Source organism: Pseudomonas sp. LBUM1674 (genome assembly GCF_059695635.1).
Map to the genome: position 1 here is coordinate 2,521,861 of NZ_CP166779.1, position 113,053 is coordinate 2,634,913.

The 113,053-nt window shown below is 60.1% G+C and carries 102 protein-coding genes and 7 pseudogenes (1 of these 109 cut by a window edge); 55 read left to right on the forward strand and 54 right to left on the reverse strand.

The genetic code is table 11. The features are described 5' to 3' along the window. Positions 1-388: 388 nt before the first annotated feature. Positions 389-1,066, forward strand: a complete 678-nt coding sequence (locus ACA067_RS11745; RefSeq protein ID WP_497461905.1) for a type 1 glutamine amidotransferase domain-containing protein — start codon at positions 389-391, stop codon at positions 1,064-1,066. A gap of 100 nt (positions 1,067-1,166) precedes the next feature. On the opposite strand, the gene hglS is transcribed toward ACA067_RS11745, so the two are convergent. Together hglS and ACA067_RS11755 are read right to left on the reverse strand one after the other, a co-directional pair. Further along, positions 1,167-2,546, reverse strand: coding sequence for a 2-oxoadipate dioxygenase/decarboxylase HglS (gene hglS, locus ACA067_RS11750; protein ID WP_497461906.1), 1,380 nt, complete (start codon positions 2,544-2,546; stop codon positions 1,167-1,169). 112 nt (positions 2,547-2,658) lie between these two features. Beyond that, positions 2,659-3,615, reverse strand: coding sequence for an alpha/beta fold hydrolase (locus ACA067_RS11755; protein ID WP_497461907.1), 957 nt, complete (start codon positions 3,613-3,615; stop codon positions 2,659-2,661). A 247-nt stretch (positions 3,616-3,862) separates the two neighbouring features. Here ACA067_RS11755 and ACA067_RS11760 point away from each other — a divergent pair, with 247 nt between their 5' ends. Next, a complete protein-coding gene (locus ACA067_RS11760) occupies positions 3,863-4,933 on the forward strand; it encodes a diguanylate cyclase (RefSeq protein WP_497461908.1) in 1,071 nt (356 codons plus the stop codon). A gap of 229 nt (positions 4,934-5,162) precedes the next feature. After that, a complete protein-coding gene (locus tag ACA067_RS11765) occupies positions 5,163-6,404 on the forward strand; it encodes a M20/M25/M40 family metallo-hydrolase (protein WP_497461909.1) in 1,242 nt (413 codons plus the stop codon). 181 nt (positions 6,405-6,585) lie between these two features. Here the strand turns inward: ACA067_RS11765 and ACA067_RS11770 are convergent, their stop codons facing one another. From ACA067_RS11770 to ACA067_RS11780, 3 genes are all read right to left on the reverse strand, one after another. Then, positions 6,586-7,455: an isocitrate lyase/PEP mutase family protein gene (locus ACA067_RS11770; RefSeq protein ID WP_497461910.1), complete on the reverse strand. Its 870-nt coding sequence runs from the start codon at positions 7,453-7,455 to the stop codon at positions 6,586-6,588. 272 nt (positions 7,456-7,727) lie between these two features. Then, the gene (gene astA, locus ACA067_RS11775) at positions 7,728-8,762 is read right to left on the reverse strand and encodes an arginine N-succinyltransferase (protein ID WP_497461911.1); all 1,035 of its coding nucleotides are present in this window, start codon (positions 8,760-8,762) and stop codon (positions 7,728-7,730) included. A 61-nt stretch (positions 8,763-8,823) separates the two neighbouring features. After that, complete coding sequence (locus tag ACA067_RS11780; protein ID WP_497461912.1) at positions 8,824-9,840, reverse strand: arginine N-succinyltransferase; 1,017 nt, start codon at positions 9,838-9,840, stop codon at positions 8,824-8,826. Positions 9,841-10,410: 570 nt separating this feature from the next. On the opposite strand from ACA067_RS11780, the gene ACA067_RS11785 reads away from it, so the two are divergent. Together ACA067_RS11785 and cobF are read left to right on the forward strand one after the other, a co-directional pair. Next, on the forward strand, positions 10,411-10,983 hold the full coding sequence (locus ACA067_RS11785; RefSeq protein ID WP_497461913.1) for a histidine phosphatase family protein: 573 nt from the start codon (positions 10,411-10,413) through the stop codon (positions 10,981-10,983). Next, positions 10,983-11,738, forward strand: coding sequence for a precorrin-6A synthase (deacetylating) (gene cobF, locus ACA067_RS11790; protein WP_497461914.1), 756 nt, complete (start codon positions 10,983-10,985; stop codon positions 11,736-11,738). Before ACA067_RS11785 ends, cobF begins: the two co-directional genes overlap by 1 nt. A 43-nt stretch (positions 11,739-11,781) precedes the next feature. Here the strand turns inward: cobF and ftrA are convergent, their stop codons facing one another. After that, the gene (ftrA, locus tag ACA067_RS11795; RefSeq protein WP_497461915.1) at positions 11,782-12,756 is read right to left on the reverse strand and encodes a transcriptional regulator FtrA; all 975 of its coding nucleotides are present in this window, start codon (positions 12,754-12,756) and stop codon (positions 11,782-11,784) included. A 101-nt stretch (positions 12,757-12,857) separates the two neighbouring features. Between ftrA and ACA067_RS11800 the strand changes: the two genes are divergently transcribed. Continuing rightward, complete coding sequence (locus ACA067_RS11800) at positions 12,858-13,292, forward strand: rhodanese-like domain-containing protein (protein WP_497461916.1); 435 nt, start codon at positions 12,858-12,860, stop codon at positions 13,290-13,292. A gap of 157 nt (positions 13,293-13,449) precedes the next feature. Here ACA067_RS11800 and ACA067_RS11805 read toward each other — a convergent pair whose 3' ends face one another. Next, entirely contained in the window at positions 13,450-14,094 is a 645-nt protein-coding gene (locus tag ACA067_RS11805) for a type 1 glutamine amidotransferase (protein ID WP_497461917.1), read from the reverse strand. Between the two features lie 342 nt (positions 14,095-14,436). Here ACA067_RS11805 and ACA067_RS11810 point away from each other — a divergent pair, with 342 nt between their 5' ends. The 3 genes from ACA067_RS11810 to ACA067_RS11820 all read left to right on the forward strand — a co-directional run bounded on the left by ACA067_RS11810 (position 14,437) and on the right by ACA067_RS11820 (position 17,316). Further along, positions 14,437-15,216: an ABC transporter substrate-binding protein gene (locus ACA067_RS11810; protein ID WP_497461918.1), complete on the forward strand. Its 780-nt coding sequence runs from the start codon at positions 14,437-14,439 to the stop codon at positions 15,214-15,216. A 113-nt stretch (positions 15,217-15,329) separates the two neighbouring features. Continuing rightward, the gene (locus ACA067_RS11815) at positions 15,330-16,442 is read left to right on the forward strand and encodes a succinylglutamate desuccinylase/aspartoacylase family protein (protein WP_497461919.1); all 1,113 of its coding nucleotides are present in this window, start codon (positions 15,330-15,332) and stop codon (positions 16,440-16,442) included. A gap of 157 nt (positions 16,443-16,599) precedes the next feature. Continuing rightward, a complete protein-coding gene (locus ACA067_RS11820) occupies positions 16,600-17,316 on the forward strand; it encodes an alpha/beta hydrolase (protein ID WP_497461920.1) in 717 nt (238 codons plus the stop codon). Positions 17,317-17,319: 3 nt separating this feature from the next. On the opposite strand, the gene ACA067_RS11825 is transcribed toward ACA067_RS11820, so the two are convergent. The 5 genes from ACA067_RS11825 to ACA067_RS11845 form a co-directional block, all read right to left on the reverse strand. Continuing rightward, positions 17,320-17,907 carry a DcrB/PsbP domain-containing protein gene (locus ACA067_RS11825; RefSeq protein WP_497461921.1) on the reverse strand — a complete coding sequence of 196 codons (588 nt, stop codon included), beginning with the start codon at positions 17,905-17,907 and terminating at the stop codon, positions 17,320-17,322. Between the two features lie 169 nt (positions 17,908-18,076). Next, on the reverse strand, positions 18,077-18,871 hold the full coding sequence (locus ACA067_RS11830) for a hypothetical protein (protein WP_497461922.1): 795 nt from the start codon (positions 18,869-18,871) through the stop codon (positions 18,077-18,079). 348 nt (positions 18,872-19,219) lie between these two features. After that, a complete protein-coding gene (locus ACA067_RS11835; protein ID WP_497461923.1) occupies positions 19,220-20,401 on the reverse strand; it encodes an acetyl-CoA C-acetyltransferase in 1,182 nt (393 codons plus the stop codon). Between the two features lie 11 nt (positions 20,402-20,412). Continuing rightward, positions 20,413-21,078 (reverse strand): CoA transferase subunit B, encoded by a 666-nt coding sequence (locus tag ACA067_RS11840; protein WP_497456747.1) that lies wholly within the window; start codon positions 21,076-21,078, stop codon positions 20,413-20,415. Positions 21,079-21,114: 36 nt separating this feature from the next. Continuing rightward, on the reverse strand, positions 21,115-21,813 hold the full coding sequence (locus tag ACA067_RS11845; RefSeq protein ID WP_497461924.1) for a CoA transferase subunit A: 699 nt from the start codon (positions 21,811-21,813) through the stop codon (positions 21,115-21,117). Between the two features lie 269 nt (positions 21,814-22,082). Here ACA067_RS11845 and ACA067_RS11850 point away from each other — a divergent pair, with 269 nt between their 5' ends. After that, entirely contained in the window at positions 22,083-22,985 is a 903-nt protein-coding gene (locus ACA067_RS11850) for a LysR family transcriptional regulator (RefSeq protein ID WP_497461925.1), read from the forward strand. Positions 22,986-23,014: 29 nt separating this feature from the next. On the opposite strand, the gene ACA067_RS11855 is transcribed toward ACA067_RS11850, so the two are convergent. Together ACA067_RS11855 and ACA067_RS11860 are read right to left on the reverse strand one after the other, a co-directional pair. Then, a complete protein-coding gene (locus ACA067_RS11855) occupies positions 23,015-23,857 on the reverse strand; it encodes an NAD-dependent protein deacetylase (RefSeq protein ID WP_497461926.1) in 843 nt (280 codons plus the stop codon). A gap of 215 nt (positions 23,858-24,072) precedes the next feature. Then, positions 24,073-25,119: a class I SAM-dependent methyltransferase gene (locus ACA067_RS11860; protein ID WP_497461927.1), complete on the reverse strand. Its 1,047-nt coding sequence runs from the start codon at positions 25,117-25,119 to the stop codon at positions 24,073-24,075. A gap of 440 nt (positions 25,120-25,559) precedes the next feature. On the opposite strand from ACA067_RS11860, the gene ACA067_RS11865 reads away from it, so the two are divergent. Both ACA067_RS11865 and ACA067_RS11870 read left to right on the forward strand, forming a co-directional pair. After that, the gene (locus tag ACA067_RS11865; RefSeq protein ID WP_497461928.1) at positions 25,560-26,399 is read left to right on the forward strand and encodes an HvfB family MNIO-type RiPP peptide maturase; all 840 of its coding nucleotides are present in this window, start codon (positions 25,560-25,562) and stop codon (positions 26,397-26,399) included. Continuing rightward, a complete protein-coding gene (locus ACA067_RS11870; RefSeq protein ID WP_497461929.1) occupies positions 26,392-27,150 on the forward strand; it encodes an HvfC family RiPP maturation protein in 759 nt (252 codons plus the stop codon). The genes ACA067_RS11865 and ACA067_RS11870 overlap by 8 nt, the downstream gene beginning before the upstream one ends. Before the next feature lie 153 nt (positions 27,151-27,303). On the opposite strand, the gene ACA067_RS11875 is transcribed toward ACA067_RS11870, so the two are convergent. Together ACA067_RS11875 and ACA067_RS11880 are read right to left on the reverse strand one after the other, a co-directional pair. After that, the gene (locus ACA067_RS11875) at positions 27,304-28,617 is read right to left on the reverse strand and encodes an ATP-binding protein (RefSeq protein ID WP_497461930.1); all 1,314 of its coding nucleotides are present in this window, start codon (positions 28,615-28,617) and stop codon (positions 27,304-27,306) included. Then, positions 28,614-29,354 carry a response regulator gene (locus ACA067_RS11880; RefSeq protein ID WP_497461931.1) on the reverse strand — a complete coding sequence of 247 codons (741 nt, stop codon included), beginning with the start codon at positions 29,352-29,354 and terminating at the stop codon, positions 28,614-28,616. Before ACA067_RS11880 ends, ACA067_RS11875 begins: the two co-directional genes overlap by 4 nt. Before the next feature lie 305 nt (positions 29,355-29,659). Between ACA067_RS11880 and ACA067_RS11885 the strand changes: the two genes are divergently transcribed. The 3 genes from ACA067_RS11885 to ACA067_RS11895 all read left to right on the forward strand — a co-directional run bounded on the left by ACA067_RS11885 (position 29,660) and on the right by ACA067_RS11895 (position 31,580). Beyond that, entirely contained in the window at positions 29,660-29,923 is a 264-nt protein-coding gene (locus tag ACA067_RS11885; RefSeq protein ID WP_497461932.1) for a DUF2790 domain-containing protein, read from the forward strand. Positions 29,924-29,971: 48 nt separating this feature from the next. After that, positions 29,972-30,184: a hypothetical protein gene (locus ACA067_RS11890; RefSeq protein WP_497461933.1), complete on the forward strand. Its 213-nt coding sequence runs from the start codon at positions 29,972-29,974 to the stop codon at positions 30,182-30,184. Between the two features lie 166 nt (positions 30,185-30,350). Beyond that, a complete protein-coding gene (locus ACA067_RS11895) occupies positions 30,351-31,580 on the forward strand; it encodes a cytochrome c biogenesis protein DipZ (protein WP_497461934.1) in 1,230 nt (409 codons plus the stop codon). A gap of 8 nt (positions 31,581-31,588) precedes the next feature. On the opposite strand, the pseudogene ACA067_RS11900 reads toward ACA067_RS11895, so the two are convergent. Beyond that, positions 31,589-32,381: pseudogene (locus tag ACA067_RS11900) on the reverse strand (helix-turn-helix transcriptional regulator). 197 nt (positions 32,382-32,578) lie between these two features. Here ACA067_RS11900 and ACA067_RS11905 point away from each other — a divergent pair. After that, complete coding sequence (locus ACA067_RS11905; protein WP_497461935.1) at positions 32,579-32,848, forward strand: DUF4242 domain-containing protein; 270 nt, start codon at positions 32,579-32,581, stop codon at positions 32,846-32,848. A gap of 50 nt (positions 32,849-32,898) precedes the next feature. After that, complete coding sequence (locus ACA067_RS11910) at positions 32,899-33,711, forward strand: class I SAM-dependent methyltransferase (protein WP_497461936.1); 813 nt, start codon at positions 32,899-32,901, stop codon at positions 33,709-33,711. Positions 33,712-33,877: 166 nt separating this feature from the next. Here ACA067_RS11910 and ACA067_RS11915 read toward each other — a convergent pair whose 3' ends face one another. Continuing rightward, positions 33,878-34,804: a universal stress protein gene (locus ACA067_RS11915; RefSeq protein ID WP_497461937.1), complete on the reverse strand. Its 927-nt coding sequence runs from the start codon at positions 34,802-34,804 to the stop codon at positions 33,878-33,880. Between the two features lie 430 nt (positions 34,805-35,234). After that, positions 35,235-35,320, reverse strand: a pseudogene (gene nadE, locus ACA067_RS11920) (ammonia-dependent NAD(+) synthetase); the annotation flags it as partial. A gap of 328 nt (positions 35,321-35,648) precedes the next feature. Here nadE (ACA067_RS11920) and ACA067_RS11925 point away from each other — a divergent pair. From ACA067_RS11925 to aepX, 3 genes are read left to right on the forward strand one after another with little or no spacing between them, the layout of a single operon-like run. Further along, positions 35,649-36,443, forward strand: a complete 795-nt coding sequence (locus ACA067_RS11925; protein ID WP_497461938.1) for a hydroxymethylglutaryl-CoA lyase-like TIM-barrel protein — start codon at positions 35,649-35,651, stop codon at positions 36,441-36,443. Continuing rightward, the gene (locus ACA067_RS11930) at positions 36,440-37,597 is read left to right on the forward strand and encodes a hypothetical protein (protein WP_497461939.1); all 1,158 of its coding nucleotides are present in this window, start codon (positions 36,440-36,442) and stop codon (positions 37,595-37,597) included. The genes ACA067_RS11925 and ACA067_RS11930 overlap by 4 nt, the downstream gene beginning before the upstream one ends. Positions 37,598-37,640: 43 nt before the next feature. Continuing rightward, the gene (gene aepX / locus ACA067_RS11935) at positions 37,641-38,549 is read left to right on the forward strand and encodes a phosphoenolpyruvate mutase (RefSeq protein WP_497461940.1); all 909 of its coding nucleotides are present in this window, start codon (positions 37,641-37,643) and stop codon (positions 38,547-38,549) included. Between the two features lie 31 nt (positions 38,550-38,580). Here the strand turns inward: aepX and nadE (ACA067_RS11940) are convergent. The 3 genes and pseudogenes from nadE (ACA067_RS11940) to pcsA form a co-directional block, all read right to left on the reverse strand. Next, a pseudogene (gene nadE / locus ACA067_RS11940) lies at positions 38,581-38,885 on the reverse strand (ammonia-dependent NAD(+) synthetase); the annotation flags it as partial. A 38-nt stretch (positions 38,886-38,923) separates the two neighbouring features. Beyond that, positions 38,924-39,310, reverse strand: coding sequence for a DUF488 domain-containing protein (locus tag ACA067_RS11945; protein ID WP_497461941.1), 387 nt, complete (start codon positions 39,308-39,310; stop codon positions 38,924-38,926). Positions 39,311-39,316: 6 nt separating this feature from the next. After that, the gene (gene pcsA, locus ACA067_RS11950) at positions 39,317-40,039 is read right to left on the reverse strand and encodes a phosphatidylcholine synthase (RefSeq protein WP_497461942.1); all 723 of its coding nucleotides are present in this window, start codon (positions 40,037-40,039) and stop codon (positions 39,317-39,319) included. A gap of 310 nt (positions 40,040-40,349) precedes the next feature. Here pcsA and ACA067_RS11955 point away from each other — a divergent pair, with 310 nt between their 5' ends. Beyond that, the gene (locus ACA067_RS11955) at positions 40,350-41,078 is read left to right on the forward strand and encodes a tellurite resistance TerB family protein (RefSeq protein ID WP_497461943.1); all 729 of its coding nucleotides are present in this window, start codon (positions 40,350-40,352) and stop codon (positions 41,076-41,078) included. A gap of 54 nt (positions 41,079-41,132) precedes the next feature. Here the strand turns inward: ACA067_RS11955 and ACA067_RS11960 are convergent, their stop codons facing one another. Next, the gene (locus ACA067_RS11960; protein ID WP_497461944.1) at positions 41,133-41,564 is read right to left on the reverse strand and encodes a cupin domain-containing protein; all 432 of its coding nucleotides are present in this window, start codon (positions 41,562-41,564) and stop codon (positions 41,133-41,135) included. A 192-nt stretch (positions 41,565-41,756) separates the two neighbouring features. Here ACA067_RS11960 and ACA067_RS11965 point away from each other — a divergent pair, with 192 nt between their 5' ends. From ACA067_RS11965 to ligD, 3 genes are read left to right on the forward strand one after another with little or no spacing between them, the layout of a single operon-like run. Next, positions 41,757-43,142, forward strand: a complete 1,386-nt coding sequence (locus ACA067_RS11965; protein ID WP_497461945.1) for an iron-containing redox enzyme family protein — start codon at positions 41,757-41,759, stop codon at positions 43,140-43,142. A 10-nt stretch (positions 43,143-43,152) separates the two neighbouring features. After that, positions 43,153-44,148 carry a methyltransferase gene (locus ACA067_RS11970; protein WP_497461946.1) on the forward strand — a complete coding sequence of 332 codons (996 nt, stop codon included), beginning with the start codon at positions 43,153-43,155 and terminating at the stop codon, positions 44,146-44,148. Continuing rightward, the gene (ligD, locus tag ACA067_RS11975) at positions 44,145-46,775 is read left to right on the forward strand and encodes a DNA ligase D (RefSeq protein WP_497461947.1); all 2,631 of its coding nucleotides are present in this window, start codon (positions 44,145-44,147) and stop codon (positions 46,773-46,775) included. The genes ACA067_RS11970 and ligD overlap by 4 nt, the downstream gene beginning before the upstream one ends. 338 nt (positions 46,776-47,113) lie before the next feature. Here ligD and ACA067_RS11980 read toward each other — a convergent pair whose 3' ends face one another. The 5 genes from ACA067_RS11980 to ACA067_RS12000 form a co-directional block, all read right to left on the reverse strand. Next, positions 47,114-47,392, reverse strand: coding sequence for a DUF3303 domain-containing protein (locus tag ACA067_RS11980; RefSeq protein ID WP_497461948.1), 279 nt, complete (start codon positions 47,390-47,392; stop codon positions 47,114-47,116). A 215-nt stretch (positions 47,393-47,607) separates the two neighbouring features. Next, positions 47,608-48,009: a hypothetical protein gene (locus ACA067_RS11985; RefSeq protein ID WP_497461949.1), complete on the reverse strand. Its 402-nt coding sequence runs from the start codon at positions 48,007-48,009 to the stop codon at positions 47,608-47,610. Positions 48,010-48,134: 125 nt separating this feature from the next. Then, entirely contained in the window at positions 48,135-49,391 is a 1,257-nt protein-coding gene (gene glyA / locus ACA067_RS11990; RefSeq protein ID WP_497461950.1) for a serine hydroxymethyltransferase, read from the reverse strand. 473 nt (positions 49,392-49,864) lie between these two features. Continuing rightward, positions 49,865-51,373 (reverse strand): transcriptional regulator GcsR, encoded by a 1,509-nt coding sequence (gene gcsR, locus ACA067_RS11995; RefSeq protein WP_497461951.1) that lies wholly within the window; start codon positions 51,371-51,373, stop codon positions 49,865-49,867. An 81-nt stretch (positions 51,374-51,454) separates the two neighbouring features. Beyond that, on the reverse strand, positions 51,455-52,369 hold the full coding sequence (locus ACA067_RS12000; RefSeq protein ID WP_497461952.1) for a LysR family transcriptional regulator: 915 nt from the start codon (positions 52,367-52,369) through the stop codon (positions 51,455-51,457). 152 nt (positions 52,370-52,521) lie between these two features. Here ACA067_RS12000 and speB point away from each other — a divergent pair, with 152 nt between their 5' ends. From speB to betA, 4 genes are all read left to right on the forward strand, one after another. Further along, on the forward strand, positions 52,522-53,526 hold the full coding sequence (gene speB, locus ACA067_RS12005) for an agmatinase (protein ID WP_497462764.1): 1,005 nt from the start codon (positions 52,522-52,524) through the stop codon (positions 53,524-53,526). Between the two features lie 27 nt (positions 53,527-53,553). Next, positions 53,554-55,062, forward strand: a complete 1,509-nt coding sequence (locus tag ACA067_RS12010; protein ID WP_497461953.1) for an aldehyde dehydrogenase family protein — start codon at positions 53,554-53,556, stop codon at positions 55,060-55,062. A gap of 190 nt (positions 55,063-55,252) precedes the next feature. Then, positions 55,253-56,821 (forward strand): purine-cytosine permease family protein, encoded by a 1,569-nt coding sequence (locus tag ACA067_RS12015; RefSeq protein WP_497461954.1) that lies wholly within the window; start codon positions 55,253-55,255, stop codon positions 56,819-56,821. A gap of 2 nt (positions 56,822-56,823) precedes the next feature. Next, on the forward strand, positions 56,824-58,512 hold the full coding sequence (betA, locus tag ACA067_RS12020; protein ID WP_497461955.1) for a choline dehydrogenase: 1,689 nt from the start codon (positions 56,824-56,826) through the stop codon (positions 58,510-58,512). A 225-nt stretch (positions 58,513-58,737) separates the two neighbouring features. Here the strand turns inward: betA and ACA067_RS12025 are convergent, their stop codons facing one another. After that, positions 58,738-61,023, reverse strand: coding sequence for an Orn/Lys/Arg family decarboxylase (locus tag ACA067_RS12025; RefSeq protein WP_497461956.1), 2,286 nt, complete (start codon positions 61,021-61,023; stop codon positions 58,738-58,740). Then, positions 61,020-62,429, reverse strand: a complete 1,410-nt coding sequence (gene potE, locus ACA067_RS12030; protein ID WP_497461957.1) for a putrescine-ornithine antiporter — start codon at positions 62,427-62,429, stop codon at positions 61,020-61,022. Before potE ends, ACA067_RS12025 begins: the two co-directional genes overlap by 4 nt. A gap of 178 nt (positions 62,430-62,607) precedes the next feature. On the opposite strand from potE, the gene ACA067_RS12035 reads away from it, so the two are divergent. Further along, positions 62,608-62,943, forward strand: a complete 336-nt coding sequence (locus tag ACA067_RS12035; protein WP_497461958.1) for a hypothetical protein — start codon at positions 62,608-62,610, stop codon at positions 62,941-62,943. Positions 62,944-63,098: 155 nt separating this feature from the next. Continuing rightward, a complete protein-coding gene (locus tag ACA067_RS12040; RefSeq protein WP_307332922.1) occupies positions 63,099-63,752 on the forward strand; it encodes a peroxiredoxin in 654 nt (217 codons plus the stop codon). Between the two features lie 24 nt (positions 63,753-63,776). On the opposite strand, the gene ACA067_RS12045 is transcribed toward ACA067_RS12040, so the two are convergent. From ACA067_RS12045 to ACA067_RS12055, 3 genes are all read right to left on the reverse strand, one after another. Then, positions 63,777-66,164 (reverse strand): DUF3772 domain-containing protein, encoded by a 2,388-nt coding sequence (locus ACA067_RS12045; protein WP_497461959.1) that lies wholly within the window; start codon positions 66,162-66,164, stop codon positions 63,777-63,779. Positions 66,165-66,288: 124 nt separating this feature from the next. Next, positions 66,289-67,473 (reverse strand): acetyl-CoA C-acyltransferase family protein, encoded by a 1,185-nt coding sequence (locus tag ACA067_RS12050; protein ID WP_497461960.1) that lies wholly within the window; start codon positions 67,471-67,473, stop codon positions 66,289-66,291. A 444-nt stretch (positions 67,474-67,917) separates the two neighbouring features. Beyond that, complete coding sequence (locus tag ACA067_RS12055; RefSeq protein WP_497461961.1) at positions 67,918-68,175, reverse strand: DUF2790 domain-containing protein; 258 nt, start codon at positions 68,173-68,175, stop codon at positions 67,918-67,920. A gap of 298 nt (positions 68,176-68,473) precedes the next feature. On the opposite strand from ACA067_RS12055, the gene ACA067_RS12060 reads away from it, so the two are divergent. Next, complete coding sequence (locus tag ACA067_RS12060; protein ID WP_497461962.1) at positions 68,474-69,619, forward strand: alkaline phosphatase family protein; 1,146 nt, start codon at positions 68,474-68,476, stop codon at positions 69,617-69,619. Positions 69,620-69,743: 124 nt separating this feature from the next. Continuing rightward, positions 69,744-69,965: a hypothetical protein gene (locus ACA067_RS12065; RefSeq protein ID WP_497461963.1), complete on the forward strand. Its 222-nt coding sequence runs from the start codon at positions 69,744-69,746 to the stop codon at positions 69,963-69,965. A gap of 46 nt (positions 69,966-70,011) precedes the next feature. Here ACA067_RS12065 and ACA067_RS12070 read toward each other — a convergent pair whose 3' ends face one another. Continuing rightward, positions 70,012-70,896 carry a LysR family transcriptional regulator gene (locus tag ACA067_RS12070; protein ID WP_497461964.1) on the reverse strand — a complete coding sequence of 295 codons (885 nt, stop codon included), beginning with the start codon at positions 70,894-70,896 and terminating at the stop codon, positions 70,012-70,014. A 166-nt stretch (positions 70,897-71,062) separates the two neighbouring features. Here ACA067_RS12070 and ACA067_RS12075 point away from each other — a divergent pair, with 166 nt between their 5' ends. Then, positions 71,063-72,364 carry an NAD(P)/FAD-dependent oxidoreductase gene (locus ACA067_RS12075; RefSeq protein WP_497461965.1) on the forward strand — a complete coding sequence of 434 codons (1,302 nt, stop codon included), beginning with the start codon at positions 71,063-71,065 and terminating at the stop codon, positions 72,362-72,364. 54 nt (positions 72,365-72,418) lie between these two features. Next, on the forward strand, positions 72,419-73,507 hold the full coding sequence (locus ACA067_RS12080) for a polyamine ABC transporter substrate-binding protein (RefSeq protein ID WP_497461966.1): 1,089 nt from the start codon (positions 72,419-72,421) through the stop codon (positions 73,505-73,507). Between the two features lie 45 nt (positions 73,508-73,552). On the opposite strand, the gene ACA067_RS12085 is transcribed toward ACA067_RS12080, so the two are convergent. The 3 genes from ACA067_RS12085 to chrA form a co-directional block, all read right to left on the reverse strand. Further along, a complete protein-coding gene (locus ACA067_RS12085) occupies positions 73,553-74,065 on the reverse strand; it encodes a DUF6644 family protein (protein ID WP_497462765.1) in 513 nt (170 codons plus the stop codon). Continuing rightward, entirely contained in the window at positions 74,065-74,415 is a 351-nt protein-coding gene (locus ACA067_RS12090; RefSeq protein ID WP_497461967.1) for a DUF6152 family protein, read from the reverse strand. Before ACA067_RS12090 ends, ACA067_RS12085 begins: the two co-directional genes overlap by 1 nt. Positions 74,416-74,603: 188 nt before the next feature. Further along, positions 74,604-75,812 (reverse strand): chromate efflux transporter, encoded by a 1,209-nt coding sequence (gene chrA / locus ACA067_RS12095; protein WP_497461968.1) that lies wholly within the window; start codon positions 75,810-75,812, stop codon positions 74,604-74,606. 223 nt (positions 75,813-76,035) lie between these two features. Here chrA and ACA067_RS12100 point away from each other — a divergent pair, with 223 nt between their 5' ends. The 3 genes from ACA067_RS12100 to ACA067_RS12110 are packed head-to-tail and all read left to right on the forward strand — an operon-like array spanning position 76,036 to position 79,031. Beyond that, a complete protein-coding gene (locus ACA067_RS12100; RefSeq protein WP_497461969.1) occupies positions 76,036-77,007 on the forward strand; it encodes a tripartite tricarboxylate transporter substrate binding protein in 972 nt (323 codons plus the stop codon). After that, positions 77,004-77,498: a tripartite tricarboxylate transporter TctB family protein gene (locus ACA067_RS12105; protein WP_497461970.1), complete on the forward strand. Its 495-nt coding sequence runs from the start codon at positions 77,004-77,006 to the stop codon at positions 77,496-77,498. The genes ACA067_RS12100 and ACA067_RS12105 overlap by 4 nt, the downstream gene beginning before the upstream one ends. 24 nt (positions 77,499-77,522) lie before the next feature. Continuing rightward, positions 77,523-79,031, forward strand: a complete 1,509-nt coding sequence (locus ACA067_RS12110; RefSeq protein WP_497461971.1) for a tripartite tricarboxylate transporter permease — start codon at positions 77,523-77,525, stop codon at positions 79,029-79,031. Positions 79,032-79,058: 27 nt separating this feature from the next. On the opposite strand, the gene phnE is transcribed toward ACA067_RS12110, so the two are convergent. The 6 genes from phnE to ACA067_RS12140 form a co-directional block, all read right to left on the reverse strand. Continuing rightward, positions 79,059-79,826, reverse strand: coding sequence for a phosphonate ABC transporter, permease protein PhnE (gene phnE, locus ACA067_RS12115; RefSeq protein ID WP_497461972.1), 768 nt, complete (start codon positions 79,824-79,826; stop codon positions 79,059-79,061). Then, positions 79,823-80,650 (reverse strand): PhnE/PtxC family ABC transporter permease, encoded by an 828-nt coding sequence (locus tag ACA067_RS12120; protein WP_497461973.1) that lies wholly within the window; start codon positions 80,648-80,650, stop codon positions 79,823-79,825. Before ACA067_RS12120 ends, phnE begins: the two co-directional genes overlap by 4 nt. Further along, the gene (locus tag ACA067_RS12125; protein ID WP_497461974.1) at positions 80,644-81,441 is read right to left on the reverse strand and encodes a phosphonate ABC transporter ATP-binding protein; all 798 of its coding nucleotides are present in this window, start codon (positions 81,439-81,441) and stop codon (positions 80,644-80,646) included. Before ACA067_RS12125 ends, ACA067_RS12120 begins: the two co-directional genes overlap by 7 nt. Beyond that, positions 81,438-82,289, reverse strand: coding sequence for a putative selenate ABC transporter substrate-binding protein (locus ACA067_RS12130; RefSeq protein ID WP_497461975.1), 852 nt, complete (start codon positions 82,287-82,289; stop codon positions 81,438-81,440). The genes ACA067_RS12125 and ACA067_RS12130 overlap by 4 nt, the downstream gene beginning before the upstream one ends. A gap of 184 nt (positions 82,290-82,473) precedes the next feature. Then, positions 82,474-83,004 (reverse strand): glyoxalase superfamily protein, encoded by a 531-nt coding sequence (locus tag ACA067_RS12135; RefSeq protein WP_497461976.1) that lies wholly within the window; start codon positions 83,002-83,004, stop codon positions 82,474-82,476. Positions 83,005-83,318: 314 nt separating this feature from the next. After that, on the reverse strand, positions 83,319-83,639 hold the full coding sequence (locus ACA067_RS12140) for an isochorismate lyase (RefSeq protein WP_497461977.1): 321 nt from the start codon (positions 83,637-83,639) through the stop codon (positions 83,319-83,321). 237 nt (positions 83,640-83,876) lie between these two features. Here ACA067_RS12140 and ACA067_RS12145 point away from each other — a divergent pair, with 237 nt between their 5' ends. After that, complete coding sequence (locus tag ACA067_RS12145; protein ID WP_497461978.1) at positions 83,877-84,875, forward strand: bile acid:sodium symporter family protein; 999 nt, start codon at positions 83,877-83,879, stop codon at positions 84,873-84,875. Between the two features lie 391 nt (positions 84,876-85,266). Here the strand turns inward: ACA067_RS12145 and msrA are convergent, their stop codons facing one another. Beyond that, positions 85,267-85,773 carry a peptide-methionine (S)-S-oxide reductase MsrA gene (gene msrA, locus ACA067_RS12150; protein ID WP_497461979.1) on the reverse strand — a complete coding sequence of 169 codons (507 nt, stop codon included), beginning with the start codon at positions 85,771-85,773 and terminating at the stop codon, positions 85,267-85,269. Positions 85,774-86,334: 561 nt separating this feature from the next. Here msrA and ACA067_RS12155 point away from each other — a divergent pair. Continuing rightward, positions 86,335-86,910 (forward strand): nucleotidyltransferase family protein, encoded by a 576-nt coding sequence (locus ACA067_RS12155; RefSeq protein ID WP_497461980.1) that lies wholly within the window; start codon positions 86,335-86,337, stop codon positions 86,908-86,910. A 50-nt stretch (positions 86,911-86,960) separates the two neighbouring features. Here ACA067_RS12155 and ACA067_RS12160 read toward each other — a convergent pair whose 3' ends face one another. After that, complete coding sequence (locus ACA067_RS12160; RefSeq protein ID WP_497461981.1) at positions 86,961-87,392, reverse strand: nuclear transport factor 2 family protein; 432 nt, start codon at positions 87,390-87,392, stop codon at positions 86,961-86,963. A 195-nt stretch (positions 87,393-87,587) separates the two neighbouring features. Between ACA067_RS12160 and ACA067_RS12165 the strand changes: the two are divergent. The 4 genes and pseudogenes from ACA067_RS12165 to ACA067_RS12180 all read left to right on the forward strand — a co-directional run. After that, a pseudogene (locus tag ACA067_RS12165) lies at positions 87,588-87,779 on the forward strand (DNA methylase); the annotation flags it as partial. Further along, the gene (locus tag ACA067_RS12170; protein ID WP_497461982.1) at positions 87,776-88,528 is read left to right on the forward strand and encodes a DUF72 domain-containing protein; all 753 of its coding nucleotides are present in this window, start codon (positions 87,776-87,778) and stop codon (positions 88,526-88,528) included. The pseudogene ACA067_RS12165 and the gene ACA067_RS12170, both read left to right, overlap by 4 nt. 233 nt (positions 88,529-88,761) lie before the next feature. Further along, a pseudogene (locus ACA067_RS12175) lies at positions 88,762-89,517 on the forward strand (MCP four helix bundle domain-containing protein); the annotation flags it as partial. Positions 89,518-89,649: 132 nt separating this feature from the next. Further along, positions 89,650-90,375: a methyl-accepting chemotaxis protein gene (locus ACA067_RS12180; protein WP_412072258.1), complete on the forward strand. Its 726-nt coding sequence runs from the start codon at positions 89,650-89,652 to the stop codon at positions 90,373-90,375. Between the two features lie 149 nt (positions 90,376-90,524). On the opposite strand, the gene ilvD is transcribed toward ACA067_RS12180, so the two are convergent. Further along, positions 90,525-92,207, reverse strand: coding sequence for a dihydroxy-acid dehydratase (gene ilvD / locus ACA067_RS12185; protein ID WP_497461983.1), 1,683 nt, complete (start codon positions 92,205-92,207; stop codon positions 90,525-90,527). Positions 92,208-92,591: 384 nt separating this feature from the next. Here ilvD and mqo point away from each other — a divergent pair, with 384 nt between their 5' ends. The 3 genes from mqo (at position 92,592) to ACA067_RS12200 (ending at position 96,579) form a co-directional block, all read left to right on the forward strand. Next, positions 92,592-94,250 carry a malate dehydrogenase (quinone) gene (mqo, locus tag ACA067_RS12190; RefSeq protein WP_064678278.1) on the forward strand — a complete coding sequence of 553 codons (1,659 nt, stop codon included), beginning with the start codon at positions 92,592-92,594 and terminating at the stop codon, positions 94,248-94,250. Positions 94,251-94,400: 150 nt separating this feature from the next. Continuing rightward, positions 94,401-95,606, forward strand: coding sequence for an ISL3 family transposase (locus ACA067_RS12195; protein WP_497461984.1), 1,206 nt, complete (start codon positions 94,401-94,403; stop codon positions 95,604-95,606). 661 nt (positions 95,607-96,267) lie between these two features. Further along, positions 96,268-96,579, forward strand: coding sequence for a DUF6124 family protein (locus ACA067_RS12200; RefSeq protein ID WP_497461985.1), 312 nt, complete (start codon positions 96,268-96,270; stop codon positions 96,577-96,579). 924 nt (positions 96,580-97,503) lie between these two features. Here the strand turns inward: ACA067_RS12200 and ACA067_RS12205 are convergent. Both ACA067_RS12205 and katG read right to left on the reverse strand, forming a co-directional pair. Next, on the reverse strand, positions 97,504-98,523 hold the full coding sequence (locus ACA067_RS12205; protein WP_497461986.1) for an AbrB family transcriptional regulator: 1,020 nt from the start codon (positions 98,521-98,523) through the stop codon (positions 97,504-97,506). A 199-nt stretch (positions 98,524-98,722) separates the two neighbouring features. Next, on the reverse strand, positions 98,723-100,978 hold the full coding sequence (katG, locus tag ACA067_RS12210; protein ID WP_497461987.1) for a catalase/peroxidase HPI: 2,256 nt from the start codon (positions 100,976-100,978) through the stop codon (positions 98,723-98,725). 578 nt (positions 100,979-101,556) lie between these two features. On the opposite strand from katG, the gene ACA067_RS12215 reads away from it, so the two are divergent. Next, the gene (locus ACA067_RS12215; RefSeq protein WP_497461988.1) at positions 101,557-102,777 is read left to right on the forward strand and encodes a helix-turn-helix domain-containing protein; all 1,221 of its coding nucleotides are present in this window, start codon (positions 101,557-101,559) and stop codon (positions 102,775-102,777) included. Between the two features lie 35 nt (positions 102,778-102,812). After that, complete coding sequence (locus tag ACA067_RS12220) at positions 102,813-103,445, forward strand: Vgb family protein (RefSeq protein WP_497461989.1); 633 nt, start codon at positions 102,813-102,815, stop codon at positions 103,443-103,445. Between the two features lie 14 nt (positions 103,446-103,459). Here ACA067_RS12220 and ACA067_RS12225 read toward each other — a convergent pair whose 3' ends face one another. Further along, positions 103,460-103,834: a RidA family protein gene (locus ACA067_RS12225; protein WP_497461990.1), complete on the reverse strand. Its 375-nt coding sequence runs from the start codon at positions 103,832-103,834 to the stop codon at positions 103,460-103,462. Positions 103,835-103,866: 32 nt separating this feature from the next. Next, positions 103,867-104,448, reverse strand: a complete 582-nt coding sequence (locus ACA067_RS12230) for a hypothetical protein (protein ID WP_497461991.1) — start codon at positions 104,446-104,448, stop codon at positions 103,867-103,869. Between ACA067_RS12230 and ACA067_RS12235 the strand changes: the two are divergent. After that, a pseudogene (locus tag ACA067_RS12235) lies at positions 104,434-104,804 on the forward strand (glucarate dehydratase); the annotation flags it as partial. The gene ACA067_RS12230 and the pseudogene ACA067_RS12235 overlap by 15 nt on opposite strands. Here the strand turns inward: ACA067_RS12235 and ACA067_RS12240 are convergent. Both ACA067_RS12240 and ACA067_RS12245 read right to left on the reverse strand, forming a co-directional pair. Further along, positions 104,788-105,090 carry a DUF7693 family protein gene (locus ACA067_RS12240; protein WP_497461992.1) on the reverse strand — a complete coding sequence of 101 codons (303 nt, stop codon included), beginning with the start codon at positions 105,088-105,090 and terminating at the stop codon, positions 104,788-104,790. The pseudogene ACA067_RS12235 and the gene ACA067_RS12240 overlap by 17 nt on opposite strands. A 458-nt stretch (positions 105,091-105,548) precedes the next feature. Beyond that, positions 105,549-105,869, reverse strand: a pseudogene (locus tag ACA067_RS12245) (hypothetical protein); the annotation flags it as partial. 223 nt (positions 105,870-106,092) lie between these two features. On the opposite strand from ACA067_RS12245, the gene ACA067_RS12250 reads away from it, so the two are divergent. From ACA067_RS12250 to ACA067_RS12270, 5 genes are all read left to right on the forward strand, one after another. Next, positions 106,093-107,220, forward strand: coding sequence for a saccharopine dehydrogenase family protein (locus tag ACA067_RS12250; RefSeq protein WP_497461993.1), 1,128 nt, complete (start codon positions 106,093-106,095; stop codon positions 107,218-107,220). A gap of 2 nt (positions 107,221-107,222) precedes the next feature. Further along, a complete protein-coding gene (locus ACA067_RS12255; RefSeq protein WP_497462766.1) occupies positions 107,223-107,729 on the forward strand; it encodes a DUF2269 family protein in 507 nt (168 codons plus the stop codon). After that, complete coding sequence (locus ACA067_RS12260) at positions 107,720-108,091, forward strand: hypothetical protein (protein WP_497461994.1); 372 nt, start codon at positions 107,720-107,722, stop codon at positions 108,089-108,091. Before ACA067_RS12255 ends, ACA067_RS12260 begins: the two co-directional genes overlap by 10 nt. A gap of 358 nt (positions 108,092-108,449) precedes the next feature. Beyond that, a complete protein-coding gene (locus ACA067_RS12265; protein WP_497461995.1) occupies positions 108,450-108,866 on the forward strand; it encodes an organic hydroperoxide resistance protein in 417 nt (138 codons plus the stop codon). Between the two features lie 239 nt (positions 108,867-109,105). Further along, positions 109,106-109,540 (forward strand): cupin domain-containing protein, encoded by a 435-nt coding sequence (locus ACA067_RS12270; protein ID WP_497461996.1) that lies wholly within the window; start codon positions 109,106-109,108, stop codon positions 109,538-109,540. A gap of 176 nt (positions 109,541-109,716) precedes the next feature. Here ACA067_RS12270 and ACA067_RS12275 read toward each other — a convergent pair whose 3' ends face one another. Further along, positions 109,717-110,364, reverse strand: coding sequence for an LOG family protein (locus ACA067_RS12275; RefSeq protein ID WP_497461997.1), 648 nt, complete (start codon positions 110,362-110,364; stop codon positions 109,717-109,719). Between the two features lie 52 nt (positions 110,365-110,416). Beyond that, positions 110,417-111,835: a MocR-like pyridoxine biosynthesis transcription factor PdxR gene (gene pdxR, locus ACA067_RS12280; RefSeq protein ID WP_497462767.1), complete on the reverse strand. Its 1,419-nt coding sequence runs from the start codon at positions 111,833-111,835 to the stop codon at positions 110,417-110,419. A 278-nt stretch (positions 111,836-112,113) separates the two neighbouring features. Between pdxR and ACA067_RS12285 the strand changes: the two genes are divergently transcribed. Beyond that, positions 112,114-113,053: the 5' portion of a patatin-like phospholipase family protein gene (locus tag ACA067_RS12285; RefSeq protein ID WP_497461998.1), read on the forward strand. The gene runs 254 nt beyond the window's last position; 940 of the gene's 1,194 nt are visible here — the first part of the coding sequence; its start codon is at positions 112,114-112,116; its stop codon lies off the right edge, out of view.

A 113,053-nucleotide genomic window follows, 5' to 3' on the forward strand; every position in this document is an offset into this window, starting at 1 on the left:
TATTGGGTGATCGATTCTTCTGATTCTATAGATGAACGTATCTCTCACCACGCAAATGGATATTTCATTCATTCGGATAATGCACTGCAAAATATAGAGGCCTGATCATCCTTGTTCGGAATGTTATTCAGAAGTTTTTTCCGCAAGTGCGCTAGAAGTTGCGCGGCATTGTGCAATTTGTGGCACTCAACTGAAGACCTTGGTGCGCAGCATCAAAGACGTTCTTTTACAGCCAGGTCATTGCGCCACCTGGCGCGCATCAAGGCCATGCGCCATCACTCAGTTCTCGCGGGCGACAAGTGAAACAAACTGACACCGTGAAGGGTCCATCACACAGGACCCCCACGCGGTTCAGCCTGCGAAAACCCTGAAATGGAGTGAGAACGACATGAAAATCCTGATGGTGTTAACGTCCCACGATCAATTGGGTGATACCGGCAAGAAAACCGGTTTCTGGCTGGAAGAGTTCGCAGCACCGTATTACGTGTTCAAGGATGCCGGCGCTCAATTGACATTGGCCTCGCCCAAGGGCGGCCAGCCCCCCCTGGATCCGAAAAGCGATGAACCGGATGCGCAAACCGCGGCCACCGAGCGTTTTCGTAAAGATTCCGCCGCCCAGTCCGCGTTGGCGTCTACTGCCTTGTTGAGCAGTGTCAGAGCTGCGGATTACGATGCGGTTTTCTATCCGGGAGGCCATGGCCCCCTGTGGGATTTGGCCGAAGACCCGAATTCGATCGCGCTGATCGAGGCGCTGTACAAGGCCGGTAAACCGGTCGCGGCAGTCTGCCACGCGCCAGGGGTGTTACGTCACGCCAAGGATGCGGATGGCCAGCCGTTGGTCAAAGGCAAGCGCGTGACGGGCTTCACCAACACCGAGGAGGAAGCTGTGCAATTGACGAATGTCGTGCCGTTTCTGGTGGAGGATATGCTCAAGGCCAATGGTGGTGTTTATTCCAAAGGCGCTGATTGGGCGAGCTACGTGGTCAGGGATGGGCTGTTGTTGACGGGTCAGAATCCGGCGTCTTCGGAAGCGGTGGCTGAGGCACTTTTGGCGAAGCTGAAATAAGATCAAAATCAAAAGATCGCAGCCTGCGGCAGCTCCTACATGGGTACGTGGACACCTGTAGGAGCTGCCGCAGGCTGCGATCTTTTGACGGCGTTAACGTTTAACTGTTCATCGCTGTGAAACACTCCTCGATCGAACGCCGCTGTGTCTCGGCATACAACCCCAGCTCATCGATGGTCGGTCGCCCCAGCGCCTTTTCGAATGCCTGCCGGTTCGAATGCACCCCGTAGTGGGTTTGCGCTGCATCGCCCAGGTTCGACTGAAAAATCCCCGCCGCGCTGACCGGCAGGAAATCCTCGTACACCAGCGGTTCAACCCGCAAATAGCCCCCGCTCAGCAGGTCTTCCAGGGTTGAAGATTTCAGCTCGTTCGCCCCCAGGCCTTTTGCCGTGACGAAGTAGCGAAAGTACGCCAGTTCCTGGAGCCGCATGCCTTCATAGGTATCAGGAAACTCGCTGAAGTGCTGCGCCATCAATTCGTTGTAGCGGACCGCGTTGGCCTCGTTGGGGAAGTCGTTGAGCTCGTCCCGGGCAGCATTGAGCAGGCGGTCGTAAAGCGCCCGGCCCTTGGGGGTGAGCGCGACACCACGCTGTTCGATTTCACCGAAGCGGGCACTGTGGCTGCCGCCAGCCCCGGCTTGATCGGTGAAGGCGACAGGTTCGTCCAGGGCCTTGAAACTGGTCTGGCGCAGCAGGATCGGGCACTGACGGCGCGGCGGGCCTTCGATGACCGCTTTGGGCGTGATGCCGTGGGCGGGCATTTGCGCCTGGACAATGTCGATGTCCAGGGTGCGCGGTGTCAGGTGATTGATGTGCGGGCCTTTGAACGCCACCACGTCGGCGATCAGGCGATGCTGGGCGCTGAGTTGCTGGTACTGCTCGGCGGTGACGGTGGCGCTGTGGTGCCAACGGAAGGTTTCCAGGGCCTGTTCGACGAAGTCCTGGGCTTGCTGTTCGGTCAGGCCGCCCTGGCTTTCAGCGCGTTCGATGAGCATCAGCGCTGCCGGGGTGAAAATCGAGCGCTTGTCCAGCACCGACTGGGCGAAGGCTCGCAGTTCCAGGTCTTCGATCAATTCCAGGCGCAGCAGCGAGGTGAACACGCGAAACGGGCTGACCTGCAACGCCGCTTCATGCACGGCACGGAATGCAGTGGAATGTACCGGTACGCCGGCCGGGGTCAGGTCGTAATAACCCACCGGCTGCATGCCCATGACCGCAAACAGCCGGGCGAGGGTGGCGAGTTCAGCGGCGGTGCCGACCCGGATCGCGCCATGCCGCTCCAGGTCCAGCCGTTCGATTTCGCCAGTGCCGTGCAACTGGCGGGCGATCTGCGGATCGCTGTCCAGTACATGGCGGTTGGTCTGTTCCACCAATTCCATCAGCGTGCCATACAACGGCACTTCTTCGCGGTACATGTCGGACATCGCTTTGGAGAAGCGTTGGCGTATCAGGTCAGGGCTGACGAAGTTCGGGTGGCTCATGAAAAAGGATTCCTGGCGCGCAGACGTGAAGGATGAAGGAAAAGATCGCAGCCTTCAGCGGCGCCGACAAACGAAGAATCTTCCGGACTTCATTCTGCCAAGGACTGCTTGCTCAGTGCAGACGTTGGTCCTGGGGGCTTTCCGAGCGATGGGATGCCAAAAACTCCCGATAGACCCGCGCCGTGTGCGAAGGGTCTTCGACCATCGGCAGATGGCCGATACCTTCCAGGATCTCCACCCGCAAATCGTCGATGCCTTTACTCCAGATGGCCACGCTGCTGACATCGATCAAGCGGTCCTTGCGCCCCCACAGCAACAGCGCCGGGCACCTGATGGCGGGGAGTCGCGGTTCCATCGGCGCACTGGCGCGATAATCCCTGAAGATTTCCTCCAGTTCATCGCAGGCCTGTTCGTAGCGCTGGGCAATAGCGTCCAGCACCACACCGGGAACCCATGGCGGTTGGGCCATGGTCATGGCGTAAAAACGCTGGAATTCTTCTTTTGAATGAATCAGGAACGGGTTGTGACCCTTGGCCAGGTGCCGCTCCAGGTCACTGACTTCGGGGGCGGTGACACCGGACGGGTCGATCAGGGCGACTGAGACAATGCGATCCGGATAAGTGGCCGCCAGCCACGCCGCCATGTAGCCACCCATGGAGCTGCCGATCACATGGACCTTTTCGACGCCGCAGACATCGAGCAACTGGATCATCCGCTTGGCCTGCACCGCAATGTCGTAACCGCCGCCCGCCTTGAAACCGGTTTCCCCATGACCGGCAATGTCGGGGATGATCACCCGATAGTTGCCGACAAAGTGCCGGGCAAAGCGCAGCCAGATGTGCTTGTCGGCGCTGAAACCGTGGAGCATCAGCACGCTGCTGGACGCCTCGTACGGTCCGCCTTGCCAGGTCGAGACGGTCATTTCCGTGATCGGCACGACGATCTTGTGCAGGCGATACAACTTGGCTTCTGCCGCCATGTTCAAGTCATACAGCCAGTGCCCGATGGCCGGGTAGCTCAACCAGCTCCAGGCCACGAAAACCGCGATTGCGACAACCAACAAAAGCATCAGCGTCTTCCTTCTATCTGGTCAGGACAGGATGTGATCGGCAGGAGTCAACCATTTCAGTGTAGGTCCGTTCCGCTTAGGGGCGAACTTCGATGTGCGCAGACCCGGTTTTTTTGTAGGAGCAAGCTCGCTCCTACAGATACGACGGCAGTTAGACTGCCAGCCGGTGATGGCTATTTAACGTTGCCCTGATAGACTTCCAGCACATCTGCAACCCCGGTGTGTTCAGGATCCGTTCAGAGGCCCCATGGAAAAAACGGGAGGAAAAGGACTTTCACTGGCCAGGAGGCTCTATACCTCGCGAACCTTGGGTCTTGCCCTTGGGCTGTTGTGTGTGGGCGCGGCGATGTACCCACTCAATCCGGCACCGTGGGTCTGGGTGTTGATGCTGCTCAACGGTATCCTCTGGCCGCATGTGGCCTACCAATGGGCACGTCGGGCGAAGGTGCCCTTCCACGCCGAACACCGCAACATCCTGGTAGATGCCTTTCTCGGCGGTTTCTGGGTCGCCGCCATGCAGTTCAACCCGCTGCCCAGCGCGGCGACGCTGTCGATGATGGCGATGAACAATGTGGCGATCGGGGGCCTGCGTTTCCTGCTGGTGGGAACCGTCGCGCAGGTGATGGGGGTCAGTATCGGCTGGCTGATTTTCACGCCGCTGTTCATCCCGCAGACCAACCCGTTGCAGTTGTATGCCTGTCTGCCCCTGTTAAGTCTCTATCCATTGGCGCTGGGCTGGATCTGTTTCCGTCAGGCCACGACCCTGGGCCGGCACAAACGCGAGTTGCTCGCCCTGAGCCGCACTGACAGCCTCACCGGCCTGCTCAATCACGGTGCCTGGAAGGATCAATTGGAAGTCGAATTCCAGCGCTGCCAACGCCAGCATCAGGGCGGGGCGGTTGCATTGATCGACATTGACCATTTCAAAACGATCAACGACACCTACGGCCATGTCGCCGGGGATATCGTGTTGCGCCAGCTGAGCAAAATGCTTAAACAGAACCTGCGGGCAGCCGACCTCGCCGGGCGTTATGGTGGCGATGAATTCTGTGTGATCCTCCCGGATCTGCCCCTCGCCAGCGCCGCCGCTGCGATGGATGCCCTGCGAGATCGCTTCGCCACGCTGGGCTATGAGCAGAACCCGGCGCTGAAAGTCAGTCTGAGTATCGGCCTGGCTGCCTTCAATCCGGCCCACACCGACGCGACCTTCTGGCTCAATGATGCCGACCAGGCGCTGTATGAAGCCAAAACGTCGGGTCGCAACCGGGTGATCTGCGGCGATGGCAGGCCTCGTCACGAATTGCTCGACCCGGTCTGACGGCCTGCACTGGACCCCCTGTAGGAGCTGGCTTGCCAGCGAAAGCGTTTTACCAGACAACATTTTATTGGCTGACACACCGCCTTCGCTGCGGTGCGGCGATCCGACAAGCCAGCTCCTACAGGGGGTCTGTGGTCATTCAGGTCCGTATGGGTCGCATTCGGTGTAGAGCGTTGCAGCGTAGTCAGGTAGGGTTCCAGCTCCCCCGACACGAAACAAGGACCGATTCATGACGCTCAATCTCCCTCGCTCCCTGCTCGCCACCAGCCTCGGCTTGACCCTCGCGTTCGGTGCTTTTGCCCCCGTTGCGTTCGCCGAACCCCACAAACAGATCCTCGCCGATTCCGAACAGTACAAGGGCGAAGCCTTGAAACTGCTGGAGCGGCTGGTGAACATCGACTCCGGTTCCGGTTATGAACCGGGCCTGACCCAAGTCAGCGACATTGCCATTGACGAGCTGAAAAAACTCGGCGCCACCATCGAACTCGTGCCGAACACCCCGGACAAAAGCAACCATGTGCTCGCGACCCTCAAAGGCACCGGCAAGGCGAAAATCCTGTTGATGGCGCACATGGACACCGTATTCAAGGAAGGCTCCGCGGCCCAGCGACCATTCCACATCAAGGAGGGCCGTGCCTACGGGCCGGGGGTGATGGACGACAAGGGCGGCATCGTCGCCGGCATCTATGCGCTGAAAGTCTTGAAAAACCTCGACTTCAAGGACTACGCCCAGATCACCTTCCTGCTCGACGCCAGCGAAGAAACCGGCTCGGATATCGCCACCGACCTGATCAAGAAAACCGCCAAGGCCCACGACGTGACCCTCAACCTCGAGCCTGGTCGCCCGGCGGATGGCCTGGTGGTGTGGCGCAAAGGCAGTGCCACCGCGGTGGTCGAGGTCAAGGGCAAGGCTGCCCACGCCGGTGTCGCGCCGGAGTTGGGTCGCAACGCCGCGATGGAAGCGGCGCACCAGATTCTGCAACTGGGCAAACTGGGGGATGCGGAAAAGAAAACCACCATCAACTTCACCGTGATCAAGGCCGGCGACCGCACCAACGTGATCCCGGATCAGGCCACGGCCAAGGCCGACGTACGGGCAGCGGTGCCGGAAGAGTTCGACCGGATAGAAAAGGACCTGGCGCGGGTTTCCAAGGACAAACTGATTGCCGAGACTGAAGTCACCACGACGCTTCAACGTGGCTTGCCGCCGATGCCGCAGACGGCGGAATCGGATCGGTTGATGGCCATGGCCCAAGGGATCTACGGCGAAATCGGCCGCAAGTTGACGGAGGAAGGGAGTGGCGGGGCGGCGGATGCCAGCCTCTCGGCCGGTGTGGGGACGCCGACCCTGGATGGATTCGGGATTGTCGGCGGCAATATTCATACGCCAGAGGAATACGCGGAAGTGGAAAGCGTGGCGCCGCGGATTTATCTGTTGTCGCGGATGATTATGGAGTTGGCCAAGAAGTAAGCGAGGCGTGGTCAAGGCCGCGGTTTAGCGGTGTAGCGACTGGCGCCTTCGCGAGCAAGCCCGCTCCCACATTGGATCTTCGTCGTACACAATATTTGTATACGCAGGAGATTCAATGTGGGAGCGGGCTTGCCCGCGAAGGCGTCCTGTCAGTCAATACAGCCATACCTGCCGCACACTGTCACTCCTTGACGCTCATGAACTCCTCCGCCCAACGAATATATTCCTCGGGCTGAGTATAGGTATGCGTCAGCTCGGTGGCGCTCAGGTCCGAGGCCTGGGTGAAGATCTGCCGTTGTTCCCGCAGGCTGTCGTAAGTCGCCTTGATCGCAGCAAAGTACGCACCATGGCCATCGATGGTGACCCGCACTCCCAATTCGGCCAGGCGTTTATCGTCGCGCAGCAGCGGGTTACCGTAGGTGACCAACATCAGCGGCACGCTCAGGTGCTCGGCGATCTGCTCCAGCTGGTCGAAATCCTTCACCCCGACCATGCAAATCCCGTCCGCGCCGGCCTGCTGGTAATGCCGGGTACGGCTGATGATTTCCTGGATCGGCAGGATACCTGCGTTGGTGCGGGCGATGATCGCCATCTCCGGGTCGACCCGGGCTTCCAGCGCCGCGCGAATCTTGCCGACACCTTCGGCGACCGTGATCAGGTCGGTGGATTTGCGGCCGAATTGTGCCGGAAGCAGGGTGTCTTCGATGGTCAGCGCGGCCACGCCGGCGCGCTCGAGTTCGACGATGGTGCGCATCACGTTGAGCGCGTTACCGTAGCCGTGGTCGGCGTCGGCGATGACCGGCAATTGGGCCACGCGGCCGATGCGGGTGGCCTGCTCGGCGAACTCGCTGAGGGTGATCAAGGCAAAATCGGGGGCGCCCAGCACCTGCAACGACGCGACCGAACCGCCGAGGATTCCCACTTCAAAACCCAGGTCAGCGGCAATGCGTGCCGACATCGGGTCGAAGACCGACGCTGTGTGATAACAAGCATTGGATGCGAACAGCTGGCGAAAGTTACGGCGCAAATCTTGATGAGAAAGCCTGGACATATGAGTTCCACCAATGGAATGGACGGGCTTGAGCAAAAGTGTCAACGCCGAAGAAACAAAAGGCTATCACGCGCGAGGGGGAGAAATGATGACGAATTTGCAAGCAATCTGGCAATGACGGCGATTCCTGTGGCCAGGGAGCTTGTGTGGCAAGGGAGCTTTCTGTGGCGAGGGAGCTTGCTCTCGCTCGGCTGCGAAGCGGCCGCAAAGATTTTGGGGCCGCTGCGCGACCCAGCGGGAGCAAGCTCCCTCGCCACGGTGCCAGTGCGTGATCACGCCGCCACCGCCTGCGGTTGTTGATTGCGCAGCGGCACGGCGCGCACCGAGTTGCCGGGTTGCAGTTGCAGGCGTTTGGCGGTGAGGCGGTCGACGATCAGGCTGTTGCCCACCCGCCGTGCGCGAGCGCTGGTGATGCGGCAGTTTTCCAGGCGGCGGTTGTGGATCAGCCATACCGGTGCTTCGTCGTCCGGCGTACCAATGGCCAGCACCAGTGGCTGGCTGTCGCGCACGGTGCGGATTGTCGAAATCGGTGCTTCGATGACCGGGCCGGCATCGAATATGTCGATATAGCCGTTATGGGCAAAGCCTTCGGCGGTGAGGATTTTCAACGCCGGCTCGGTGTTCGGATGGGCTTTGCCGATCACCGCCCGGGCCTGTTCGGTCAGCAGGCAGGTGTAGAGCGGCTGGCGTGGCATCAGCTCGGCGATGAATGATTTGTTGCCCAGCCCGGACAAGTGATCGGCATGGCTGAAATCCATCTTGAAAAAATGCCGGCCCAGACTGTCCCAGAACGGCGAACTACCTTGTTCGTCGGCGCTGCCGCGCAGTTCGGCGATAAGTTTGTCGCCGAACAGGTGCGTAAACTCGGCAACGAACAACAGTCGCCCCAATGACAGCAATCGACCATTGCTGCCCTGGCGTTGATCGGGGCGCAGAAACAGCGAGCAGATTTCCGATTGCCCGGTCATTTCATTGTTCAGGAACAAGGTCGGGATCTGCCGCTGGATACCCAGGTCCGGCGATGAACTGACCGTGAGCCCGACCCGGTAGTTGTACCAGGGCTCACGCAGGCCGACGGCCCCCGTCAGGGCGCTGACTCCCACCACTTGTTGATCGTCATCTTCGAGCACGAACAGGTAATCGGCATCGGCGCGCTCGACCTGCCCGGCGAAGGTGCGTTGGGCCCAGCGCACCCGGTGGGCCAGGCGTTCCTCACTGGCCGGCAGGGTGGTGAACCCGGGGCCGGCCTGCCGCGCGAGCGCGAGCAAGGCGGGCAGGTCGGTGACGCTGACCGGACGGACAATCATGATGCAGTTCCTTCTTCACGCCTGTTCGGACGTTGTCGTTGGGCACGGGGCCGGAGGCTGCTCACAGGGCGATCAGCCGGATCGGGCTGCCTTGCGTTACCTTCAGCGCCGTGCACATCCGGGCATTCAAGGCCACCGGTTGTCCCGGTCTATAGTCCAGGTCGGCGACGATTGCGCGATAGTCCTTGAGTGAATCGTTACTCACCAGATAGCTGCCACGGGCATCGATGGCCAAGCCCGATTGCGCGACACCGGCCTGGCTCTGCGCAATCGAGCGAATGTTCGAGGTGCGCGCATACAGCGTCGGGCCGCCGTCGAACAGGTCGACGTAGCTGTTGGTCGCGAATCCTTCGCGCTCGAGGATATCGAAGGCTTCCTGGCCATCGGGGTGGATGCGGCCGATGCAATCCTGCGCGGCCTGAGGCAGCATCGGCACATAGATCGGGTACTTCGGCATCAGTTCGGCGAGGAAGGTCCGGCTCTTCAGGCCGCAGAGTCGCTCGGCCTCGGCGTAGGGCAAGTCAAAGAAATGCTTGCCCAGCGCATCCCAGAATGGCGACCCGCCTTCATCGTCGCTGAAGCCGACGATCTCGGTGATCACTGCGTCGGCAAAGCGCCGCGAATGAGCGGCAATGAACAACAGCCGCGCCCGTGACAGCAACTCGCAAGCCGGTGTGCGCTCCAGCGCTGCATCGATATGAAAGCCCCGTAGCAAGGTGTGCCCACTGAGGTCGTGGCATAACGACAGCGCGGGTACGCCATGCTCGATGTTCAGCTCCCGCGAGGCGCTGGTGAAGTGCCGGTTGCGCAGGCTGTAGAACGGTTCGCTGAAGCCTGCGGTGGCGAGGATTTCCGAACAGCCCGCCAAACGTCGGGTCGACGGGTCCTCCAGCACGAAGAAGTAGTTCTCCGGGCCATTGCCCTGAACGTCTTTTTCGAATGAGGCGCCAGAGTCGAGAATCCTCCGGCGCAAACGTTCGGTGTCGTCCGGCAAGGACGTGACGCCCACCAGGCTTTCGCGGGCAAGTCGCTGCAACTGGGGCAGATCGGTTAACTCGACTGGGCGTAAGACCAGCATGGATGCACTCCTGTATCAATGGGTTCGGTGGTCGGCACCGGACCTGACTATCACTGTCGGTTTCCACGCATTGAATGGGCGATCGTCTGCATGACTGTCAGACGTCACACTTATTTTTATCAGACGTTAGTGGGTGGGGGAGCACCGTGCCGGCGACCGGTTTTTTGTTGAAATAGCCGTCGAGCTTGCAACTGGGCGCAGGGGGAATCGAGGCAGTCATTGTGGTCGTTGCGAGAGGGCATCCGGGCTCCTGCTGGATGGGTGGTCGGTTTCAATTGCTGATCCGAGAAAACAGTATTTATTTATCGCCTGCTCCATGTCTAGTTAATTTTTCACCGTGTTTCCAGGCCCGGAAATGCGGCGAAATGCCCGTATGCCGGGGGCTACGGCGATCTCGACTGATCTTGTAGGCCATCGCCTGTAAAGGTATCGGAGATTGCCGATTTTAAAGCCGGGACACTCTGTGCAATCGGCTGAAACGAAACGCCCCCGATTGCGCGACTTGCGGCACAATTACCCGGATATTGATGGTGTGAAGCCGTTTTCTTCCTTTAAACAGAGTGATCATTCGTGCAGTCGACCCGTTTGACGCTGATGTGCCACGCAAGAACCGTCGCACAGAAACTTGGGCGTTTTCCTACAGATGAGCCATTGGAGATGGCCGGGCAATCGGCGATGGGTTCCCGTCGGGCCCGGTTCAAGGGAACGCCGCGCCTTCTCTGCGGCCCCGAACTGCGGGCCCGGCAAACCGCCGGGTTGTTCGGCAGCGACGTGGAGGTGGTCCCGGCGTTGAGGGATTGCGATTTCGGGCGCTGGAAAGGTGCGCGGATCGACGATTTGTATAAATCCGAACCGCAAATGCTCCAGGCCTGGCTCGACGACCCTGATTCGGCGCCCCATGGCGGCGAGTCGGTGGTGCAACTCGGTGAACGGGTGGCGGCCTGGCTGACGACGCTGGAGGCGACGCCGGGGCACATCGTTGCCATCACCCATCCGTTTGTCATTCGCGCCGCGCTGACTCAAGCGCTGCAAGCCGCGGCGTTCAATCTGATCGATGTCGAGCCGCTGTCAGCCATCGAGTTACGGTTCAATGGTTGCTGGCGCTTGCGTTTAATCGGCACTGACCTCGAGGAAACACAATGATGAAAAAACTTCTGGTCATCGGCATCGGTGCCGGCAACCCCGACTACATCACGATGCAAGCGGTGAAAGCGCTGAACCTGGTCGACGTGTTTTTCCTCATGGACAAGGGCCAGAGCAAAGACAAACTGATCGACCTGCGCCGGGAGATCTGCGATCGCTACATCACGGATCGCACGTATCGCTTCGTCGAAGCCCACAGCCCGGAGCGTGAGCGGGGTGATGTGGACTACAAGACCAGCGTGGATGACCTGAACCTGGCCAAGCAAATGACCTTTGAACGGTTGATCAATGAGGAAATGACCGACGACCAGTGCGCCGGTTTTCTGGTGTGGGGCGACCCGGCGTTGTACGACAGCACCATTCGGATCCTGCAGGCGATTCTGGCCTCGGGGCGCTGCATGTTCGAGTTCGACGTGATCCCCGGCATCACCAGCGTCCAGGCGCTGGCGGCTCGGCACAAGGTGCCGTTGAATCGCATCGGCCGCTCGATTGAAATCACCACCGGCCGGCGCTTGGCGGCGGGGCAGGTGAGCGATGCCGACAGCCTGGTGGTGATGCTCGATGCAGAAGATTCCTACCATCAGGTGGCGGATCAGGAGACGCAGATTTACTGGGGGGCCTACCTGGGGACACCCGATGAAATTCTCATCAGCGGCAAGCTCGAGGAGGTGGCGGATGAGATCGAGCGGGTGCGCAAGGCGGCGCGGTTGGCCAATGGGTGGATCATGGATACCTATTTATTGCGTAAGCCTTGAGTGCATCGGTGTCTGGGCTCGCGAAGGGGCCCTCGAATACACCTCAAGAAATTGTTTGTATCCCACGCCCAAACCGCTCCCGATACACCGACGGCGGCACCCCGACCACGCTGCGAAACGCCACCCGGAAACTCTCCACCGAACGATAGCCACAGCGCTCGGCAATCTGCTCGGTGTGCAGGCGGGTACATTCCAGCAGTTCACGGGCCCGCCCCAGGCGTTCATGCTGCAACCAGGCCTTGGGCGGCATGCCGGTGGCGTCGGTGAAGCGACGCAGGAATGTGCGTTCACTCATGGCCGCCTCTCTGGCCATGTCGCGCACCTCAAGCGGTTCATGCAAGCGTTCCCGGGCCCACTGCATGACACGCGAAAGATCACTGCGCGGCGCGGCACTAACCGGTGTCGGAATGAATTGCGCCTGGCCGCCGGTGCGTTGTGGCGCCATCACCAGGCGCCGCGCCACCGAATTGGCCACCTGGGTGCCGAAGTCCCGCGCCACCAGATGCAGGCAGGCATCAATGCCGGCAGCGCTGCCGGCCGAGGTGATCAGCTGACCCGAATCGACGTAGAGCACGTCCGGGTCCACCAGAATGTTGGGGAAACGTTCGGCCAGTTCCGTGGCGTAGCGCCAATGGGTGGTGCCGCCGTGGCCGTCGAGCAAACCGGTGGCCGCCAGCACGAACACCCCCGAGCAGATCGACAGTAACCGCGCACCCCGTGCATGGGCTTGGCGCAGCGCCGCGATCAAGGCCTCGGGCACCGGGGCGCTGCGGTCGCGCCAGCCGGGAATGATGATGGTCCGGGCAACCGCGAGCAATTCCATGCCGCCATCGGCCAACACTTGAATGCCGCCCATGGCCCGCATCGGACCCTGATCCACGGCGGCGATCCGATGCTCGTACCAGGGGAAATCGAACTCCGGGCGTGCCAGGCCGAAGATCTCCACGGCGATGCCGAATTCAAACGTGCACAGGCCGTCGTAGGCCAGAATCGCTACCAATCCAGGGGTGGGCTGCATTTGGCGGAAAGTTCCCGGTGAGTGTCTTGCGCGCCACTGTAGCCGCAAGCCGCGAGCGGATAAAGTCTTCGCACACCTACCGAGACTCTGGAGAACCACCCATGACCAGCCTGGTCCGCGAGATTCCCGCCGCCCCATCGGCCATCGCCCTGAGGCATTTCAGCAACCGTCTGACCTATGAAACCGACTGTTCCGACGTCCATGGCAGCCAACAGGCCGGCGACGTGGGATTTATTCTGGTGGATGTGCGAGGCCCGCTGGCGTACGAACGGGGTCATGTGCCGGGCGCGATCAATATTCCGGGACGACTGCTGACCGCAGAAGGTCTGGCGGCCTACCCGAAAACCGGCTTGTTCGTGGTGTATTGCGCCGGGCCCCACTGCAATGGCGCCAACAAGGCCGCAGTGAAACTGGCGGCGCTGGGGTACCCGGTCAAGGAGATGATCGGCGGGGTGACGGGGTGGCTGGATGAAGGATTTGAATTGAGCGTGGCGGCTGCACGCACCGCCACGGCGATCACCGGTTGCGAATGCTGACGTCCAGACATCGCGGAACGATTGTGGCGAGGGAGCTTGCTCCCGCGCGGCTGCGAAGCAGTCGCAAAGTCTGTGCACGCAATCCACGGGAGAATAGTGTTGGCTGAGTTGGGGGCCGCTTCGCAGCCCAGCGGGAGCAAGCTCCCTCGCCACAGGGTTAGTGTGTGCCTGGCGATGCCGCCCACCACTCATCCAGCGTCACCTGCAACCAGTCAAAGACGGCTGCATGGGCGGCGCTGTCCTGTGGTTCCCGAGGCATCGGCGACTCGTCGGCAAAGTGCGCATTGAGCGTCGCCACGGACTCAGCATTCCACTCCGGATGAAACTGCAACCCCAGCCGCGTCGGTCCCACGCGATACATCTGCTGCCGGCACTGATCACTGCTGGCCAGCAACTGCGCATCGGGCGGCAGGTCGATCGCGTCTTCGTGCCACTCCAGCACGTTGAGCCTATGGCCATCGGCAAAAGTCACCGGGGTCCAGTCGGTTTCGCTGCGCTCCATCCGCTGCACATTGCCGCCCAGACTCAACGCCAGCAACTGCGCCCCCAGGCAAATCGCAAACACCGCCGCGCCCTGGTCCAGACTGCCCGCCAGCCATTGCCGTTCGGCTTCCAGCCACGCCGGCCCCGCGTTGGACTCATAGGGCCCGCCCAACAGAATCACCGGTGCCGCACCCACCGGCGGCAACCGGCCGAGGTCGGCGCGAAAGACATTCAGCGTCAGGCCTCGGGCTGCGGCCCATTCGGCAATGGCGCCGGGACCTTCGGCGGGGTGGTGCTGGATCAGGTTCAACGTGGGCATCACGCTTCTCGTGTTGGGCGATGGGTGCTCAATGTGCCGCAAAAAATCACTCGTCGCCAGTCGGAGCAATCAATCGGATTTGTACCGAAACCTTGTAGGTTTTGTCCGAAACAAGGGCTTGTCCTACAGTCCTTGTACCGCCTTGGCGCAGGCTTCAAGCGTCTCTAAACTGGCTATCACTTTTTTATAAGTATTTGTCGCTTAAACACAATTTGCCCTGTGGAAGCCCCTCTAGACTGCCGGCCACTTCGGTGGCTCTCCAACCGCGATCAGCCCCCGGAACCAGCAACCGAAAGCCAATCGAAAGCTGCCAATAAAAGCCTCCGCACCCAGGAGTTATAAATGAAGAAGCTAGTGATGTTCGGTGCCCTGGCACTGTCTATGTTGTCCCTGACCGCCGTGGCCGATGACGCCAAGCCGATCCGCATCGGTATCGAAGCCGGGTACCCGCCATTCTCGATGAAAACCCCTGACGGTAAACTCACCGGTTTCGACGTCGACATCGGCGACGCGCTATGCGAACAGATGAAAGTGAAATGCACCTGGGTCGAGCAAGAGTTCGACGGCCTGATCCCGGCCCTGAAGGTCAAGAAAATCGACGCCATCCTGTCGTCGATGACCATCACTGACGACCGTAAGAAAAACGTCGATTTCACCATCAAGTACTATCACACCCCGGCGCGCTTCGTGATGAAGCAAGGCACCGACGTCAAGGACCCGCTGACCGAACTCAAGGGCAAGAAAGTCGGTGTGCTGCGTGCCAGTACCCACGACCGTTTCGCCACCGAAGTGCTGCAACCGGCCGGCATTATCCTGGTGCGCTACAGCTCCCAACAGGAAGCCAACCTGGACATGGTCTCCGGTCGTCTCGACGCGATGCTGGCCGACTCGGTCACCCTCGACGACGGCTTCCTGAAAACCGACGCGGGCAAGGGCTTCGCCTTCGTCGGCCCGACCTATGAAGACGCCAAGTACTTCGGCGGCGGCGCCGGTATCGCCGTGCGCAAGGGTGATAAAGCGCTGGCGGACAAATTCAACACCGCCATCACCGAAATCCGCGCCAACGGCAAGTACAAGCAAGTGCAGGACAAGTACTTCGACTTCGACGTTTACGGCCATTAATCACGGCGTTCAAAAAGGTGGCCACCGTTCACGCGGTTGCCACTTTTTTTATGTCCTCGAGTCAGGCCGCGATCCTTTGTGGTGATCTCAGTGCCCCTATATCGGAGTTACCCATGCAACGCATCGACCATCCACTGCCCTGGAGCCACCTGGGGACCGAGCGCACCCTCAGTGTGTTTCGCTTTGGCGCCGGGACGCGCAAGGTCTACATCCAGGCCAGCCTGCATGCTGACGAATTGCCTGGCATGCGCACCGCCTGGGAGTTGAAGCAGCGCCTGGCCGAACTTGAAACCCAGGGTCAGTTGCAGGGCATCATCGAACTGGTACCGGTGGCCAATCCCATCGGCCTCGACCAGCACCTGCAAGGCAGCCACATGGGGCGCTTCGAATTGGGCAGCGGCAAGAATTTCAACCGCTCGTTCGTCGAGCTCAGTGCACCGGTCGCCGATCTGGTCGGCGATCGCCTGGGCAATGATGCCTCCCTCAACATCGCGCTGATTCGCCAAGCCATGGGCCACGTGCTCGATGGCTTGCCTGCTCCGGTTTCGCAGCTGGAAGCCATGCACCGCTTGCTCCTGCGCCACGCCTGCGACGCCGATATCACCCTCGATCTGCATTGCGACTTCGACGCGGCCATTCATCTTTATGCCTTGCCGCAACACTGGCCGCAGTGGCAGTCCCTGGCGGCTCGCCTGAAGGCCGGTGTGGCGTTGTTGTGTGAAGATTCCGGTGGCAGCTCTTTCGACGAGTCCTGCTCCTCGCCCTGGTTGCGCCTGGCAAGGGCCTTCCCTGAAGCGGCGATTCCACCGGCCAACCTGGCGACCACACTGGAACTGGGCAGCATGGGCGACACCCGGGTCGACCAGGCCCGGGCCAATGGCGAGGCGATCCTCGGGTTCCTTGCCGAGCAGGGTTTCATCAAGGGCACCTGGCCGGCGGCGCCGGATGAATGCTGTGAAGGCATGCCGTTCGAAGGCACCGAATACCTGTTTGCGCCACATCATGGGGTGGTCAGTTTTTTGCGCGAGGCCGGAGAGTGGGTCGAGCAGGGAGATGCGCTGTTCGAAGTGGTCGATCCGTTGAGTGATCGGGTGACGATAGTGCGGGCCGGGACCCGTGGGGTGTTGTTTGCGATTGATCGCGGGCGCTATACGCAACCGGGTATCTGGCAGGCGAAAGTCGCGGGGCGTGAGCCGATTCGGGTTGGGAAACTGATAAACGATTGAGGTTTTTACTGGATATTCTTTAGCGAACTTCCGGGCCTCTTCGCCGGCTTGCCGGCGAAGACGGCCCAAGCAGCGATACCGATCCACAGGCCATCATCGACATCCCGTTCCACAGTGTTAGGCTCTACCCGAATCCTGCAACTGTGAAGGAAGGTTCATGTTGAAGTTTTTCGCTCTGCTGACGCTGCTGGCGTCCGCCGCCGTCCACGCTCAAACCCCGCTGCAAACCGATCTGCCGCTCAAGTACCTGGAGCAGACCCACGCCGAATCCCGCGATCAACCCCTGGTGATTTTCCTCCACGGCTACGGCAGTAACGAGCAGGACCTGTTCGACATCAAGGATGAGTTGCCCACGCACTATAACTACCTGTCGGTGCGGGCGCCGATGGTGATGGAGGAGGGCAGTTACAAGTGGTTTCGCGAAAAAGGCACAGGTGCCTATAACGGCGAAACCGATGATCTGAAGTCCAGCGCGCAGGTGCTGCAGGATTTCGTCGCACAGGCGGCGAAGAAATATCACACTCAACCGGACAAGGTGTTCCTGGTGGGCTTCAGCCAGGGGGCGATCATGTCCTACGAAGTGGCGCTGCGTCAGCCCGAGGCAGTGGGTGGAATCGCGGCGTTGAGTGGGCGGATTCTGCCGGTGCTCAAGTCCGAGCTCAAACCGGATGAAAAACGCCGGTCGCTGGCGATTTTCATCGGTCATGGCACGGCGGACAAACGCCTTCCGTACAACGACGGCACTGACGCTGACAGCCTGTTGCAGAGCCTGTCACTCAAGCCTGAGTTCCATGCCTACCCGGGTGTCGGTCACAGCATCAGCGCTACCGAGATGCAGGATTTGAGCGCCTGGCTGCAGCGTCTCAATCCCTGATGGTTACTTGCCGGTGACGATCTGTTTGACCAGCGCCTCGTGCCCGGCATTGTCGCTGAGGCGGGAAATCACCTGAACGATCGCCATGCGCTTGTTGGACGCGGCCATCAGCGTGGTGTCGAGGGTTTTGCCGCCGCCCTGGGTGGCGGTGCTGTCGATCTGCCGCAGCCCCAGGCCGGTGCCTTTCTGGGTCAGGCTTTTTTCGCTGAGTTTGGTGAAGTCCGGCAGCGCGGCGGCTTGCTCGGTGGCGAAGTTGGACACTGCGGAGTCGAGGAACTGGCCGTCGTTGTCCTTGACGTTGACGCCGCCGGGAATGGTGTTTTCAGCGGCGATCACCACGGTTTTGGTGGTGTTGTTGGTGTACATGGTGCCCGTTGCCCCGGCGGTACCGGTCGCCGCGTCACCGGCGGGCAACGGGGTGGCGATAAAGCCCTTGGGCAAGGTGAATTTGAACTTGCCGCCCAGCATCGACACCTTCTGTACCGGCGCCTTGTCGCTGGCCGGCGCCTTGGCGGCCTGTGCATTCAACGCGGTGAAGCCGGCGACCGCCATCAGCAACAGGACAACGGCTTTTTTACTCAACAATGACATTCAACTCTCCAGGGATGGTCGCGCTTTGGCGGGCGATGATCCCACAGAGTCCGGTGCTCTCACACTGTGCCGTGCATTGCCGGGGTTGGATTACGACAACTGGTTCACCCGCGGTCCCGCCTGTTCTCGTCGGGTAAGTGACCCTCCTGGCCGCCACCGTTAGAACTGCCTAGCGCCTGATTGCCGGCCCCCCAACTTCGGGCACCGGTTTTGCTGGTTTTGCCAACAGGCGCTTGGTGACCCCGAGCATGGCCACGGATACCGCGACGCCGAGGCCGAAACCGCTCAGGCCCATGCTTGGCAAGGTCAATGCCAGGACCAGACAGAACGCGGCAAACGAATACATCCCGGTCGCGGTGGCCCGCAGCAAGGCCGCCGTAAAAGCCGGCCCGCGGGTTTGCTGGGAGAACACCGCCATCACGCTGCCCAGGACCGGGAATACCGCAAGCAGGCCGCTCCAGCGTTCGCCGACGGTGCTGGCCAGCAGCGTGACGGCCAGGGTCAGCAGGGCACCGGCCATCATGCGCAACAGTAATTTGTCGGACTTCGGTGCCGGGCCTGAAAGGATGGGCTGCACCTTTGGAAACAGATACGGCGCCGCCAGCAGCGCTGTCGCGGCGGCAATCACCGAGAACACCAGCGACGGTGGAATCAATGACAGCACAACAGCCGCCGTGGCCCAGACCGTCAGCGAAATCACCAGAGCCCAAGGCCAACCGGCTCGCTGTGCGACCTGAGCGTAGGTCACACAGAAGGCTATCATCGCGAACATGGCCGATAACGCCGCGGTCGCGGACTGTGCGGCGAACACTTCACCTTGCTCGATGGCGAGGAAGAACAGAATCGGCCCGACCACCACCGGCAACCCCGACAGCCAACCGGCGACACTCGGACCCCAGCGTTTACCGGCCAGGGAAATCAGCAAGAGAAATCCGGGAATTACCAACAGTTTGAGCAGCAGCACGCACGCACCTCCGACCTGAGTGAGGGGCAACGTTAGCATTGCCGGCGGAGGATTGCTTTATCGATGGCCGAGTTTTGTATACAAGGTGGGCGTTAAAATCGGCTGATCAGGCCCCGGTCACTGTAAGAGCTGCCGCAGGCTGCGATCTTTTGATCTTGTTTTTGATTTTTTCAAGGCCGCAGATGAGCAAGATCAAGAGATCGCAGCCTCGTTTCACTCGGCAGCTCCTACAGGGGGACGGGTTTACAGTTTCGGAAATGGGTAGGACCCGGTGCGACGTGAGTCGCACCGGGGGTGTTGCCAGGCTGCGACGGTTCTTCGTGGGCCCCCGCGCAGTCTGTTGAACGCTTACGCCCGCTCGATCGCCAGTGCCACGCCCTGGCCACCACCGATGCACAGGGTGGCGAGGCCTTTCTTGGCGTCACGCTTGATCATTTCATGCAGCAAGGTCACCAGCACCCGGCAACCCGAGGCACCGATGGGGTGACCCAGGGCGATGGCGCCACCGTTGACGTTGACCTTGTCCAGGTCCCATTCCAGGTCCTTGGCCACCGCCAGGGATTGCGCGGCGAAGGCTTCGTTGGCTTCGATAAGGTCCAGCTGATCGATCGACCAGCCGGCCTTGTCCAGGCAGCTGCGAGTGGCCGAGACCGGGCCGATGCCCATGATGGCCGGGTCGACGCCCGCGTTGGCGTACGCGGCGATTTTCGCCAGCACTGGCAAACCCAGGGCCTTGGCTTTTTCCGCGCTCATCAGGATCACGGCGGCGGCCCCGTCGTTCAGGGACGACGCGTTACCGGCAGTCACCGAACCGTCCTTCTTGAAGGCGGCTTTGAGCTTGCCCAGGGCTTCGGCGGTGGTGCCGGCCCGTGGCTGTTCATCGGTGGCGAAGGACAGCGGATCGCCCTTGCGCTGAGGAATCAGGATCGGCGTGATCTCATCGGCAAAACGCCCGGCTTCGATGGCGGCCGTGGCTTTCTGCTGGGAGGCCGCGGCGAAGGCGTCCTGTTGCTCGCGGGTCAGGTTGTATTGTTGCGCCAGGTTTTCGGCGGTGATGCCCATGTGGTAATCGTTGAACGCATCCCACAGGCCGTCGCTGATCATGGTGTCGACGATTTGCGCGTTACCCATGCGCAGGCCGGTGCGCGCACCGGGCATGACGTAGTTGGACAGGCTCATGTTTTCCTGGCCGCCGGCAATGATCACCTCGGCATCGCCACAGCGAATAGCCTGGGTGGCCAAGTGCAGGGCTTTGAGGCCCGAGCCGCAGACCTTGTTCAGGGTCATGGCCGGCACGGCGAAGGGCAGGCCGGCCTTGATCGAGGCCTGGCGCGCAGGGTTTTGCCCGGCGCCGGCGGTCAATACCTGGCCCATGATCACTTCATCGACTTCGGCAACGTCCAGGCCGGTTTGCGCCAGTAACTGACGGATCACCGCAGCCCCGAGGTCAACCGCGGACACGTTGGCCAGGGCGCCCTGGAAACTGCCGATGGCGGTTCGGGTGGCGGCGACAATGACGACTTCTTGCATGGAAAGATTCCTCACTGGGCAGTGAACTGCATTTCCGGTACGTGATCGGGCACGATCAGTTTGCCGGCGGTCTTGGCGACGATCTCTTCAACGCTGACGCCCGGCGCACGTTCCTTGAGAATGAACGCGCCGTTTTCGATTTCCAGGTAAGCCAGGTCGGTCAGCACACGCTTGATGCAACCGGCACCGGTCAGCGGCAGGCTGCATTTGGACAGGAGCTTGGACTCACCGTCCTTGGACGCGTGGGTCATGATGACGATGATGTTGTCTGCGCCGGCCACCAGGTCCATGGCGCCACCCATGCCTTTGACCAGTTTGCCGGGGATCATCCACGAGGCAATGTTGCCTTGCACGTCTACCTCAAAGGCACCCAGCACGGTCAGGTCGACATGACCACCGCGAATCATCGCGAAGGACTCGGCGGAGGAAAAGATCGAAGCGCCGATACGCGCGGTCACGGTTTGTTTGCCGGCGTTGATCATGTCGGCATCGATGGTTTCTTCAGTAGGGAAGGGACCCATGCCGAGCAGGCCATTTTCCGACTGCAGCATGACTTCCATGCCTTCGGGGATGTAGTTGGCGACCAGGGTCGGAATGCCGATGCCCAGGTTCACGTAAAAGCCGTCCTGCATTTCGCGGGCGACGCGTTGAGCCATTTGTTCGCGGGAAAGTGCCATTGTTGTTATTCCTTCATTCGGTCCGGGGGCAGGGGATCACTTACGCACGGTGCGCTGTTCGATGCGCTTCTCGAACGTGCCGCAAATGACCCGGTCGACGTAGATGCCAGGGGTGTGGATCTGCGCCGGGTCCAGCTCGCCGGGCTCGACGATTTCTTCGACTTCGACCACGGTGATCTTGCCGGCAGTGGCGGCCAGCGGGTTGAAGTTCTGAGCGGTGTGGCGATAGATCACGTTGCCGAAATGGTCGGCTTTCCAGCCTTTGACGATGGCGAAGTCACCGGTGATGGATTCTTCCATCAGGTACTGGCGGCCATGGAACTCGCGCACTTCCTTGCCTTCGGCCACCGGGGTACCGACGCCAGTAGCGGTGAAGAACGCCGGGATGCCGGCGCCGCCTGCGCGCATTTTTTCGGCAAGGGTGCCTTGGGGGGTCAGGATGACTTCGATTGCGCCGCTCAGCAGTTGCTCCTCGAACATTTTGTTCTCGCCGACGTAGGACGCCACCACTTTGCTGATCTGCCGGTCTTCCAGCAGCACGCCGAGGCCGAAACCGTCGACGCCACAGTTGTTGGAAACGACGGTGAGGTCACGGGTGCCTTTGCGCTTGATCTCAGCGATCAGGTTTTCCGGGATCCCGCACAGGCCGAAGCCGCCGGCGATCACGGTCATGCCGTCTTCAAGACCTGCCAACGCTTCCTCGTAGGAACTCACGCGCTTGTCGAAACCTGCCATATGCACCTCTTTTATTCTTTATGGGCGGCTGGCTAGCCGAATGGAATGGAGTGTCTCGCTGCTGGATTTATTTGTTAAGTTGATTTTTAAGGTTGATTGATAGATAAAACTCACCAATCTGTAGGAACTGGCTTGTCGGATCGCCGCACCGCAGCGAAGGCGGCCAGTTGAACGCCGCAGGACCTGGGAAGGACCTCGGAGGGCTCTCGGGCCCCTTCGCTGGCAAGCCAGCTCCTACAGGAATGCGGATTACGTTGGAGGCAGTGTTCATGACAGTCAAGCAGATCCGTGCATTCCTGGCCGTGGCCCAGAGCCTGAGCTTTGCCGTAGCCTGCGAGCGTTTGCACCTGTCGCAATCGGCGTTGAGCCTGACCATCAAAGCGCTGGAGGAGGGCCTGGGCGGGCGTTTGTTCACCCGCAACACGCGCAATGTGGCGCTGACCCCGGAAGGCGAGTCGCTGGTGCCGCTGGCGCGGCGACTGATTGCCGACTGGGACAATGCCGAGGATGAGCTGCGCCAGCGCTTCACCCTACAGCGCGGTCGCGTGACTCTGGCGGCCATGCCTTCGTTTGCCGGCAACCTGTTGCCACCGATCCTCAAGACTTTCCGTGCCCGATATCCAAAGGTCAACGTCACGGTGAATGACGTGATCAATGAGCAAGTGCTGGAAATGGTGCGCGACCGGCAGGTGGAATTGGGGGTGGCGTTTGAGCCGATGCAGAGTTTGTCGCTGCAATTCACGCCGTTATACATGGACCGGTTTGTGGCGGTGGTGCCGCATGATTCTGCGTTGGCGCAACGGCGCGATATCGACTGGCAGACCTTGCTGAAGGAGCCGTTCATCACCTTGCAGCGACCCTCGACGGTGCGGGTGATGCTCGAAGAACACTTGCAGGCCCGGGGCATGAAATTGCCGGTGGAGTTTGAAAGCCATCAATTGGCGACGGTCGGAAGGATGGTCGCCAGCGGGTTGGGCGTCAGCGCCGTGCCAGCGCTGTGCGCCGGACAGATGCGGGAGCTGGGCGCGCGGTGTATTACCTTGCGCGATCCGGTGGTGGAGCGGGCGATCGGGGTGTTGACCACACCTGGAGGGGAACTGTCGGCGGCGGCGCAGGCGTTGTTCGATATCCTGAAAGAAGAAAACCTGGGCCAGCAGGTCTCCAAGAACTGATCACAGTCCCCTACAGGGTTTTGGGTTAATCAGGGAGAGAGGCGCTGAGTCAGCAACGGCAAAAGCTGTTCGCACGAACCCTCAATTTTCAAATCAAGAATGTCATCCGCCCGAGTCTTCCCCAAGTTGATCGCAATCAGCGGCTTGCCTTGATCCGCCACCGCCCGACACAACCGAAACGCCGAATAGGCCATCAACGAAGACCCGACCACCAGCAATCCCGCGGCCTTTTCGACCGCCGCCATAGCCCTGGCTGCCGTCTGCTGAGCTACGTTCTCGCCAAAAAATACCACATCCGGCTTCATACGCTCCCCCGCGCAATGCGGGCAATGAGGCACCTGAAAGCGCGCCTCGAACGCGGCGTCGAGCAGGGTGTCGCCGTCCGGGGCTTGCACGGCGTCCACCCCCGCCAGGTAAGGATTCTGTGCCTCCATCAATTGCTGGATCGAATCCCGCTCGCTGCGCTGCCCGCAGTCCAGGCACAACACCCGGTGCAGGCTGCCGTGAAGTTCGATCACGTCATGGCTGCCAGCCTGGTCGTGCAAGGTATCGACGTTCTGGGTGATCAGCCCGCTGATCTGCCGCGAGCTTTGCAAGCCGGCCAAGGCTTCGTGGGCCTCGTTCGGTCGGGCCTGGCGCACCCGCGGCCAGCCAAGCATCGCCCGCGCCCAATAGCGGCGCCGGGATTCGGGGGCCGAGAGGAATTCCTGGTACATCATCGGTTGCCGGCCCCGCCGCACACCCTGGTTGTCGCGGTAATCCGGAATGCCCGACGGGGTGCTGATGCCAGCACCGGTCAGGACCACAAACGGTTGATCGGCCATCAGCTGCTGGAGCCGGTCGAGTTGTTCGCGGATGAGGCTGTCTGGCATGTTCAACACTCCGCAGGCTTTTGACTGTTTGCAGGGTAGCATTTGTCGATCACCCGGGCAGGTGGTCTGCGGATGGCTGGGAACAGCACAACGCGGTCCAATGTAGGACCTGCCGCAGGCTGCGATCTTTTGATCTTCAGCGATTTCAGCATCGCCAATTCAGGATCAAAAGATCGCAGCCTGCGGCAGCTCCTACAGTAAGCGGTAAGCGGTATCTATTTACGGGCCTCCAGAATCAGGTTGAACGGCGTTTCCGTGGCCCGTCGGAACGTCTTGAAGCCCGCCTCGGTAAAGACCTTGCGCAACCGCGCCTCACCCGCCTGGGCACCGAGCCCGAGGCCGACTTCCTGGGACAGCGAGTTCGGGGTGCAGATGAAGGTCGAGGCGGCGTAGAACAAACGGCCAACCGGGGTGATGTTGTCGTCGAGCGAGTCGTTGGCGAACGGTTCCACCAGCAGCACCGTGCCGTCCGGTTTCAGCGACTCATAGGCATGCCGCGCCGCGCCCACCGGGTCGCCCATGTCATGCAGGCAGTCGAAGTAGCAGACCAGGTCATAGTCATTGCCGGGGTAGCTTTTTGCCGTGCCCTGGAAGAACCGCGCACGCCCGGACACGCCACCTTCTTCCGCGCGCTGGGTGGCGACGGTGACGGAGGGCGCGTGGTAGTCGAAACCGACGAACCGCGAATCCGGGAACGCCTGGGCCATGATCACGGTGGATGCGCCATGGCCGCAGCCGATGTCCGCCACCTTGGCGCCAGACTCCAGTTTGGCGACCACGCCTTCGAGTGCCGGTAGCCATTCGGCGATCAAGTGCGCTTTATAGCCTGGCCGGAAGAACCGCTCCGTGCCGTTGAACATGCACGGATGGTGATCGCCCCAGGCGAGGGCGCCGTTGCCGCGCATGGCGTTGACCAGTTTGTCCTTGTCATGGAAAAACGACGCGACCACCCCGATACCGCCCGCCACATAGACTGGCGAGTCTTCGTTCGCCAGCGCGAGGGCTTGCTCTTCGGGCAGGCGGAACTGGCCGTCGCTGTGTTCCATGTACCCGGAGGCGGCGTGGGCACTGAGCCATTCACGCAGCAAGCGCGTGTTGCAGCCGGTCTTTTCGGCGAGTGCTTCAGGGGTGATTGGCTGGCTGTCGCCCATGGCCCGGTACAGTCCGAGTTCTTCACCGAGGATGACATTGGCCAGCATCGCCGCGCCGCCCATGTCGTTCACCAGTTTACCCATGAAATCATTGAGTCGGGCCTCGTCCATCACGTTGCTCCTGTGGCAGGATCACGGTCCAGAGGCGAGGTTATTCGAAGTGTTCAGCCCTGGGCGGTGGTCGTGGGAATGATCAGGACTTCGAGTACGTCCTGCGTGCATTAAGTTTAGTCCGGGGGCAGTGGCCTGCTGGCTGGAGCGACGAAAGTCCCCTGTGGCTCCAATATCCGGTTTAACGCTGAACCCTGTGGGAGCGGGCTTGCCCGCGATGGCGGCATGTCAGGCGACAAAAATGCTGGATGTGCCGGCCTAATCGCGGGCAAGCCCGCTCCCACAGGGTTTAGCAGTAACCGAATGGATCGTGTGTATCCCACTGTATCCAAACCCCTCCTCGATACAGTACCTCCCATTCCGGGGGCGGCAGAACACAGTCCCGATACACCCCCGCGATCAACTGTGATTCCGTTCTGACAACCCTCGAGATCGACATCATGCAGACCCCCCTCACATCAGCGAAGGCCAGCGTCGGGCTCGGCCTGCGTCGCGGTTTAATGAAAGACCTCCAGGCCGCTGCGGTGGGCGATTTCGACTTTCTGGAAGTCGCTCCGGAGAACTGGATCGGCATCGGCGGTGCCCATGGTGCTGCGCTGCGCGCCCTGGCCGAACGTTATCCACTGTCCTGTCACGGCTTGTCCCTGTCGCTGGGCGGACCGGCCCCGCTGGACGTCGGATTTCTGCGGGAAGTCCGGGTTTTCCTCGATCACTACAAGGTGCCGCTGTACAGCGAACACTTGAGCTACTGCAGCGATGACGGCCACCTTTACGACCTGCTGCCATTGCCATTTACCGAAGAAGCCGTGCATTACGTTGCTGCGCGAATCCGCCAGGCCCAGGACATCCTCGGTCGGCGCCTGGCGGTGGAAAACGTTTCTTATTACGCTGCACCACAGCAGGACATGGACGAGGTGACCTTCACCAACGCGGTGCTGCGCGAAGCCGATTGCGACCTGTTGCTGGACGTCAACAATGTGTACGTCAACTCGATCAATCACGATTTCGATCCGCAGGCCTTTCTCGCGTGTATCGACTCGGACCGCGTGGTGGCGATGCACGTGGCCGGGCACTTCGATGAGTCCGACACCTTGAAAATCGACACCCACGGCGCTTCGGTCAAACCGGTGGTCTGGTCGTTGCTGGCCCAGGCTTACGGCCGGTTCGGCGCGCAGCCAACCTTGCTGGAACGGGATTTCAATTTCCCTGCGTTCTCGGAGCTGGTGGCCGAATTGCAGACTATCCGCCGCCTGCAAGCCGTGGAGGTGAACCGTGGATAAGCACTCGCTGCATCAGCAGCAAACGACGATGGGTCTTTACCTGCGCGATCCCGAGCATTACGCGCCGCCGGCCGGAATGGACGTGGCGCGGGCCCGGGTTTACCGCGAGCTGATCTTCTCGAACCTGTCATCGTTGCTCAGCGGGACCTTTCCGGTGCTGATCAAGACGCTTGGCGATGAACATTGGCGCTCTCTGGTGCGCAGCTTCTTGCGGGACTACCGCGCGCGCACGCCGAAATTCGGCGAAATCGCCCAGGAATTTGTCGAATTCCTCGCCTCTGATGCGCACGCCTCGAGCGAAGGGCCGTGGCCGCCGTTCATGGTCGAATTGGCGCATTACGAGTGGATCGAGATGGCACTGCAACAGTCCGAAGCCGAGCACTTGCCGGCCAGCGATGCCGGGTTGCTGCTGGGTCGATCGTTGCAGGTTTCGCCGCTGGCCTGGCCCTTGGCCTATGCCTGGCCCGTGCAGCGGGTCGGCCCGGATCATCGACCTGAAGCGCCACCGGCTCAGCCGACATTGCTGTTGGTGCGCCGGACTGAGGACTGGAGTGTGAAGTTTTCCGAACTGAGCCCGTTGGCGTGGCGGTTGTTGCAGCGGATCGGCGAGTTTCCTGAGCTCAATGGCCGCGCGCAGCTGCAAGGGTTGGCGGTGGAGGCGGGGGTCACCGGGTCATCGGAGTTCATCGACAGCGGGCTGGCATTGTTGCGACAGATGCATGAGGAAGGAGTGGTGGGCGTCGTCGCATAGGGCGCATTCGCCAAAACACCACCAATCAAATGTGGGAGCGGGCTTGCTCGCGAAGAGGGCTTTACATTCAATATTGATGTTGGCTGAAAGACTGCATTCGCGAGCAAGCCCGCTCCCACATTTGATTTGTGGTGTTACCGGCGAACTGCCCGTTCAACGACCCGCTTTATTGCCCGGCAACCTGAGCTCCGCGCACAAACCACCGCCTTCACGATGACTCAACGTCAACGCCCCCCCGAGCGCCAACGCCAATTGCTGCGCAATCGCCAATCCCAACCCGGTGCCGCCGGTGCTGCGGTTGCGCGAATTTTCCACGCGGTAGAACGGCTCCATCACATGGGCCAGTTCCTCTTCGGCAATCCCGGGGCCACGGTCCATCACCTTCACCGACAAACTGCCGTCTGCTTTCGACTCCACCCATAACTCGGCGGCGCCGGCGAACTTCAGTGCGTTGTCCGTCAGGTTCACCAGTACCCGGCGCAGGGCATGGGGCCGGGTGTTGATCACCGCGCCGCTTTTGCCGCCCAGATGTACGTCCTTGCCCATGTCCTGATAGTCGAACACCAGGCTGTCGAGGAACGAATCCAGATCGGTGCGACGACTCTCCTCGGTGGAACCATGAACGCTGCGGGCATAGGCCACGCCTTCGCGCACCAGATGTTCCATTTCACCGAGGTCGTTCCACAGTTTGTCTTTTTCGCTGGAATCGTCCATGAATTCGGCGCGCAATTTCATGCGGGTGATCGGGGTTTGCAGGTCGTGGGAGATCGCCGCCAGCAGCTGCATGCGTTCCTTGAGGTAGGCGGCGATGCGCGCCTGCATCGCATTGAACGCCTTGGCGGCATGGGCGACTTCGGTCGGGCCTTTCTCGTCCAGGTGTACCGCGTGGGTGTTGGGGTCCAGGGTCTCCACCGCCTGGGCGAGGCGGGTGAGAGGGCGGATGGCGATTCTCACGGCCAGCCAGGTGCAGGCAATCATCAGCGCCAGTTGGCCCAGCAACACCATGGGCAACCACGGCGACAACGGCACCATCGACGGTCGCACATCAATGGTCACCGGGCTGCCGTCGGCCAGTTTCAGGTGGACCTGGAAATGTTTTGTCGGACCGGGAATGTCGGTCACGGTCATCGGGTAGTCCTTGCCGATGGCGTCCTTGATCGAGGTCACCGCGATCGGGGTGTCGCTCATGGGCATGCCCGGCGAGCCCTCGTCCAGCAAATAGCGGTAATTGCGCCGATCCAGTTGTTTTAGCCAGCTCGCACGTTCCTCGGCAGGCAAGCGGTCGAGGATGGCGATGGACGTCGAGACGTCGGTTTCCAGATTGCCCAGCATGGTGTTTTTCGAACTTTCGTAACGCTCGTAGTACTGCGCGCCGAAGGACAGCGCCTGCGCGAGGATCAGGCCGATCAGGAAAATCAGCGACAGCCGCGAGGCGAGGGTGCGGGGCCACCGTATCGCGAGGTTCATGATGGCGCACCGAGCACTTCCACCGGCAGGGAGAACACGTAGCCTTCACTGCGCACGGTCTTGATATACGCCGGCTCGCGGGCGTCGTCCAGCAAGCGCTGACGCAAGCGACTGACCAGCAAGTCGATGGAACGGTCAAACAGGTCGGCATCGCGGCCCTGGGTCAGGTTCAGCAACTGATCGCGATTGAGCACCCGCTGCGGATGATCGAGGAACACCCGCAGCAGCCGATATTCGGCGCCACTGAGCGCGACCATGGTGCCGTCGTCATCGAGCAGGTGCCGGGCGGAGGTGTCCAGGCGCCAGCGCCCGAAGGCCAGCAGGCGGCCGCTTTCGGTGACCACCAGGTTCGGCGGCAGCATCCGCGTGCGGCGCAGTACGGCATTGATACGCGCGAGCAGTTCACGGGCGGCGAACGGCTTGACCAGGTAATCGTCGGCGCCCATTTCCAGGCCGATGATGCGGTCGGTTTCATCGTTGCGGGCAGTGAGCATCAATACCGGGGTGGCCTTGTGTTTGCCGGCGCGCAATTCGCGGCAGAGCATCAGGCCATCGTCGCCGGGCATCATGATGTCGAGCACGATCAGGTCCACCGGCGTGGATTCGAGGAACGTGCGCATTTGCCGCCCGTCCGCCACGACTGTGGTGCGCAGGCCATTCTTTTTCAGGTAGTTGCTTACCAGCTCTCGGATCTCGCGGTCATCGTCCACGATGAGAATGTGATCGACGTGTTCCATGGGGCCAAGCCTCTATAAACGGGGGATGTCGCGCAGTCTATCGAGCCTTGGCGCGCCTGCCCGCAGCCCTTTGTATTGCAGTGTATCTGGTGTAGCAGCGGATACATGCAGACGCAAAAACACTGTTTTTCAGCGGTTTTGTATCGCTGTGTATCAGAAGCTGGCTCTGATACGTACAGATTTACACGCGCCGGTTTTCGACACAGACGAGATACCTCGCGGGCTTCTAATGGGTTCCATCGAGGCAAGCCAAGACGCCTCGGCCCAATCAACGATTGACCCATCGAAGCCTTGAGGAAACCACCATGAACACCAAAGCCGTCGTCGCCGCCTGCCTGTTTGCCGCACTGAACATCTGCACCCTGTCGGCCCGCGCCGAAGCCGATGTTACCCCTGAAACCTACACCTACGGCACGCACCTGGACATCAAGAAAGTGATCTCGATGAAACAGGACGCCACGCCTTCGTGCGGGATTGTGGATGCCCAGCTGACCTACCTGGATTCCATGAACAAAACCCAGGTCCTGGACTACCGCAAATTTGCTGACGGCTGCAACGAAGACAACTGAGTCCTTCGCTGACCGATTGCCCATCCCTTTTGAAACAGGAACAACATCATGAACAACCTATCGCGCTTTCTGACCGCCGCTGCCTTCTCCCTGGCCGGTGCCGCCGCCCACGCCAATGCCGCAGTGGAACAAGGCAGCTGTGGCAGCAGCACCTGCTTCCAGCTGACGCCGGTGGCGAAGCAGGGCGCCGATGCCTTGCTGGCACAGGATGGCTCCAGCCGTACGCCGCAGGGCCAGTTGGTGGATAACCAGACGGCCTGAATCAACACGGCTCCCTTGTAGGAGCTGGCTTGCCAGCGAAGACGGCGGCACAGTCAACATAGATGTTGACTGACAGATCGCTTTCGCTGCGGTGCGGCGATCCGACAAGCCAGCTCCTACAGGTCTGTGTGTGAAGTGCCACCCTCATACTTTCAAGGTGATCACCATGTTACTCATCGCGTTCCTGGGCGGCATATTGACCGTCCTCAGTCCCTGCATCCTTCCGGTCGTGCCGTTCCTGTTCGCCGGGGTCGATCGCACGCGGTCCTCGATCCTGCTCACCCTCGGCGGCATGGTCCTGACCTTCGCCCTGATCTCCAGCCTGGCGGTGGTCAGCAGCGAGTGGGTGGTACAAGCCAGTAACACCGGCCGGCACGTCGCCCTGATCGTGATGGTGCTGTTCGCCCTGTCGCTGATTTCCGCTCGCATCGGTGGCTGGCTGGCTCGCCCGTTCGTGCTGCTTGGCAACCGCATCGACCCCGACAGCCGCACAATGTCCGGCCCGCTGAGCTCGGTCATGATCGGCGTCGCCACCGGTTTGTTGTGGGCACCCTGCGCCGGGCCGATCCTCGGCGTCATCCTCACCGGCGCCATGCTGCAAGGCGCCAATGCCCAGACCAGTCTGTTGCTGGTGGCGTACGGCCTGGGCAGCGCGTTGTCCCTGGGCACCCTGATCTTCGCCGGTCGCGGTCTGGTCAATCGCTTGAAAGCGTCGATCCCGGTCACCGGCTGGCTGCGTCGTGGTGCCGGTGTTGCCGTGCTGGCCACCGCGGCGGTGATTACCACCGGTGCCGACAAGACATTGCTGGCAGGCACCTCGTCCGAAGGCGTCAGCAGCCTCGAGAAAGGTGTGTTGGAAAGCGTACCGAAAGTCGTCGATTACTTCGTCAGCAAGGTCAAGGCCGACTCGACCCTGGACAACGCCAAAGGCGCCATGCCATCCATCTCCGGCGCGGTCGAATGGCTCAATTCGCCAGCGCTGACCAACGAATCGCTCAAAGGCAAAGTGGTACTGGTGGACTTCTGGACCTACGACTGCATCAACTGCCAGCACACCCTGCCTTATGTGAAGGACTGGGCGCAGAAATACGAGAAGGATGGCCTGGTGGTGATCGGCGTCCACACCCCTGAATACGGCTTCGAACGCATCATCGCCAACGTCAGGGATCAGGTGAAAAAGCTCGGCATCACCTACCCGGTGGCGATCGACAACAACTATGCGATCTGGCGCAACTTCGACAACCAGTACTGGCCCGCTCATTACCTGATCGACGCCAAGGGCCAGGTGCGTTTCACCCACTTCGGTGAGGGTCGCTACGAGACCCAGGAAAAAAAGATCCAGCAGTTGCTGGAAGAGGCCAAGGCAGACACCAAAGTACTCGCTCCAGCTGCGTAAACCTTGAATCAATGGCTCACAGGCTGCGCGCCGTGGGCCATTGGTTTTTTCTCCTGATTGCGTCGCCATGCCGCCGGTGGCGCCCCGTACTCCCGTCGAAACGCCCGACTGAACGCCGTATCGGTCTGGTAACCCACTTCTTCGGCAATCCGCATCAATGAACTGTTACTGCTGCGTAACAGGTTGGCCGCCAACAACATCCGCCACTGCGTCAGGTACTGCATCGGCGAAACCCCTACCAGTAGCTGAAAGCGTTCCGCCAACACGGATCTTGAGGTGCCGGCGGTGCGCGCCAGCTCTTCCAGCGTCCAGGCGTGACAGGGTTTTTTGTGCAGCGCGTTCAGGGCGGCGCCGACGATCCGGTCGCTCACGCCCGCTAGCCAACCGGTACGGCCTTCACCCTGTTCGTGCATGTACAGGCGCAACACCTCAATGAACAACACTTCGGCCAGCTTGGCCAGGACACCTTCGCCGCCAGGGCGCGGCGAGCGAGCTTCGGCCAGCGCATAACGCACCGAAGACTCCAGCCAGATCCCGGCATTCGAGCCGCGTACGTTCTTGCGGAAACACCACCACATCGCCCGCCGTTAGAAGAAGAGGAGGGGCATCACCCAATTCGACGTAACACTCGCCTTCGGTGATCAAGTGAAAGATCACCACCCGTTCGGCGCCGGGCTCCAGAAACGGCGCCGCAGTGTCGGCGCTGGGCGACTGGTAGCACCAGGGGGCGGTGAACCTGGCGTTGATAAAGATCGCGCCGATCAGGCGGACGACGCGCAGGGTCTGGGACAGGGCGTCCATGAGGGTTTTCCCCTGTGTTCGGGGGCTGCTTTTTAAGGGTGAACTTGATTGTGAGCCCGTCGCGGCAGAACGTGAATTCTCCGGACGATCGGACAAGGTTGGCCGACGATCGGACAGGACGCCAAGCTTTCCCGGCGCGATAGTTGGCACACAGGGTCTGCCGACCCTGTCATCAATAACAAGAATGAGAGGTTGCCATGCCGAAGTTCGTCATAGAACGCGAGATCCCAGGCGCTGGAACACTGTCAGAACGGGATTTGAAAGCCATCGCGCAAAAGTCCTGCAAGGTTTTACGCGATCTGCCAGAGGTGCAATGGCTGCAGAGTTACGTCACCGGCGACAAGATCTACTGCGTGTACATCGCGCCGAATGAAGAACTCATCAGGGAGCACGCCAGGCACGGTGGTTTTCCGGCCAACAGCGTGTCCCAGGTCATGAACATCATCGATCCCACGACGGCGGAGTAATCTGCGCCCGTTGCTGGTCCCGTTGTTCCAACCCGCAAGAGACAGTCTCCATGAGTACACCCATTGATCTTACTGCCCTGAAAAACCGTCAGATGGCCGCCTGGGCCAGCGGCGACTATGCCGTGATCGGTACCAAGTTGCAGATCGTCGGCGAGGAACTTGCCGAAGCCTGCGACGTGCTCTGCGATGAGCGCGTGCTCGACGTGGCGGCCGGCAACGGCAATGCGACGCTGGCCGCCGCGCGCCGCGGTTGCCGTGTCACCTCCACCGATTACGTGGCTGCGCTGCTGGAGCGTGGCGAAGACCGATCCAGGGCAGAACGCCTGGAAGTGACGTTCCAGGTGGCCGACGCCGAGGCGCTGCCTTTCGAGGATGGCAGCTTCGATGTCGTGCTTTCGACCTTCGGTGTGATGTTTACGCCGGACCAGCCCAAGGCCGCCGCGGAGCTTGCGCGAGTCTGTCGTCCCGGAGGCCGGATAGGCCTGGCCAACTGGACACCCGAAGGCTTTGTCGGGCAGATGTTCAAGACCCTGGGCCGGCATCTGCCACCACCGCCGGGCGCGCAACCACCTTCGAACTGGGGCACCGAGGCCTGGCTGCGCTCGCATTTCGATGAGCGCGACTTCCTGCTGCAGGTGACGCGCAAGAACTTCAACTTCCGCTACCGTTCGGCCGCGCATTTCATCGATACGTTCCGTACCTGGTACGGCCCGGTCCACAAGGCGTTCGCGGCACTACCCCCCGATGGCGCGCAGGCCTTTGAAAATGACCTGACCGAGCTGCTGAATAGTTTGAACCGGGCGGGGGACAAGTCGCTGGTGGTGCCGAGTGAATACCTCGAGGTGGTCATCACCCGGCGTTGAACCTATTCATCTACGTGACGCGGACATTGTAGGAGCTGGCTTGTCGGGTCGCCGCACCGCAGCGAAGACGGCGGCACATCCAACATTGATGTGACTGACAGATCGCTTTCGCTGCGGTGCGGCGATCCGACAAGCCAGCTCCTACAGGGGGCCGTGTGCATCCCGGCTATTCATCCAGCCGCTCGGTATACACCACCCACACGCTGCACGGCATTTTGTACAGCAGATGCTCCACCGTGCTGCCGATCAGCCGGCCCAGCCCGCGATGGCCGACCCGTCCCATGACAATCACATCGGTGTCATAGGCCTCGGCAAAGCGGATCAGGACCTTGCCCGGACTGCCCATGATCATGTGCCGCTGCTCCGGCGCGATGCCGTTGCGCTCGACCAGTTCGTGGAAGGCGTCTTCCTGGTAGTCGTACAGGGTCTTGGCCTTGCCCGACGAGAAGAACGCCGACCCATTGTCGAAGCCGAACTCGTCCGCACTGATCGAGGAAAGATCGTAGGCATACACCACGTCGAGTTCGGCATTGCAAGCGCTGGCCAGTTTCGTCGCCTCATGAAGGATCCGGTCGTTGAAGGTCTTGTAGTGATCGTCGCGATGGAAGGGATCGACCGCGGCGACGATCTTGCGGGGCATGGCGTGCACCGCGTGGCTGACGAAGTGTAAAGGAACCGGACACTCACGCAGCAAATGCACATCGAGCGGGGTGAACATCAGCCGAGACCACAGTGATTCGTGCTCCAGCGCCTTGATCAGCACGTCCATCGGCTGCTCCTTGAGGTGCAGCAGGATTTCCTCCAGCGGGCGTTCGACCCAGGCTACCTCGGTGGTGACGTGCACACCGATCTTGCGCAGGGGACGTGCCTGTTCCTCCAGCCACTGGCGATGGCGGTCGACGTAGCCCAGGCGCATCTGCTCCAGGGCCTTGTCGTTGACCAGACTGGCAGTCGCCAGGCCCTCCAGATAATCGAAGGCGACGATGTGCAGTGCCGCGTCTTCGGCCTTGGCCAGCGCCGCCGCCCGGTCGAAGGCGGGGCTGTGCTCCATCAGGGGCGAGGCGACCAGCATGAAACGTGATTGCTCAGACATGACAAACCTCCCGTGGGTTGACGAGCAGGTGGCGGCACCGCTGTAACAGCCAGGAAGTACCGAATGTGCCGCCCGATGTGCGGTCATTCCATAGGCGTTCAATCCCCTAAGTATTGACCATGATCAACCTTCCGTCCGTCCGTCAGTCCGGTGCAGGCTGCAGTTCGTGCTGGACTCATGCGCTGCCGCCGCTGGTGACTCACAGTTTCAAGCTCGATGACATCGAGGGGGGCATATGAGCTGTTTGCGCATCAGCGCGGCGGAGTGACGAAGGTGGCGATTACGCCCTGACCACCTGACCGACACGGTCAATGTGGAGCTGTCGAGTGCCGCGAGGCCGCGATCATTTGATTTTGATCTTAACAGCAAGATCAAAAGATCGCGGCCTCGCTGCACTGGACAGCTCCTACACGTTTCTACAGGGGCAGGGTCACGGCACGAACGGCATCACACGCTTGTGATGAATCGCTTTATACGTATCGCAAATGAACTTGAACACTCTTCACGCACAGGCTCGCGTCGATCTAGTCATAGTTCGTCCTGCTTGCCAGGATTAACCTCGAGATGGCGTTGTTGGCCCGTGAATATAATATTATTAGGTATTTACCTGTAAGTAAGTTGAGTGGAATCAAAGGAATAGTTAGGTGTAAGAGGATTCTGTTGAGTAAAAAGAATATTCCTACAGTCTTATATGACCTTTCCTACGTCTAAAAATTTGATTTTTTGTGTTGCATTGTTAGTCTTCCGATTAAGCGAGGTTAGCTGGCTTTGTATGGTTTCATGATGTGAGTTTGACGCTAATCAGAGAGTGATTTTTTTGACGGCCAATGAGTGAGGTTGAAAAATGAACGCTATTATTCTGGAAGACACAACTTTACGTGACGGCGAGCAATCACCAGGGGTGGCATTTTCAAAGCAAACGAAAATTGCCATATTCTCTTCCTTGGTTGAGGCAGGAATTAAGTGGTTGGAGGTTGGTATTCCGGCCATGGGTGGAGATGAGCTAGACACTATAGAAACTTTGCTTGAGCGTAAAAATGAGGGGATGTTAGTCGCGTGGAATCGCGGCGTAAAAGATGACGTTGTTCAATCTTTGAAGCTGGGCTTTGACGCTATTCACATAGGTCTTCCAACGTCTAATCACCATTTGGGTGATAACCTAAAAAAAGACAGAGCGTGGCTGCTAAAAACATCTTCTGAACTAATAAAACTAGCCAAAGACAGTGGTGTTTTTGTGTCAGTCAGCGCCGAAGATGTAGGCAGGTCAGAGCTAAGTTTTGTTGAAGAGTATGCCGCGCATGTTGCCGAATCTGGAGCTGATAGAATCCGACTTTCAGATACTGTAGGGATATTAACACCTGAGCGGTATGGCACTATCGTAGGTCGCGTAAAGCGCGCATCAGGTATAGCAGTGCAATGTCATGCGCATAATGATTTTGGTCTTGCCACGGCAAATACGTTAGCGGGAATTCAGGCAGGAGCTACATTTTTTCATGCTACAGCGTGCCAAAACTCTGATTTAGCTTTTTTGAAGGCCGGGGATTTCGTTAAAATTGATTTTTATAGTCTGGATGATATTGAAGAGTTACCGCGGAAGTCTTTGTTTGGGACTCTCGAAAACAGAGTGGTCCCGCGATGAAATTCAAAAAGGATGTTGCTGTATACTTTAGCCTGCTCTTGAGTGCAGCTAATATCTTAGGTTCGTCCGGGTTGATGGTCTGGATTGACCACATGTTACAGTTAAAGGCTATAGGGTTGTCAGCCTACTATCCGCTGGTTTCTTATTTGTTGGGTTTGTCTTTTGGATGTTGTTTTATAGGGTTGATAAGTGCAAGAAGTTTAAAAGTTGTCTCGAATGAGTTTTTTTTACTTTCTTTGATTGTTGCTTTCTGTATCTGCTTTGCTTTGTCAATTGGTGAAGATGTTTTTTATAATTGGTTCGCTTTGTTCTTGAGATTTCTGTGGGGCTGGACGAGTGGATGTACTGTAATTCTAGGTAGGTCAATGCTTGCCTCGTCGGAGAGAAGTAGTTATGCGCAGAAAAATTTCTCAGTCCTGAGTTTAGCTCTCGCGACCCTCCCTCTAATAATTCCAATGCTGTTTGCAGTTCTGGGATTTTATCAGCGGTCGGTATCCGCTATTTGTGCTTCGTTTGTATATGCAATTACGATAATCTTTTTTTTATTGAGTGGTGTGCACATAGGCGTTGGTGATTCATGTCAAGTCGCTAATGATCGGGGTTCGCGCGCCGGTGTTGGGAGTTGCATAAGTCTTATAGTTTTAAATGGTTGCTTCTTTTTGACTTTGATGTTGGTTCCAATGGTAAGAACTCTAAGTTTCCCAACTACTTCGATAGTGTATTTGTATATGATGGTGTTATGTCTATGGGTATTTTTTGGTTGGCTGGTAATAAAGTGTTGTCAATACATTTCCGTGGGGTTGAGGTTGAGAGTGGGGTATTTACTTCAGTCGATAATGTTGGTGTGTTGTTATTGGATGCTATTTTGGAGTGATTATTTCATTTTTGTTTTTATGGTGTTTTTGATTTTTTTATCTAATATGTTGATTCAGCCAATATTGTTTTCGTTGCTGGGGCGGCAGTCTAGAGGCAAGTTGTTGCTATTTGGTGTTCAGTCTGGATTATATGTTTTTATTGTGTGCGTGGTGTTGGTGGCTGCAGTTTTTTTTGTATTTCCCATAGAGATAATTATTTGGCTTCTGTCAGGTTTTATTGTGTTGTCGCTGACTTGCTTTAATTTGTTTTTGACGGATATTGAAAAGATGAATATTTGATTGTTAACTGGTTTGGCTTTAATCATTGAAATCGGAGGATGCTATGAGCGATGGTATGTTAGGGGGTATAACTGCGGAAAAGAGATGTGCTGCGTTAAATAAATTTTTGAGGCGGAATACTGGTGTGCGCGTTATGGAAGTGCATAGTCCGTTATGTGCATTACTGGTTGAAAAGATTTTTCATATGGAAAAGGGGGCGCGAACCGAGTTTGATGCGTTTTGGTCTAGCTCTCTTACTAATTCAACGATGTTGGGAAAGCCGGATATAGAATTGATTGGTGTTTCTGATCGATTCTCCAATGTATCGGATATTTTTGAAGTGACTACGAAACCGTTGATTTTTGATGCGGATACTGGAGGGTTGCCGGAGCATCTTTCTCACCATGTTCGGGCTGCCGAGAAGCTAGGTATTTCAGCGTTCATTATTGAAGATAAAACAGGATTAAAAAAGAACTCTTTACTAGGGAATGAAGTGCGTCAGACTCAGGCGCCGGTGCTTGAATTTTCAGAGAAAATCTCCCAGGCAAAGAGAAGTCGACTTACCTCTGAGTTTTTATTAATTGCTCGAATCGAAAGTTTAGTGTTGGAAGCAGGGATGAAGGATGCAATATTTCGCGCCTTGGCTTATGTAGAGGCTGGAGCGGATGGGATTATGATCCACAGTCGGGAGAAGTCACCGTTCCAGGTTCTAGAGTTTGCTCGCATATTCAGAAGTTATCACCAGGATATTCCATTGGTTTGTGTGCCTACTACGTTTAATGATATTCACTTTGATCATTTAATAGAGAATGGTTTTAATTTGGTGATTTATGCGAATCACTTGCTGCGCGCCGCTTATCCAGCAATGCATTTTGTAGCATCTGAGATACTAAAAAAAGGATGCACTGCTCAGCTTGAAAAACATTGTTTAGCAATAAAGGATATTTTGAACCTTGTTCCTGGCACGCGATAAAATATCCTCCAAAAAGCCCGGTTATGTATGAATCCACCGAAACGGCATTCTTGGCCTCGAAGGCTGCGACTTCGTTGGCCAGGCGTTGACCGCCGGTCCGATGTTCACCGTGTGGCGTTCGTCCGGGGCAATGAAAATTCACCGAGGTCTGAGCGTAGGGTTTATCGAAATGGGTTTCGTACGGCAGGCCCACCGCGATGAACTTGTAGCTGTCGTCAGCTGTGCGTGTGTGCAGTTCGCGACTGATCCATCGGCCAGTAGGCCTGCGCTCAGGGAAACGACGCCGCTACTAATGTCCAGCATTCGCGGGCTCAAGCCGCACAAGATCAACAGATCGCAGCCTGCGGCAGCGCCTACGGGGGTATACGTTCTGCCTATGCGAGCTTGGCGCCGCGGGCCTTCAGCAATTCCCGTAATACGGAGCGATGGCAATGCGCCTCTTCCTCGCAATAACAACCGACAGCCAGCGAGGTGTGATGGGAGAGGGCGGCCAACAGATCCAGCAATTGGCTGGGCGCCGGATGGTTCATTTCAGCCTTGAACTTGCGCCGAAACGCCTCCCAGGCTTTTTCGTCCTCGGCGGCTTTGGCTTGCGCGACCAGTTCCGCACTGGGTGAAAGCAGCGGCTGCCAGACATCATAAAAATCCCGACTGGCAAATTCAGCCTTCGGCACCCCTCGGGGTGGGCGGCGTACCGTGCCAATCCGCAGGCCTTCATCGGCCAGGCGCGGTGAGCCGAGTCGGACGATATGAATGGGCATGGCGGCCTACTTGTGCCGCGACTCGTCGAACCACTCCATCGCCGTGCGCCAGATGCAGATCCCCAGGAAATAAGCCGACATCAGCAGCCAAAGGCCCATGACCAGCGGGTTGATCACCGGATGATTGACCACCAGCGACAAACTGCACAGCAACCAGACGGCCGTCACGGCGATGTTGATCGGCATGAACTTGCGCACGCGGAACGGGTGCAGGAATTTCATCCGTGTCACGGTCAACAGGGCCAGGCCGATGACGGTGAGCAGGGTGATCCACGGCGATGGACCGATGATGTACAAGCAAAGGGCGACCACGTTCCAGGCGGCGGGAAAACCCTGGAAGTAGTTGTCCTTGCTTTTCATGTTGACGTTGCAGAAGCAGAACAGCGACGAGACCAGAATCAGCGACACGGTCAACAGCAGCGTGTAGTCCGGCAACGGGATGTAGCGATAGATGAACAGCGCCGGGATAAACACATACGTCAGGTAGTCGATCACCAGGTCGAGGACCGAGCCATCGAAACTGGGCAGTACCGACTGGACATTGACCTTGCGCGCCAGCGCGCCGTCCAGCCCGTCGACGATCAGCGCGACGCCCAGCCACAGCAGGCAGTTGGTGGGCTGGTTTTCCAAAAGGGCGAGGGTCGCGAGGAAAGCAGTGACCACGCCAGTGGCGGTAAAACCATGGGCGCCCCATGCTTTGAGCCTGGCGATGTGTAGAGTCGAAATCACGGGGGCGTTCTCCAGAAAGTGAAGCAAGCCAGTCATCACCCTCACTATCGGGGGCGGCGGCAAACCTGGTCGGGTTGCAGGTATCGACCGGAAATTCGGGAATAAGGTTCACCACTCATGAATCTTAGCTGCGCCACACAAAAATACCCCGGATAAATCGGCAGGCATATGGACCCGCGCTTCAGGTCGCGCGGCCATGGAAGGCAGAGTGCACGGCACGAATTTCACGTCAGCCAAACGGCGGTGGCACATTTGTCTGCGAGGACTATCGTTGCCTGACTGGATCACTCCAACCGAAGAGGATGCCGTCATGAACACCAGCGATCTGCTTGAACAACTTCTGCGCGGTGCCGGCCAGGGCTCCCGAGCACAACAGGGCGCTGGCGCCTCGCCTCAGGGCGGACTCGACGACCTCGGTGGTTTGCTCGGAGGCCTGTTGGGTGGCGGCGGTGCCGGTGCCGGGGCCGGTGCGGGCGGGCTGGGTGGATTGCTCGGTGGCCTGCTGGGCGGTGGGTCACCCATGGGCGGTACGACCCGGACCCGATCCGGTGGTGGCGCCAACTATGCGGCGCTGGCTTCACTGGGGATGATGGCGTTCCAGGCGTATCAGGCCTGGCAACGCAGCCAGGCCGCCGCGCCGCAACAGGCACCGCGTACCGTAGACCTGCTGTCTGGCCCGGAAGTCGAAGACCACAGTAACGCGATCCTCCGGGCATTGATTGCGGCGGCCAAGGCCGACGGCCGGATCGATGAATCCGAGAAGCAGATGATCAGCACCGAAATCGGCCGTCACACCGATGATCCGCAATTGCAGCAATGGCTGGACGATGAAGTCGCCCGGCCCCTGGACGCCGCCGATGTGGCGCAGTCGGCCACGGATCCTGGCATGGCGGCAGAAATGTACCTGGCCAGTGTGATGCTGGTGGATGATCAGCAGGATGCCGAGCGTGGTTATCTGGATGAATTGGCTGCGGCGCTGGGCATTGATCCGGATTTGCAGGTGCATCTGGAGCAACAGGCCAAGGGTGGCGTTGCCTGATGATTGTTTCCTAAAAGCGTCGGAATGATCTATCACGGGTGTTTGCGGCAGCTCCTACACCAGAAACGTAACGCCATAACGCTCGGCCACTTCAAAAATCCGCGGTAAATCCTCCGGCACCTTGAGCTGATCCATCGCCGCAAAGAACTGCCCGCCCCGCGGATCGGACACCACGCCGATGATTTTCGCCGTGGTGCTGAGGTTCTTGTAGGCGTGGATGGTCCCGGCAGGGATATGCACATAGCCACCGCTCGACACTATGTTGGATTGGCCATCGACCGTCACTTCCACCTGCCCGTCGATGACATAGAAGGCCTCATCCCAGGGATGAAAGTGCGGCGGCGGTCCTCCGCCTTGCACACCTTGCTGGATATGCACCTCGAAAGGTTTGGAAAGATCCCCGCCGGCGAGGATGGTAATCGCCTCACCCACGACGTTCACCGGCCTGGGGGTTTTATCCGACTCGATGACATGAACCGTGCGCATGATTGCTCTCCGGGGAATGTCCCCACACCGGTTAATTATATTCACTTCAGTGCAAGCCAAGTGCCGCACCGGCGGCCGTCTGTCCGGGTCCTTTCAACACCAATGGAATTTTTCTGCGCCGCGGTCGCTCTGCTGAGTAGAGACGTACTGATCCAGCGTCCTGCCACTGGCCTCAGACCGAGAGATACATCCATGACTGCCCTGACACGACTTGACTCCAGGCCTGCCCACGAACATCCGGTTCCCGGCGCCGGCAGCATTAAACAGATCTACCAGCAACTGCTGCTGAGCGACGATGCGCCGCACCGGCATGCACTCGCTCAACGCTTTCTGCAGACCCAGCTGCAGTGCGCGGCGGACTTGCCGGATGAGCTGCCGCAAGACCTGTCGGCACTGCAAGGTTTTATCGAACAACACAGCATCGCAGTCGCCCGGCAATACGCCGACTACCTGCAACAGCGCAAGGATGGCGGGCCTCGGCAGTTCTTCAGCAACAAGGCGCACGCGCTGTTTTTCCTGCAAGCCGTTGCCCCGACCAAACTGGTGGACGGCGCCTGGCTTGGCGGCCTGCTGCCGCACTGGCGCGACCCGCGATTCGAGGGCCTGATCTGCACTTATCTGGAGGAGCTGGGGGAGGGCAACCCGGCGCAGAATCATGTGGTGATCTACCGTAAATTGCTCGCCGAGCATGGCTTGCAGGACAGCGGCGTGATCGCTGACCAGTATTACCTGCAAGGTACGTTGCAATTGGCGCTGGGTGAATGCAGCGATGGGTTTCTGCCCGAGGTGATCGGCTACAACCTCGGCTACGAGGTGCTGCCCCTGCACTTGCTGATCAGTGCTTATGAACTCAGCGAGCTGGGCATCGATCCGTATTACTTCACGCTGCACGTGACCATCGACAATGCCAGCACCGGCCATGCGCACAAGGCTGTGCAGTCGGTGTTGCAACTGCTGCCGATCGAAGGTGATCGCGAGGCGTTTTTGCGTCGGGTCGCCTTGGGTTACCGGCTTAATGATCTGGGGCAGGGCAGCCGCGCGATTATCGAGTCTTTCGACTTGTACGGTGAAGTGCTGAACATGCTCGAACGTAAACGTCCGTTCGGCCAGCACATGCATTCCGACTACTGTCGCTTCGAAGGCAAGACCGTCAACCAATGGTTGTCCGCGCCCGAGCAGTTGCCCGGCTTCCTTGCAGCCCTGGAAAACAAAGGCTGGATCAAGCGTCACCAGGATCCGCAGGCCAGCCGCTTCTGGCAACTGATCGACGGCGACGGCGCGGCCATGTTCGGGGTGTTCAGCCCCTATGAAAAACAGTTGCTGCATGACTGGATCGGCGGAAACTGGAGACCTGAGCATTCACCGGCAGCGGTTCGACGGGGCACTGGCGCCTCGGCCGAGCCGCCGGTGCCCGCCAATGACCCGGATATCGCGAGCCTGCAAGTCGCGCTGGAGGGGCTTGCCGCCCACGAGCAGATGCCAGTGCTGATCCCATGGCTGTCGGCCCACCGGCACTCCCACCCGGCTGGCCTGATGGCCACGCGACGCTTCATCGAACTTAAATCCAGCCTTCGATAGGGAGCCTGTGATGAATCAGGAAGCACAACTGGGCGCTGCCGATCTGGCATTGCTGCAGCTGGGACGCCGCTTGCAGGCGGACGGCTATCGCTTCATCACGCCGACGCCGCTGACTCATCAGCGGGTCAATGATCGCGCGTTCGGACAAAGCGCCCGGACCTTGCGCGAAATTTTTGGCTGGTCGCGGTCGTTCGAGCCCGGCCTGTTGTCGGTGGACGAACAGCGACAGTTGTCGCAAGCGGGCGTCCTCGAGGAGAGCAATGGTCGGTTGAGAAGTCGTGTGCGCTGGTCCAGTCTGGATGACCTGCTGTTCGTGCATTCCGGGTTCCCCACCGATGCCGCTGACGCGGTGTTCTTCGGGCCCGACACCTACCGTTTCGCCCAGCTGATTCACACGCATCTGCAACAGAACTTCGCGCCGATCAGGCGTGCGGTCGACATCGGCTGTGGCGCCGGCGTCGGGGCGATTGTGATTGCTCGCGCGCGGCGCGAAGCCGAGGTGCTGGCTGTCGACATCAACCCGGCGGCGCTGCGTCTGACGGCGGTCAACGCTGCGCTCGCCGAAGTGGCCAACGTCAGCATCGAAGCCAGCGATGTGCTGCAGGATGTCGACGGCAACTTCGACTTGATCGTCGCCAATCCGCCTTACATGGCCGACCCCGCCGAGCGTGCGTACCGCCACGGCGGCGGAGCGCTTGGCGAACAGTTGTCACTGCGTATCGTCGAGCAGGCCCTGTATCGACTGGCCCCCGGCGGCTCGCTGGTGCTGTACACCGGCGTGGCGATGATCGATGGTTTTGACCCGTTTCTGGCTGCACTGACCCCGCGTCTTGAGTCGCCGCTGTTTGGCTGGACTTACCGCGAACTCGATCCCGACGTGTTCGGCGAAGAATTGTTAACCCCCGGCTATCAGCGCGTGGAGCGGATTGCCGTGGTTGCGTTGATCGTCACACGCATCGGCCCCGGTATCGGAGGCATCGTTACCTCGCCTGCAGGTGCGCCATGAACAGGAATCTGGACGACTACAACCGCATGCGCGACTTCTCGGCGACTTCTGAGCCGGCCGCCAAACGTCCAGGCAAAAAAACAGCGCAGGACCATGCGCTGCAATTCTGCATCCAGAAGCATGACGCCTCGCGCCTGCATTACGACTTTCGCCTGGAACTCGACGGTGCCCTGAAAAGCTGGGCGGTGCCCAAAGGCCCGTCACTGGATCCCAAGGTCAAGCGCCTGGCCGTCCACGTTGAAGACCATCCGCTGGACTACGCCACGTTCGAGGGCAGCATCCCCGAAGGGCATTACGGCGCCGGTGACGTGATCGTCTGGGACCGTGGCGTATGGATTCCCCAGGAGGATCCGGCCAAGGCCTACGCCAAGGGCAAGCTCAAGTTCGAGCTGCAAGGCGAGAAGCTCGGCGGTCTGTGGAACCTGGTGCGCACGCACATGCCGGGCAAGCAGGAGCAATGGTTTCTGATCAAGCACCAGGACGGCGCGGCGAAACCCGAAAGCGAGTACGACGTAGTCGCCGCCGAGCCCGATAGCGTGCTCAGTGATCGAACCATCCTCCCCAAAAAGTCGAAGACCGCGGACAAACCCACGCCCGTGAAGAAACCGGCCGCAGCGGCGCGCAAGGAAAAGACGACGCCGTTGACCGGCGCCCGCAAAGCCAGACTGCCGGAACAGCTCAAGCCGGAACTGGCAACCCTGGTCGAGAAGGCCCCGGGTGGTGACTGGAGCTACGAGATCAAGTTCGACGGCTATCGGATCATGGCGCGCATCGACCACGGCAAGGTCCAACTGTTTACGCGCAATGGTCACGACTGGACCCACAAGCTGCCGGGACAAGCCGAGGCGCTGGCAGCACTGGGCCTCGAATCAGCCTGGCTCGACGGCGAAATGGTCGTGGCCGACGACCAGGGCGTGCCGGATTTCCAGGCCTTGCAGAACGCTTTCGATTCGGGCCGCAGCGGCGCCATCCTTTACTATCTGTTCGACATGCCCTACCTCAATGGCGTGGACCTGCGCGAAGTGCCAGTCGAGGAGCGCAGGGCCGCGCTGGCGACGGTACTCAAACCCAATGAAGACCCGCTGCTGCGGTTCTCCGATGCGTTTGGCGAAGAACCGGAAGCCTTGCTCAACAGCGCCTGTCAAATGCGCATGGAAGGGCTGATCGGCAAGCGTCTGGGGTCGCCCTACGTGTCCCGGCGCAGCAGCGACTGGATCAAGCTCAAGTGCAAGCATCGCCAGGAATTCGTGGTGGTCGGCTTCACCGATCCAAAAGGTTCGCGCAATGCATTCGGTGCCTTGCTGCTGGGGCTGCATGACCGTGACAGTGGCGAACTGCGCTACGCAGGCAAGGTCGGCACCGGGTTCAACGAGACCACGCTCAAACATATCCACGACCAACTGAAACCCTTGCAGGTGAAAAAACCGTCCGTGGTCAATCCACCGACCGGCTTCGACGCCAAGGGCGTGCATTGGCTTAAACCCACGCTGCTGGCGGAAGTCGCCTTTGCCGAAATGACCAAGGAAGGCTCGGTGCGCCATGCGGTGTTCCATGGCCTGCGCGACGACAAACCTGCCGAAGAAATTACCGAGGAGCGTCCGAAAGCCGTGAAGACTTCAAGCTCGAAAGCTTCTGTTGCGAAAGCTGCACCTGCAAAAACTGCTGCGGAAAAGAAAAGCACCGCCGAAAAGCCAGCCACCAAGAAGAAAACCGCCGAACCTGCACCTTCACAAATCGGCCTGGGCAAGGGCAAGGTGCGCATCACCCACCCGGACCGAGTGATCGACGCCACCAGCGGCACCACCAAAGTGCAACTGGCCGAGTATTACGCCAGCGTCGCCGAATGGATATTGCCCGAGCTCAAGGACCGCCCGGTGGCACTGGTGCGCGCCCCGGACGGCATCGCCGGCGAACTGTTTTTCCAGAAGAACGCCGAACGCCTGGCCATTCCGGGGATCACCACCCTGGACAAGGCACTCACCGGCCAACCGGTGATGATCATCAACAACGCCGAAGCCCTGATCGGCGCCGTGCAGATGAGCACGGTGGAACTGCACACCTGGAACGCCACGTCCGACAACCTCGACAAACCCGACCGCTTCGTCCTCGACCTCGACCCGGACCCGGCGCTGCCCTGGAAAAGCATGGTCGAGGCGACTCAACTGACCCTTTCGGTGCTCGATGAACTGGGGCTCAAGGCGTTCCTCAAGACCAGCGGCGGCAAGGGCATTCACCTGGTGGTGCCGCTGACCCGCAAGCTCGGCTGGGACGAGGTCAAGGACTTCAGTCATGCCATCGTCAGCCACATGGCCAGATTGCTGCCGGATCGTTTTTCCGCGGTCTCCGGCCCGAAAAACCGGGTCGGGCGGATCTTCATCGATTACCTGCGCAACGGACTGGGCGCCACCACCATCTGCGCCTACGCCGTGCGCACTCGCGAAGGACTACCGGTGTCGGTGCCGATCTTTCGCGAGGAGGTGGGGGAGCTCAAGGGCGGCAGTCAGTGGAATGTGCACACCGTGCATGAGCGGCTGGCGGAAATAGGTGACGAGCCTTGGGCGGATCTGAAGAAAACCCGGCAGACCATCACCGCCGAGATGCGGCGGCGGGTGGGGATGAAGAAGTAGCGTCTCGTACTTCAGGTCGTTTTGTGGGTGCCTACAAGACCTGAGCCAGACACAGCCCACTGTGGGAGCGGGCTTGACCGCGATAGCTATTTGTCTGCCACTACGATGTTGCCGGTGCCACCGCCATCGCGGGCAAGCCCGCTCCCACAGGAGTTGAGGTGTCTGCGAGATTTGAGCCTGGCACCGTCCCATTGTGGGAGCGAGCCTGCTCGCGAAAGCGATTTGTCTGTCACTGCGATGTTGCAGGTGCCGCCGTCTTTCGCGAGCAGGCTCGCTCCCACAGAGGTTTGATGGTATTTCCGAGGAGGGGCGGCGAGCTGGGCTCGCCGCCCCTATCGTTACTTGGCCACAACCGCCGCCAGCAACGGCGCCGCCTGCTCATCGGTCAACGCCGCATGGACTTCCATGTTCATGAGGTCATTCCATTGCAGCACCCACTTCTGAATCTGCACCACATCATCGGTTTCCGCGATGCCAAACCCGCTTGAGCCACCGACGGCATGCCAGCGCCCCAGCATCTTCACGCCTTCGGGTGGAGCCCCTTTGGTCTCAAGAAAGCGCTGGATCACGCTGTTCCGGTTTTGCGGGCTGATAGTCCAACTGACCATGAATAACATACGCCACCTCCTGTTACGGATTGGCACCTGTCGAGTCTTCGCGCACCTGGCTGGCGCCGGGACCACGGTCACGCCTGTCCTGCCAGCATCATCCTGGCTGGCCTGAAACGATTTCTCCCATGAGAAGGCATAGCAGCGGGCCAGAATCCGCGTATGACCGCTGATCCTGTTTCGTAGCATTTGGAACGAACGGTGGAGCAGGAGGGCTAAAGCGATCAGGCATCACGCAACAGGTCGTTGGCATTGAGCAGCTCGTAGGCCACCTCGGGACGTTTCTCCAGCCCGCGGCGAATGGCCGCCGGAATCGACTGCCGGGTTTTGCGACACAGTCCGGGCAGTTCGCCGATGGAAATGGCGATGCCACGCATGGTCCGCACTTCGTTGAAACCGGGGGCGATCTCCACCCGGATACCCAATTGCTCGTACATCCGTAGCTGCAACCGTTCGAGGTCGTTCAGGCTCTGCAGGTTTTCCAGGCGTTCGACCAGGCGCTTTTCCTCCGCGCGGGTCAGAAACAGGATGCGCACGTCCGCGCCCGGTGTGTCCAGCAGCGGGTCACGCCCGCAGTCGCAGGCGCCGGGCGGGCAGGGTTGGCGGATCGGCGGCGTGGTCGTCATGGGGTTCAATCATAGAGCGCTCCGATCGGGTTTGCCCATAGGGCCCTGAATTTATTGGATGGCATGGCAGGACTCAGGTATTTTTTCGATTGCGCGATGGGAGGGGCCAACCCTCCCACTGTTGATCAGCCGCGGTAAACCGGGAAATCACTGCACATCGCGGCGGCCAGTCTGGCGACCTGAGCCTCGACATCGGCATCGCCGAGGTGATCGAGGATGTCGCAGATCCAGCCCGCCAGCTCGATGCTCTGGGCTTCCTTGAAACCACGGCTGGTGATGGCGGGGGTGCCGATGCGCAGGCCGGAGGTCACAAACGGCGACTGCGGGTCGTTCGGCACGGCGTTCTTGTTCACGGTGATACCGGCACGGCCGAGGGCGGCGTCGGCGTCTTTGCCGGTCAGGCCCTGGCGGATCAGGCTGACCAGGAACAGGTGGTTGTCGGTGCCGCCGGACACCACGTCGTAGCCACGGTCGATAAAGACTTTCGCCATGGCCTGGGCGTTGCGGATTACCTGCGCCTGATAGGTCTTGAAGGCGGGCTCCAGCGCTTCCTTGAAGCACACGGCCTTGGCGGCGATCACGTGCATCAGCGGTCCGCCCTGGCCACCGGGGAATACCGCGGCGTTGAGTTTTTTCTCCAGTTCCGGGTTGGACCTGGCCAGGATCAGTCCACCGCGAGGGCCGCGCAGGGTCTTGTGGGTCGTGGTGGTGACCACATCGGCATACGGCAGCGGGTTAGGGTACAGACCAGTCGCTACCAGCCCGGCGACGTGGGCCATGTCGACGAACAGATAAGCACCGACCTTGTCAGCGATCTGTCGGAAGCGCGGGAAGTCCAGGGTCTTGGAGTAGGCGGAGAACCCGGCGATGAGCATTTTTGGCTGGTGTTCCACCGCCAGGCGCTCGACTTCGTCGTAATCGATCAGCCCGGTCGCGGTGTCAATACCGTACTGCACCGCGTTATAGAGCTTGCCGGAAAAGCTGACCTTGGCGCCGTGGGTCAGGTGGCCGCCATGGGCCAGGCTCATGCCCAGCACGGTGTCACCGGGCTGCAGCAATGCAAGATACACAGCGGCATTGGCCTGACTGCCAGAGTGTGGCTGGACGTTGGCGTAGTCGGCGCCAAACAGCTGCCTGGCGCGGTCGATGGCCAGTTGCTCGACCACGTCGACGTGCTCGCAGCCGCCGTAATAACGCTTGCCGGGATAGCCTTCGGCGTACTTGTTGGTCAGGCCGCTGCCTTGCGCCTCCATCACCCGTTGGCTGGTGTAGTTTTCCGAGGCGATCAATTCGATGTGATGCTCTTGCCGTGCATCCTCGGCATTGATCGCCGCCAGCAGTTCATCGTCGTAGCCTTTGATCTGGTCGTGCTTGCTGAACATGGTGGGTCCTCTGTTCTTTGGGTGAGGTTGAACCCGTAGGAGCTGCCGCAGGCTGCGATCTTTTGATCTTGATTTTGATATTCCGGGGTAAACCCGGGAAAAGGTCAAAAGATCGCAGCCTGCGGCAGCTCCTACAGGGGGATGCGCTGTTCTTGCCATCCCACGAAGGGTGAGACGGGCGTGCTGATAGGCGCAACTTGAAGTTAATTGCAAGGGAGGTGCCAATCACAATTACTCTATTTAAATCAATAGGATGGAATAATTTTATGAGAGGCGACTGATCTTTTCGTATTGAAATCAATACAGGTGGTTCGGCAGGGAGGGAACCAAGCTTAAAAAATACGGGGTGGGAAGCAGTTGTATCGATTTAGATACGCTGTATCGATTTGCAGACAAATATTCTCATCACAAATCTTGTGGGAGCGGCGGTGCGCTGAACCACAGGTGTGCAGTGGACTTTTGATTTGTCGACGCTACGCCTTGTTGGGAATCCCATACTTACGCAGCCGAATAGCAATCGCACTGTGCGAAGTTTGCAAGCGTGCAGCCAGTAAACGGCTGGAGGGATAGCTGCGGTAAAGCTGTTCCAGCAGGTTCTTTTCAAAATCACCGACGGCCGCTTCCAGGCTGCCGACTTCGCCGGCGTTCTGCCGCTCCATGGCCGTGCGGGCGATGTCCAGGTCATCGATGTCCACCAACGGATTCTCGCAAATGGCGGCGGCGCGGAAGATCACGTTCTGCAGTTGCCGTACGTTGCCCGGCCAGCGGTTGCCGAGCAGCGCCGGGTAAGTCCCGGGCGCCAGGCGGCAGACCGGGCGCTGGATCTGTGCGCAGGCCTGTTGCATGAATTGATTGGCCATCAGCAGGATGTCGTGGCCGCGTTCGCGTAACGGTGGCACTTGCAGGTTGAGCACATTCAGGCGGTAGAACAGGTCTTCGCGAAAGCTGCCTTCGCTGACCATTTTTTCCAGGTCGCGGTGGGTGGCGCTGAGGATCCGCACGTTGACCTTGACCTCGCGATCGCCACCCACCCGACGGAAGCAGCCATCGCTCAGGAAGCGCAGCAACTTGGCTTGCAGGTAGGGTGACATTTCACCGACTTCATCGAGGAACACCGTGCCTTGGTCAGCCAGTTCCAGCAGGCCGAGTTTGCCACCCCGTTGCGCGCCGGTGAAGGCGCCGGCGGCGTAGCCGAATAGCTCGCTTTCGGCGAGGCTTTCCGGCAGTGCCGCGCAGTTCAGGGCCAGGAAGGGCGCATCACGCCGGGTGCTGATGGCGTGGCAAGCACGGGCCACCAGTTCTTTGCCGGTGCCGGTTTCGCCCTGGATCAGCAGCGGTGCATCGAGGGTCGCCACCCGCTGGGCGCGGGCCTTGAGCGTGCGAATCGCCGGGGATTCGCCCAGCAGCGCATCGAACCCTTCGGCATGGTCATGGTGCAGCGCCGAAAGACGTTCGCCGATGCGGTTCGGTTGGTACAGGGTCAGCAGGGCGCCGGCATCAGTGATCGGCATCGCGTCGAGCAGCAAGGTCTGGCCCGCGAGGCTGACCTCGTGCATGGGCAGGCGGTAGCTGTGTTCGATCAGCGTGCGTTGCAAGTCGGGATCATCGAACAGCGCCGTCAGCGGCTCTCCCGCCGGTTCACGGCCACACAGGGCGATCAGCGCGGGATTGGCCAGCAGCACATGGCCGCGGTCATCCACCGCCAGCACCGGGTCGATGCTGGCTGCGAGCAAGGCATCCAGTTGCAGGCGGCGACGTTGTCCCGGGAGGATGTCGACCATGGTCACCGCCTGCACGCCCTTCACGCCGAGCAAGGCCCCGCGCAGCTCCTCCAGCACATCGGCACCGAGGGTCGGGGCATCGATGTACACGTTCGGCGGCACCATCTCGACGGCATCCAGATTGAAACTGCGCCCGCCGAGCAGGGCCAGTACTTCCTGGGTAATGCCGACGCGGTCGATGAAGGTGACGTGGATGCGCATGACTGGCCTGCAAGGTGGCGAACGGGATGACTGCGCCAATCAGTATGCCGGGCACTGTTCGATTGTGGCGAGCAGTGTCTGTCAGTTGCTGGCTGCCTTGCGCGAACAGGCCGCCAGGTCCTCGAGGAAAGCCTGCAGGATCGGCGGCGGGGCAGTGCCGCGTCGGGTGATCACATCGAACGGCGACATCAGTTGCAGGCTGGCGGGCGCCAGTTGATGCATTTCGCCGGTCTTGACCCATTGGGTGGCGAAGTGCACCGGCAGAAAGCCCAGATACGCGCCGGAGATCAGCAGGATGGCCAGCGCTTCGATGTTGTCCACGGTGGCCGCGGCCTTGCTCACGCCCAGGTGTTCCAGGTCGTATTGCTGCATGTAGCCCCTGACCACAATCCGGCTCGCGGCAATTTCTTCGAGCAGTTCGTCACCCTCGGCCTTGCTGCCGTACAGCGGATGCCGCCGCCCGCAATACAGCCCCAGGGCTTCCTGATACAGCGGTGAATGCAACAGGCCGGGAACGTGGATCGGGAAGTGCCCGATGGCCAGGTGCAGGCGGCCGTCGAGTACGCGTTCTTCCAGTTCCGCCGGGGTGCCGACGTACACGTTGAGGTGCACGTCATGCCCTCGGGACACGAAGCGCTGGGTGGTGCGCGGCAGCGGTGAGTCCGGGTCGGTAATGGTGGTGTCGATGATCCCCAGGTTGAGCTTGCCGCTGATGTGCTGCTTGAGCACGTCGGCGTCCATGCAGAAGTTCTCCACCGCCGAGAGCAGGCGCTGGGTGGCTTCATGGATCGCCACGCCTTGTTCGGTCAGGCGAAAGCCGCTGCGCCCGCGTTGGCAGAGTTTGACCCCGAGCCGGGTTTCCAGATGAGTCATCTGTTCGCTGATGGTCGACTGGCCGGCATTCAACGCCGCCTGCGCGGCGGAAAACCCGCCGCACCTGACAATCGTGGCAAACACCCTGAGCAGTTTCAGATCGACATCGTGCAACTGGATCACCTTGGACCTCCCGCGTGTGGATGCATCGGTAATGCCGATATGAGTATCTGATGTTTAGCATTTTTTCCACGAAAACCTGCGCCCATAGTCACTTCAACGGCGGTCGCCTTCCACGATCGCACAGCCAAAAACAAGAATTGGAGATGCCCGACATGTCAAACAACGGTTATGAATCCGGTCGCCTGAACCTGCCATTCGTGGGGCACTGCACCTTTGGCAAATCCCCGGTGTGCACCGATTGGGATGCCCTCGATGCCGATGTGGCAGTCCTTGGCGTCCCCAACGACATGGGCACCCAGTGGCGCTCCGGCGCCCGTTTCGGGCCTCGGGGAATTCGCGAGGCATCGACGCTGTTCTCCTTCGGCCATGCCGGTGCCTACGACCACGAAGATGACGTCATGTACCTGACCGCCGCCGACGTGCGCATGGTCGATGTAGGTGACGCCGATATCGTGCACACCGACATGGTCACCAGCAACGCCAACACCGAATACGCGGTGCGCAAGATCCTCGATGCCGGCGTCATGCCGGTGGTGCTCGGTGGCGATCACTCGGTTCACGCCCCGGTGATCAAGGCCTTCGAGGGTCGCGGTCCGATTCACATCATCCACTTCGATGCACACCTGGACTTCGTCGACGAACGCCACGGCGTGCGCTATGGCCATGGCAACCCGCTGCGCCGTGCTTCGGAAATGAACCACATTGTCGGCATGACCCAGATGGGCATCCGCAACGTGTCTTCATCCAATCGCGACGACTACGAAGCAGCCCATGCGGCCGGTTCGAAGATCCTCTCGGTGCGCGATGTGCGGCGCCTGGGCGTCGACGGTGTACTGGCGATGATCCCGCAGAACATCAACTACTACATCACCATCGACATCGACGGTTTCGACCCTTCGATTGCACCCGGTACCGGCACGCCGAGCCATGGCGGCTTCCTCTACTACGAGGTGCTGGAAATCATCCAGGCCCTGGCCAAGCGCAGCCAAGGCAACATCGTCGGCATGGACCTGGTCGAGGTGGCGCCCGTCTATGACCCGACCGGCATGACCTCGATTCTGGCGGCGCAACTGCTGCTCAACAGTATCGGTTTCATCTTCCACGAGCGGGCTCAAGCACGGCGCGCCATGAGCGAAACCACCACGGCCACGGCGTGACCTGACCGCCGCACAGAGGGAATGAACATGGACACTATCGTCAAAAATTACCTGCAAAAATTCGGCGTCTCCGAAGCCACCCAGACCTTCCTCGGCAAGGTGCAGAAAATGTTCATAGGCGGCGCCTTTGTCGACGCCAGCGACGGGCAGACTTCCGATGTCATCGAACCCTCGACCGCAGGCCTGATCACCCGGATTCCCATGGGCACCACCGAGGACCTGGATCGCGCCGTGCAAGCCGCCCGGGCGCAATTCGACGGTGGCGCCTGGCGTCAGGCCAAACCGGCAGAACGCGAACGCATGATGCAGCGCCTGGCCGACCTGATTGAAAGCAACGCCGCCGAGCTGGCCGAAATCGAATCGATCGACATGGGCAAGTCAGCTGCCTTCGCCCGGGATGTCGATATCCAGGGCACGGTGGATACCCTGCGCTATTTCGCCGGCTGGGCGACCAAGCTTCACGGCCGCACTGTCGAGCCATCGCTGCCGGGCAACTACCTGGCTTATACGCGCAAGGAAGCGGTGGGGGTGGTGGGTGCCATCGTGCCGTGGAATTTCCCGCTGCAGACCATGGCCTGGAAGCTTGGCGCCGCGTTGGCAACCGGTTGCACCGTGGTGGTCAAACCGGCCGAACTGACCTCGCTGTCGGCCCTGCGTTTCGCCGAACTGGTCCAGGAAGCCGGCATCCCGGACGGCGTGATCAATATCGTCACCGGTCGCGGCAGTGTGGTCGGAGCGGCCATGGCCACCCACCCGGGCATCGACAAGCTGACCTTCACCGGTTCGACCCCGGTCGGTCGCACCGTCGGCCGCGCGGCGCTGGACGAAATGAAGCGACTAACCCTGGAACTCGGAGGAAAATCACCGGTAATCGTGCTGGCCGATGCCGACGTGAAAGCCGCCGCCCAGGCCATCGCCAACGGCGTGTTCTTCAACTCGGGCCAGGTGTGCGATGCCGGTACGCGGGCTTATATTCATCGCAGCGTCTACGACGAGTTCCTGCGCGAACTGATCGCTTATACCCGGACCTTGAAGATGGCGCCGGGTCTGGACCCAGATTGCTTCATCAGCCCGCTGGTCTCGGCGTTGCAGCAGCAGCGAGTGACCGACTACATCGAAACCGGCAAGCAGGAAGGCGCGCAACTGGTCTACGGCGGCCAGCCTGTGGAGGGCCCCGGTTTCTTCGTCGAGCCGACCATTTTTGCCCATTGCCGCAACGACATGCGCATCGTCCAGGAAGAGATCTTTGGCCCGGTGTTGGTGACCGCACCGTTCGACGATGAGGAAGAGGCGCTGGCATTGGCCAATGACTCGCCTTACGGGCTGGCGGCCGCACTGTATTCCAATGACCTTGGAAAGGTGCACTGCCTGATCCCACGGTTGAAAGCGGGGTCGGTCTACGTCAACGCCCACGGCACCCTCGACCCATCGATGCCGTTCGGTGGCTACAAGCAGTCTGGATTCGGCAAGGACCTGGGCGCGGAGCAGCTCGATTATCTGCTGGAGACCAAGGCGGTGTGGATCACGCTGCCCTGAGTCATGGCTGACTCAAACCCTGTGGGAGCGGGCTTGCTCCGGGCGGCGTTCCGACGATGAGGGCGTGTCAGTCGACATCTTTGTTGCCTGCCCCTCCGCTATCGCGAGCAAGCTCGCTCCCACAGGTTCTGCGCCTCACCCAAATGAACGCAGTTATCCCGTCATGATCTTCCAAAAACAAGAGCCCATCATGAACATTGACGCCAAAGCCACCCCCAGCCTGTCCATCCTCGACGACAAACCCATCGTCGAAGGGCATTCGATCGATTTCATCCCGGAGAGCGAGCGCACCGACAAACTGTCGAGCCAGGGCCCATTCTGGTTCCTCGGCAATTTCACCTTCTTCACCATGACCATCGGCTTCGTCGGCCCGAGTGTCGGCCTGACCGCGCTCTGGACCACCCTCGCCGGTACGTTGGGCATCATGTTCGGCACACTGTTCATGGCCTTTCATGGATCGCAAGGCCCGCATCTTGGGCTGCCGCAGATGATCCAGTCCCGTGCGCAGTTCGGCTATCGCGGGGTGATTCTGGTGCTGCTGGCGACGCTGTTCGTGTTCGCCGGTTTCAACATCGTCAACCTGGTGTTGATGATGCAGGGCCTGCACACGCTATTCGGCTTCAACCCAATTGTCGTGGCGGTGGCCGTGACGGTACCGGCCGCCGTCCTGGCGATCCTCGGTCACGACTGGATGCACCGCAGTTTCAAATGGGCATTGTTTCTGTCGCTGCCGCTGTACGGCCTGGTGACCCTGGCGGTGCTGATGGGCTGGGTGCCCGATGCGCCGATGCCGCTGCTGGCCGCCGGTGAAGTGGCCCCGGCACCCTTGGGTTTCAACTGGACCGGTTTCATCGCCCAGTTCGCTGCGGCGGCGAGCTACAACATCGCCTATGCGCCTTATGTGTCCGACTATTCGCGCTACCTGCCGAAGAATACTTCCAGCGGTAAATTGATCGCGGTGGTGTTTCTCGGTGCCTCGTTGTCCGGCGCCTGGATGATTTCCGTGGGTGGCTGGCTGGCCGATCACCTGCATTCCACCGACGTGTTGGTCGCGCTTGGCCAGGTGGGTAACACCGTGTCGCCGTTCATGGGCACGGCCGTGGTGGTGGTCACGATCCTGGCGTTCCTGCCGGTGATCGCGATGAACATCTACAGCGCCAAGCTGACCACCCTGACCTGCGTCGATTCCATCAAGCACATCGAGCCGACCCGCAAGGCACGGATCCTGGCCATCGGTTTCGTGATCCTGCTGCAACTGGGCGTGGCCCTGAGCATCCAGAGTTCGGGCAAAGGCCTGTCAGTGCTGGGCATCTACCTGGTGGTGATGCTGTACTTCCTGGTGCCCTGGACCTCGGTCAACCTCACCGACTATTTCTTCGTGCGCAAGGGCCGCTACGCCATCCCGCACTTCTTCATGCCCCACGGCAACCTCTATGGCAGCTGGGGCCTGCGCGGCATCGCCGCCTACGCGATCGGCTTCATTTCAATGATCCCGTTCTTCTACATCTACGACGGCGTCGAGCAGCGCGAGGTCTATGTCGGCCCGCTGGCCAAGGCCCTCGGCAGCATCGACATCGCCTGGCTCGTCGGGCTGATCGTCTCGGGGCTGGCCTACTACTGGTTGAGCCGCTCGATCGACCTCAAGCGCGAAGAAACCGTCATTCAGCACATCGAAAAAACATCCCCGCAATACACCACCGGCGACCGGCTGACCAAGCCCTCGTTGCCGGTATTCAACGAATCGACGGCCGGGAGATAACCATGGCTACGCAAAAATACGACTACATCATCATCGGTGCAGGCTCGGCCGGTTGTGTGTTGGCCAACCGCCTGAGCGAAGACCCGGCCACTTCAGTGCTGGTACTGGAATTCGGTGGCAGCGATCGCAGCGTGGTGATCCAGATGCCGAGTGCGTTTTCGATCCCGATGAACACCAAAAAGTACAACTGGCGCTACGAAACCGAGCCGGAACCTTACCTCAACGGCCGGCGTATTCACTGCCCGCGCGGCAAGGTGCTGGGCGGCTCGTCGTCGATCAATGGCCTGGTGTACATCCGCGGCCATGCGTATGACTTCGACGAATGGGAATCCCTCGGCGCACAGGGGTGGGGCTACCGCAATTGCCTGCCGTACTTCAAGCGGGCCGAGCATTACGAGGAGGGCGGTGACGGCTACCGCGGCAGCACCGGTCCGTTGCACACCACCAACGGCAATCATATGAAAAACCCGCTGTATGGCGCCTGGGTCGAAGCCGGAGCCGAAGCGGGCTATATCAAGACCGACGACTGCAACGGTTTCATGCAGGAAGGGTTCGGTGCCATGCACATGACGGTGAAAAATGGCGTGCGCTGCTCCACCGCCAACGCCTATCTGCGCCCGGCCATGGGCCGTCCGAACCTGACCGTGATCACCCACGCGATGACCCGTCAGATCATTCTCGAAGGCAAACGCGCGGTGGGGGTCATCTATGACCACGATGGCCAGAGCCACCAGGTCTATTGCAACCGGGAAGTGCTGGTATCGTCCGGCCCCATCGGCTCACCGCACCTGCTGCAACGCTCCGGCATCGGCCCGGCCGAGGTCCTGCGTAAAGCCGGGATCGGCGTGCGCCATGACCTGCCGGGGGTAGGGGAGAATCTGCAGGATCACGCCGAGGTCTACATCCAGTTCGGCTGCAAGGAACCGGTGACGCTCAACAGCAAAATGGACCCGCTGAGCAAGCTGTTGATCGGTTTGCGCTGGCTGTTGTTCAAGGACGGGCTCGGCGCCACCAACCATTTCGAGGCCGGTGGTTTCATCCGCTCCGACAAGGGCCTGCGCTGGCCGGACATTCAGTTCCACTTCCTGCCTGCCGCCATGCGTTACGACGGCAACAAACCGATCAAGGGCCACGGCTTCATGGTGCTCACCGGGCCGAACAAACCCAAGAGTCGCGGCCATGTGCGGGTGCGTTCGGCGGATCCCTACGAGCATCCGCAAATTCAGTTCAACTACCTGCAACGGGAAGAGGATCGTGAAGGTTTCCGCCGCTGCATTCGCCTGACCCGGGAAATCATCGGCCAGCCGGCGATGGACCGCTTCCGCGACGGCGAGATCGCACCCGGGCCGCAGGTCAATACCGATGAAGAGATCGACGCCTTCGTCCGCGAGAACCTGGAGAGTACCTACCATCCTTGCGGCTCGTGCCGGATGGGCGAGGACGACATGGCGGTGGTGGATTCCGAGCTGCGGGTGCGGGGTATCGCGGGTCTGCGGGTGATCGACTCGTCGGTGTTCCCGACCGAGCCGAACGGCAACCTCAATGCACCGACCATCATGCTCGCCGAGCGTGCGTCCGATCTGGTACGCGGGCGCAGCATGCTGCCCGCATCCGATGCACCGGTGGGCTTGGTGGAGGATTGGGAAAACAGTCAGCGATCGACATTGCCGGGACGTAATGTGAGGGTTTGATCCGAGTACGACAAGCCTCCCGTATGCCCCGATTCCCCTATCCCATGGAGATCTAAATGTGGGAGCGGGCTTGCCCGCGAAAGCGGCCGTCCAGTCAACCATGATGTTGCCTGACACTCCGTCTTCGCGAGCAAGCCCGCTCCCACATTTGATCGGGGTGATGCATAACATCAGTGTTCGCCGCAGCCCCTACAGGTTTTATGTAAGCCGAGGATCCTGCTTACTTCACTTCAACACCTGCAACCGATAAACCCCATCCTCGCTTTCGATCCCGTGGGTGTCATGGGTGAAACCGGGGAAAGATTTGTCGAAGCTTTCCAGCGCCTTGAGATAGGCCAGCAATGGCCCGTCAGCCGGCCCTGCGTTCTCACCTGGCATCAACAATGGAATGCCCGGTGGATAGGGCACGATCCCAGTCGCGACGATCCGCCCGGCGGCTTCTTCCAGGGTCACTCGTTCGACCTGGTTTTTCACCAGTTTCTCGTACGCCTCCACCGGACTGAATTCAGCCTGCGGCAGCATGCCGAACGCCTGGGCCATGGTCGCCGTGGTCTTGTGTTGCTTCATGGCGGCAAAGATGTCCGCGGCGAGGTCCTTGAGGCCCATGCCGGCGTAGCGTTGCTGGTTGGCGGTCAGCAGGTCCGGCAGGCACAGCTCGAGTTCGAGGTTGTCGTCATAGTCGCGCTTGAAGTCGAGCAGGGCGTTGACCAGCGTGCCCCATTTGCCTTTGGTGATGCCGATGGAGAACAGGAACAGGATCGTGAAGTCGGTGGTTTTCTCGACGACGATGCCCTGGCGTCCGAGGTAGGCAGTAAGGACGCAGGCGGGGATGCCGAAGTCCAGCAGGTTGCCGTCGTCGCCCATGCCGGGGCTCAGCACCGAGACCTTGATCGGGTCGAGCATGCAGTAGCCGTCCTCGATGTCGCCGAAACCATGCCACACCTCGTTCGGGTGCAGCACCCAGCAGTTCGGCTCGGTTTTCAGCAGCACCGGATCGACTTCATGGAAGGGTACCGCTGCGCCACCCACCTGCACTGACGGCGGCTGCCAGCAGGTGAAAAACCACTCATCCTTGCCCAGCATCTCATTGTGCATGCGCGAGATGACCTGGCGGAAAGCGATGGCTTCTTCAATGGATTCGGTGGTCAGGATCTGCCCGCTGGGCGCTTCCATCATCGCCGAGCTGACGTCGCAGGAAGCCATGATCGCGTAGTTGGGCGAGGTCGAGGCGTGCATCATGAACGACTCGTTGAAGCGCTCGTGCGCAATCGGGTTGCTGCCGTTGCGCACGTGAATCATCGAGGCCTGGGACAGCGCGGCCAGCAACTTGTGCGTCGATTGCGTGGCGAACACGGTCGGGCGCGACTCATCGTGATCGTCCGGGCTGCCATGCATGGCAAAGCGGTCGCGATACAGCGGGTTGAACCGCGCATAACCGTACCAGGCTTCATCGAAATGCAGCCGGTCGACACTCTGGCCCAGCAACGCCTCGACCCGGGTAACGTTGTAGGTCAGGCCGTCGTAGGTCGAATTGGTAATGATGGCGTGGATCGGCGTCGGATCGATACCGTCCTTGACCAACGGGTTGTTGGCGATGGCGGCTTGCACCCCTTCGGCACTCAGGGTTTGCGGCAGGATCGGGCCGATGATGCCGTAGCGATTGCGGGTCGGCACCAGGTAGGTCGGGATGGCCCCGGACAAGGTCATCGCGTGCTCGGCGGATTTGTGGCAATTGCGGTCGCACAGCGCGATCTGGTTGCGCGTGACGCTGGCCATGAGAATGACGCGGTTGGACGTCGACGAGCCGTTGGTGACGTAATAGGTGCGGTGCGCGCCAAACACCTTGGCGGCATAACGCTCGCCCTGGCCGATGGGGCCGCTGTGATCGAGCAACGAACCGAGTTCACCGACCGAAATCGACAGGTCCGAACGCAGCAGGTTTTCCCCGAAGAACTCGTAGAACGCGCGGCCCGCGGTGCTCTTGAGAAACGCCGTGCCACCGGCATGCCCGGGGGTGTGCCACGAATATTCATAGGTCCGGGAAAATTTCAGCAGTGCACCGAACATCGGCGGCAGTACCGCCTGCCGGTAGCGTTCGATGGCGGCCAGGATGCGCCCGCTGAGGAAGCGGCTGGTGTCCTCGGGCAGCCAGATGAAGTCGTCGGCGTGCTGCATGACCACCAGCGGAATGCTCGACGCCGTGCTGCGGTCGCTGATCAGGAACACCGGCACCCGGGTGTTGCGTTCGCGCAGGCTGGTCAGCAGTTTGATGCATTCCTCATGGCCTTCGCTGTCATCCATTTCCCAGCTGAGCAGCACGCATTGAATGGCCGGATCCGAATGCAGGATCGAGGTGGCGTCGCTCAGGCTTTCCGAGACCAACACGCTGATGGAGCGTTCTTCCACATCGCTGATCAACTGATTCAGGGCGCGACCGAATACGGTTCTTTTGTCCGCCGGTCTGCTCACCAGCAGCGTGAGCATGCCGAGCAATTGTCTATATTCCGTCATGATTGAGTCTCCAGAGTGGCAGTTTGCAGATTGTTCACCGGCACCGGCTCGCCACTGATGTGCTGAGCACTGACAGTCTGCGTCGGTACGCTGTTGTTAAGCGCCTCGAGGCGGATCAGGCGGTTGTTGACGAAACCGAACAGCGTGTAGCCGAAGAGGGTTGCCACGCCGCCCAGCATCAGCGCCTGTTCGCCCGAGCTGTACAGCGCCAGGTAGCTATAGGCCGCCGCAATCAAGGCGATGATGTTGGTGGCCAGTGCTTTGCCCGGCGGCACGTTGGAAACCTTTTGCATGGTGATCAAGGCGGCCATGGACAGGATGTACGGCACCAGGTTGGTGACCACCGCGAGGTTGACCAGAATGTCGAACTGCTTGCTCAGGTCCGGGCTGATGGTAAGAAACCCGAGCGCCGTCTGGCCCGCCAGCAGAATCATCATGCCGACAATCGGCGTGCCAGCTTTGTTGGCCTTGGCGAAGATCGGCAGGAAGTAACCGGTGTCCGCCGAGCTTTTGAACACCTGGGCGATGGTGAACTGCCAACCCAGCAACGAACCGACGCAGGCCAGCACCATTGCCGCCATCACGATGTCGCCCACCAATGGGGTGAACATTTTGGCAAACACCAGCCCGAACGGCGCGGTGGAGGAGGCCAGTTCCGGGTTGTCGACGATGCCGGCGATGACGTTGGTGGAGACGATGTAGATCACGGCCGCGCCGAGGGTGCCACCGAGTACGGCGATCGGTACGTTTTTCTCCGGATTTTCCACCGCGTCGGTGTTGGCGCACGCCGACTCCAGGCCCAGGAATGCCCACAACGTAATCGCCACCGATGCGCCCGCGGCTTCCAGCCAGCCCATGTTGTGCGGGTTCCAGCCGGCGGCATAGACACTGCTGTCGAACCAGAACCAGCCGATGGTGGATACCAGCACCACCGGCGCAATCACTCCCCAGACCGTGACCGCACCGATCCGGCCCGTAATCCGCGCGCCGCCGAAGTTGGCAAAGGTGGTGATCCACAACAACGCGATGGTCGCCAGGCCCACTTGCAGCGAACCTAGCTGCACGTCGAACAGCACCTGGATATAACCGACCGCGGTAATACTGATTGCCACGTTGGCGATCAACAGCGAGAGGCCATAGGTGTAGTTGGTCAGGTAGTTACCGGCCTTGCCGAAGGTGTACTCGGCATAACCGCCCATGCCCCCGGTCTTGCGACTGAGCATGCCGCAGCGTGCAAAGGCATAGGCCAGCGCCAGGGAACCGGTGGCCGTAATCAGCCAGGAAAGAATGGAAATACCGCCGACTTCGGCGAGTTTGGTCGGTAACAGCACAATGCCTGAGCCCAACATGTTGACGGCCGTCAGCATCGTCAGTTGCCCCACGGTCATTTTCTTTGCGCCTGACATTCCGTTGCCCCTATGGGTTGCGTTTGGAAGCGTTAGCTATAGCCAAGGTTTGAAATCTCGCAAGAAACGTCCGTAAGACATGGAGAAAACAGGCTATCGCGCACTTAAGGCATTTTGCTGGCCCCGAAGTCTCGATCTATTGACCAAAATCAATTTATTTTCAGATAGTTAGGATCGAATGCAAATGCGGAATGTGTTGATCGCGCTCATGTCGTGCGGCCTGGCGAGTGGTAGCGCCTGCGTCCAGGCCAGGGAGTTGGTGGCAAATGACCAGTATCTGTGCAGCTGGGGCGCTGGAACGGCAGCCAAAGCCCAGGAACTCAAACTGTCGGGAGTCTCGTTGTATGCCGCGCGCCAGAAGTTGCAGGCCTACAAATTCAGCAAGCCATGGATGCGCATGATGGCCATGGGCATTACCGAGCAGACCTACGACAGTCAATCGCGGCTCAAGCCGGCGGCAATCAGACAGAGTTTTTACGATGACTGCGTCCGCTACAAGGTGGCGCGTAAATAGCGCCCGTGAACCGGGCAACACCGGCAAGCCGTGCTCCAACGGTGGGTTTGCCTCAGTCGCCTGCAGCCCGGCGGGGCGCAGGGCGAAATGTTCAAGGTCTCCTATACTGGAGCGCTCTGAGAGTTTCCCTATCCTTCACAGTGAGGAGAACGAACATGGCAATTCGTATAGGCGACGAAGCACCGGATTTCAGCGTCGAAAGCACCGAAGGCACACTTAACTTCCACGAGTGGATAGGCGACAAATGGGCCATCCTGTTCTCGCATCCGAAGGACTTCACCCCGGTCTGCACCACCGAACTCGGCTACATGGCCGGCCTCAAGCCCGAGTTCGACAAACGTAACACCAAAATCGTCGGACTCAGCGTCGACCCTGTCAGTAACCATAAAACCTGGGCCAAGGACATCGAAGAGACCCAGGGCCATGCGGTCAATTACCCGATGATCGGCGACGAGAACCTGGTGGTGGCCAAGCTCTACGACATGATTCATCCCAACGCCAGTGGCGGCGCACGGACCGCCGTGGACAACGCCACGGTGCGTTCGGTGTTCATCATCGGCCCGGACAAGAAGGTCAAGGCGATGCTGATCTACCCGATGAGTGCCGGGCGCAACTTCGATGAAGTGCTGCGTCTGCTCGATTCCCTGCAGTTGAACGCCAAGCACACCGTTGCTACTCCGGTGAACTGGCGGCCGGGGGATGACGTGATCATTCCCACCTCGGTCTCCGACGAGGATGCACGCAAGAAGTATCCGGAAGGCTTCAAAACGGTGAAACCTTACCTGCGCACGGTGGCTCAACCCAAGTAACCGTCCCTGATGCCGGGCACCCGCTCACGCCGCGGGTGCCGGCTTCGCCAATTCAATCCCGGCGGCACCCAGGCGCTTGAGGATCTCGAACAGCAGGTCGCTTTTGGTAGTGCTGACAATTCTCGGGCTGCCAACATAACCGGTAATGGTCAGCGTGATGCCTTCGGGGGTCAGTTTGCTGAACCGGACCACCGGCGCCGGTTTGTCGAGAATGGTCTCGTGCTCGCAATACGTGTCGTACAGCAGGTTTTTCACCTGTTCGGGGTCGATGTCCAGGGGGAAGGTGAGTTCGAGTGTCGCCACCCCTTGGGCGCTGCCGCCCAGGGTCACGTTGCGCAAGTTCTGCGAGATCAGCTGCGAGTTCGGGACGATGACGATCGAGCGGTCACTGAGCTGGATTTCAGTGGCCCTCACGTTGATTCGACGGATGTCACCTTCGACCCCGCTGATACTGATCAGATCGCCCACCTTCACCGGCCGTTCGGTCAGCAGGATCAGGCCGGAGACGAAGTTCTTGACGATCTCCTGCAAGCCAAAGCCGATCCCCACTGACAAGGCGCTGACGATCCAGGCCAGATTGGTCCACTGCACGCCCAGGGATGACAGCGTCAGCAGAATGACCAGGGCGTAGCCGATATTGGCGAACAGCGTGCTGAGCGAGGCCCGCATGCCCGGGTCCATCTCGGTCTTGGGCAGGAGCTCGTTATCCAGCCAGCGGCGCAGTGAGCGAATCAAGTAGATGCCGATCAATAGCGCCATTACGGCGTTGAGCAAGTGGCCCGGGATGATATTCAGTTTGCGCAGGCCGCCGCCGCCGAGTATCGCGAAGATGTTGGTGAGCAGTTGTCCGAGGGTTGTTCCGATGCCCCCAACCAGCAGTGTGACAAGCGCCAACAGCAACAGCCCGGCCCTACCGGCCCCCGACAAAATGATCGAAATCTGCTCCAGGCGAGGATCTTCGATGCCCAGCATCTGTTTCAGCGCCTTGCCGCTTGGACTCCTGGGTGAAAAAAGGTATTCACAGGCGTCCTTGAACAGCTGCATCAGCAGGTAGAAGCCGGAGAGGATCATGAATCCCCAGACCAGTTCGAAGGTGATGAACCTCGCCAGAGAAATATAACCGCTCAACAGCGATATCAGGGCAATCAATATCGCCAGACCGGTGATGGCGTATAGCAGGCCGGCGAAGGTCGTGCCCGCTTCGGGGGCTTCGCCGCTCGCCGCGACTGATCTTCGGACTTTGCCCGTGCGCCACAATAAAGCCGCGACTATCGAGGTGACCGTCAGCCCGATGACGCCTCGACCGCCGAGCACGACCTCACTGCTCATGCCAGCTGCGTTGGCGACCTGGACAATCGTCATCTGCACCAGCAGGACAGCGGCCAACAGTCGAGGAAAAGGTTTGAGCGACAGCGCCACCGGATCGGCAATCGCGGGCAACCGCCAGGAGGGATGTTGCGTGGACAACAAGGCGCGGCTCAACGCGGTAATCAGCACGCAGGCATAAACGATCTTTTCGAATTCCTGGGAAAAGGTCATCAGCATCGGCGTCAGTGGACTTTCGCGCGTGCAGGCAAAAAACAGCAATTGCAGGGAAATGCCAACGGTCAATACCGTGGCCAGCACCGAGGCGAGTGCGAGTGAGCTGCGGCGCAGGCGCCCCTCGGGCATGCGGTGGATGCACAGCCACGCCAGCCCTCGTTCGGCGAGCCTGCGGCCCAGGGTCCAGAGGACCAGGGCCAGCAACAGCAATGCCACGGTGAAGAGGCGCTGACCGGGTTGCCAGGCGGACTTGATCACGTCTCGCGCCTGATCGATGAACGAGCCCAGGCGCTGCCGATCGTCCGGCGACGGGTTCAATAGCGGTGACCAGAAACCCGGATTTAGGATGCTCCGGGTGCTCAGGGTCAGTTCGCTTTCCAGCAGGTTGCGCCGAATGCCGGCAATCTGGGTGATGAGGTCAGTGGCACTCTCCTTGAGTGCTGCCAGGGTTTTCAAGGTGGCGTCGACTTTGTTTTTTTGCTCGTTGAGCGCCGCCCTTTGCGCGGCGATATCGGATTGCTCCGTTGCTACATCGTCGAGCGGAACAGGCCCCAACACGCCGAGTTGTGCGCGCAATTGAGTCTGCAGGGGAAGCAATGAGGCCGACAGGCGATCGACATCGAGGATGAACGCCTGAACCAGATCCTGCGGGCCTTCCAGCTGGTTGTAGTTGTCTACCAGCGAAATCTGCTGCTTGAGGATGTCCAGTCGAAGTTGCAACGCCTGGAGGTCGCTGTGGGAAACGGCAAGGATTGCAGCACCCGGTCTGGGCACTGAAGCGTCTGGCGGGTCCGCTGCCGACAGCATTCCGGGACTCGACCCGAAAAGCGTGAAAGCGACGAAGATCATGGCTTTCAATGCAGGACGCATAGGCTGTTCGACTCTGTTGATAGTCTCTCAGCCTATGAGGTTAGGTCATCACACCGGTTTTCGAATGGTTTTGTCGTACGCGCTCAGCTGCCCCCGCTGAACGGGGGCAGGGGAGTCGGGCCGGTCAGACGCGTTCGAACAACACGGCGATGCCCTGGCCGCCGCCAATACACATGGTCGCCAGGGCATAACGACCCTGGACACGGTGCAGTTCATGAATGGCCTTGGTGGCGATAATCGCACCGGTGGCGCCCACCGGATGGCCCAGGGAGATGCCGGAACCGTTGGGGTTGACCTTCTCTGGATCGAAGCCCAGTTCTTGCGCTACCGCACAGGCCTGGGCGGCGAAGGCCTCGTTCGATTCGATGACATCGAGGTCGGCAACGGTCAAGCCTGCGCGTTTGAGCACCAGACGCGTGGCGGGAATCGGGCCCAGTCCCATCAGTTCCGGTTCGACACCGGCGTGGGCATAACCAACCAGTCGCACCATCGGCGTGAGGCCCTGCGCACGCACCATTTCACCGGTAGCCAAGATCAGCGCACCGGCGCCGTCATTCAGGCCGGAGGCGTTGCCGGCGGTCACGCTACCGTCTTTTTTGAAGGCCGGTTTCATCTTGCCCAATTGCTCGGCGTTGACCTCGGCGCGCACATGTTCGTCAGTGGCAAAGCTCACCGTACCTTTACGGGTCGCCACTTCGATCGGCACGATCTGCTCGACAAACCGCCCTTCGGCAATCGCCCGGGCCGCACGCTGCTGACTCAGCAGCGCCAGCTCATCCTGGGCCTGGCGGGTGATGCCATAACGTTCGGCGATGTTTTCCGCGGTGATGCCCATGTGGAAACCGGCAAAGGGGTCTTGCAGCACGCCGAGCATGAAGTCGATGGCCTGCATGTCACCCATGCGTGCGCCCCAGCGTGCCTGCGGCAACAGATAGGCACCACGGCTCATGGACTCGACGCCACCGGCCAGCGCGGCACCGGCATCCCCCAGCATCAGACTTTGTGCTGCACTGACAATGGCCTGCAAACCGGAGCCGCAGAGACGGTTGACGTTGAAGGCCGGCGTTTCCTTGGGCAGGCCGGCATTCATTGCCACGGCTCGGGAGATATAGGCATCACGTGCTTCGGTCGGGATCACATGCCCCATTACGGCGTGACCGATGTGCTCCGGCGCCAGGCCCGAACGCTCGATGGCGGCGCGGCAAACGTCGGTGGCCAGCTGGATGGGTGGCACATCCTTGAGCGAGCCGCCAAAGCTGCCGATGGCCGAGCGTACGGCGCTGATAACAAAAATATCGGATGGGTTCATGGGGGTTCTCCTGGATAGGCACCGGATTTTATTTAGTTTGGATGCTTTTATAGGAGGGCGAGTCTAGATTCGGCAAAGTGTTGCGCCTATGCCGAAACTGCTCAAAGGCGCTGGCGTTTTTTGCCATTTTACTTGAGGTTTTCGCAGTCCCATGTAGGAGCTGGCTTGTCGGATCGCCGCACCGCAGCGAAAGCGGTCTGTCAGTCAACACCTCTACTGAATGTGCCGCCGTCTTCGCCAGCAAGCCGGCTCCTACACGGGATCGGCGGCGTCCACCGAATTGGTGTTCACTGAAGATCCCCGTAGGAGCTGGCTTGCCAGCGAAAGCGGTCTGTCAGTCAACACTTCTACTGAATGTACAGCCGTCTTCGCCAGCTTGCGCCTACATCACGCGGTGCTCTTGCATTTCGGTGACAACCTAAGCGTTGCCATGTGGCGCCTTTGTCAATGATCACTGATGCACCACACACCCTGGGCCTGGTACTCCAGCACATGCTCGCGCCCTTGGTGGTCGAGGTATGTGAACCGTGCGGGGACGATGCCGCACGCTTGCGAGATATCGGTGCTGGTCAGCTCTTTGGCGACGTCCAGATGGACGAAGAAACCGGTCTTGTCGTGGATGACAGGGTCGGCGGTGTGGGTATCGGCCAACGCCGGGCCGGTGGCGAGGAGGGCGGCCAAACCGAATATGAACATTTTCATGATGATTCCCTCTGTTCAGGGCTGATTGGCTGCTGGAGGGTGGCCTGGCAGTGAGTTCAGGTTCACCAGGCGATCCGCACAGCCAACCAACAGTGGAATGACAATTCTGTAACGAATTGGCGCCGGGGTTTCGGCTGGCGACCAGCGGCTCCCGGTGTGGGAGACTGACGCCACCACGGTAGGAAGCGAGGGTGCTGGCTACGCTGACAACTCGATGACAAGTTTGTAATCTCCATGGCTTCAACCCTCTGCGATGGAATCGAGTGGAGGCCATTCACACTGCTCAAGGAGGCGCATCATGTCCCAGCCAATCAGGTCCGGCCTGGCCAGTTTGACGAACTCGGTGCTTCAATCGCTGGGCGCCGGCGATAACTCGGCAAGCATCGTCTTGCCACGCTGCAAGCAGGTGGTGCTGTGTCTGGTTGACGGGCTGGGCGCTCAACTTCTGGACCGTTATGCCCACAGGGCTCCCTATCTGAGCTCACTGGTCATCAGGGGGGAGGGGCAAGTACTGCGTTCGGGCTTTCCGTCGACGACGGCTGCCAGCCTGGCTTCGCTGGCAACCGCAGAAGACAGCGGTACTCATGGCATAGTGGGTGCGGCTTTCAATGTCGAGGAGTGGCAGTTCAATCCTCTGTCCTGGCAGCTCTTCGACCCGCGCACCGGTCGACTTGACGCAGCCGCCGCCTGTGCCGAACAGATCGTGGCCAGCCAGTCGGCCTGGGTGAAGGCGGCCGCCGGTGGCTTGTTGATCAATGCGTTTCTGCCTGCCGCCATTGCCGGTTCGGCCTATACCCGGACCGTGTTCAACGGGGCCAACGTCATTGCGTTCACAGATCCCGACGATCTGATTGCAAACGTTCGGTTGGCGTCAAAGTGCAATGATCGACAGCTGTCGTACGTTTATTTCGGTGAACTCGACCTGTGCGGACATTTGCATGGACCAGGATCCGAGAAGTGGCAGGACACGCTCGAAGACATCGATCAACGAATCCGCAGTCTGCGAGATCAAATTGAGCAGGATGCGCTGCTGATAGTGACCGCTGATCATGGTATGACCACGATCGAAGATGCCAGGACCTTTGATTTTGATTTGATGCCGGACTTGCAACGGGGAGTAGCCAGTCTCTGTGGTGATATTCGGGCGCGGCATGTTTATCTTCAAGACCCCACCGATTCCGATGCAGTGAAGCGCTGGCGCGAAGTTCTCGCAGGCCACTTTGATGTGCTCACGCGAGAACAGGCTTTGGTCCTTGGCCTGTTCGGGAAGAACGTGACGGATGCCGCGTGCAAGCGCATTGGCGATCTTTTGCTGGTCGCCGGGGACAATGCCGGCCTGGTTCGCTCTGTCCGAGAACCCTTTCAGACCTCGTGGACAGGTCATCATGGAGCGTTGTCGGATGAAGAGCAGCTTGTACCTTTGATTATCGCAACCGGGGGATGAAACGCCGCAAAGGCGTTTCCATGAACCGGGATATTGTCGAACGACGTAATGCCGTACGTCGGAATCGAGGAACGGCGCCTCATGAAAAAACTTCCAACAACAGTCACAGCCCGGGAGTTTGACCATGAATGACGATAGCAAGCAGGAAGCCCTGGATGCCTGGTATCAGCTCCTGAAAGAGCCCCAAATCCGCATGGATCCTGAAGAGCAGTACGACGAGTTGCTCAAGGCCGCCGATGAGATGGAACGCAAAGGGCTTATCAACAGCGTTGAATGGCGCGGACTGGTTCGCCAGGCCGGTAGTGCTTTTGCCAACGCGATAGAAGGGTTGGGGCGCGGTACCTAGGGATCTGGCGTTGTCGGACGATTGTTGGTGTCCGGGCCGGCGAAGGTCATTCGGCCTGTTGGGCAAACCATTGCATGATCAGCCCACACGCCGGGTGCGAAGCTGCTGAAGGTTGCAGGTTCAGCGCGTAGATTCCGCGGGTTTTCAAGGGGGGGCCGAAGGGTATGACCAGCACGCCCCGTTCGATGGATTCGGCCGCCAGGGTCAAGTCGGTCATGGCCACCCCCAATCCTCGCGCTGCGGCATCGAGCGCCAGCTCGTCGAGGTTGAAGGGGATGTGTCGGTAATCCTCCAGCGACTTGCCGCCATTGGCTACCAGCCACTGGACCCAGTCATGCTTGTCCGCCGAACGATGCAGCAGCGCGAAACCCACGAGATCTTCCACCGCCTGCAACGGCCGGGTCGGGCTGCCCAGGCCCGGGGCGCACACCGGCACCAGGGCTTCCTCGAACAGGGTCAGGCAATCCGGATCAGCGGACGGCTCCGGCAGATAGAGGATGTAGGCATCGCTATCGATCGCTGGCTCCACCACTTCAGTCGCCACGGTTTCGATCGACAGCAAAACGTCCGGGTGACTTCGATAGAACTCGCTCAACTTCGGCAGTAACCATCGCACTGCCAGCGACACATGCATGCGGATGCGGAAAGGCCGTTTCTGCGGTGCAAGCCGGTCCTCAAGTGTTTTCAGTTGCGCCAGGATAGTGCGCGCGGTTGCCAGCACCTGTTCGCCCTCCGGCGTCAGTCGGACATGGCGGCTGTTCCTCACAAACATCGGTAAGCCGAAGTGACTCTCCAGTTGCTGAATTTTCCGGCTCACTGCGCTTTGGGTCAGGCACAGCGTCTGCGCAGCCTGGGTGAAGCTACCGGTGTCGGCGACTTCGACCAATGCCTGCAAGGCCTGGAGCGAAGCAACGTGGCGAATTTTATCCATGCGTTTTCTGAATGGCTCGATGATTTTATAACGTTGGTTGTATTGCCGAAGGCCTTATAGATTCTAGCTCTAGCTACCGCCAACTCAAACCACTGATGCGATTGTTGCATGAGGTTGTGCTTTGAACAGAGACGGCTCGCAGAACGACAGTCGAATGAGGTGACGCATGGAAAATAGATGTGGCTGGATTGCGCAAGCTGGAGATTCTCCGGCACGCGCTCGCCTGAGCGGCACGCAAAAGGCTGACTGGCTGATTATTGGTGCCGGCATCACCGGCCTGTGTGCCGCTCATTCGCTGGCAGACATGCACCCTCAGGCACGTATCGTGGTCGTTGACCGGCAGCGCGCGGCGCAGGGGGCTTCGGCACGCAATTCAGGCTTTGTGGTGGGCCACGAGCACCCGACCGATGACGAGTTGATCGGCCGCCGGGGTTTTGCTGATTTTGCAGTGGACACCGAGATTTCCCGGGTCGCCAGCGAGGAAGTACGCCAGCGCATTGTTCGGCATGGCATCGAGTGCGATTTCCGCGATTCGGGTTATTTCTTTGCCGTCAGCGATCCGGGCAAACTGACCCAGGTCGAGGCCAAGCTGCAAACGCTACGTGCCGTCGGCGCCCGCGCGGAGTTTCTGCAAGGTGAGGCACTGAGCAAGAAGCTCGGAACCCGGCATTATCAGTCCGCGATCTGGTGTGGCAATGGCAACGCGCTGCTGCAACCGGCGAAGTATGTGAAAGGTCTGCTCGATACGCTCCCGGACACCGTCACCCTCTACGAAAACACTGACATCAGCGGGCTCGAACGTCTGGGTAACGGAAGTCTTCGCGCCAACGCTGTCAACGCGAGCATCGAAGCAAAGCAGGTGCTCGTCTGCCTGAACGCTTTCATCCCGCGCGCCGGGATCGCGGACAGCGGCACCTTCGCGATGGAGCTCAGTGCCAGCCTCACGCGGCCGCTCAGTGACGAAGAGTTCAGCGCCATGGGCGCTGTCGAACCCTGGGGCGTACTCTCTACCCGGCCACTTGGCGCCACGGTGCGCCTGACACCGGACCGTCGGGTGATGATCCGCAATACGGCGGAATACCGTTCCCGGGACTTGTCCGGCAGTGAACTCGAGCAGCGTCGAAAACACCATGTGCTCGGCTTGCAGCGACGTTTTCCATGGCTGAACGAGCAGGACATCCAATACACCTGGACCGGACACCTGAGCGCCTCACGCTCCGGCCAGCCTTACTTTGCCAAGGTCGAAGAGGGCGTTTTCGCCGTGGCCGGCTGCAACGGTTCGGGCGTCGCGCGCGGCACCCTGTGGGGACGCCTGCTCGCCGAACTGGCATCGGGCGCCAGCTCGCCGATCCTGACATCGGTCATGCACAGGGCTCAGCCGGGCTGGTTGCCGCCGCGCCCCTTGCTCGATATCGGTGCCATGCTGCGAATGCGCGTGGAGGCGGTCAGGGCCAGAACAGAAGTCTAGAAAACCCGGCATTCGGCAAACAATAAAAACTCATCAACAACCAGGTGATTGAACATGCGCGTCAACAATATTCCGCTGATGGTCGTGCTGACGACGTTGTCGGCAGCCGGCTACGCCGACGAAGTCGTCAACATTTCGAACTGGAACGGCTACATCGCCGACGACAGCCTGACCACGTTTACCAAAGAAACCGGGATCAAGACCACCTACGACATTCACGACAGCAACGAAGTGCTGGAGTCGAAGTTGATGACCGGCAACACCGGCTATGACGTGGTAAGCCCTTCGAACCATTTTCTGTCCCGATTGATCAAGGCAGGCGCTGTTCAGAAGCTCGACAAAAACCAGCTGCCCAACTGGAAAAACCTTGACCCGGCACTGATGAAGAAACTCGAGGTCAATGATCCGGGCAACCAATACGGCTATCCCTACATGTGGGGCACCGCGGGCATTGGCTACAACGTCGAGAAGATCAAGGCGATCTTCGGCAACACCGACGTCACCCGTTCCTGGAACCTGTTTTTTGATGAAAACAACATCAAGAAGTTGAGTCAGTGCGGCGTGGCGATTATCGATAACCCCACGCAGGTCCTGCCGATCACCCTCAACTACCTGGGCCTGCCGCCCCACAGTCACGATCCTGCGGACTACAAGAAGGCCGAGCAGGCGCTGCTGAAAATCAGACCCTATGTGCAGTATTTCCATGCTTCCAAGTACATCAGCGACCTGGCGAACGGCAACGTCTGCGCGGTAATCGGTTTCAATGGGGACGTGGTACAGGCGGCGGCCAGCGCCAAGGAAGCCAACAACGGCATCGACATCGCCTATTCGATCCCCGACGAAGGATCGACCCTGTGGTTCGACATGGTGGTGATGCCCAAGAGCGCGCCGCACGAGAAGAATGGCTACGCCTACATGAATTACCTGCTGACGCCGCAGGTCATTGCCAACATCAGCAACAGCGTCCACTACGCCAACCCCAACCTGGCGGCGGATCAGTATGTGGTTCCAGCCGTGAAGCAGGACCTGGCGATCTACCCGCCGAGCAGTGTGCTGGACAAGTTGTTTACCGTGGAGGAACTGCCTGCGGCCATCGCACGGTTGAGTACCCGGTTGTGGACCAAGCTGAAGACCAATACCTGACTGAGCGACCGCCGCCGCCAGGGCCGCCGCTCGGACTGGCGCGGCTCAGGTGTAGGCCAGGAGTCGACCGCAGAGGATCACGGTGACCCATAGCGCAATCGAAAACAGCGCCTGGATCCTGGCAATTCCAGGTGCCGCAACGGCGGTGTTCCATCGGTTGACAGAGCGGTATACACCGACGTGGAACAGGGCTGCATTGACGCCCGCCGTAGCGATCAGGCACAGCTTCAGGATAAAGACGCCATTGGAGGCGAAATCATGGGGATGGGCTGAAAACATCATCAGCCCGGCAGGCACGATCAACAGCAGGGCCGCAATCGACCAGGTCAGGAGGTGGCGCGCCAGGGCCGTCACCGCAATGTCTTTCGACAGCCCGAGCACCCGTAGATCGAACATCACGACAGAGCCGACCAGCACCGTGAAACCGATGATGTGAACCACCTCGACCATCGGATACAGCCACAGGTCGCCACGCATGGCTGCCCCAACCGGCGAGTCATTCAACCAGTCCAGCCAGCTGTCCGGGTCCGTCCCACCGCTGCTATCGACGGCCTGCATCATCGCAGCTCTGTGGTCTTGTCGCTGACCGTGATGCGTTCGGCGCGCAATTCTTCAGGCTTGTTGCGATTCTGATAGCCGACCACGGTGGCCTTGTTACCCACACTCAACATGTCCCGGGACAGGCCGCGATTCTCCATGCGCGAGGGCGGTGCAAGGACGACGTTCCAGGTCTTGTCCGCTGTCTTGAGGCGCACGAAACCGTGGGGATGGGAGTAGCCGGATTCTTCTATTGTGCCGTTCAGTTTCAGGGATGTGCTGGAGTCATATTCACTCCAGCCGTGATGAGCGAACGCCGCAGTTGTGGCCAATAAGAGCGACAATCCAATGCTGCCGAGTATGCCTTTCATGACAAGTTTCCTGTTGCAGATTATTGAACAACTTGACTCCCGACGTACCAGGCCAGGGTTTAGCGCAGATGGTTTTTAGAATAACTCGGCATTGTTCAGCGCTGTAGCGCGCCATCAGGGATAAGTGTTTCTGAAAAAGTAGAAGTTTGAATATCAATAAGTTGCCAGTCGGTCATTATCTCCCGCCTTTACAACAAGACACTTAACAGCCAGCCCGCGACACCGCTTGCGATAACCACCAGCCAGGGCGGGAGTTTCCAGAACATCAGCGCCACCAGGGCAACCAGCGCCAGTCCAAAGTCCTGGGCCTGGACAATGGCGCTGGTCCAGACCGGCTGATACAGCGCGGCCAACAACAGACCAACCACCGCCGCATTGACCCCGGCAAGTGCAGCCTGGGTGCGTAAACTGCGACGCAAGCGCTCCCAAAAGGGCAAGACGCCCATGATCAATAGAAAGGCCGGCGCGAAGATCGCCAACAGGCAGATCATGCCGCCGATCCAGCCCGAAGGGGCAAGGCTCATCGACGCGCCAAGGAACGCGGCGAACGTAAACAAAGGTCCGGGCACCGCCTGAGCGGCGCCATACCCGGCGAGGAAGGCATCATTGCCGACCCAGCCGGTGGGCACCACCTCGGCTTGCAGCAGGGGCAGAACGACGTGGCCCCCACCGAATACCAGTGATCCGGCCCGGTAGAAGGCATCCACCATCGCCACGGTTTGATTGGGCAGCACCTGGGCCAGCAGGGGCAGGCCCACCAGCAAGGCCAGGAACAGCGCCAGCCAGATTGCCCCGGTCCGGCGTCTGATCGTGATCGGGAGTGGATCGTGGCCGGCACTCTGCCCGGGCTTGAACAGCAGGAGCCCGGCAACGGCCGCGGTGGCGATTACGCTGACCTGGCCCCAGGCGGACGGTTCGAGCAGGGCTACGCACGCCGCAATCGCCATGAGGGTGACTCGCGGCACGTCCGTGCACAGGTTTCGCGCCATGCCCCATACCGCTTGCGCGACCACCGCGACGGCCACCACCTTGAGGCCATGCAGTGCGCCGGGGGAAATGGCAGTGCCATATCGGGAAATGCCCAGTGCAAACAGGATCAGGGCCATAGCCGAAGGCAGCGTAAAACCGGCCCAGGCAGCCAGCGCCCCGCCGTATCCCGCCCGGGACATACCCAGTGCGATGCCGACCTGACTGCTCGCCGGCCCCGGCAGGAATTGGCAGAGGGCTACCAGATCCGCGTAGCTGCCTTCGCTGAGCCAGCGTCGTCGTGTGACGAACTCATCGCGGAAGTAGCCCAGGTGCGCAATCGGGCCGCCGAAAGAGGTCAGCCCGAGGCGCAGGAAGATGAGAAACACCGACCACGCACTACTGCGGTCATCGGCACGAGCGTTGGCCATGTATTTGCCTTCCTTGTCTAACGGTTCCGATTCAATCATCGAAGGACGATAGCGAGTGTCGATGACCTGAAAAGGCGCCCCTTTCGAAGCGACTCATTGTTGTATGCCGTTGTCCTGAGCATGGCCTACGCTTATCCGCAGGCCAAGGTGCGTTGAACAGGTAGTGCGCCCTGATCGACGTTCAGCCGGCAACTATAAAAACAATGCAATCGGGAGACAACTCATGTCCGCTTTGTTCCATCGATTCAATCGTTACCTTGCAGCCGGCATTACTGCTGCGGCCCTTGCAGCACCGGCTTTCGCGCTGGACACCGTCAAGTTCATGGCCCCAGGCTCCGTGGGTGGCGGTTATGACCAGACCGCCCGGGTGCTGGGCAAAGCCTTGGTCGAGGCCAAAGCGGCGAAATCCACCACGTTCGAGAACAAGGGCGGAGCAGGGGGGACCCTGGGGCTGGCGCAATTCGCCAACAGCACCAAAGGCGACCCGAATGCGCTGCTGGTCGTCGGCGCGATCATGGTGACTGCCATTGAACAGAACAAGCCGCAAATCAGCTTGAAGGACGTGACACCGATCGCCCGGCTGTTCACCGAATACAATGTGCTCGCGGTACGCAAGGAGTCCGAATTCAAGACCCTGGAGGACTTGCTCAAAGCCTTTAAAGACAAGCCGACCAGTATCGCCTGGGGCGGTGGTTCCAAGGGATCGATCGATCACATCGGGATTGCCGAGCTGGCGAGCAAAATGGGGGTGCCGGTCAACAAGGTGAATTACGTCGCCTTCGCCGGTGGTGGTGAAGTCGTTGCCCAGGCCTTGGGTGGTCAGATCAAGGTGATCACCGGTGGTTATGCCGAACTTGGCCAGTACATCAGGAACGGCCAGTTCCGTGTGCTGGCCATCGGCGCGCCCGAGCGTGTGGCCGGCATCGATGCACCGACGCTGAAAGAGAGTGGCTACGACGTGACAATCGGCAACTGGCGTGGCGTTTACGGCGCCGCAGGCCTCACGCCGGAGCAGCGTAAAGAAGTAACCGACGCGGTCGTGGCCGCTACCAAGAGCAACGTCTGGAAAGAAAATATCGAAACCAACAAATGGTCACCCAACGTCCTGACCGGCGATGAGTTCGGCAAATTCGTCGACGAGGAGCACGTGCGGCTGCGTGCGATGCTGGTCGAGGTCGGGCTGGTTGCGAAATGACTCAGCCTCGCACGATAGTGCCGACGCAACTGGCGATTGGCATCGGTGTGATTGCCGTCAGCGCAGTGTTGGCGTTCGGCGCGTATCGATTTCCCCCCGAGATGGGGTTCGTCATCCTGGGGGCACACGTCTATCCCTATGCCGTGGCGGTATTCCTCGGTGCGGTGGGCCTGTTACTGAGCTATCAGGCGGTCACGGGTGGCTTTCGCGACCTGGCGGACCACAACGACGAATCGGCCGGCGTCGTACCCGGCGGAAAAGCCGGTGCGGCCTGGGTGACGGCGGGCCTTCTGGGGGTAGCCTTGCTCATTAACCTCATCGGGTTCGTATTGGCGGCCGCGTTGTTGTTCGCCTGTTCGGCACGGGGTTTTGGCAGCCGCCGTCCAGTGCGCGATCTCGCCATCGGCATGGCCCTGACCCTGCCGATCTACTGGTTGTTCAACGCCGGGCTGGGGGTTTCCCTTCCGCCCCTGGTCAACGCCTGGATTTGAACCGGGCCGAAGGAGATCGATACGGTGGACATTCTCGCAAGCCTGGCGATGGGGTTTTCCTCGGCATTGACGCCGATCAATCTGATGTGGGGGTTTATCGGCTGTTTGCTCGGCACCGCGATTGGCGTCTTGCCGGGGATCGGACCGGCATTGACCGTTGCCTTGCTGCTGCCAATCACCGCCAAGGTCGACCCCACCGGGGCCCTGATCATGTTTGCCGGTATCTATTACGGCGCTCAGTTCGGCGGTTCGACCACGTCCATTCTGCTCAATACCCCGGGTGAATCGTCGTCCATGGTCACGGCCCTGGAAGGCAATCTCATGGCCCGCAACGGCCGGGCGGGACCGGCCCTGGCGACGGCGGCGATCGGCTCATTTGTGGCCGGCACCATTGCGACGATACTGCTGACCCTGTTTGCTCCCCTTGTGGCCAAACTCGCGCTCAAGTTCGGTCCTGCGGAGTATTTCGCGATTCTGGTGCTGTCCTTCACCACCGTGTCGGCGGTGCTGGGGGCTTCGATGCTGCGAGGCTTTGCCTCATTGGGGATCGGTCTGATCGTCGGCTTGATCGGCCTGGACTCGACCTCGGGCATAGCCCGGTACACCCTGGGGGTCCCCGAGCTGGTGGATGGCATCGAGGTGGTGCTCGTAGCGGTCGGGTTGTTTGCCGTGGGGGAGGCGTTGTACAGCCTGCTCTATCAAAAAGAAGCTGCAGCCGGCCGGCACCGGTTGACCTCGTTGTGGATGACCCGCTCCGACTGGAAGCGCTCGGTGCCCGCGTGGCTGCGGGGAACGCTGATCGGTTTTCCCTTCGGCTCGATCCCGGCCGGTGGTGCCGAAATTCCGACCTTTCTGTCCTATTCGACCGAACGCAAACTCAGCAAATACCCGAAAGAATTTGCCGCCAGCAAAGGCGAAGGCGCGATCGAAGGCGTCGCCGGCCCCGAAGCCGCCAACAACGCGAGCGCGACCGGTTCTCTGGTGCCGCTGCTGACGCTCGGCATTCCCACCTCCGCCACCGCGGCAATCCTGTTGGCCGCTTTCCAGAACTACAACCTGCAACCGGGACCGATGCTCTTCGAGACCTCGGGAGACCTGGTCTGGACCCTGGTGGCCTCGCTGTACATCGGCAACGTCATACTGCTGGTGTTGAACCTGCCACTGGTCGGCCTCTGGGTGAAGCTGTTACAGATCCCCCGGCCTTACCTGAACGCCGGCATTCTGGTGTTCGCCACCATTGGCGTGTACGGCATGCGCCACTCTTCCTTCGATCTGTTGCTGATGCTGGCGATCGGCTGGGGCGGTGTGCTGATGCGGCGCTTCGACTTCCCCGTTGCCCCCGTGATCGTGGGCATGCTGCTGGGGCCGATGGCTGAAAAGCAATTGCGTAACGCCTTGTCCATCAGCGAGGGGGACTGGACGGTGTTTTTGACGCAACCCATATCGGCGGCGTTCCTGGCGCTGACATTGCTGGTGCTGCTGGTACCTCATCTGCTGCATGCGCGGGGTATCAAGTTGCATGAGGATGATTGAGACGCTGGTGGTGCCGGGATCTTGCAGTCAGGCCTTGACCCAGCGTTGACGGCTCCAGCTGCTCAATGTGTCGACGGCGAATACCAGGATCAGCATGGCCAGGATGACCGTGCTGGCTTGGGCTTCCTGAAACAGGCTGAGGCTGACATACAGCATTTGTCCCAGACCACCGGCGCCGACGAAACCGAGCACACTGGCCATGCGGATATTGTTTTCCCAGCGGTACAGGATGTAGGCCAGCAACTGTGGCAACAGGTTGGGCAGGGTGCCGTAACAGAACGCCCAAACGGCATTGCCGCCCTGCAGGCGGATAGCTTCGGCGGGTTCCGGCGGGGTGTTTTCCAGCGCTTCGGCGAACAGCCGGCCGAGCACGCCGGTGGTGTGCAGGGCTAATGCCAGGGTGCCGGCATTGGGCCCGAGCCCGGCGGCAAGCACCATCAGCGCGGCCCACACCAATTCCGGCACCGCGCGCAAGGCGTTAAGCACCAGGCGCGAGGCGCTCTGCAAGGGCCAGCCGAAGCGCCCGGCGGCGGGCAATGCCAACAGCAGGCCGAGTACCGCCGCGAGCAGGGTGCCCAGAGCGGACATCGCGATGGTTTCCAGGGCGCCGTGGCCGATGGCTTGCAGATGGCCCGGGCTCAGGTCGGGGCTGAGAAAACGCTGCGCATAAGCGCCCATCTGCTTCAGGTTGTCGCTGGCGCCGAGTTCGCCGAGGTCGATGCCCAGGTAGATGAACGAAGCGACGACCGCTGCGCCGATGCAGAGCAGCAGGACCAGGTTCAACAGGCGGTTCATGCCAGCCTCCAGCGCAGCAGGCGGCTGAGTTGATCGGCGAGTAGCACCAGGACGAGGAACGTCAGCAACAAACTGGCCACTTCACCGCCGGCGAACATGCGCAATGACAGATCCATTTGCTGGCCCAGGCCGCCGGCCCCGACGAAGCCCATTACCACCGAGGCGCGGATGGCGCATTCCCAGCGGTACACCGTGTACGACAGCAGCTCCGCAGCGACATTGGGCAGGATCCCGTAGAAAAAAGCCGCGAGCCGACCGCTGCCGGATTGCAGCAGTGCGTGGGCCGGGCGTTGGTCGACCGACTCGAAAATCTCCGCGTAGACCTTGCCCAACATGCCGCTGTAGGTAATGGCAATGGCCAGGACCCCGGCGGTCGGGCCGAGGCCGACGGCGCGCACGAACAGCAGGGCCCAGACGATTTCCGGCACGCTGCGCAGGAAGATCAGCAAGCCGCGTATCGGCCAGCGCAGCAGTCGGCCCCAAAAGCCCGGGTGGCCGGCACGGGAGGCAGCAGACAGCGACAGGGCACGACTGGCCAGCAGGCTGGCGGGGATTGCCAACAGCAACGCCAGGGCCATGCCGGCCGTGGCGATGGCCAGGGTCTGCAGGGTGGCTTGCAACAACAGCTCAATGAACGCCTCGTCATGGGCGGGTGGCCAGAAGGCTGCAACAAATTTGCCGATCTCACTCTGACTATCACTCGCGACCAGTACGCCCAGGTCCAGCTCGCTGTAGCGGATGCCCGGCCACAAAAGGACAAGGGCCAGCAGACCGAGCAGCAAGCGGGGGCGGGTGGCGGGATCTCGGGTATCGCGCGTCAGCATCGGGGAATCTGCACACTCAAGGGTGCCGGAGGAACCGGCGAGGACTGCAGCTGCTCATTGGCGTAAAGCTTGTCGAGCAGCTCGCGGTCGACGGCGCCAGCGGGCAGGTCGAACAGGATCTGCCCGTCACGCAAGCCGATGATCCGCGAAAAATGCGCCAGGGCCAGTTCCACCGCATGCAGGCTGGCGACCAGGGTGACGTTGTGATCCCGGGCATGGCGGCACAGCACCGACAGCGTGTGCTCGGCGAGCACCGGGTCCATGGCTGATACCGGCTCATCGGCCAGCAACACTTCGGGCGCTTGATACAACACGCGGGCGATGCCCACGCGCTGAAGCTGTCCACCGGACAGTTGCTGGCATTGCGCAAACAACTTGTCGCCAAGGTCCAGCCTGGCCAATGCCGCGCGTGCGCCCGGAATATCCAGCGGATGCAGCAGGTTCAGCAGGCTCTTGCCCAGGCCCCACTGCCCCAGCTTTCCGGCCAGGACCGCGGTGACCACGCGCTGGCGTGGCGGCAGCGGGGGCGCTTGATGGATCAGACCGATGCGCGCGCGCAGACGCTGGCGCTGACGGGCAGACAGCTGCCAGGCCCGCTCGCCAAGCACCTGCAGCTCACCGCTGCCAGGTCGCAGGGCGGTGGCCAGCAGGTTGAGCAGGCTCGACTTGCCCGCGCCGGACGGGCCAATGATGGCGACCTGTTCGCGTGCTGCGATGTGCAGGTCAACGCCACGCAGCGCCTGGACGCCATTGACGTGGGTAAGGCTGACCTGGGTCAGATGCAACGTCATTTGAGCAGGTCGGCGGCGCGCGCGGCTTCTTCGATGCCCTTGTAGTTTTCAGGGTTGGTTTCGATGAATCGGCTGGCGGCCTGCAGATCGAGGATTTCCTTGTCCTTGGGCTTCGCCGGATCGAGCGCCAGGAAGGCGGCCTTGATCTTGGCTGCCAGTGCCGGGTCGAGGGTCCCGCGCACCGTCCAGTTATAGTCGAAGTAGGCCGGGGTAGTGGCAAACACTTTGACCTTGGTGGTGTCGACCTTGCCGGCGGCGACCAGTTTTTCCCAGACGCTGGCGTTCAGTACCCCGGCGTCCACCTTGCCGGCCTGGACCCAGGCGACGGTGGCGTCATGGGCTCCGGAGTAGCCCACGCGACTGAAATAGGTTTCCGGCTTGATGCCGTCCTTGAGCATGAAAAAGCGCGGCATGAGGCTGCCCGATGTCGAAGACACCGAACCGAATGCAAAGGTCTTGCCCTTGAGATCGGCCAGCGACTTGACGGCCGGGTCGGCCGTGATGAATTTGCTGGTGAACTGAGCGTCCTGTTCGCGCTGTACCAGGGGTATGGCATTGCCGGTTTTCAGGCGGGCCTGCACGAACGTGAAGCCGCCCAGCCAGGCCATGTCGATCCGGTCGGTGGCCAGCGCCTCGACCACGGCCGGATAGTCGCTCACGGGTACGAACTCGACCTTCATGCCTAACTGCTGTTCCAGATAAACGCCCAGCGGCTTGAACTTGCGCAACAGTTCGGTGGGCGCTTCATCGGGAATTGCGCTGACTTTCAGGGTGTCGGCGGCCTGCGCCAGCAGGGTGCAAAACGACAGGGCCAAGCCGACGGCCAATGCCAGGGGGCGTTTGAGCATGGAAATTCTCCGGTACATTAACGCAAGAATGTCGAGGCGCCGGGCACAAGCTGATGGCTGCTGGGCGCTTTGTGAGGGTAGACGAAACGGCGCGATATTGACCGCTTTTGGTCCAGTGGCTCTCTGTCGCCAAGGGTGCAATCCAACCCGTGCGGACTGGACCTGCCCAGTCCGCAAGGCAGGATCAGCTTTGGCAGAACCGGATCCGGTTACCGAAAGGGTCGTAGACTTCCAGGACTTGTCCCCAGCCCTGCTGAACAATATCCGGGCGTCCATAGCCATAGCGTTTGGCAAGTAATTCATCCCGAAGCCGTTCGATATTGTGCATGGGGACAAACACCGTGGAACCGGGGCTCGCATCGCCATGATGTTCGGAAAGATGGAGCTGCAGACCGTCTCGGCTGATCCCCAGGTACAGTGGTAGATCCGCTTCGAACCGGTGCTCGAATTCGACGCTGAAACCCAGAAAATCAAGATAGAACTCGCGCGCCTTGGTTTCGTCGAACATCCGTAATATTGGAATGGGTTTGTCGAAGGAAATCGTGGGCTGGGTGTTGTCCTGGGGAAGCATCGCTGACGCGGTGTTCCAGTCCTTGTAGCCCAGTTGCTGCGCTACCAGTTCAAGCGCGGTGGAGTGGGGCACCGCCTGATTGCGCGTCTCCAGCGAGGCACGCAGCCGCTTGGCCATCTTTTTGGCTTGCTCGATTGAAAACATCGTTACTCCTGTAGTCGAGGCATTCCGGTGCTCGCGTTGCCAAATCCCGACCGTCAAGAGATACGACATGATTTGGAAAAACAGATGCTTTCACCTTTCCCTGCGGGAGCGAGCGGCGGGCAGCATCGGCCCGGGCTGATAATACATAGGCGCTGCTGAGTGCGGAAGGGTTTCCCTGGCAACTTGTCAGGGTCATGGGAGCTTGAGTCCGCTGTTGCTTTATCGGGGCCGCTGCGCGACCCAACGGGGGTAAGCCCCCTCGCCACAGGGAGTTGGGGCAGGCCGTCGATCTTCAGTAGGTTCTGAAGACTGGATCAGGTTTCTGATTGGTGAGCTGCCCAGTGTTTCATTTCTTCGGCAATGAAGTGATTGACCAGGTCGCTGTACATCTTCTCGATTGCATCCGGGCTCAGGCCTTCCGCTTCAGCCCATACGCGACGTGTCGCCAGCATCGCCTTGAATCGCTCCGGGGCACGCACCGAGGTCGCCGAAGTCTTGAACTTCGAGGCAGCCAGTACGTAGTGGAAGCGCTTGCCCAACAGTTTGATAACGGCCTGGTCGAGGACATCGATTTCCCGCCGGATGTCCTCCATGCCTGCGCACTCGGCAGGTTGCAATTGGTTGATGACTTCCATGTGGGTGAACTCCTTTTATTGGAAAGCTCGTGGTCCTGCGGATGCGTTCTCGGCGTTGCTGAAAGCTGCGAGCAATATTCGTTGGAATCGCTGGAAATGTCGACAGGATGCTGCGGGCCGAGAACAAAGCGGCTGTCATGTCCTTTTGGCGGCATCTACTGGCTCATTGGCGTTAGTCGGTCATTGGCAGGCACGTTAGAGTCACAGTAACGCTCCTGGCATTCCCGGATGATACTGATGACCCGCCCTCGTTTCTTGCCCGACAACTTCACCCTGACCCTGATCGGCGTGGTGATTCTCGCCAGCTTGCTGCCCGTCAGCGGTCAGATCGGGGTCGCTTTCGGCTGGCTGACCAACTTCGCCATCGGCCTGCTGTTTTTCCTGCATGGTGCCAAGCTGTCGCGCGAGTCGATCATTGCCGGTGCGGGTCACTGGCGTCTGCATCTGCTGGTGTTCGGCCTGACCTTTGTCCTGTTCCCGCTGCTCGGTCTGGCGCTCAAACCCTTATTGTCACCGCTGATCGGCCACGATCTGTACATGGGCATGCTCTACCTCTGCGCACTTCCGGCCACCGTACAGTCGGCGATCGCTTTCACCTCTCTGGCCCGTGGCAACATTCCGGCGGCGATTTGCAGTGCGGCGGCGTCCAGCCTGTTCGGGATCTTTCTCACGCCGTTGTTGGTGACGTTGCTGTTGGATGTGCACGGCGAGGGCGGTTCGACCCTCGATGCGATTCTGAAAATCAGCGTGCAGCTGCTGCTGCCGTTCATTGCCGGACAGATTGCCCGGCGCTGGATCGGCACCTGGGTGGCGCGCAACAAGCACTGGCTGAAGTTCGTTGATCAGGGCTCGATCCTGCTGGTGGTCTACGGTGCTTTCAGCGCGGCGGTGGTCGAAGGCATCTGGCATCAGATTCCGCTCTGGGCGCTGGCCGGGCTGGTTGTGGTTTGTTGCATCCTGTTGGCGCTGGTGCTGCTGATCGCCACCGTGCTGGGCAAAGCCCTGGGCTTCAATCAGGAAGACCGCATCACCATCCTGTTCTGTGGGTCAAAGAAAAGCCTGGCGACCGGTGTGCCGATGGCGCAGGTGTTGTTCGCCGGCAGCACCCTGGGTGTGTTGATCCTGCCGCTGATGCTGTTCCACCAGATTCAGCTGATGGTCTGTGCGGTGTTGGCGCAGCGCTTTGCCAATCGCTCGGAAACGGTCGCCGAGCTGATGGGCCAGGTTGATCCCTGATCGCAGGACTTGAGCGATCGACCAGCCCATCGCAAACAGCCGCGCTCAGTCGACGGGAATGACCGGCGGCTTGTTCTGCTGCTTCAGCAGGAACACCAGGAACTTGGCACTTTTTTCCTGGCTGGCACATCACTCAATGGCGGATTGATACCCAGCGCCTGCGGGATGGCCGTCGCTACCGAAGCGTTACTGCCCGGATCGTTCGATCCCTTCATCGTGGTCGGTGCGCCCGAGCCGCCGCAGGGTGAATCGATGGCAGAACTGGCTCAATGCGAGCCGTATGCAACAAAGCTTCCTGCGGGTCGTTGGACGCACACCGCTGGAGCTTCGGCGCTACGCCCGAACGGAAACCCCCGCGCGGCAAATGCTGTAGGGCTCGCCACCCAAACCATCACCCGCGTTTGGGCAGCTTCCAGTTCGGCCGGATGAAATGGCAGGTGTAGCCGTTGGGATAGTGTTCGAGATAGTCCTGATGCTCCGGCTCCGCTTCCCAGAACGGGCCAGCGGGCACGATCTCGGTGACCACCTTGTCGGGCCAGAGACCGGAGGCATCAGCGTCGGCCACCGTGTCTTCGGCCACGCGCTTCTGCTCGTCGTCGAGATAGAACAGGGCAGAGCGGTAGCTTGTTCCTATATCGTTGCCCTGGCGGTTCCTGGTCGTCGGGTCGTGGATCTGGAAGAAAAACTCGAGGACCTGGCGATAGCTGATCCGGTCCGGATCGAACTCGATCTCGATCGCTTCGGCGTGGGTGCCATGGTTGCGATAGGTGGCGTTGTCTACATCGCCGCCGGTGTAACCTACCCGCGTGGACAGCACACCCGGTTGGCGCCTGATCAGATCCTGCATGCCCCAGAAACAACCGCCGGCCAGAACGGCCTTTTCGGTTCGCGTCGTCATTTGCGGTCCTTCCCATCAGTCAGTGTGCCCGTTGAATATCCCCGCCGGCATGCTCTTGCCGGGCCGTCGAGTATTTACCCAGGCCTGTGTGAGCGTCAATTTCATCCTTGGGGCCGGCCATAGTATTTTTGCTTCCAGCCGCCGTTTTTCATAAAGGAAATCGGTCTAAAAATCGAGTTCAACGCTTCGAACTTCTTTGCTACTCTGAAGTTGTAGGTGAAGACGCAGACTGATGCGCAAAGCGGATAGCGAGGAAACGTGGGGCGCGTTCCGAAGGGTACACGGTTAGAAAGATCTCCGCGCTGAGATCCAGCCCTTATGCCGTGTGAAGCAGAAGAGCACAAAACTCTTCTGTCAGAGTCCCGATAAACCTTGTAAGCCAGAGACCAGCGCTGGCCACCTACTCAACTTTCACTTGCAAAGCCCGCCTTGTGCGGGCTTTTTCGTGGGCGTCACTTCAACGAACTGTTGAGGTGAGTAAACAACCGCATTCACTCTTTCGACAAACGGATTTCATGTATCGTCAGCCCTCAAGGATATTGATGCCTACAAGGAGACGGCATGATGTTGACCACCGAACGCTTGATCGAAATCGCAATGACCAATCCGGCCAACGCCGAGATTGCCCGACGCTTGCCTTCACTCGGCCTGAACCAATGCATGCTGACTGCAGGCTGTCTGTTTCAGGCGGTCTGGAATCAGCAAGCCGGGCATCCCACAGCCTGGGGTCTCAAGGATTACGACGTTTTCTACTTTGATGAAGACGTGTCCTGGGAGGCGGAGAACGAAGTCATCAACCTCGCACGCCAGCTCTTTCACGACCTCGAAGTGGACATCGAAATCAAGAATCAGGCACGTGTTCATCTTTGGTACCGCCAGCGGTTCGGCAAGGCGTATCCCCGGCTTCAGTCCGCGAAGGACGGCATTGACCGGTATCTGATTGCGGGAACTTGCATCGGGCTGGATGTGCTGACGGGTGAGGTGTATGCGCCTTACGGTTTGAACGATGTCGAAGAAGGGCTGTTGCGGATCAATCCGGTCAATCCTGAACCTGATTTGTTCGAACAGAAGGCAAAGAGTTATCAGGCGCGCTGGCCTTGGCTGAAGATCGTTGGCAAAGACGGTTCTTTAAAATGAGGAAGGGGGCGCAATCCTTATAGACCCCGACCCCCTTCGTTACTCAAAAATCAGAAACGGAAGGCTTGTCGGCCAACCAGCAACCATTGGCCTTTCTGTTTCTGCCAGATCTGGAAGTTCTCGATTTCCGTTGGCACCACTTCGGTTCCCTTGAGGGCCTGGGCCGAGAAGTGGTGACGAACCAGCGCCACATCACCGGACAGGGTGATGGTCTGGTTCTGCATTTCCAGGGTCTTGAATGCGCTTTTGCCGGTTTCGATATCGGCGATGAATGCTTGCTTGTCCTGGATCTTGCCGCTGGAGTGCCCGTAGGTCAGGTTCTCGGCGGTCAGTGCTTTCAGTTCCGGAATATTTTTCTTGAGCATGGCTTGAGTCAGATGGTCGACGGCTTGCGCGACAGCTTTCTCGTCAGGGGGAGAGGCTGCCGCTACATAGCCACTGAAGAGGCACAGAAAACCAATCAGAAGTCTGGTTTTGTTCATGGGTGTTTTCCTTGTTGTTGTGGTTGATCGGCGCGATGGTCATTTAGCGTTACTCATCGGTCATCGTACAACCTAGCATGGGTTGCGGAAAAAACGAACTTGCAGGGCGAGCTTTTCTCGAAGTCAAGAAGCCGGACGCTGTTCCGGACTGGGGAGAAGAAATCGCAAATGAACAAATCGATCAGCGCCAGCGACGACGAGACCACCGCGACGCGCCTGTTGAACCTGTGCAAGAAACTCAGCAAGGAATACGCCGGCAAGATTGGTCACATTCAGGCGGCCAGCGAGGATCGCCACGCCTTTGAAGAGCGCTTGCGCGAGTTCGACGGGGTAGGGCCCAAGACCGTGGAGATCTTCATGCGTGATGCTGCGGCGGTGCTCTATTGAACGAGCCGAATCAAATTCCGCCGGTGTACGTCGGTTGTGCCGGCTGGAGCCTGCCCCGGGAACACTGGCCGATGTTTCCAGAGCACGGTACACATCTGCAGCGATATGCTTCGCAACTCACGGCCGTGGAAATCAACAGTTCATTTTATCGCCCGCATCGGTCGCAGACCTATCGGCGCTGGGCGCAGTCAGTACCGGCGCAGTTTCGGTTTTCGGTGAAGATGCCCAAGCTCATTACCCATGTCCAGCGCTTGCAAGGCTGTGAGCTATTGCTGGACGAGTTTCTGTTCCAGTGCACGGCGCTGGGTGATTCCCTGGGGTGTCTGCTGGTGCAGTTGCCACCGTCGCTGGCTTATGACGAAAACATTGCTGCGGCTTTTTTCCTGGCGCTGCGGCAACGTTACGCTGGGTCGGTGGTGCTTGAACCTCGGCATGAAAGCTGGCTGGACGCGCAAGCCTTATTGATCGAGCTGCGAATAGGGTGGGTCGCTGCCGATCCATCGCCCATTACCGGGGGCGACACGCCGGGCGGTTGGTCGGGGATTCATTACTGGCGCTGGCACGGCTCGCCGCGCATTTATTACAGCGACTACGACCTGAGCCGTTTAGAGGCGTTGGCACGGCAGGTGCAAAACCCGGCGCAGGCGGGCATAACCACCTGGTGCATCTTCGATAACACCGCCAGCGGGTTTGCGGTGGCCAACGCGCTAACCCTGCAAGCACTTCTGCGCCGCGAGGCCAAACGGTGAAAATGCCGGGGATCAGGGTTGGCTGTTCGGGCCTCTTCGCTGGCAAGCCAGGCTCCTACAGGTTTTGTGTTGGCCATGAACATCATGCTGTCGACCTCGGCCGATGACGACCGCATGTCGTAAAAGCAACGCGCGTATGGAAATAGCCTTCAACTACCGCTGTGCGGAGTCGATAACCCGATCAGCAAAGCCATCCGCGGGTGGCTTTACCCAACTGTCAGGGAACCCACAAAGTGTCGATAAAAATACGATTGTTATTGCTGATTGGCACTGGCCTGCTCACCGCCTTGATCATGAGTCTGGTCAGTTACCTGGGAAACACGCAGATGGCGCGGGCGGTGAATGACAATGAGGTCAGCATGACCGCGTTGCGCAACCACCTCGAAGCCGACATGATGCACGACGCGTTACGCGCCGACGTGCTCGCCGCGATGCTGGTCGGGCTGGGTAAAAGCACCAGCAGCGCCACCGAAGTGCGCAGCTCCATTGAGGAACATGCGGCACACTTTCGTGAAGTGCTCGGTGAAAACCTCAAGCTGCCGGTCAATGCCACCCTCAAGGCCGGCCTGGACAAGGTCAAGCCGAGCCTTGATACCTACATCAACGCCGCCGAACGCATCGTCGGGCTGGCGCTGGCCAATCCCGATGCCGCGCATAAAGAACTGGGTAGCTTCAACGCTGCGTTCAGCCAGCTGGAAGACCAGATGGCCGCTCTGAGCGAGCTGATCGAAACCGACACCCGACAGACCAGTGCCGTTACCGGGCAAGCCATCAGCAACGCCAGGTTCGCCATTGGCGGCGTGCTTATTGCCAGCCTGTTATTGCTGCTCCTCCAGGGCCGCTGGGTGATTCTGAGCATCATGGGGCCGTTGCAAATCGCCAGCCGCATTGCCGACAGCATCGCCCATGGCAACTTGAGCGAACCTATTGTCGAGCCCACCCGCAAGGACGAAGCCAGTGCGCTGATTCGTAGCCTGGCGATCATGCAGCGCGACCTGCGCGGCATGATCGAGGCGGTTCGCAGCAACGCCCATGGCGTGAGCGGCATGAGCCGGCAATTGAGCGACGGCTGTCATGAAGTCGCCGGCAGCAGCCAGCAGCAAAGCGCAGCGGCCAGCACCATGGCGGCAGCCGCCAGCGAGATGACCGCCAGCATCGAGGAAATCACCCGGCATGCCGAGCGGGCGCTGAACATGGCCAACCAGGCGGAGGCCCTGGCCAAGGATGGCGGGCGGGTGATCCATCAGGTGGTCAACGACATGGACGGCATCGCGCGTTCGGCGCAGCAATCGGCCCAGGTAATCCGCACGCTGGACAAGGAGTCCGAAGGGATCTTCAGCATCATCCAGGTGATCAAGGGCATTGCCGATCAAACCAACCTGCTGGCGCTGAACGCCGCCATCGAGGCTGCTCGCGCCGGCGAACAGGGCCGTGGCTTTGCCGTGGTGGCCGACGAAGTGCGTAGCCTGGCGGGACGCACCAGCGCCTCCACCCAGGAAATTGCAGCCATGGTCGCGCGTATCCAGCTCAGCACCCGTGAGGCGGTGACCAGCATGGAAGCGGGCGTCGCGCAGGTCGACAAAGGCATGGCGGTGACCGCCGACGTCGAACGCGCCATCCGCGAAATCCTTGACGCCACGCTGAGCACCACGCAACTGGTCAACGACATCACCCGCACCATCGGTGAACAGAGCCTGGCCAGCAACGAAATCGCGCACCAGGTGGAAATGATCGCCGGCATGTCTGAGGGCAACAGCCAAGTCATAGGCCGCACCGCCTCGACCACCGATGAATTGTCCACCCTGGCGGGCAAACTGTCGCAGTCGGTGGATCGGTTTCGGCTTTGAACCGCCGCAATCTGTAAGGGCCTCTTCGCCGGCAAGCCGGTCTCGCTCCCACAGGGGGGCTTCGGTGGACACGGAATTTGTAAGCGCCCGAGACCAACTGTGGGAGCGAGCTTGCTCGCGAAGGCGTCAGTCCTGACAAAGCTGACCTCCTAGAGATACTTGTCCGTCACCGCGCCTTCCGAGGCGCTGGACACGGTCTTCGCATACTTGGCCAGCACCCCGCGTTTGTATTTCGATTCCGGGCGCACCCAGCGGGTCTTGCGTTCGGCCAGCTCGGCGTCGGTCACGTCGACCGTAATCTGCCGGGTTTCAGCATCGATAGTGATCCTGTCGCCGTCTTCGATCAGCGCGATCGGCCCGCCCTCGAAGGCTTCCGGCGTGATGTGCCCCACCACGAAGCCGTGCGAGCCACCGGAGAATCGGCCGTCGGTGATCAGTGCAACGTCCTTGCCCAAGCCTTTGCCCATCACTGCCGATGTCGGCGAAAGCATTTCGCGCATGCCGGGCCCGCCCTTGGGCCCTTCGTAGCGGATCACGATCACGTCACCGGCCTTGACCTCACCATTGAGAATGCCGGTCAGGGCACCTTCCTCACCGTGATAGACCCGAGCCGTGCCTTCAAAACGCAAACCTTCCTTGCCAGTGATCTTGGCCACCGCGCCCGTGGGCGAGAGGTTGCCGCGCAACACCACCAGGTGCGAGTCCTTCTTGACCGGCTGGTCGAAGGGCAAGATCACGTCCTGGCCGTCGGGGTAGTCGGCCACGTTTTCCAGGTTCTCGGCCAGGGTCTTGCCGGTGACTGTCAGCACATCGCCATGCAACATGCCGGCGGCCAACATGCGCTTCATCAGTGGCTGGATGCCGCCGATGGCCACCAGTTCGCTCATCATGTACTTGCCGCTGGGGCGCAGGTCGGCCACCACCGGCGACACCTTGCCCAGCTCGACGAAATCATCCAGCGTCAGCTCGACATCCACGGCATGGGCCATGGCCAACAGGTGCAGCACCGCATTGGTCGAGCCGGCGAGGGCGATCACCACCCGAATCGCGTTTTCAAAAGCCTTGCGGGTCATGATGTCCCGCGGCTTGAGGTCCAGCTTGAGCAGCTCCATCACCTGCTGGCCGGCGCGGAAACTGTCCGAGGCCTTGTCGCTGCCGACCGCGTCCTGGGAGCTGGAACCGGGCAGGCTCATGCCCAGCGCCTCGATGGCCGAGGCCATGGTGTTGGCCGTGTACATGCCGCCGCAGGAACCGGGCCCGGGGATTGCCACTTCCTCGATCTGCTTGACCTGGATCTCGTTGATATCACCCCGGGCATTCTGGCCCACCGCTTCGAACACGGAAATGATATCGGTGTGGCCGGCCCCGGGGCGGATGGTGCCGCCATAGACGAAGATCGAAGGGCGGTTCAGCCGCGCCATGCCGATCAGGCAGCCCGGCATGTTCTTGTCGCACCCGCCCACGGTCACCAGCCCGTCAAAGCCCTCGCAACCGGCGACGACTTCAATGGAATCGGCAATCACCTCCCGCGACACCAGCGAATACTTCATGCCTTCGGTGCCGTTGGCGATGCCGTCGGAAATAGTGATGGTGTTGAAGATCACACCCTTGGCCCCGGCGGCATTCGCGCCTTTTTCCGCTTCGACCGCCAGCTTGTCGATGTGCATGTTGCACGGCGTGACCATCGCCCAGGTCGAGGCGATGCCGATCTGCGGCTTCGTGAAGTCCTCGTCGGTGAAACCCACGGCGCGCAGCATGGAGCGGCCGGGCGCGCGCTCTATGCCGTCCACCACTTGAGAGGAGTATTTGCGCAAATCGACTTTATCGCTCATGACTGTTCCTCACCGGCTCGCAGAAAAATCAGGATCAGTATAGTGGCGCCCGGCGCCCGTGCCCGGACCATCAAGTGGGGAACAGACGCGCGGGTTCGCCATGTCGTGATATTCTTGGCACTAACTTGCTTTGACTTATTCAGTTTGCGTGTCCACGAGACCCGCCAACAGAATCACTGTCGCTCAAGTAGCTGAAGCCAATAAAGATAAAAAACCAGTTCAGTAGGGACATATAAACTGAGGTCGATGGAACACGTCGGCCTTGTGTGCCCACCCTCCAATCGTCATGTGCGAGCACCCACGACATCTGCCTGTATGCCGTGACACAAGGGGCTCGCGAGTGAAGATGGAAGGGCGGATGGCGTTTTATCATAGGTGCTACAGATGTTTAAAAAAATGAACACAGCCCTGCTGGGGCTGGCTTTGTCGATGGGGATCACTTCCGTCCAGGCGGAAGAGGCAAAGAAAGTCGATGTACTGCTCATCGGCGGCGGCATCATGAGCGCGACCCTGGGTGTCTGGCTCAATGAGCTGGAACCCGGCACCTCGATGGAAATGATCGAGCGCCTCGACGGCGTCGCCCAGGAAAGCTCCAACGGCTGGAACAACGCCGGTACCGGTCACTCCGCCCTGGCCGAGTTGAACTACACCCCGGAAGACGACAAGGGCAACGTCCAGATCCCGAAAGCCGTTGAAATCAACGAAGCCTTCCAGATCTCCCGTCAGTTCTGGGCCTGGCAGGTCCAGCAAGGCGTGCTGAAAAACCCGCGTTCGTTCATCAACTCCACGCCACACATGAGCTTTGTGTGGGGCGATGACAACATCAAGTTCCTGAAAAAACGCTACGAAGCCCTGCAAGCGAGCCCGCTGTTCGCCGGCATGCAGTACTCCGAAGACCCGGCGGTGATCAAGAAGTGGGTGCCGCTGATGATGGAAGGGCGTGACCCGAACCAGAAAATCGCCGCCACCTGGTCCCCGATCGGCACCGACGTCAACTTTGGCGAAATCACCCGCCAGTTCGTCGCGCACCTGCAAACCACCCCGAAATTCGACTTGAAACTGTCCAGCGAAGTGCAGGACATCACCAGGAACGAAGACGGCAGCTGGCGCGTCAGCTACAAAAACCTCAAAGACGGCAAAAAATCCGAAACCGACGCCAAGTTCGTGTTCATCGGCGCCGGCGGCGGTGCCCTGCACCTGCTGCAAAAGTCCGGCATTCCTGAAGCCAAGGAATACGCAGGCTTCCCGGTAGGCGGCTCGTTCCTCGTCACCGAAAACCCGACCCTCGCCGAGCAACACCTGGCCAAGGCCTACGGCAAAGCCTCCGTTGGCGCACCGCCGATGTCGGTGCCGCACCTGGACACCCGTGTCCTGGACGGCAAGCGCGTCATCCTGTTTGGCCCATTCGCGACCTTCAGCACCAAGTTCCTCAAGGAAGGCTCGTACCTGGACCTGCTGAGCACCACCACCACCCACAACGTGTGGCCAATGACCAAGGTCGGCATCAAGGAATACCCGCTGGTCGAGTACCTTGCTGGCCAACTGATGCTGTCGGACGAAGACCGCCTCGATGCCCTGAAGGAATACTTCCCGAACGCCAAGGCCGAAGACTGGCGCCTGTGGCAAGCCGGCCAGCGCGTGCAGATCATCAAGCGTGACGAAGCCGCCGGTGGCGTGCTGAAGCTGGGTACCGAGATCGTGGCGTCGCAGGACGGCAGCATTGCCGGTTTGCTGGGTGCATCGCCGGGCGCATCGACTGCCGCGCCGATCATGCTGACCGTGCTGCAGAAGGTGTTCAAGGACAAGGTTGCATCGCCGGCCTGGCAGGAGAAGCTGCACCAGATCGTGCCGAGTTATGGCACTCAGTTGAATGGTAGCCCTGAGAAGGTGGCTGAAGAGTGGGCTTACACCGCCAAGGTGTTGGAACTGACTCCGCCGCCGGTGATCGGTCAGGCTGCTGTTCCTGCTGTTCCTGCTGTGCCTGCCGCCGCTGAACAACCGAAGGCTGTGAAAGAGAATGCTGCGAGTGATATGGCCCTGTAACTAGAGGCTGAATCAGAAGCCCACTGCACCGGTGACGGTCAGTGGGCTTTTTTTGGTTCTTCACGGAATTCCGGGAAACACTGAAACAAGAACGCCGATTTGATTGATGATGTTCGTGCGAGCAAACACATCTAACAAACCGGCGTTCTTATGCGCGATATTAATACTTTCCTTCCTTTTTGGGAGGGCTTTTCTGTCGTCACGATCAAGCCTGATAGTGACGGCCTACAGATCGATCTGACTCCCCACGCCACCCGATTCCCTTCCTGTGGCGGCTGCCAAAAACCTTGTTCAACCACACATGAGTATTGCGAGCGAACCGTTCGTGATCTTCCCATTCTCGGTCGCGCTTTACGCCTCAGCGTTTTGCTCAGGCGTGTTGGCTGTCGCGACTGTGGCAAACGCATGGAGGCCGTCAGTTGGCTGGATCGCTATGCCCGCATGACGCGCCGCTTGGCCGATGCGGTCATTCAGTCCTGCGAGCGCCTTCCAACCCTGCACGTGGCCCAGATGTTTGGGCTGCATTGGGACACCGTTCGGTTGCTGGAGCGTCGAGCTTTGCAGGCGGTGTTGAGTACGCTGCCGAAGGCGCAACCACGACGCCTGGTGATGGATGAATTCGCGCTATTCAAAGGGCATCGCTATGCCAGTGTTGTGTTGGATGCCGACACGCGACGAGTGCTATGGGTCGGCGAAGGCCGCAGCCGGGCGGCGGTTAGGCCCTTTTTCGAAGGGCTGGGGCCAGAGGGGTGTGCTCGAATCGAAGCAGTGGCAATGGACATGAACACCGCTTTTGACCTGGAGGTTCGTCAGCACTGCCCGAAAGCGCGAGTGGTCTACGACCTCTTCCATGTGGTGGCCAAATATGGCCGAGAGGTGATTGATCGGGTCCGCGTCGACGAGGCCAATCGACTGCGTCATGACAAGCCGGCTCGCAAGGTCATCAAGCAGGCGCGATGGCTGTTGCTGCGCAATCCGCAGAACTTGAAAACGCCAGAGCAACAGGTCCGCTTGGAGGATCTGCTAGCGGCCAACCAAGCGTTGATGACGGACTATTTGATGAAGGCTGAACTCAAAACACTCTGGACGCCGAGTACTGCGTGGGGCTGGCGATCGGCCTGGAAACAATGGCTGCGCCATGCTCATGAAAGCGAAATACCGGCTCTGATCCAGTTCGCCAAACGGCTAAAGGGATACTGGCGGGGCATCGTGAGCCGGGTTCGCTGGCCGATGCACACCGGTCAGTTAGAAGGGATAAACAATCGAATAAAGGTCATCAAGCGGATGGCGTACGGTTACCGGGATAGCGAGTTCTTTTTCATGAAGATCAAGAGCGTCTTTCCCGGTAATCCGTGAAGAACCAAAAATCGGTGGGTACTTCAGACCTTCCCTAGATATAGGCGTCTGTCAGAAATACAGTAAATATCTAATATATATAAAAATATCGGCAATCGGATTAGTTAATCTGAGATTGGCTTAAGATGCGAAATTCTGCCTGTTTTTTGATCAATCTGAGCTCAAACTCACATGCCATCGTCTTTCACCTCAGGCAGGCGGGCATGCATATGTGAAGTGAAGCCTGCTGGCTCACGAGCACTTGTTGTCGCAACGTTTCAACAAATACTAAGTGCGATTTCCAGATCCGTGCGCAGCCTACGGCCGGACCCCATCAATACATAATCGTATTTTTCGTCTCAAACAGACACCCATGAGAGAAAGAAAGTGAAAATCTTCCTGCTCTGGCTTTTCCGGCAAACTTCCGGGCTTGCGCTTCAGAAGACTCATCGTTAACCTTCCACCGTCGCTGCCAATTCAGCGAACGGGTGTGGTAGCCCGGTTTCTTCATAGACCCAGAACGCCTCAGGGCGTTTTTTTGTGCTGGCTGCTTTGTGGCGGCTGTGCATGGGAGGCTTCGGCCTGCCGGGTTCCTATGACCGGTCTACCACCCTGTGTACAGTCGTCTCCTTATTTAGCGTGGTAGCGGATAGGGAGGGGCTCACTCCATAGGAGCTTCACAATGTTCAAAGTAACCCCGAATCCGCCGGATGCGGACGGCTACACAGAAACCGATCCAGTGTCTCCATCCCGCAAGCCAGCCATGGCCGAGCGCCGTCCCAATCCTATCTTCACCATTGTCCCCAGCGTAAACACCGAAACCCTCCTGGTTCACGCCTGTGAAACCCTTGCCTCGGCCAGTGTCATGGCCAGTGAGTTGGCGTTTATCCTCGAAGGTCCGAAATGTAATCTGGCGTTGGCGATTCAGCAGATGATTTCGTTGGCGGAGTTGTCGGTGAATCGGGTGTTGGATCAGGTTGATCCGCAGGAGTAGGTGAGGGGGGGAATTTAACGTGTTGGGCCCTCTGCGCGATATCGGTGTTTGGGGTCTGGGGTAGGGGCGTGTAGATCCAAAGCCAGAGCAACGGCAAGATCAAAAGATCGCAGCCTTCGGCAGCTCCTACGGAGGGATGCGTACGGTTGGGGTAGATTGGTTGGGCCGTCAGGGTGCCTTCGCTGCGGTGCGGCGATCCGAGAAGCCAGCTCCTGCAGTTGGATTGCGTGCGGATCTGAGAGACAGGTCGGCTGGTAGGCCGTCTCGCTTTTGCTTTTGCTTTTGCTTTTGCTTTTGCTTTTGCTTTTGCTGTTGCGGTGCACGCCCCATCGAGAGGCCGAGTGGAGGTTCTGCGCAGTGGGCAACCCGGCATGGATGCCGGGTTAGCCGCGCACGGCCATGGATGGCCGATCGCGGCGGCCCACGGAGCAGGACCGGAGCGAGGGCATGCCGAGCCTTAGCGAGGCACCGAACGAAAGGGGCAAGAGCCCTTGGTTACTTGGGGCTTTTCCAAGTGACTCGCCGTAAGGGCGAAATCCTAAGTCGCCGTTACCGAAGAAATGGATATATACCCGGTCAAAAAGCCAGGCCAGCCATCAGGACGCCATCGCGGGCAAGTCGGATCGCCGCACCGCACGCTCCCACAGGTTCTACGCGCGAAGCGATGTTCATGGTGTCCTAGAGCTCGGGGTAATCTGATCCGTATTTTCCTGCGCCATCTGCCTCTGTAATGCACGCCGTCCCAGGCTCACAATAACGCCACACTCCGCATGCGCAGCCACCGCTGCACTGCAATCAAAAAACGTAGGAGGCCCCATGGGCAAAATGGCATTTTTCCTGGGTGGATTTCTGGTGTTGACCATTTTGATCGGCGCCCTTGCCACCATCTCTCCCGTTTAGTCCCTCCCGCGGTGCCGCTGCCGATCACACCTCTTCCCGCCAGCGCCGCGCCTGAATGAGCAGCGCCGGTGCAAAGTGCAGCATGACCATCCGCACCAGATGATGAGTCAGGATGAACACAACGTTCAGCCCGCCACTAAAGGCGACGATGGTGATGGTCTCGATGGCGCCAGGCATATACGCCAGCCACAACGTCAAGGGATCGCTGCCCAGCACCCGCCCGGCCACGCCGGCAAAGGCCGCCGCGATCAGTAGCATAAGGGTGACGGACACCAGTGCGGCGCGGCCGTGGCGCATGAGTTCCGTCAGGGGAATGTCCTTGAATTTCGAGCCAATCAGCACACCCAGCAGGACGACGGCGCTGTCGACACTCCATTGCGGCATGTGGAAGGCCGGCAGATAACCCATCTTGATGTAGACGCCGGTGACGACAATCGCAGTGAGCATGAAGGGCGCAGGGACGCCGACGCGCAGCAGCAATCGGCCAAGCACGATGCACAAGGCGATCAGCGACAGCAGGGTCAATGCCGTGCTCGTGACCAGCGGACTGCTCTCGGCAACCACCGCGCTGGTCTGCGCGGGAATGCAAAAACTGACCAGCACGGTGATTGACAGCAGGCGGACCAGGTGCACGACGATCACTTTGCCGGACGCGCGTTCGGACTCCAGCAAGTCAAACACGGCGGCGAGGGCGCCGGGGTAGACGGCCAGCAGGGAATCCTTGCGGTTCCATCCCGAGACTCTGAGCAGCCAGAAACCGGCCACGACGCTCTGGACTGCCAGGGACAGCAGCATGAACCCCAGGCTGGGCAGCATGGCCGCCGCCGTTTGGCTGTCCCACGACTTGAACATCAGCCCGGTAGCAATTCCCAAGACGATTTGCACGTAGCCAAGGCTGAGCGGCAGCGTGGGCGAAAAGCGCAGGTTGCTGGCGAACAATGCGGTCGCGAGTATCGAGCCCAGCAACAGGCCATGGGGGATACCGGCGTACTGCAGCGCGATACCGACGCTGATGGCGATCAGCAAGCAGAATAGGGTTTTCATGGGGCTGACGAATCTTCCTTAATTCTTGAAATAACCCAACGCTTGAATCGAGTCTTCTTTTCAGGGCACGCACGTTTTCCCACTTAACGGCTTGAAGCGTCAAGTGCGCCGGGCTCAATGCGGTAAAAACCCTCGCCAGCCAAAAAGCACAACGCCTCCACAGTGGGAGGCGTTGCGGGTTTTCAGCAGTACGGTTGAGTTATTTGAGATCGAATCGATCCAGGTTCATCACCTTGGTCCAGGCCGCAACGAAGTCGTTGACGAACTTCTCCTTCGAATCGCTGCTTGCATAGAATTCGGCCAATGCTCGCAGCTGCGAATTCGAACCGAAGACCAGATCGACACGGGTCCCGGTCCACTTCACTTCACCGGTTTTACGATCCCTTCCTTCAAACTCTTCGTTGTCCTGCGAGGTTGGTTTCCATTCCACGCCCATGTCCAGCAGGTTCTTGAAGAAGTCGTTGGTCAACGCTTCCGGCTGCTGGGTGAACACGCCGTGCCTGGTTTGTCCGGCGTTGATGTTCAGCACGCGCAGGCCGCCGATGAGCGCGGTCATTTCTGGCGCGCTGAGTGTCAGCTGTTGTGCCTTGTCGATCAGTAATGCCTCGGCGGGTACGCGGTAGCGGGACTTGAGGTAGTTGCGGAAACCATCGGCAATAGGTTCGAGGAAGCCGAAGGACTCCACATCCGTTTGCTCTTGCGAGGCGTCCATCCGTCCTGGTGTGAATGGCACCGTGACGTTGTGCCCGGCATTTTTCGCCGCCTGTTCGATACCGGCGCTGCCGCCCAGGACAATCAGGTCCGCCAGTGAGATTTTCTTGCCGCCGCTGTTGAACTCGCTCTGGATGCTCTCGAGTTTCGCCAGCACGTTCGCCTGCTGCTCAGGCTGGTTGGCCTGCCAGAATTTCTGCGGGGCCAGACGCAGGCGTCCGCCGTTGGCGCCGCCGCGTTTGTCGGAGCCGCGGAAGGTGGAAGCCGCCGCCCAGGCGGTTGATACCAGCTGCGAGACCGTCAGGCCCGACGCCAGGAGTTTGCTCTTGAGTGCGGCAACGTCGCTGTCGTCGACCAGGGGATGGTCGACCGCTGGGATCGGGTCTTGCCACAGCAGTTCTTCGCTGGGCAGTTCCGGGCCGAGGTAGCGCGAGAGTGGACCCATGTCACGGTGGATCAGTTTGAACCAGGCGCGGGCAAACGCATCGGACAATTGCTCCGGATTCTCCAGGAAGCGCCGCGAGATCGGTTCATAGATGGGGTCGAAGCGCAGCGACAGGTCGGTGGTCAGCATGGTCGGATTACGCCGTTTCGACGGGTCGTGGGCATCGGGAATGATGCCGGCACCGGCGCCGTTTTTCGCGACCCACTGGTTCGCTCCGGCCGGGCTTTTGCTCAGTTCCCACTCGAAACCGAACAGGTTCTCCAGGTAGTTGTTGCTCCACAGGGTGGGCGTGGTGGTCCAGGTCACTTCCAGGCCGCTGGTGATGGTGTCCGGGCCTTTGCCGGTGCCGAAGCTGTTCTTCCAGCCAAAGCCCTGGGCTTCCAGGCCGGCCGCTTCCGGTTCGGCGCCGACATTGTCCGCAGGCCCGGCACCGTGGGTTTTGCCGAAGGCGTGGCCGCCGGCGATCAGCGCCACGGTTTCTTCGTCATTCATGGCCATGCGGGCGAAGGTTTCGCGGATGTCCTTCGCTGCGGCGAGCGGATCCGGGTTGCCCTCGGGGCCTTCCGGGTTGACGTAGATCAGACCCATCTGCACTGCAGCAAGCGGGTTTTCCAGGTTACGCCCCTGCTCGGTGCGGCTCTCCTCGTTTTCCCCCGGCTCGGCAACCAGCGGGCCTTCGCCGGGCTCTTGCATGGGCTCGTTTTCCTTGCCGTAGCGGGTGTCGCCGCCCAGCCATTTGTTTTCCGAACCCCAGTAGACGTCTTCGTCCGGTTCCCAGACGTCCTTGCGACCGCCGGAAAAACCGAAGGTCTTGAAGCCCATGGACTCCAGTGCGACGTTGCCGGTCAGGACGATCAGGTCAGCCCAGGAAATCTTGCGCCCATATTTTTGCTTGATCGGCCACAGCAGCCGGCGCGCCTTGTCGAGGCTGACGTTGTCCGGCCAGCTGTTGAGCGGTGCGAAGCGCTGTTGACCGGAACCCGCACCGCCGCGGCCATCACCGGTGCGATAGGTGCCGGCGGCGTGCCAGGACATGCGAATGAACAGCGGCCCATAGTGACCGAAATCCGCCGGCCACCATTCTTGTGAATCGGTCATCAATGCGTTCAGGTCTTGCTTGAGCGCCGCAAAGTCCAGGCTTTTGAATGCTTCGGCGTAGTTGAAGCCTTCGTCCAAGGGGTCGGTCAGGGACGAGTGCTGGTGCAGGATCTTCAGATTCAGTTGGTTCGGCCACCAGTCGCGGTTTGTCGTGCCACCGCCAGCGGCGTGATTGAACGGGCATTTCGATTCGTTTGCCATGTGTGAGCTACCTTTAGGTCGTGTTCATCCGGCTATCCGGCCCGGTATGGGCGCGCAATAGCGACGAGCAAAATCAATGACTTAGGCGGCAGGGCCAGCAGTTCGATCAACTGATTGTCTTGACCACACGGGAATTCTGAACAGCGGCAATCGAGTTGCCTGCGCGGTGGCCCACGGGTGCCCTAGTCAAGCTTCGGACTCATTGGGTGTTTCCTGATCAGCGCTAAACCGGCCAGCTTATAATGCCAGCGCTGGATTAAGGTTAGACCCGAGTGCGGGAGTCAGCTAATAGGTGGAGTATTCGGGGGTGATAGGCAGAATCTTTCAGCTTGGCTTTGGGGTGAAGCCAATGGCCTCTTCGCTGGCAAGCCAGCGAAGGCGGAGTGTCAGGCGACATCAATACAGCTGAACCACCGCTTTCGCGAGCAGGCTCGCTCCCACAGTTTTGATCGCTGTCGGCCACGGATTTTGTGTACGGGTTGATAGAGTGACAATCAAAAAACCGCATAGCCCGGACCGGCGAATGCTTTACTCCGTGAATCAGACTCAAACCCGGGTATCGCTATGGCGCACTGCACATGGATTCATTGATCACCGCGGCAGCGCGGGCGCTGGCGGCGGGTGATCCGCTCGGGGCGCTGGACCGGGTTGCGCTGCGCGACGACGCGCCGGCGCTCGCACTTCGGGGCATCGCGATGGCGCAGCTCGGCGATCTGGTGCGGGCCAAGGCGCTGGTGAAAAGTGCGGTGCGGGCCTTTGGGCCGAAAGAGGCGGTGGCCCGGGCGCGGTGTGTGGTCGCCGAGGCCGAGATCGCCCTCGCTTCGCGGGATCTGGGCTGGCCGGTGAAGGCACTTGATGCGGCGCGGGTGACGCTCGAGGCTCACGGTGATCGGGTCAACGCAGCCCATGCGCGCTATCTGCAGATCAGGCGTTTGCTGCTGATCGGCCGGCTCGATGAGGCTGACGTCTTGCTTGCCGCACTCGATCCGGCACCGCTACCCCCGGTTTTGCGCGCCGCCCATGAATTGGTGGTGGCGGGGATTGCCATTCGCCGCCTGCAATCGCAGTCGGCGCACAATGCCCTGGCGCGGGCCAGGCATGCTGCCGAATTGGCCGCTATCCCGGCGCTGACCGCCGAAGTCGAAAACGCCGTACTCATACTCGACACGCCCGCCGCGCGCCTGATCGTCCATGGTGAAGAGCGGCCCCTGTTGCTGGATGAGGTTGAAGCGCTGCTGGGCTCAACGTCACTGGTGGTGGACGCGTGTCGTTACAGCGTACGCGGCACCGGCATGTCGGTTGCCCTGGCCACCCGTCCCGTGCTGTTCACACTGGCAAGAATGATGGCCGAGACCTGGCCCGGTGACGTGTCGCGCGAAGCGCTGATCGCCGGTGCCTTTCGCTTGAAACTGACGGACGAATCCCATCGTGCCCGGTTGCGTGTGGAAATCGGCCGGTTGCGGGCAGCGCTCAAACCCTTGGCCGGAGTGATGGCGACCCCGCGCGGATTCGCCCTGGTGCCTTTGGTGTCAGCCGACGTGGTGGTGCTGGCGCCACCGGTCGATGAGAAGTTTGCCGCGGTGTTCGCCTTCCTCGCCGACGGCGAGTCATGGTCGAGTTCCGCCCTGGCGCTGGCCCTCGGCGCCAGTCAGCGCACCGTGCAGCGCACCCTCGAGGCGCTGGCGGCGGCCGGCAGGGTGCAGTCGTTCGGTCGCGGGCGCGCGCGGCGCTGGATGACCCCGCCGATACCGGGTTTCGCGACGACCTTGTTACTCCCGGCGCCACTGCCGAGTGACTAGGATGAACGCCATCAACCCGCGACGAGGAAGCCAGCATGAAAAGCTCAACCGCTGAAATACTGCGTGAATATGGCCCGTTTCCCGGTGTCGACACTGTCCATGGCCTCACCTGGGACGGCCGGCAGGTCTGGTTCGCCAGCGGCGAAAAACTCAACGCTTTGGACCCGGAAAGCGGCAAGACACTGCGCTCGATCGATGTCACCGCCGATGCGGGCACGGCCTTCGACGGCCAGTACCTGTTTCAGATCGCCGCGGATCGTATCCAGAAAATCGACCCGCAGACCGGGCGGGTGGTGAACACCATCCCGGCCCCGGGCGGCGGTAATGATTCGGGGCTCACCTGGGCCGAAGGTTCGCTGTGGGTCGGCCGCTATCGCGATCGCAAAATTCACCAGATCGATGCCGAAACCGGGACGATTTTGCGCACGATCGAATCCAACCGCTTCGTCACCGGGGTGACCTGGGTCGAAGGGCAGCTGTGGCATGGCACCTGGGAAGGGGACGAGAGTGAATTGCGCCGCGTCGATCCGCACACCGGCGAGGTCCTGGAAAGCCTCACGCTGCCGGAGGGCGTCGGGGTGTCGGGACTTGAATCCGATGGCGGCGACCGGTTTTTCTGCGGCGGTGGCAGCAGTGGCAAGGTGAGGGCGGTTCGGCGCCCCAAATGAGACGCCGAACCTGCTCAATCAATGCACGCGTAGACCACCAGTTCCACCAGCATCTCCTCCCTGGCCAGCCCGGCGACCACCACGGCCGCGCGGTTGGGGTAGGGCGCCTGGAAGTACTCGGTGTAGAGCCCGTTCACCGTGGCCAGGTAGCGGCGGTCGGTGACGTAGATCAGCACCTGGGTCACGGCATCGAGCGAGCTGCCGGCGGCCTCCAGGGTATGGCGCAAGTTGTCCAGGGTCTGCCGGGTCTGCGCTTCGATGCCACCGGTGACCACCTGGCCCTGGCGGTCGATGGGGATCTGCGCGGTGTACAGCGTGCCGTTGCCGACCACCGCCCATTCCAGGGGCGCACGCGAGGCGAAGAGGTCGGTGTGGATGGCGTATTTCATCGATAGTTTCCTGACAGCAGGCTTAATGATGTTCAGCGGGCGTCGCTGCTTTCGCCGGCACCGCGGCGTCGGGACTCTTCAGTGCTTTCCACCAGCACCTGTTCACCCAGTTTTTTCAACATGACCCAGACCTCGTCGTCGACCTCCAGGCCGCCGGCGAGCTGGCGGGCGGGGAGCGGCGGGTCGCCGGGGGCCGCGTCCTCGGCGCTGAGCCGTGGCAGCAGGGTGAAGTGCCGCGAGATCAACACATTGATGCTTTGCTCGTCGCTGCGGGCGGAGGGTGGCAACTTGTAGACCCGCAAGGACGGCGTGCTTTGCCCGGCGGCCAGGGTGGCGACCAGTTCCTGGCGAGCATCGCGCCAGTAGACGCAAAAGTTCAGCCCCTGTTCGGCGCAGCGCGCCAGGTAGCCAAGCAGCAGGATGCGGTTGTGGCAGTGGCGGATCCGGACCTGCGCACTGCCGCCGCGCAGGGCCTTGCTTACGCCCAGTTCGATGGCCAACAGGCTGCCCAGCACCGCCCAGGCGAGGATCTGCCAGTACAGGCCGAAAAATTTGGTCGACCAGGCGAACAGCGTGTTCACCAGAATCGACACACCACGCTGCCGCCCGAACATGAAGTGTCGTGCATCAAGGCGCTGAAAAAAGCTTTCCCCGGCTACCCGTTGCGCATCGATCCGAACGGCAACTGGTCGCTGCAAACCTCGATTCGCATGGCCGAATTGCTCGGCGACGACCTGCAGTTTACCCTTGGCAGGAGCCGGATGAAGAGGTGATCAAGGGCGGCAAGCTGCCGATCGTCGACGGTTGCGTGCAGATCACCCGTGCACCGGGATTGGGGCTGGAACTGGATCACGATCAATTGGGCAAGCTGCATGACCAGTACCTGACCTGCGGCATTCGCCAGCGCGACGACGTGAAGCAGATGCAGCGTTACAAGCCGGAGTGGAAGGCGGTCAAACCGCGGTTTTGAATTCAGTCAACAGACGCTCGATCTGCGCCAGCTCCCAGGTGCTGAGCAAACTGACCGGGTCGGTGCGTTGCCAACTGTCGAACACGCCCTCGCGGCCGTCCGGGCTCTGGCAGCGCTGGCAGTGACGCAGGTGGTTGCCGTCGACGTCGAGGGTCAGCCGCCAGCCCTCGATATCGACCTGCACCAGGCCAGGCCCGGACTGTTCGCCGAGGCGCTGCAAAGGGCGAATGCCCAGGGCGGCATCGCGCAATGCCTGATAAACGTCGCGGGCGGTAAGCGATGTCACGGGTGTCTCCGTTGGGTGGGGGGTGTAGGAGCAAGCTTGCTCGCGATGGTCATAAACGATAACGCGTTTTTTCTGAATGAACGCGTTTCTGTTGAGGCCATCACGTAAAGATCAAAAGATCGCAGCCTTCGCCAGTTCCTACGCCGACCGTGTTCAACCCGGAAATCGCAGGTGTTCGCAAATCCTGTAGGAGCCAGCTTGCTGGCGAAGGCGCCTTCATTGGCGCTGCAAGGCTTGAGGCCGCCTTCGCTGCGGTGCGGCGATCCGACAAGCCAGCTCCTGCAGGGTTGGTGTTTTCCACAATCCCGCGGTGCGCAGGTGATTGTGTCGATACCGAAAGCGGCGATTTTGGCGATCGCCCGGGCAGCCCGTGAATTTGCGGGTTATTGCAGGTATAAAAAAACCCGGCAGACGAGGCCGGGTTTTTCGTTGAGTGCTGCGGTAAAACCATTCATTTACGCCGCACGGCTTTCGATCAAACGATCCGAACCACCTTCAGCAACGCGGTTTTCGATCAAACGATCCGAACCATCGGCAGCCACGCGATTCTCGATCAGCCGATCCGAACCATCGGCAGCAACCCGATTTTCGATCAGACGATCCGAACCATCAGCAGCAACGCGATTCTCGATCAAACGATCCGAACCACCCTCAGCCACACGGCTTTCAATCAGACGATCCGAGCCGCCTTCAGCGACAACCGGGTGAGCAGAGGTAGCGGCGAAAGCGTTAGCTGCAAAAACCGAGAAAGCGATGCTGAGAAGGATTTGGCGTTTCATGATTGTGTGCTCCGGGTGTAGTTGTTTGGTATGGAGCTGATGTTACGCCCCGGAGTTTTTAAGAGAACTTCATTGGGTTGATGATGACTATCGACGCCGGCAATGGGTGGTTTTGTGCACAACGCCCCGTTTTTGTTTGCCTGGCCAGCCGATATCAGAGAAGCTCCCCGGGCCCGTCTCGGGCAGGTTGGCTGCATGATCGAATGGTTCAGGGATGGGTTGAATGACACTCAGGGTGATGGTGGTCGGTGGCTACGGAAACTTTGGCAGCATCGTTTGCAGGCATTTGATCGCGATGCCAGGCGTAGCGCTGGTGATCTCGGGGCGTGACTCATACAAGCTATTGAGCAAGGTCGATGAGCTGCAAGCCCGGTCAGGCCGAGTCTGTGAAAGTTGGTGTGGCGATGCCATGGGCCCTGCGTTCACCGCCACCCTGCGAGCGATGGGCATTGAGTGGGTGATCCACACCGGCGGCCCATTTCAGGGGCAATCCTATGCAGTGGCACGAAGCTGCATCGACGCCGGGGTGAATTACTGCGACCTGGCGGACTGTCGCGCCTTCGTTAATGGCATTAAAGCACTGGACCCACACGCAAAACAGGCAGGCGTGGTCATTCTCAGCGGCTGCAGCTCGGTGCCGACGCTGTCATCCGCCATCATCGATCAGTATCGCCACCGTTTTCAGCGCATCGACTCGATCGAACACGGCATCTCGTCATCGGCCAAGATGCCGGGGCTGTCCACCGTCGAGGGCGTGCTGGCTTACGCCGGCAAGCCCATCAAGCAACTCAGGAACGGCCAGGTGCATGAAGTGTCGGGTTGGCAGGACCTGACCCTTCGTAAAATGCCGCAGCTGGGGACACGGGTACTGGCCAATGTAGACGTGCCGGACATGGATATCTTCCCGGGTCGCTACGGGGCCAAGACCTTGAGATTCAAGGCGGGTTCGGGCCTCAAGCTCGGCGGTGTGGCTAACGGGTTGCTCGCCGAAGCGCTGAGAATCGGTCTGGTTCATGACCCTGCGGTCTGGGCGGCACGCTTGCATCGCTGGGGTACTCGGTTCGAGCGCTTTGGCGATGGTAAAAGTGCGATGTACATCGACGTCAAAGGGCAGGGTAGCGATGGAAAACCGCTGTCCATGACGGCGCAACTGACGGCCAATAATGACAATGGCCCGCAGATTCCGAGCTGTGCGGCCGTAGCCCTGGTGGCGAAAATCGTCCAGGGCTACTGTCCCGAACCCGGTGCCCGAGCCTGCGTGGGCGAAATCAGTGTCGACGAGTACATGGCTGCCATCAACGATCCGGCAAATCTGCACCTGTGCGTACACTTCTCCGACGAGCAGTCTTGAACATGCTCTACCTGTGCCTGAAATACCTCCACGTCATCGCCGCGATCTTTCTGTTTGGATTCGGCATGGGCTCCTACCTGTATTTGATCGCGGCCAGCCGCACGGCCAACCCTCAAGTGATCGCCCACGTGGCCAGGATGGTGGTGCGGTTCGACACCTGGATTACCACGCCGGCTGGCTTGATTCAAATCGCGACCGGCTACCTGCTGATGCAGCTGTCCGGACTGCCGTTGACCACGGAATGGATTCTGACCTCGCTGATCATCTTTCTGTGCGTCGGTTCGCTTTGGCTTCCGGTGTTAGTGTTACAGAAGCGACTTCATGTCATGGCGTTGAGTGCGGTCGACACAGGACAGGATCTGAACGATGAGTATCGGTCGGTTTACAACAAATGGTTCTGGCTGGGGATTGTTGGTTTTACGGGGATGTTTGTGATTGTGATGATGATGGTGACAAAAATGACGCCGGGGCAAATGGTCGGGATGTTGGGGATTCAGCCATGGGTTTAAGCAAACGCGAGCAAGCGCATGTCGAACGGCTGCTGGTCGCCACGCTGACCGAGGCGTGCGAGACGGCCAAGGCGGAACTGGTCGGGTTCGCCTGGTTGACCCACGAGATCGATTACGCCGAATTTCCTTCCAGCCTGAGGGTGATCTGGGTCTTCGAGACTCAGGCGCAAAAGGATCAGGTGCTGGCGAGCGGGCAGGGTGCGCGCATGATTGAACTGACAGCCCGGGCGTTGAATACGGCTCAGGTTTCGCTCAGCCCGGTCTCGGCCCATGTGCAGTTCGATTCCGAAGAGGAATGTCAGCGTGCCAACGGCGGGAACTGGCCGCAGCGTCTGGCGCGCAAGCACTCGCCGCGCAGGTGATTGGCCCCCCACGCCGGCGAGCGTGCAGCCACGGGCTGACTCACACCAACTTGCAAAACCCGAACCTTCCCTGCAGGCGACCGGCAACCCGATAGACACACTGACACGAACTATAGTGAGTGATCCGGTGCGTTGCGGGTTATGGAAGAAGCCCGATCGGGCGGCAAATCCACGAAACCAGGCGTGCCGACTGTCCTCTCACGCAGGAGGTAAACCCGAGCCTGATCGGATGAGCAGGCGAGCTTTGCGATTCACCTGAGTGCGCGTAAACGACGTCTTTAAATACCACTGCCAGAGGCGACTTTGAACCGGTGTGCGTTAAAGACGATTTTTTTACATTTTCAATCAGGAGATCATCATGTCCCAGCTCGAAAAAGTACTCTACACCGCCAAAGTCCACACCACGGGTGGACGGGACGGCGCCTCGCGCAGCGATGATGGCCGTCTCGACATCAAGCATTCGTCCCCCGGCGGCCCGGGCGACGGCACCAATCCGGAGCAGTTGTTCGCCGCCGGTTGGTCCGCCTGCTTCATTGGTGCGATGCAGGTGGCGGCGCGCGAAATGCAGGTCAAGCTTCCGCCTGACCTGAGCATCGATGCTGAAGTTGACCTGGGCACCAATACGGGCGGTTACCTGCTCCAGGCTCGCCTCAACATCAAACTGCCAGGCCTGGACCAGGAAACGGCCCGCAAGCTGGTGGATAAAGGCCACCAGTTGTGTCCGTACTCCAAGGCCACGCGGGGCAATATCGAGGTCGAGATCAACCTGGCCTGAACCTGAACGGTCATCGCAAGGGGGAGGCCGGCGCTCCACCCTTGCGATGGATGGGCAGGCAAAGTCGATACGCTGCAGCGGTTTGTATCTGTACGTATCCACCAGCCCGACAGCTACCTTCGCATACAAATCCATGGGTCTGGCGACACTTGCGCGATACACGGCGGCCGCTCAATAGAGCCACCGCATCCGCGGCAAACCTGGCGCGGCCTTGCCGTGTAATCCTCTGGAGAATTGCGATGTCCTCTATCAACTTCCGTAACACCGCCGGCCTGTTCGCCGTTGCCGCCACTGTGGCGCTCGCTGCCTTTGCAGGCGTTTCCCAAGCCCAAGAGCCGGCAAAAAGCTGGCAGACCGGGATCCACCGCACGGATCTGTTGAAACGCGACCTGGATGTTTCCGGGCGTGAGGTGATCCAGGTTGTTGTTGATATCGATCCGGGTGTGTCATCGCCCAAGCATTCTCATCCCGGTGTGGAAGTCGCCTATGTCCTGGAGGGCACGTTTGAGTATCAGCTCGAGGGGCAGCCACCGGTCACGCTCAAGGCCGGCGAATCCCTGTATATCCCCGCTGGCACTGCGCATGTCGCGAAGAACGTCGGTGCGGGCAAGGCGTCGGAACTGGCGACCTATATCGTGAAGAAAGGCGTGCCGGCTGTAGAGCTGTCGAAATAAGCGACCGAGATTGGCAACCCATGCCAGTGGGTTAAACGCAGGTCCTGTGGGAGCGGGCTTGTCTCCGGGCGGCGATCCGACGAAAGCGGTCTTTCAATCAACATCAATGTTGAATGTATGGCCCTCTTCGTCGGATCGCCGCCCGGAGACAAGCCCACTCCCACAGGTTCTGCATTTCAATTGACGTCTTGCGACGCTGTAATCCATTTGCCGACCGTCGGCGCCTGCCACTGCTCCAGCGCATCGATCAGCGCAGACGGATCGGTGTCGAAGATCAGCATCTGGCTGTGTTCGCTTTTCATGAAACCCTCTTTCACGGCATGCTCGAGAAGGCTGCGAACCGGATCGAAAAAAGCGCCGATATTCAGGCAGGCGATGGCTTTCTGGTGTTCACCCAGTTGCGTCAGGGTGGCCGCTTCAAACAGTTCTTCAAAGGTCCCCAGGCCTCCTGGCAATGCAATGAAAGCATCGGCCCATTCACTCATGCGCGTCTTGCGGCTGCGCATGTCTTGCGTCACTTCGTGTCGGGTCAGTCCGGGATGAAGATGCCCGAGTCCGAACAGCAGATCGGTAATGATGCCGACCACTTCACCGCCTTCGGCGAGCACGGTATCGGCCATGACCCCCATCAAACCCTTGTGGGTCCCGCCATAGACCAGGCGTATGCCGCGTTTGGCGATTTCCCGGCCGAGGGCCCGGGCCCCTTCGGCATACGCGGGGTTGAAGCCGAAGTTGGAGCCGGAGAAAACGGCAATGCTGCGAAGCGGGGCAGCATCGGATGATTCCCGGTGGATGGCAAGTACCGATGATGCAATCCGCCGCACTGGCGAGAAAGGTCCAAGAACCGGCTGTCGGAGTGGGCCATGATCCACTGCATTACATCAACTCGAGAATGCGCCTTCCCAGTTGTTCGGCGCTGTCTTCGCAGTCGATGTTGGCGAAACCGAGCAGCAGCGCGGAGTCGGCCTTGCCCTGGATACTCCAGTCGCTCAGGGCTTCTGCATAAATTCCGGCATGCTGCAGACGCTCGACCAGCAAGCGATCGGACTGTTGTGCCGTCAGTCGCAGGATCAGGTGCATGCCGCCCGGTTGCGCATCGATGCGGATCTGATCGCCCAGGGCTTTCCTGAGCCCCTGCGCGGTCATCTCCCGGCGTTCGCCATAGAGTTTGCGCATGCGTTGGATATGCCGGGCGAAATGGCCCTCGGTCACAAAGGTGGCGACGATGGCCTGGGTGAGTTCCGGGCAGCCGCCGAGGAATATCTGGCTGACCTGTTCGAAGCGTTCGACCTGCGCCGGTGGCACAACCAGGTACGCGAGACGGATGCCAGGAAACAGCACCTTGCTGAACGTGCCGCAATAAAGCACCCGGCCATCGCGGTCCAGGCTCTTGAGCGCGGGCAGCGGGCGACTGATGTAGCGGTACTCGCCATCGTAATCGTCCTCGACGATCCAGGCCTGCTCACGGCTCGCCCACTCCAGCAGCTGCAGGCGTCGCGGCAGTGACAATGACACGCACAACGGGCTCTGATGGGCCGGGGTGACCACCGCCGCCCGCGCCCGTGCCGAATGGCTCACAGCGTCCTCGACACGCATGCCGTCCTGATCGACCGCAACCGGGGCCACCTGCATCTGCAGATGTTCCAGTAATTGACGGGTCGGCAGGTAGCCAGGGTCTTCCACGAAAACACGATCGCCGGGTGTCAGCAGTGCGTGAGTGATCAGTGACAGGGTATTGCGGTAACCCGAGGTGATGAACACCTGAGCGGGCGAGCAGGTAATGCCCCGCGCCACCTGCAGGTAGGTGGCAATCGCGCTGCGCAGTGATTCCAGCCCATAAACCGACGGGTTGGCCATGTCCGGGATTCGGGTGGCACGCACGCAGCGCGCGCCGATTTGCGCCCATATTTTTCGTGGGAAAGCGTCCAGCGCGGGCAGGGCCATTTGAAACGGCAGGATAGGCGCCTTGTGCCTGATGGAGGCGCTTCCCACCGCACCGGATGTTCGCTCTGTACGGGACGAAGTCGCCCTGACGTTGATGCCCGGCGCCACCACTGTGCCGGCCTGGCCACGGGACTGGATGTACCCTTCGGCGGTCAGCAGTGAATACGCGGTGTCGATGGTCCCTCTCGCCAGTCCAAGTTCCTTGGCCAGCGCCCGGGCTGCGGGAATCCGCTGTCCCGGTGTGAGCACTCCGTCAGTGATCGCCGCGCGGAACCGCCAGTAGATTTGCCGGTAGATGGGTTCCGGGGAGGTGGGGTCGAGGGGTGAAAGGTTGTTGATTTGATGGGTCATGGCGGCGGGCAGTGTGCTCATTGTTTTTTTTGCCGGGAAATCCGGCATCACGGCAGACGACGATGGCCTGTATTGCAAGGGGTTTTGCCCAGACCTGCCGGGACGCGGCCAGCTTATTTGTTTCTCTCGTAAAGGAGCGCAAGATAAGCGACTGGACGTTCAAATAAGTGTCGCAGTCGGCTTGCATATAGCCATCTCGGGCACCACCGGTAAGGACATCTCACCGAATAACAAGATGAGCGCGTTCTCTGTCGAATGCAGGGGCCGGAGGAGGCGTTTTGAACCCGTTCCAGCTCAGACCCGGTGCCTCAACCATCAACATGTTGCTTCAGGCGTGCCTGCAACGCCGCGACGCCGTGCCACCGACTTTAACGGAAAAAGCGGTCATCCCTGGTATTCCCAATGCTCGCTATTGGCTGGACCAGGATCTGAGTCCGTTCATACAGGATGCCATTGCGGCCAACAAGAGAGAGCATGAGGCGCTCGTTGCAACCGGCAGGGCGGACACCATCCTGCCGCTGGCCAGTATGCTGGCAATTTCCGGTGGTGGCGACGCGGGCACCTTTGCGGCGGGGCTCATTGCGGGATGGACCGAGCATGGGACTCGCCCGGTGTTCAAGATCGTCACGGGCATCAGCGCTGGCGCCCTGGTCGCCCCGTTCGCTTTCCTGGGGCCGCAGTACGATGCGGTCATTCAGCGCATCTCCAACGCAGTCGGCCCGAAAGACATTTTCCGCTCGCGCAATGTCCTGGCGCGTCTTGCCAGCGACGGAATAGCCGATAGCAAGCCACTGTCGCGGCTCATTGCGAAGTACATCACGCCCGAGGTCCTTGCGCAGATCGCGGCGCAATATGCCAAAGGACGAATACTGATGATCGGCACGACCGACCTGGATTCAGCGCGGCCAGTCACCTGGAACATGGGCACGATTGCCTCCAGCCAGGCGCCGGGAGCGCTCGAGCTCTTTCGCAACATCATGGTCGCGTCAATGAGTATTCCCGGCGCAGTGTCACCGGTCATGATCGATGTGGAAGTCGACGGCCAACTGTTCCAGGAAATGCACGTGGATGGCGGCGTCATCACGCAGATGTTCCTTTACCCGCCAGGCACCGTGATGGCCATGAACAAAGTCCCGGGCGCACCTGTGCGCAACGAGCGTCATTTCTATGTCATTCGCAACGGGAAGCTGGCACCGCAGTGGTCCGGGACGAAGCGCC

Bases quoted from the DNA above. Each gene is read 5' to 3' on its own strand.
- ACA067_RS12040 (WP_307332922.1), top strand. From the start codon at position 63,099: ATGGCAATTCGTATAGGCGACGAAGCACCGGATTTCAGCGTCGAAAGC.
- ACA067_RS12125 (WP_497461974.1), bottom strand. From the start codon at position 81,441: ATGACGTTGCATCTGACCCAGGTCAGCCTTACCCACGTCAATGGCGTC.
- ACA067_RS12205 (WP_497461986.1), bottom strand. From the start codon at position 98,523: ATGAAAACCCTATTCTGCTTGCTGATCGCCATCAGCGTCGGTATCGCG.
- ACA067_RS11760 (WP_497461908.1), top strand. From the start codon at position 3,863: ATGGAAAAAACGGGAGGAAAAGGACTTTCACTGGCCAGGAGGCTCTAT.
- ACA067_RS12105 (WP_497461970.1), top strand. From the start codon at position 77,004: ATGACTCAGCCTCGCACGATAGTGCCGACGCAACTGGCGATTGGCATC.
- ACA067_RS11800 (WP_497461916.1), top strand. From the start codon at position 12,858: ATGACCAGCCTGGTCCGCGAGATTCCCGCCGCCCCATCGGCCATCGCC.
- ACA067_RS11815 (WP_497461919.1), top strand. From the start codon at position 15,330: ATGCAACGCATCGACCATCCACTGCCCTGGAGCCACCTGGGGACCGAG.
- ftrA (WP_497461915.1), bottom strand. From the start codon at position 12,756: ATGCAGCCCACCCCTGGATTGGTAGCGATTCTGGCCTACGACGGCCTG.
- ACA067_RS12225 (WP_497461990.1), bottom strand. From the start codon at position 103,834: ATGAAATACGCCATCCACACCGACCTCTTCGCCTCGCGTGCGCCCCTG.
- betA (WP_497461955.1), top strand. From the start codon at position 56,824: ATGGCTACGCAAAAATACGACTACATCATCATCGGTGCAGGCTCGGCC.
- ACA067_RS11915 (WP_497461937.1), bottom strand. From the start codon at position 34,804: ATGTCTGAGCAATCACGTTTCATGCTGGTCGCCTCGCCCCTGATGGAG.
- ACA067_RS12065 (WP_497461963.1), top strand. From the start codon at position 69,744: ATGAATGACGATAGCAAGCAGGAAGCCCTGGATGCCTGGTATCAGCTC.
- astA (WP_497461911.1), bottom strand. From the start codon at position 8,762: ATGATTGTCCGTCCGGTCAGCGTCACCGACCTGCCCGCCTTGCTCGCG.
- ACA067_RS12180 (WP_412072258.1), top strand. From the start codon at position 89,650: ATGGCGGCAGCCGCCAGCGAGATGACCGCCAGCATCGAGGAAATCACC.
- ACA067_RS11840 (WP_497456747.1), bottom strand. From the start codon at position 21,078: ATGGCACTTTCCCGCGAACAAATGGCTCAACGCGTCGCCCGCGAAATG.
- mqo (WP_064678278.1), top strand. From the start codon at position 92,592: ATGTTTAAAAAAATGAACACAGCCCTGCTGGGGCTGGCTTTGTCGATG.
- ACA067_RS12060 (WP_497461962.1), top strand. From the start codon at position 68,474: ATGTCCCAGCCAATCAGGTCCGGCCTGGCCAGTTTGACGAACTCGGTG.
- ACA067_RS11925 (WP_497461938.1), top strand. From the start codon at position 35,649: ATGAACGCTATTATTCTGGAAGACACAACTTTACGTGACGGCGAGCAA.
- ACA067_RS12130 (WP_497461975.1), bottom strand. From the start codon at position 82,289: ATGCTCAAACGCCCCCTGGCATTGGCCGTCGGCTTGGCCCTGTCGTTT.
- ACA067_RS11960 (WP_497461944.1), bottom strand. From the start codon at position 41,564: ATGCGCACGGTTCATGTCATCGAGTCGGATAAAACCCCCAGGCCGGTG.
- ACA067_RS11855 (WP_497461926.1), bottom strand. From the start codon at position 23,857: ATGCCAGACAGCCTCATCCGCGAACAACTCGACCGGCTCCAGCAGCTG.
- ACA067_RS12035 (WP_497461958.1), top strand. From the start codon at position 62,608: ATGCAAATGCGGAATGTGTTGATCGCGCTCATGTCGTGCGGCCTGGCG.
- aepX (WP_497461940.1), top strand. From the start codon at position 37,641: ATGAGCGATGGTATGTTAGGGGGTATAACTGCGGAAAAGAGATGTGCT.
- ACA067_RS11845 (WP_497461924.1), bottom strand. From the start codon at position 21,813: ATGGCAGGTTTCGACAAGCGCGTGAGTTCCTACGAGGAAGCGTTGGCA.
- ACA067_RS12145 (WP_497461978.1), top strand. From the start codon at position 83,877: ATGACCCGCCCTCGTTTCTTGCCCGACAACTTCACCCTGACCCTGATC.
- katG (WP_497461987.1), bottom strand. From the start codon at position 100,978: ATGGCAAACGAATCGAAATGCCCGTTCAATCACGCCGCTGGCGGTGGC.
- ACA067_RS11905 (WP_497461935.1), top strand. From the start codon at position 32,579: ATGCCGAAGTTCGTCATAGAACGCGAGATCCCAGGCGCTGGAACACTG.
- ACA067_RS12250 (WP_497461993.1), top strand. From the start codon at position 106,093: ATGACACTCAGGGTGATGGTGGTCGGTGGCTACGGAAACTTTGGCAGC.
- ACA067_RS11885 (WP_497461932.1), top strand. From the start codon at position 29,660: ATGAACACCAAAGCCGTCGTCGCCGCCTGCCTGTTTGCCGCACTGAAC.
- ACA067_RS12025 (WP_497461956.1), bottom strand. From the start codon at position 61,023: ATGACGGAATATAGACAATTGCTCGGCATGCTCACGCTGCTGGTGAGC.
- ACA067_RS12255 (WP_497462766.1), top strand. From the start codon at position 107,223: ATGCTCTACCTGTGCCTGAAATACCTCCACGTCATCGCCGCGATCTTT.
- ACA067_RS12015 (WP_497461954.1), top strand. From the start codon at position 55,253: ATGAACATTGACGCCAAAGCCACCCCCAGCCTGTCCATCCTCGACGAC.
- ACA067_RS11980 (WP_497461948.1), bottom strand. From the start codon at position 47,392: ATGTTATTCATGGTCAGTTGGACTATCAGCCCGCAAAACCGGAACAGC.
- ACA067_RS12090 (WP_497461967.1), bottom strand. From the start codon at position 74,415: ATGAAAGGCATACTCGGCAGCATTGGATTGTCGCTCTTATTGGCCACA.
- ACA067_RS11880 (WP_497461931.1), bottom strand. From the start codon at position 29,354: ATGGAACACGTCGATCACATTCTCATCGTGGACGATGACCGCGAGATC.
- ACA067_RS11825 (WP_497461921.1), bottom strand. From the start codon at position 17,907: ATGTCATTGTTGAGTAAAAAAGCCGTTGTCCTGTTGCTGATGGCGGTC.
- ACA067_RS12140 (WP_497461977.1), bottom strand. From the start codon at position 83,639: ATGGAAGTCATCAACCAATTGCAACCTGCCGAGTGCGCAGGCATGGAG.
- ACA067_RS12055 (WP_497461961.1), bottom strand. From the start codon at position 68,175: ATGAAAATGTTCATATTCGGTTTGGCCGCCCTCCTCGCCACCGGCCCG.
- hglS (WP_497461906.1), bottom strand. From the start codon at position 2,546: ATGAGCCACCCGAACTTCGTCAGCCCTGACCTGATACGCCAACGCTTC.
- ACA067_RS12010 (WP_497461953.1), top strand. From the start codon at position 53,554: ATGGACACTATCGTCAAAAATTACCTGCAAAAATTCGGCGTCTCCGAA.
- ACA067_RS12220 (WP_497461989.1), top strand. From the start codon at position 102,813: ATGAAAAGCTCAACCGCTGAAATACTGCGTGAATATGGCCCGTTTCCC.
- ACA067_RS12270 (WP_497461996.1), top strand. From the start codon at position 109,106: ATGTCCTCTATCAACTTCCGTAACACCGCCGGCCTGTTCGCCGTTGCC.
- speB (WP_497462764.1), top strand. From the start codon at position 52,522: ATGTCAAACAACGGTTATGAATCCGGTCGCCTGAACCTGCCATTCGTG.
- ACA067_RS12100 (WP_497461969.1), top strand. From the start codon at position 76,036: ATGTCCGCTTTGTTCCATCGATTCAATCGTTACCTTGCAGCCGGCATT.
- ACA067_RS11945 (WP_497461941.1), bottom strand. From the start codon at position 39,310: ATGCCCATTCATATCGTCCGACTCGGCTCACCGCGCCTGGCCGATGAA.
- ACA067_RS11850 (WP_497461925.1), top strand. From the start codon at position 22,083: ATGACAGTCAAGCAGATCCGTGCATTCCTGGCCGTGGCCCAGAGCCTG.
- ilvD (WP_497461983.1), bottom strand. From the start codon at position 92,207: ATGAGCGATAAAGTCGATTTGCGCAAATACTCCTCTCAAGTGGTGGAC.
- ACA067_RS12230 (WP_497461991.1), bottom strand. From the start codon at position 104,448: ATGTTCGGGCGGCAGCGTGGTGTGTCGATTCTGGTGAACACGCTGTTC.
- ACA067_RS11965 (WP_497461945.1), top strand. From the start codon at position 41,757: ATGACTGCCCTGACACGACTTGACTCCAGGCCTGCCCACGAACATCCG.
- glyA (WP_497461950.1), bottom strand. From the start codon at position 49,391: ATGTTCAGCAAGCACGACCAGATCAAAGGCTACGACGATGAACTGCTG.
- ACA067_RS12050 (WP_497461960.1), bottom strand. From the start codon at position 67,473: ATGAACCCATCCGATATTTTTGTTATCAGCGCCGTACGCTCGGCCATC.
- ACA067_RS12120 (WP_497461973.1), bottom strand. From the start codon at position 80,650: ATGCTGACGCGCGATACCCGAGATCCCGCCACCCGCCCCCGCTTGCTG.
- ACA067_RS11835 (WP_497461923.1), bottom strand. From the start codon at position 20,401: ATGCAAGAAGTCGTCATTGTCGCCGCCACCCGAACCGCCATCGGCAGT.
- ACA067_RS12045 (WP_497461959.1), bottom strand. From the start codon at position 66,164: ATGCGTCCTGCATTGAAAGCCATGATCTTCGTCGCTTTCACGCTTTTC.
- ACA067_RS11955 (WP_497461943.1), top strand. From the start codon at position 40,350: ATGAACACCAGCGATCTGCTTGAACAACTTCTGCGCGGTGCCGGCCAG.
- ACA067_RS12135 (WP_497461976.1), bottom strand. From the start codon at position 83,004: ATGTTTTCAATCGAGCAAGCCAAAAAGATGGCCAAGCGGCTGCGTGCC.
- gcsR (WP_497461951.1), bottom strand. From the start codon at position 51,373: ATGCGCATCCACGTCACCTTCATCGACCGCGTCGGCATTACCCAGGAA.
- ACA067_RS12195 (WP_497461984.1), top strand. From the start codon at position 94,401: ATGCGCGATATTAATACTTTCCTTCCTTTTTGGGAGGGCTTTTCTGTC.
- ACA067_RS12265 (WP_497461995.1), top strand. From the start codon at position 108,450: ATGTCCCAGCTCGAAAAAGTACTCTACACCGCCAAAGTCCACACCACG.
- ACA067_RS12160 (WP_497461981.1), bottom strand. From the start codon at position 87,392: ATGAACAAAACCAGACTTCTGATTGGTTTTCTGTGCCTCTTCAGTGGC.
- ligD (WP_497461947.1), top strand. From the start codon at position 44,145: ATGAACAGGAATCTGGACGACTACAACCGCATGCGCGACTTCTCGGCG.
- ACA067_RS11755 (WP_497461907.1), bottom strand. From the start codon at position 3,615: ATGCTTTTGTTGGTTGTCGCAATCGCGGTTTTCGTGGCCTGGAGCTGG.
- ACA067_RS12155 (WP_497461980.1), top strand. From the start codon at position 86,335: ATGATGTTGACCACCGAACGCTTGATCGAAATCGCAATGACCAATCCG.
- ACA067_RS11985 (WP_497461949.1), bottom strand. From the start codon at position 48,009: ATGACGACCACGCCGCCGATCCGCCAACCCTGCCCGCCCGGCGCCTGC.
- ACA067_RS11895 (WP_497461934.1), top strand. From the start codon at position 30,351: ATGTTACTCATCGCGTTCCTGGGCGGCATATTGACCGTCCTCAGTCCC.
- ACA067_RS11930 (WP_497461939.1), top strand. From the start codon at position 36,440: ATGAAATTCAAAAAGGATGTTGCTGTATACTTTAGCCTGCTCTTGAGT.
- ACA067_RS12080 (WP_497461966.1), top strand. From the start codon at position 72,419: ATGCGCGTCAACAATATTCCGCTGATGGTCGTGCTGACGACGTTGTCG.
- ACA067_RS11770 (WP_497461910.1), bottom strand. From the start codon at position 7,455: ATGTCCAGGCTTTCTCATCAAGATTTGCGCCGTAACTTTCGCCAGCTG.
- ACA067_RS12215 (WP_497461988.1), top strand. From the start codon at position 101,557: ATGGATTCATTGATCACCGCGGCAGCGCGGGCGCTGGCGGCGGGTGAT.
- ACA067_RS12085 (WP_497462765.1), bottom strand. From the start codon at position 74,065: ATGCAGGCCGTCGATAGCAGCGGTGGGACGGACCCGGACAGCTGGCTG.
- ACA067_RS11805 (WP_497461917.1), bottom strand. From the start codon at position 14,094: ATGCCCACGTTGAACCTGATCCAGCACCACCCCGCCGAAGGTCCCGGC.
- ACA067_RS11865 (WP_497461928.1), top strand. From the start codon at position 25,560: ATGCAGACCCCCCTCACATCAGCGAAGGCCAGCGTCGGGCTCGGCCTG.
- ACA067_RS11765 (WP_497461909.1), top strand. From the start codon at position 5,163: ATGACGCTCAATCTCCCTCGCTCCCTGCTCGCCACCAGCCTCGGCTTG.
- pdxR (WP_497462767.1), bottom strand. From the start codon at position 111,835: ATGACCCATCAAATCAACAACCTTTCACCCCTCGACCCCACCTCCCCG.
- phnE (WP_497461972.1), bottom strand. From the start codon at position 79,826: ATGAACCGCCTGTTGAACCTGGTCCTGCTGCTCTGCATCGGCGCAGCG.
- chrA (WP_497461968.1), bottom strand. From the start codon at position 75,812: ATGGCCAACGCTCGTGCCGATGACCGCAGTAGTGCGTGGTCGGTGTTT.
- ACA067_RS11910 (WP_497461936.1), top strand. From the start codon at position 32,899: ATGAGTACACCCATTGATCTTACTGCCCTGAAAAACCGTCAGATGGCC.
- msrA (WP_497461979.1), bottom strand. From the start codon at position 85,773: ATGACGACGCGAACCGAAAAGGCCGTTCTGGCCGGCGGTTGTTTCTGG.
- ACA067_RS11875 (WP_497461930.1), bottom strand. From the start codon at position 28,617: ATGAACCTCGCGATACGGTGGCCCCGCACCCTCGCCTCGCGGCTGTCG.
- ACA067_RS11810 (WP_497461918.1), top strand. From the start codon at position 14,437: ATGAAGAAGCTAGTGATGTTCGGTGCCCTGGCACTGTCTATGTTGTCC.
- ACA067_RS11970 (WP_497461946.1), top strand. From the start codon at position 43,153: ATGAATCAGGAAGCACAACTGGGCGCTGCCGATCTGGCATTGCTGCAG.
- ACA067_RS11780 (WP_497461912.1), bottom strand. From the start codon at position 9,840: ATGCTGGTCTTACGCCCAGTCGAGTTAACCGATCTGCCCCAGTTGCAG.
- ACA067_RS12200 (WP_497461985.1), top strand. From the start codon at position 96,268: ATGTTCAAAGTAACCCCGAATCCGCCGGATGCGGACGGCTACACAGAA.
- ACA067_RS12260 (WP_497461994.1), top strand. From the start codon at position 107,720: ATGGGTTTAAGCAAACGCGAGCAAGCGCATGTCGAACGGCTGCTGGTC.
- ACA067_RS12070 (WP_497461964.1), bottom strand. From the start codon at position 70,896: ATGGATAAAATTCGCCACGTTGCTTCGCTCCAGGCCTTGCAGGCATTG.
- ACA067_RS11745 (WP_497461905.1), top strand. From the start codon at position 389: ATGAAAATCCTGATGGTGTTAACGTCCCACGATCAATTGGGTGATACC.
- ACA067_RS12075 (WP_497461965.1), top strand. From the start codon at position 71,063: ATGGAAAATAGATGTGGCTGGATTGCGCAAGCTGGAGATTCTCCGGCA.
- ACA067_RS11820 (WP_497461920.1), top strand. From the start codon at position 16,600: ATGTTGAAGTTTTTCGCTCTGCTGACGCTGCTGGCGTCCGCCGCCGTC.
- potE (WP_497461957.1), bottom strand. From the start codon at position 62,429: ATGTCAGGCGCAAAGAAAATGACCGTGGGGCAACTGACGATGCTGACG.
- ACA067_RS11890 (WP_497461933.1), top strand. From the start codon at position 29,972: ATGAACAACCTATCGCGCTTTCTGACCGCCGCTGCCTTCTCCCTGGCC.
- ACA067_RS11860 (WP_497461927.1), bottom strand. From the start codon at position 25,119: ATGGACGAGGCCCGACTCAATGATTTCATGGGTAAACTGGTGAACGAC.
- cobF (WP_497461914.1), top strand. From the start codon at position 10,983: ATGAAAAAACTTCTGGTCATCGGCATCGGTGCCGGCAACCCCGACTAC.